The sequence below is a fragment of the Phyllobacterium myrsinacearum genome (assembly GCF_002980555.1).
Taxonomy (GTDB): domain Bacteria; phylum Pseudomonadota; class Alphaproteobacteria; order Rhizobiales; family Rhizobiaceae; genus Phyllobacterium; species Phyllobacterium myrsinacearum.
Genome location: NZ_PVBT01000003.1, coordinates 285,507 through 397,219 on the forward strand (window position 1 = coordinate 285,507; position 111,713 = coordinate 397,219).

Below are 111,713 nucleotides of genomic sequence, written 5' to 3' on the forward strand. Positions count from 1 at the left end.
GAGCCGCGAACTCGTGCACGGCGTGATGCTGTTCTTCGCCGCGTTCCTGTTGATCGTCCCCGGCTTCATCACGGATGTTATCGGCCTACTCTTGTTCATACCCGCCATTCGCGACATTGGCTGGCGTTTTGTCCGCAGCCGCGTGGTGGTGGTCAATCCTGCAGCAACGGGCCGGGGCCGGCCGGAGCGCGCCGCTGATCGCATCATTGAACTCGACCCGGAGGATTACACCAGAAAATCCGACCCCAACTCGCCGTGGAGCCCGAAAGAATAGTCTGCCTGCATCAGGATAAGGCCTCCCGGCTTGCCTCGCTGGGACTCTCATGCTAGCCAGCCATCATTCATTCGATAACCGCCGAAGCGGACGCAACGAGAGAAGGTTTCCAGACAATGGCTCAAAAGCCTGATGAAAAAGCCGAAAACGGCAATGAAGCGACCAATGGCAATGGGAGCGTCCAGCAGCAGACACTGAACATTCTTGCTCAGTACGTGAAGGATCTGTCCTTCGAAAGCCCCGGCGCGCCTCTGTCGCTGCGTCCGCGCGACAAGGCTCCCGGCATCAGCATCAATGTGAATGTCAATGCCAATCCGATTGCCGAGAACGATTTCGACGTCGTTCTGACCCTCACGGCCCGTGCCGGCGAAGGCAAGGAAGTGCTGTTCAATGCCGAACTCGTCTATGGCGGCGTTTTCCGTCTGGAAGGTTTCCCACAGGAACATCTCCTGCCGCTGCTTTTCATCGAGTGCCCGCGCCTGCTCTTCCCGTTCGCGCGCCAGATCATTGCCGAAGCAACCCGCAATGGCGGCTTCCCGCCGCTGATGATCGACCCGATCGATTTTGCTCAGATGTTCCAGCAGCGCATGGCCGAAGAACAAGCCAAGTCGATGGTCAGCTAAGCCAAGGCTTCGACGAGATAGCAAAAACCCGGGTTCGACCCGGGTTTTTTATTGCCGCGATTTTCATTCTGCGGCGGCTATCCGTTCATTCCAGATCGCTTTCTCACCAATCTTCTCGACCAGCTTGTCATGTGCCTGCTTTTCCGAATCAGTGAGGCGGGACGGCAGCGGCACCGCGCGGCGGGCAATGACGACGACCGTTTCCGTATTGGCGGATTGCTTGTTGTCCGACTGTTCGGCCACCGTCAGGCCGAGCGCTGCTTGCTTTCCGCCGATCAGTTCGATGTAAACTTCCGCCAGCAACTGCGAATCGAGCAGCGCGCCGTGCATCGTGCGGTGGCTGTTGTCGATGCCGTAACGGCGGCACAGGGCATCCAGGGAGTTTGGTCCCATCGGATGTTTGCGGCGGGCAAGCGCCAGCGTATCGATAACCCGGTCATTGCTGATGGGAGGATGCCCGAGCCTGTTCAGCTCGGCATTGATAAACCCCATATCGAACGTGGCGTTGTGGGCGATCAGCTTTGCCCCGTCGATGAATTCGAGAAAGCGGTCGACGATGCCGGCAAAGACCGGCTCATCCTTCAGGCGATCATTGCTGATGCCGTGCACGGCAAGCGCGTCTGGATGAACCTGCTTGCCATCCGGATTGATGAAAACATGAAATGTGTTGCCGGTCGGGAAACGATTGACCAGTTCCACACCACCGATTTCGATGATGCGATCGTCCAGCCGGTCCAGGCCTGTTGTTTCCGTATCGAATATGATCTCGCGCATGGAATCATCCTTTGTCCCAAATTTCACGAATCGGCCAGCCGGCGCAAGGCCGCAGCGGCGGTATCCCCGCTTTCCGCCAGTCAGGAATCCGTGAGAATCCGGATTATCGCGTTGATCTCAGCCCGCGTCGCGTCAAAGGTCTGGTCTGTGTTGACGACAAAATCGGCACGCGCGCGTTTCTCCGCGTCGGGTGTCTGGCGCCGGAGGATCGCCTCCAGTTTTTCAGGAGTCATGTCGGCTCTGGCCAGTACCCGCTTTTTCTGAACTTCCGCCGGTGCGCTGACAACAAGAATCTTGTCCACCCGCTTGTCTCCGCCGGTCTCGAACAACAGCGGAATATCGATAACGGCAAGCTTGGCACCTTGGGATTCGGCGCCATCACGGAAGGCGTTTTCCTCGGAACGAACCAGGGGGTGGATAATCGCTTCAAGCTTTCGAAGCGCCTCGGGATTGCCAATGACAGCGGCCGAGAGCCTGGCGCGATCCACCACGCCATCATCTGTCGTTCCAGGAAAAGCTGCTTCGATCAAAGGCGCTGCCGCTCCGGAATATAGCCGGTGAACCGTTTCATCGGCGGAATAGACGGGAATACCCGCATCCATAAACATCTGCGCCGCGGTTGATTTACCCATGCCGATCGATCCGGTGAGACCCAGCACGATCATTTTGCTTTCTCCGCCGCCATATCGGCCAGTACCAGATTTCGCAGCTCTGCCGTTACATCAGGCCGTTTGCCGAACCAGTGTTCGAAGCCTGGCACGGCCTGATGCAGCAGCATGCCCAGCCCATCGGCCGTTTGAAGACCGCGGGAGCGCGCCGCGCGCAAAAGCGGGGTTTCCAACGGTACATAGACAATATCGGTCACCAGCGCATCCGAATCAGCCCCGGTCAGGTCGATCACAAGCTCATCCTTGCCTGACATGCCAAGCGATGTGGTGTTCACAATCAGCGACGCGCCCTTCAGCAGTTCCGGCAGGGCGTCCCATCCATGCGCTCCACCAGCGATGCCGAACCGGTCTGCCAGTTCCTGCGCCCGCGCAACAGTTCGATTGACGATCCTGATATCGGTGAAGCCGCGCTGTTTCAGCGCAAACACCACCGCCCGGCTTGCCCCGCCGGCACCCAGCACCAAAGCGCTCCTGCGCTCACTCCACCCGGGGCTCAGCGCATCCAGATTTGCCAAGAACCCGTAAGCATCCGTATTGCCGCCACGCAGAATGCCATTCTCGAACCAGAGCGTGTTGACCGCACCGATTTCGTCGGCAGCCGAATCCCGCTTCCCGCACAGGGAAAAGGCCATCTCCTTGTGGGGGATGGTGACATTGCCGCCGACAAATCCATTGTCCTGCAAAGCACGGATGAACCCTTCAAAAGCGTCCGGTGCAACTTCGACCGCCCGATAGGAGCCATCCAACCCGAATTGCCTGAGCCAGTAGCCATGAATCAGCGGCGAGCGCGAATGGCGGATCGGATAACCCGTTACGAAAGCGCTCGGATGATCAGCCATCAATCGCTCCCTCCCGGCGCAGTTCATTCAGCAATGGCAATAAGGGAAGGCCGACAATGGTGAAATAATCTCCATCCACCTTCTCGAACAGCTGAACGCCCTCGCCCTCATATTGGTAGGCGCCGACACTTTGCAGAGCGATGGTACCAACCCGCGCCAGGTGGCGTCCGATGAAGGCCGGATCGAGATCACGCAACGTCATGCGCGCCACCGAAACGTGCCGCCACACGGTCTGCCCGCCCTTGACCAGAACAATCGCGCTGTTCAGGTGATGGGTTTGGCCGGAAAGCCTGAGCAGTTGCCGGCGCGCAGCCTCCATATCAGCGGGCTTGTGCAAAACCTCGTCGCCAAGCGACAGGGTTTGATCCGAACCGATGACCAATGCATCCGGATAGCGCTCACTGACATCGAGTGCCTTTGCTTCCGCCAGGACAAGTGCGACATCTTCCGGCGTGGCACCGCTCTTGTAGAGAGGCGCTTCCACCGCCCGCTCATCAATATTGGCCGACTGGGCGGTAAAGGCGACGCCGGCATTTTTCAGAAGCGTGGCGCGGAATGGACTTTTGGAAGCAAGAATAATCTGCATCTGTCTTCTTCTCCGATCAGCGATGCGGTTCCCGTCCCTGGGAACGCAGGGCAAGAACCGCCGCTGCAGTTTCTTCAATGGAACGGCGGGACACATCTATCATAGGCCAATTATAGCGGTGGCAAATCTGCCGCGCATAGGAAAGCTCCTCAATGATATTTGCCCGGTCGAGATAGTGATCCGTATCGAAACCCGGCGTTGCTCCGAGAATGCGATGCTGGCGCACCTGCGAGATTCGCTCCGCCGAGGCAATCAGGCCCACGATCAGCGGCCTTTCCGCATGGATGATCACATCGGCAATGGGCACACCGGGAACAATGGGCACATTGGCCGTCTTGATACCGCGATTGGCGAGGTAAATGCTTGTCGGCGTTTTCGAGGTCCGCGAAATGCCGATCAGAATGACATCCGCCTCTTCGATATCGAGCGGCAGCTGGCCGTCATCATGCTCCATGGTGAAATTCAGCGCATCGATACGGCGGAAATATTCCGCGTTGAGCACATGCTGGGCCCCAACTCGCCGTCCCGCCGGGGCACCGAGATAGGACTGGAATACACTGAGGACCGGTTCGAGAACGGATACGCAGGGAACGCCAATCGTCGCACAGCTTTCATCGATCATTGCCGCAAGCCGTTTGTCCACGATGGTATAAAGGACAATGCCGGGTTCCGCATCAATACCCTCCAGCACCTTCTTGATCTGCTTTTCCGTGCGAATGAGCGGATAGACATGTTCGATGGCACGCGCATGCACATATTGCGCCGCGGCGGCGCGGCCCGCTGCCAGGAGAGTCTCTCCGGTCGCATCAGAAATCATGTGAAGATGGAAGTAGTTGACCGGCTTTGTCACAGAAAACTCCACACCCTGTTGATGACTGGGGAGAATTCTCCCGGTTTTGAACAAGCAATGGCAGCCATGTGAATCATTGGCAAGTCATCCACAGCGAGCCCACTTGTGGATGACTCTCCAAGCCATTGCTGTGATCTGGGGATTGTTGCGACTCTTCGTCCATTGTTCCACGGATTTCCACACAGAAATCCACAGATGGATATGACTTAATATACTGATAATGAATAATATTTCACTTTATTACCGTATTCTGCGAATTTTGCATTATGGTTTTCCCTGCTTTATACCGCAGCAGTTGCCTGTGGGAAAAAGTTGGCAATCTGGTAATTCCCGATACAAACAGACTCTTAGAATCAGAAAATCAGAAAATATCCAATTTTCTTTTTTGTAAGACAAAGCTGGAGAGAGACGGAATGGTCCGCAAAGTGATGAAAGTCCTTAGAGGCGAGACAGTTTTTCCGCCTCCCATCTGGATGATGCGCCAGGCTGGGCGCTACCTCCCGGAATACCGGGAAGTCAGGAAGAATGCCGGAAGTTTTCTGGATCTGTGTTATTCGCCCGATCTGGCCGTCGAAGTGACGCTGCAGCCAATCCGCCGCTTCGGTTTTGATGCGGCAATCCTGTTTTCGGACATTCTCGTCGTGCCGCATGCGCTTGGCCGTGATTTGCGCTTTGAAGAGGGCAGAGGCCCTTTGATGACGCCGATTGACGCGGAAGGCATTTTCTGGCTGGAGCCCAATGGGGCTGTGGAACGCCTGGAGCCTGTCTATGAGACGGTTCGGCTGCTGCGGCATCAACTGCCACAGGAAACCACCCTGCTTGGCTTCTGTGGCGCTCCATGGACCGTGGCGACCTATATGATCGCTGGTCATGGAACGCCGGACCAGGCCCCGGCCCGCCTCTTCGCCTATCGCTATCCGGACGCCTTCCAGAAACTGCTGGACGAACTTGCCGATGTTTCGGCGGAATATCTGATCCGGCAGATCGATGCTGGTGCTGATGCGGTGCAGATTTTTGATTCCTGGTCGGGTGTTCTGGACGAAGCTTGCTTCGAGCGGTTCTGTATCGCGCCCGTGGCCAGGATCGTCAAAAAGGTGCGCGCATCGCATCCGGATGTCCCGATCATCGGTTTCCCCAAAGGGGCCGGAGCGCTTTATGTAAATTATCGCGAGCGTACCGGGGTGACAGCCTTGGGCCTCGACTGGACAGTGCCGCTGTCGCTGGCGTCTTCACTTCAAGGCGGAGGGGCAATCCAAGGCAATCTGGATCCCTTACGGGTTGTTGCCGGCGGCCGGGCGCTGGATGAAGGCGTGGATGCCATTCTCGATGGTCTGGGTCATGGCCCGCTGATCTTCAATCTCGGCCATGGCATTACCCCCGATGCTCCGGTCTCCCATGTGGAGCAGATGGTTGCACGGGTCCGGCAGGCCACGGCCGGAAACTGACGCATTGAAAACTGGGGATTGATGATGAGCAACAACCAGATGCCGGTTCAAAATTCAAACAAGACAGTATCGATGGCAAGGGCTGCCGGTATTGTTTTTGCGGTGGTTGTTGTGACCCTGGTCTATCTCTATCCCGACAACGCCTATCTCTGGGTGAAGGCCTTGCATGTGGTTGCCGTCATCTCCTGGATGGCGGGCATGCTCTATCTGCCGCGGCTGTTCATCTATCATTGTGCCGCCGAGAAAGGGTCCGTCCAATCGGAGACCTTCAAGGTCATGGAGCGCCGGCTGCTCAAGGCCATCATCAATCCGGCAATGATGGTGACATGGGCTGCCGGACTTTGGCTCGCGTGGCGAACAGCGGCCTATATGGACGGCTGGTTTCACGTGAAATTCCTGGCTGTCCTGATCCTTTCCGGCATTCACGGCTACTTTTCCAAGGCAGTGCGCATGTTTGCCGAGGACAGAAATGAAAAACCTGCCCGCTTCTGGCGGATGATGAATGAAGTGCCGACGGTTCTAATGATCATTATTGTGATCATGGTCATCATAAAGCCATTTTGACTCATCATTTTATTTTCTGCCTGATATCAATACCACTCATGAAACCCCTTGCCCTTGCAGTCGTGATTGGCTAGATAGGGGCTCTTCTCTGGAAATACCGCCATAGCGATCTTCAGCCATTCATACATGGCACTGCATTCCGGCATCGTCATTTCCCTTCCCCATTTCAAACCTATAAAATTAAGAGTTCCGCACACATGCAGGAAATGAAACTACAAGAACTCAAGAACAAGACGCCGGTTGATCTTCTGGCGTTTGCTGAAACACTGGAAGTCGAAAACGCCAGTGTCATGCGCAAACAGGAACTAATGTTTGCGATCTTGAAGAAACTGGCCTCCCAGGATGTCGAAATTATCGGCGAAGGCGTGGTCGAGATATTGCAGGATGGCTTCGGCTTCATGCGTTCTGCCAATGCAAACTATCTCCCAGGCCCGGACGACATCTATATCTCTCCGTCGCAAATCCGGCGGTTTTCGCTGAAAACCGGTGATACCGTCGAAGGTCCGATCCGTGGGCCCAAGGAAGGTGAGCGCTATTTCGCCCTTCTCAAGGTCAACACCATCAACTTCGAAGACCCGGAAAAAATCCGTCACAAGATCCACTTCGACAATCTGACACCGCTCTATCCAAACGAGCGTTTCAAGATGGAGCTGGAAAATCCGACCACCAAGGATTTGTCGGCCCGCGTCATCGATCTGGTAGCACCCCTCGGTAAAGGCCAGCGCGGTCTCATCGTCGCTCCGCCCCGTACCGGTAAAACTGTTCTTCTCCAGAATATCGCCCACTCCATCACCGCCAATCATCCCGAATGCTATCTGATCGTTCTTCTGATCGACGAACGTCCGGAAGAAGTCACGGATATGCAGCGTTCCGTGAAGGGTGAAGTGGTTTCCTCCACATTCGACGAGCCGGCTTCCCGCCACGTTCAGGTGGCTGAAATGGTCATCGAGAAGGCAAAGCGCCTGGTCGAGCATGGCCGCGATGTGGTTATCTTGCTCGATTCTATCACCCGCCTTGGCCGCGCCTACAACACCGTGGTTCCATCATCCGGCAAGGTTCTGACCGGTGGTGTCGACGCCAACGCGCTTCAGCGCCCCAAGCGTTTCTTCGGTGCGGCCCGCAACATCGAGGAAGGCGGATCGCTGACGATCATTGCGACGGCTCTTATCGATACGGGCAGCCGCATGGACGAAGTGATCTTTGAAGAATTCAAGGGTACGGGCAATTCGGAAATCGTGCTCGACCGCAAGGTTGCCGACAAGCGCATCTTCCCGTCCATGGATATTCTGAAATCCGGCACACGCAAGGAAGACCTGCTCGTACCGCGTCAGGATTTGCAGAAGATTTTCGTCCTGCGCCGTATCCTGGCTCCGATGGGCACGACGGATGCGATCGAGTTCCTTATCGACAAGCTGAAGCAGACCAAGACCAATGGCGAATTCTTCGATTCGATGAATACGTAACAGTCCTAGGATTGCGGTTTGAGCAGCGCTGCCAGCGCCTCGGCCGTTTCCACAGGCGCCAGACACACGAACCCGCGGCAGAGATAGGCCGCGGGTTTTTTTATGGCGATTTCTCCACCACCGGGCACCAGCTCGATTGTGGTGTTTTCCCTAAACTCCATCCAGATATCGGTACGGCGCGGGTCCGGATGCTGTTTCGCAAGACACAGGAGCGGATGGCTTTTGTCTGGGGTGACCAGGACAAGCTTCATCGGTTCCAGCAGCAGGCTTGCGCTGTTGAGAACACCGGCCTGGCCATAGCGCTGTTCAAGCACACGACCGAGCGCGTTTTCAGCGAGTTCCTCGGCCCGCTGCTGCAATGCGTAGTCCGATGTTGCTGTCGCCAGGCGCGAGATGGCTTCGATAATTTGCCCGGTGGCACTCGGTATAGCCTCGTCCTGATCGCCGCGCACGCGGATGATCACATCAGTGCTGTCGATGGCACTGAGAGCATGATTGCCATCTTCCGTAAGATGCCAGCGGTCGAGAGCCTGAAGCCAAAGAGCCGCATCGCCGAGAAACGCTTTGTCCTGCGTCGCTTCATAAAGGGAGATCGCCGCATTGATCATCGATGCATAATCCGATGACAAGCCGGGAAAGAGACGGGATTGTTCCAGAACGGAATGGGGCAGACGCCCTTCGACCATCGATTCGGATATGGAACGATATGAACCCAGAGCCAGATCCAGCCAGTCGCTGCGTTCAAACAAGCGGGCCGCTTCGGCGAGCGCTCGGATCATCAGTCCGTTCCAGTCCGTGAGCGATTTGTCATCGCGATGCGGATGAATGCGGCTTTCGCGGCGGTCGAAAAGTATCTGCCGGGCTTTTGCCAGATGCGCTTCAGTGGCCGCATCCGATGAGCCGGACGAGGTCAGGCGATTGAGGATGGTTTTGCCTTCCCAGTTTCCCTCCGCCGCGACATCGTAAACCGCGCGAAAGATTTCAAAGTCAGGCGTTGCTGGAATTTCATCTGCGGACCAAACGTAGAACCTGCCCTCTTCACCCTCGCTGTCCGCATCCAAGCTTGATGCAAAGCGCTGGCCGTTCGCCAGCATCTCGCGCTTCAGCCAACCAACGGTCTCTTCGATTCGCATGCGGAACAATTCATCTTTGGTTTCTGCATAGGCATACGTCGCGTGACGGATGAACTGGGCATTGTCGTAAAGCATCTTTTCAAAGTGCGGGACAAGCCAGCGATCATCGACGGAATACCGGGATAGCCCGCCGCCGAGATGATCGTAGATGCCGCCCTGCAGCATCGTTCGCAGGCTCTTGAGAAAGGCATCGCGGTGCTGGATAGCGCCGTTGCGCAGCCAGGAAAGCCAGAGTGCATCCATGAAAGGCGCATTCGGGAATTTGGGAGCGCCGGTCAGACCGCCTTTTTGCAGGTCGATCATGCCGGATATGTTGGCGGAAAACTGATCAAAGATGTGTTTGTCCAGCGCTGCCGGGCCCGCCTGGGCATCAAGACGGGCGCTGACGTGGCTGGTCAGGGCGTCGACGTTCTGAATGACGCGCGCATGGTCTTCACGCCACGCCCTGGCGATTGACCGCAACACGTCAATAAAACCCGGCCGGCCATAGCGCGCGTTCTTGGGAAAGTAAGTCCCGCCCCAGAACGGTTTTGCATCCGGCGTGAGAAACATGGTCAGCGGCCAGCCGCCCTGCTCCCCCATCGCCCCCAGCGCTGCCATGTAGATCTGGTCAATGTCAGGCCGTTCTTCCCTGTCGACCTTGATATTGACGTAGTGGGCATTCATCAGGTCGGCAACGTCGGTATCTTCGAAGCATTCGTGCGCCATGACGTGGCACCAGTGACAGGCGGCGTAGCCAACAGAAAGCAGAATGGGTTTGCCCGTATCGCGCGCCTCCGCCAGCGCAAGTTTTCCCCATGGCCGCCAGTGCACCGGATTGCCGGCGTGCTGCCTGAGATAGGGACTGGACTCGTTTCCAAGGAGATTGGCTTGTTGATACATTGGATTGTTCTGCTCTTCCCGAATGCCGGTATGAGGGTTATCAAGGTCATCCAGTGTAGCCGCGGATAATTGCAAATGAAACAAAACCAGAATTTCAGCGAGACTATTTTTGCCCTGTCCAGCGGGCGGCTTCCGTCCGGAGTTGGCGTCATCCGCATATCCGGGCCCCAGACTCGATTCGCTATCGAAACAATTTGCGGTAACCTCCCGGTTCCTCGTCAGGCTGAACTACGGACATTCCGCGATGCGCTCGGCAATCCGGTAGATCGCGGGCTCCTGCTGTTTTTTCCCAATCCATATAGCTTTACCGGCGAAGATTGCGGTGAGTTTCACCTGCATGGCGGCCGCGCGGTAGTCGATGCTATGATCTCGCTTCTCTATACCTTCGACAACTGCCGCCTGGCTGAACCCGGCGAATTCACGCGGCGCGCCTTTGCCAATGGAAAGTTCGATCTCACGGTGGCGGAAGGCCTTGCCGATCTGATAGCGGCGGAAACCGATGGTCAGCGCCGTCTCGCTTTGCAGATCGCTTCCGGTTCGCAAGTGCAGCTCTATTCGTCCTGGCGTAGCGAGATGATCCGTGCGCGGGCGCTGATAGAAGCGGAGCTGGATTTTGCCGATGAATCGGATGTGCCAGGTTCCGTATCGGATCAGGTCTGGATAGCAATGCGCGATCTCGCGGAGAGGATCGAGCAGCACGTTGCCGATGGTAAACGCGGAGCGATTGTACGCGACGGCTTTCGTGTTGTGATTGTCGGCGCACCGAACGCTGGTAAATCAAGCCTGCTGAATGCCTTGGCAGGAACCGACGTGGCGATCGTTTCCGATGAGCCGGGAACAACACGCGACCTGATCGAGATCAAACTCGATCTGGGAGGATTGGCGGTTCTTCTTACGGATACGGCGGGTCTCCGGGAAACCGAAGGCCGGGTGGAGCAGATCGGTATTGAGCGCGCACTCGATCGCGCCCATGCTGCAGATCTGGTACTACTGCTGACGGATATGGCGAACCCGCTTCCGGCGCCGTTCATTGAACTTGGCGCCATCGATACCCTGCATATTGGGACGAAGCTGGATGCTGCCGGGATGACCACGTCCCGGAGCTATGATCTGACCGTTTCAATCCGTTCGGGCCAAGGCATGGATGATCTGATGGGGGCCCTACGATCCAGGGCCAAACGCGCAGCCGGGAATCTTGCGGACCCCCTCCCTACCCGCCGGCGCCATATGGAGTTGCTTGGCGAAACAAGCCGGGAAATCAATCACGCCGTGAATGATCAGACCGCGCCGCTGGAGGTTCGGGCGGAATATCTGCGCCGGGCTTCCCACGCCTTGGGCCGAATTACCGGAGACGTGGATGTCGAGGATATTCTTGATGTGGTATTCTCACAGTTCTGTATAGGCAAATGATTCACGTGAAACATTGAAACTATAACGATGACGGACGCGCGTGAATTGTTTCACGTGAAACATTGTTGTTTGACTCACACTTGACTCACAGCGCCGATTTGCCCATCAAGACAAAGAATTCGAATCTCTGAAAGTTTGGCTCGTGGAAGACAATTTTGACGTCATCATTATCGGTGGTGGGCACGCCGGCTGTGAAGCCGCTGCGGCCTCTGCACGTTATGGCGCGCGCACAGCGCTGGTGACGCACAAGGCGGATACGATTGGCGTCATGTCCTGCAATCCCGCCATAGGCGGACTGGGCAAGGGTCACCTTGTCCGGGAAATCGATGCGCTCGATGGCCTGATGGGTCGTGTTGCTGATGCCGCCGGTATTCAGTTCCGGCTTCTGAACCGGCGCAAGGGTCCTGCTGTTCGTGGCCCGCGTACGCAGGCAGACCGGAAGCTCTACAGGCTGGCAATGCAAGCAGCGATTGCGGAACAACGGAATCTGACGGTTGTTGAAGGCGGCGCCAATGATCTGGTTATTCGCGATGGAAAGATCGCGGGCGTCCAACTGATGGATGGCCGCGTTTTCTCCTGTGGCGCCGTTGTCCTGACGACGGGAACATTTCTTCGCGGCTTGATTCATATCGGTGAAAAGAAAATACCAGCCGGGCGTATGGGCGAGGCCCCTGCCCTCGGTCTGTCGGATACACTGACGCGGCATGCATTCGCCTTGGGCCGGTTGAAAACCGGTACACCGCCACGGCTGGACGGCCGCACGATTGATTGGAAGGCGCTCGATATTCAATCCGCGGACGAGGAACCATTGCCGTTCTCACTGATGACGGATGTCATTACCAACCCGCAGATTGACTGCGGGATTACGCGCACAACTCCGGAATCGCATGCCATTATCCGGGCCAACCTGCACCGCTCCGCCATGTATTCCGGCTCCATTGAAGGCATCGGCCCGCGTTACTGCCCGTCTGTGGAAGACAAGATCGTCAAGTTTGGCGACAGGGATGGCCACCAGATATTCCTGGAACCTGAGGGTTTGGATGATCATACGGTCTATCCCAATGGGATATCCACATCCCTGCCCGAGGAGGTGCAGCTGGATATTCTCAAGACCATTCCCGGCCTCGAGCGCGCGACCATGCTGCAGCCGGGATATGCCATCGAGTATGACTTTATCGACCCGCGCGAACTGGATCGAAGCCTGCAGACGCGGCGCATCAGCGGCCTGTTTCTCGCCGGGCAGATCAATGGAACGACGGGATATGAGGAGGCGGCGGCGCAAGGTCTACTAGCGGGGCTGAATGCGGCGCGGCTCTCTGGCGGCGGTGAACCGGTGATCATTCATCGAACCGAAGCCTATATCGGGGTGATGACTGATGATCTGACTTCGCGGGGGGTGAGCGAACCCTATCGTATGTTCACGTCGCGGGCGGAGTTCCGGCTTTCCCTGCGGGCAGATAATGCCGATGAACGACTGACGCCCATGGCAGACCGATTGGGAATACTGGGTTCGGATCGCCGCAATCGCTTCGCGGTGCGGACGGATCAGTTGGATGCGGCGCGTCATCTGGCAAAGCGCTTGACCATCACACCCAATGCCGCAGTGGCCATGAATCTGCATCTCAATCAGGACGGTGTTCGCCGTTCAGCCTACGAACTGCTTGCCTTTCCTGAGATCGACCTGGCGCGTTTGCGATCGATCTGGCCGGAACTGGCTGGTATTAACGGCCGCGTGGCGGAAGCTTTGGAGATCGAAGCGCAATATGCGGTCTATCTCGAGCGGCAGAAGGCTGATGTTGCCGCGATGGAACGCGAAGAAGCGTTGCTCATTCCACAGGGTATTGATTTTTCCAGCGTTTCCGGCCTGTCCAATGAGTTGAAGCAGAAGCTCAAACAGCGCCAGCCGCGATCCATAGCAGAGGTCCAGCGCATCGATGGCATGACGCCGGCTGCGCTTGCCCTCATTATCACCCAGATCCGTCGGAACACTGTCGCGAGAGACGTGGCGTGAGCGATTGGCGGGAGAAAAAACTGCGCGGGGTTATCCCCAATGTTTCACGTGAAACAGTCAAGGACCTTGTTGACTTCGAAGATCTGTTTCGAAAGTGGTCAAAGGCGATCAATCTCGCCTCCCCTGCCACGCTGGATGAGTTGTGGGAACGGCACATTATCGACAGCGTCCAGCTCCGCCCGCTTATGCCGGAGGCCAAGCGCTGGCTTGATCTCGGTTCCGGCGGTGGTTTCCCGGGGGTCGTTCTGGCTATTCTCCTGAAGGAAACGGCGGATGCAGCGATTGATCTCGTCGAGAGTAATGGCAAGAAGGCTGCCTTTTTGCGGACGGCCTTGGGGCAGTTTCACACCCCTGGCGTGGTGCATCCAGTGCGAATTGATGCGATTTGGTCGAAAATTGCCACACCAGACGTGATTACCGCCCGTGCACTCGCTCCGTTGAAGGAGCTTTTTGCGCTGACCGAACCCTGGTTGACGAGCGGCGCAACGGCACTTTTCCAAAAAGGCCGGGATTATCGCCGCGAGATTGAGGAAAGCCGTGACGGCTGGTCATTTGATCTGGTACAACATGCCAGTGTGGTCGATGTTGAGTCGGTGGTGTTGCAGATCAGCAATGTGCGGCGCAACCCAGCGGCGAAATAGGCCATTTTCGATTTTATCGCCGATAGTGATGGTTTGCTCGGGAAAACAGTGATGAACAGTCAGACTCGTATCATTACCATAGCCAATCAGAAAGGTGGTGTGGGGAAGACCACAACTGCCATCAATCTGGCCACGGCGCTTGCAGCCATTGGCGAGAATGTGCTGATTGTCGATCTCGATCCCCAAGGCAATGCCAGCACCGGATTGGGTATCGATCGCAAGAATCGCGAATTATCGTCCTATGATGTTCTGATGCAAACCGCTTCTGTAGATGAGGCTGCCATTGCGACGGCGGTTCCCAATCTGTCACTGATTCCGTCGACACTCGATCTTCTGGGGGTTGAGATGGAAATTGCCGGGTCCGCTGACCGGGCGACGCGGTTGCGCAAGGCCTTTCGCGGTGACAATGCGGCATCGCCCTTTACCTATATTCTGATTGATTGCCCGCCTTCGCTCAATCTCTTGACCATGAATGCCATGGCTGCAGCCGATTCCGTGCTCGTGCCGTTGCAGTGCGAGTTTTTCGCATTGGAAGGGTTGAGTCAGTTGCTTGAAACCGTCAATCAGGTGCGGACAGCGCTCAATCCGGCCTTGAACATTCAGGGTATTGTGCTGACCATGTTCGATGGCCGAAACAATCTCGCAACCCAGGTTGTTGACGATGTTCGCTCATTCATGGGCGATAAGGTTTACCGTACCGTGATCCCGCGCAATGTGCGCGTGTCGGAAGCGCCTTCCTATGGCACGCCGGCCATTCTGTATGACCTCAAATGTGCGGGTAGTCAGGCCTATCTGCAGCTTGCATCGGAAGTTATTCAAAGGGAGCGGCATTTGCGTGCCGCTTGATCGATTCGAATACGAAACATTTATGAGAGCCTATGACAATGAATGAAGATCCGTCAAAAAAGCGCCTCGGTCGAGGTCTTGCTGCGCTCATTGGAGAGATGGACCGTCTGCCGGAAGAAAATGTTCCTCCGCGCATCGCCACTTTGGATCGTCAGGTTCCCATAGAATTTGTAACGCGCAATCCGCGCAATCCGCGGCGCCTGTTCACGGAAGCCGATCTGGAGGACTTGACCCAGTCGATCCGTGAACATGGTATTGTTCAGCCTGTCGTGGTTCGCCCGGCCAAGGATTCTTCAGATCGTTACGAGCTGATCGCTGGCGAACGGCGCTGGCGTGCGGCGCAGCGCGCTGGTCTGACCACCGTCCCCGTGATCATTCGCGAAGTCGATGACCGGGTCGCGCTTGAGCTGGCGATCATCGAGAACGTTCAGCGCGCCGATCTCAATCCGATTGAAGAAGGCATGGGTTATCAGCAGCTGATAGACGATCATGATTATACGCAGGCGGATCTGGCGCAGGTTATCGGCAAGAGCCGAAGCCATGTGGCCAATACGCTGCGGTTGCTGAAACTGCCGGAAACGGTTCGCGACCACATCACGAATGGCGCCCTGTCGGCGGGACATGCACGCACGCTCATCACCGCGGAGCATCCTGATGTCCTGGCCGAGCGGATCATTCGCGACGGCCTGTCTGTTCGTCAAGCCGAAGCGCTGGCGCAGGGTGGCGGCAAACCGGCCGCTCCGAAAGTCAAGGCGGACAATGATGAAAACAAGGACGCGGATACCCGGGCACTGGAAAAACTGCTGTCGGATGTGACCGGCATGCGCGTAACGGTCAATCATCAGGCCAAGGGAGGCGACGTGCGTATTCATTACGCAACGCTGGAACAGCTGGATGAGATCTGCCGCCGTCTGCAAAGCTGAGTTGGAAGCAGTAAACCCTTTGAATTCAAACTGTTAGCGCATTCTCACGTCTCGTAACGGCGGCCGTTGCGGGCGTTACCTAACGGCCGCTCCGCCCTGCCCGGGCGGCTTCTGCAGCCAGAGCAATCAGTGACTGACGAATGATTGGAATGGATAGTGTCGCGTTGCGGCGGCTTTCCAGCACGGTTTTCTGCAACCGCTCCATGGCGCGGGCGCAGCTTTGCGTTGTCCAGCGCTGCAATGCCGTTTCCACCAGCCGCCGGCGCGCGAAAAACACCGGCGGACGCGCGGATGCCACGGCCGAGCCAGCATTCTTGCCCTCGCTCTCCATGCCGTAACGCAGGTTTTGCAATGTGTGGAACTGGCGTATGGCTGAACTCAGGATCAGAAAACTTGACGACCCGGAGCCGATAACCCGATCGAACGCATGGGTAAAATCGGTCAGATTGCCCGTCATCATGGCGTCGACAATCGTCTCGTAAGAGGTCGCGCTGACATCGCCGATGATATCGCGGACATCCTCGATGGTTACCCGTTCGCGGCCGTGGGCGTAGAGGCAGATTTTCTCGAGCTCGGAACGCGTGGCGAGCCGGTCGCCGCCAAGGCTTTCTTTCAGCAGATTGCGGGCGTCCAGCGCGATCTGCAGCCCGTTGCGGGCAAGCATGTCATCGATGGTTGCATCGATGCCCTTGGCATCGTCGCTGTAGCAAGGCAAGGCCATGGCGCTTGCGCTCTGCTCGACAATGCCGCGCAGGCCCGCGCCTTTCTTCAGGTCGCCCGCCTCGATCAGGATGAAGGTGTCGACGGGGGGCGATTTGGTCAGATGCGTTACGGCATCGGCCAAGCCCTTTTGGCCGGCTGCGTTACGCACCCAGATCAGCCGTTCCCCGCCAAACATGGAAATGGTGTTGGCCTCGTCGGACAGCCGTCCAGGCTCTGCCTGAACCTCATCGGCATCGAGGCGTATGACGGCAAAGGGATCGTCCTGGGCGAGCCCGGTCAGTTTGATAAAGGTGGCGGCCCGTTCGCTTACCAGGCCTTTGTCGGGGCCGTACAGCAGTACAATCGGATAAGCCCTGTCGAGCCTTTTCAGGAAGGAATCAACCTCGTGTGCTTTCTTCTGTGCCATAAGGAAAGGGTTTAGCGCATTGAACGCGGATTGCAATTGCGGGCTGCAGACGGGCTGCCGCAAACAGGTGTTGCTAGCGTTCTGAAGAGGGTAAAAGTTCTGGAGATCGCAAAGTACCGGATCCGGATAGCAAAAAGGCCCGGTTTTTACCGGGCCTTTTGAACTTCGAACAACTGGAGCGGGAGAAGGGATTCGAACCCTCGACCCCAACCTTGGCAAGGTTGTGCTCTACCCCTGAGCTACTCCCGCATGCGCCAGTTTGTCTTCCGAAGCGGGGCCTATATGACCCAAGCACAGACCAATTGCAACAGTGAATTTTCGACTTTGTGACGATAATCGAAAAAAAATTCAATGGTTACATCGGCCTGGCTCTGAAATGTCCGATTAAACCGCAGCGCTGTTGGGTTTTCACTTGAGAGCGCGGGGTGAAGCGATTACGACAGCAAAAGAAAATTTTCCGATTGCCGGCGCCGTGAGAACCAGAATGCCCAAGACATATGCAAATCTGATGCAGAAATTCGATGATCTCGGGATCAAAGTATCGACGATTCGGCATGCTCCAGTGTTCACGGTTGCCGAAGCTCAGGATTTGCGCGGGCAGGTGCCGGGCGCTCACACCAAGAACCTGTTCCTGAAGGACAAGAAGGACAATTTCTTTCTTGTCACTGTGGATGAGGAGGCACAGGTCGATCTCAAGACAATCCATACCAGAATTGGTGCATCAAGCCGTGTTTCATTCGGCAAGCCGGAAAAACTGATGGAATATCTTGGACTTGTTCCCGGTTCCGTCAGCGTGCTTGGCGTTATCAATGATGAGGAGCATCAGGTGAAGGTGGTTCTTGATGAGGCGCTGATGCACAATGAGATCATCAATGCGCATCCACTGAGCAATGATGCCACGACATCCATCGGGCGCCATGACCTCCTGCGGTTTCTAGCATCGACCGGTCACGAGCCCCTGATCTTGAAAATTGACGAATCCAACCCAACCTGAAGGCAGGCTGTCAGCTGGTCCAATCAGACCTGGCAAATGTGTAACCAGCGGATACGGGAGAATTTTGATGAGCAACACCGACAACCCGTTCAGCGGCGGCTACGGCAGTGCAGCTGCGACAACAACGGTATCCTATGGCGGCGCGGCTCCCGCGGCGTCCCGAGCCTTGATCAAGGACACCACCACGTCGGGTTTTTCGGCGGATGTGATCGCCGAATCGAAGAACCAGCCGGTTCTGGTCGATTTCTGGGCTCCGTGGTGCGGGCCCTGCAAGCAATTGACGCCCATTATCGAAAAGGTGGTCAATGCCGCCGGCGGCCGGGTAAAGCTGGTCAAGATGAACATTGACGAACACCCCGCCATTGCGGGGCAGCTGGGCATTCAATCAATTCCGGCTGTGATTGCGTTTTCCGACGGCAAGCCGGTCGATGGTTTCATGGGCGCATTGCCGGAATCAAAGGTCAAGGAGTTCATCGATCGCATAGCATCGCCGGATGGCGGCAGGGACGCAGCCATTCAATCGGCGCTGGATGCGGCCACCGAGGCCGTTGCAGCGGGCGACATGGAACAGGCCGCCCAGATCTATTCGGCCGTTCTGGCGGAAGTGCCTGATCAAGTGGCGGCGCTTGCCGGTCTTGCCAATTGCCTGATTGACCTGGGTGATCTTGAACAGGCCAAGGCTGTTCTGGAACAGGTTCCAGCGAACAAGAAGGACGATGCAAGCGTGCGCGCAGCGGAAGCAAAGGTCGCCCTGGCGGATCAAGCGGCCAAGCTGGGCGATCCCGTTGCGCTGGAGGCAAAGCTTGCGGCGAACCCCGGGGATCATCAGGCGCGGTTCGATCTTGCCATGTATCTGAACGCCGCCGGACAGCGGGACGAGGCGGCTGATCATCTTCTCGCCATCATGAAGGCCGATCGTGCGTGGAATGATGACGGAGCCCGCAAGCAGCTTTTGCAGTTTTTCGATGCATGGGGTCCGGCAGATCAGGCTTCTCTGACCGCGCGCCGGAAACTGTCTTCCCTGCTGTTTTCCTGAGTGAAATAGGGCACAATAGCGACCGGTCCCCGCCGCCGCGGATCAATCACTGGAGCTGGTAATGCAAGCAGGCAATGTTCGCTATCGGACGCTGGACAATATTCCTGAAAGCGTGCCGATTTTTCCCCTTTCGGGAGCCCTGTTGCTTCCGGGTGGCCAGTTGCCGCTGAATATCTTTGAACTGCGTTATCTGGCCATGGTGGACGCGGCTCTGAGTGGAAAGCGTATCATCGGCATGATCCAGCCGCGCTTTGACGAAGGCGATGTGGATGCCGATGAACTGTGTGAAGTCGGCTGTCTCGGCCGCATCACCTCGTTCGCCGAGACTGGCGACGGGCGCCTTGTCATCACATTGCAGGGCATTTGCCGCTTTCGGATTGTCAAAGAGCTCTCCACCCGCACACCGTTCCGCCAGTGCAAGATTGCGCCGCTTCTGGCGGATCTCGATGAGGCGGATGATTCGGATGTCGACCGGCTGGCGCTGCTGCGTGTTTTCCGGGCCTACCTTGATGCCAATAATCTGGAAGCGGATTGGGACGGTATCTCCCGGGCGGGCAATGAAACGCTGGTGAACGCCCTTGCCATGATGTCGCCGTTCGGCGCTGCGGAAAAGCAGGCTTTGCTGGAAGCCGCCGATTTGAAGACGCGGGCCGAGACATTGATCGCAATCACCGAAATCATGCTGGCCAAAGACCAGGATGGTTTCGAGTCGAACCTGCAGTAGCCGTGAGGGAGAGCAACCCATGATCGAACCGAAACGCGAACCGTCAATCGATCGCAAGTTGCTCGAGCTTCTGGTTTGCCCCTTGACCAAGGGACCGCTTATCTATGATCAGGAGAAGTCCGAGCTGATCTCGAAGTCGGCGCATCTCGCCTATCCCATTCGGGACGGGATACCGATCATGCTGCCATCGGAAGCGCGAGCCATCGAAGACTAGTTTATTTTTGCTGCAATCATTGTCGAACCTGCCAGAATGCGAGTCAGTTGAACAACTGACTTCGAAAGCGTTGCGATGACCAGGCGGAATGACAAACGCGATATCCTTGTTGCCACGGCTGCCGGCCTGTTCTGGCGGCGCGGCTTTACCGTGACGAGCCTTGCACACATCGCGGCGGAATCGGGAATTCCGCTCGGAAACATCTATTATTATTTCAAGACAAAGGCCGAGCTGGCGCGCGGCGTTGCCGATATTTTCGTTGCTGAAACCGAGGATATGCTGACATCCATTGTCGAAGCGGATCAGGACCCGCGCAAGCGTCTGCTGCTGCTCATTGAAAAACTGTCGCATTCCCTCAAAAGCCGCGTTGAGAACGGCTGCCCCATTGCCCTGGGTATACGGGATTTTCGCCATGAATCGCCCGAAGCCGCCGAACGGGCGGCCGAAGTTTTCAGTCTCCTGATCGGGTTTATTGGAAGGGAACTTGGACGCACCGGCATACGCCCCTCCGCAGCGCTTGGAACCGCCCGCAATGCGCTGGCCGAATGGCAGGGCGGCATCATGCTCGCCCATGGGCTCAAGGACGCCACGGTGCTTGCTGAGAGCTTCCGGCGCATGGAGCGGCTTCTGGTGCCAATACGGGGCTAGTCCTCATGCCACTCGCATCCTTGTTGCAAAGGCACTATATGAGGCCGGAATGTGCTCCAGGAGTTTTAATGGCCAGAAGTAATCAAACCGCCGATTGGGGCAATCGCTTGTCGCCAGCCCTGAGCGAGATCGAATCGCTCGCGATAGAAGCCTATGCGCATCTGCCTGACGATTTTCGCAGTCTGTGCGGCGATATCACCATTCAGGTGTCAGAATTCCCCGATGATCAGATTGTCGAGGATATGGGGCTGGAATCGCCGTTCGATTTGCTCGGATTGTTTGAAGGCCGGGGCATCGGGGAACGGTTCTCGCTTCAAACCGGCGAAAGACCCAACACCATCACGATTTACCGACGCGCCGTGCTGGATTACTGGGCGGAGTATGAGGAGGCTTTAGGGGATATCGTCACTCATGTTCTCATCCATGAAATCGGTCATCATTTCGGCCTGTCGGACGAAGATATGGAACGTATCGAGGCCAGTGTCGAATGATCGCCCGATGGTATGGACCGGGACCCTGCCATGGGGCGGTTTGACCGGCCTATCCTTTTGAGGACGGGCCGGTCCTGCGCGAAGACGCCGTGGCAAATAGGCCAGAACGGCAATATCAGGTGCTCAAACGGCGTCTTGCCGAGACCGCAGGTGCGGCTCAGTAATCGCCGAGTTTGATGCCAGGCTCATAATCGACGCCATCGACATCCTTCACAACAGCCTGACCGCACTGCATTACCCCGGTGACCGTATTGAATGCGTAGGTGGGCGAACCATAGATGTGCCAGCCCTTGTTGATGGCCGCCGTCACCTTGTGGCAGAAGCTGGCATCATCGGGTCCGGTCAAAAAACGATAAAGTTTCATGCTTTGTCTCCTGTCATTTGTGCTTTGGCCATCATCTTCTCCGCGTTGGCAAGATGCAGGCGTTCTATCATTCTTCCGTTCAGGGCAATGGCGCCCTTGTCAGCATTTTCAGGAAGGGAAAATGCCTCGATGATCGATCGTGCGGCGGCAAGAGCCGCCTCATCCGGTGAAAAGGCGCGATTTGCCGCATCGATCTGCGCGGGATGAATAAGCGTTTTGCCGTCGAAACCCATTCTTGCGCCCTGACCGCATTCAACCGCGAAACCCGCCGCATCGGCAAAGTCATTATAGACGCCATCGATCACATCCAGCTTTCCGGCTTTGGCACAAAGGACGATCTGCATCAGCCATGGGACGAGATAGGCGCGATTGCCATCCATGCCGGTACCGGTTTCCTTGGCGATATCGTTCGTTCCGACGACAAAGCAATCCAGACGCCCGGTGGATCGTAAACCCAACTCGGCGATCTCGTCCGCATTGAGGATACCGCGCGGCGTCTCGATCATCGCCCACAGCCGGATGTTCTCGGACGCATCGGTCTCCTCAAGTATTTCAGTCACGCCGGTTACGTCCTGCGGTATTTCCACCTTGGGTAGAAGGATGGCGTCAGGCTTGCAGGCGCGTGCCGCGAGAAGATCCTCGGCACCCCATTCACTGGCAAGCGCATTGATGCGGATGATCCGTTCGGTCTTGCTTGCCGGATTGGCCGGATTGGCCGGATTGGCAAGAAAATAATCACGCAGCGCTTCGCGGGCATCTTCCTTGGCTTCAGGAGCAACGGCATCCTCAAGATCAAAAATAACCGCATCCGCGGCAAGGCCTGCAATCTTGGCAAGAGCCTTGGCGTTCGAGGCGGGAACATAGAGAACCGAGCGGCGAGGGCGAGATGTTTTGCGCATGGCACTTTTTTGCATTGAACGAAGGGGCAAGACAAGCGCAATCATGCGGTGTGGCCTGCCCCAATCTGCCACAGGGGGAAAGTCTTTGATTCGCTGCCAAGCTGGTGTAAAGCGAAGACACCCGTATTACCGAACACTACAGGCAGAGATCATGGACAAGTTTACCAAGCTCACCGGCGTTGCCGCACCGTTGCCGATCATCAATATCGACACGGATATGATCATTCCGAAGGATTATCTGAAGACGATCAAGCGCACCGGTCTTGGCACAGGGCTCTTTGCGGAAATGCGTTACAATGAGGACGGTTCGGAAAATCCGGACTTCGTCCTCAACAAGCCAGCCTATCGCAAGGCTCAGATTCTGGTGGCCGGCGATAATTTCGGCTGTGGCTCCAGCCGCGAGCATGCGCCATGGGCATTGCTCGATTTCGGCATCCGCTGTGTCATCTCGACCAGCTTCGCCGATATTTTCTACAACAACTGCTTCAAGAACGGCATCCTGCCGATCCGCGTCAGCCATGAAGACCTGGACAAGTTGATGGACGATGCGCAGCGCGGCGCCAATGCAACGCTGACGATCGATCTGGAAGAGAAGACGATCAAGGGGCCGGATGGCGGGCAGATCAGTTTCGATCTAGACGAGTTCCGCCGCTACTGCATGCTGAATGGTCTTGATGACATTGGCCTGACCATGGAAAAGGCGGCGAAGATCGACAGCTTTGAGGCAGCCAACGCCCAAAGGCATCCCTGGGCCTGAGTTCAGGCCGCGGCAATTGTTGCAACGAAAAAGGGCGCAGAAACTGCGCCCTTTTCTATTTTGGCTATATGCCAGGTTTCAGGCAGCAAGCTGCTTCGGCTGAATGAGCCCGCGTGCGACCAGAAGCTCGGCGATCTGAATGGTGTTGAGGGCTGCACCCTTGCGCAGATTGTCCGAAACAATCCAGAGTGACAGGCCATTCTCGACAGTAATGTCTTCACGGATGCGCGAAATATAGGTGGCGTCTTCGCCCGCTGCTTCATAGGGGGTGATGTAGCCGCCATCCTCGTGCCGGTCGATAACCAGGCAGCCCGGAGCATCCGAGAGGATCTCACGGGCCTCTTCCGCACTCATCGGGCTTTCGAACTCGATGTTCACGGCTTCCGAATGGCCGATGAAGACGGGCACGCGGACGCATGTTGCCGTGAGCTTGATCTTGGGATCGAGCATCTTCTTGGTCTCGGCGACCATCTTCCACTCTTCCTTGGTGTAGCCGTCTTCCATGAAGACGTCGATGTGTGGGATGACGTTGAAAGCGATGCGCTTGGTGAACTTCTTGGCTTCCACCGGATCGGCAACGAACACGGCCCGTGACTGCTGGAACAGCTCATCCATGCCGTCCTTGCCGGCGCCGGAAACGGACTGGTAGGTGGCGATCACAAGACGCTTGATCCTTGCCTTGTCATGCAGCGGCTTCAACGCCACCACAAGCTGGGCGGTCGAGCAATTCGGGTTGGCAATGATGTTCTTCTTGGAGAAACCGACAATCGCGTCCGGATTTACTTCCGGCACGATCAGCGGCACGTTCGAGTCGTAGCGCCAGGCGGAGGAATTGTCGATAACGACACAACCCTGTGCGCCGATCTTCGGCGACCATTCCTTGGATATGTTGCCGCCTGCCGACATCAGGCAGATATCGGTATCGGAAAAATCAAAGGAATCGAGCGCCTTGACCTTTAGCGTACGGTCGCCGAAGGAAACTTCCGTACCCTGGGACCGGCGCGAGGCGAGCGCCACGACTTCACTGACCGGAAAGCCGCGCTCTTCCAGTATTGTCAACATCTCGCGGCCCACATTGCCTGTGGCGCCTACAACCGCAACCTTGAAACTCATCTGTATTATCTCCTGTCCCTCACCGCTCTTTGCAAAAACCCGCTGGCCATTGCGGGTCTTTTCCCCCGGGCCGGACCCGGGAGGGGGCGAGCAGGCCAAGGGAAATCAGACCGTTTTGGTGGTCGTTTTGGCCGGCATTTTTGTGGAAAGAACAGACGCGCCTGCGCATCCGGCACGCATGCCGGAACCGCTCGTCAAAAAGTGTGCAGTTGATTCGCTGCTCACGGGGCGTCTCCTTAACCTAACATGCTTGTATCCGCTTTCCAAAAAGAGTCAATTGTCCATTCAAAAGAGAAGAATATGTCGCGTTACGCACAATTTTGGACTTGTGCTGTAAAAAGCGGTCTTTGCTTTCGCGAATATTTGTTCAACACTTGTGCGGTGCATGGGGTGCATGACCTTTGGGGGGAGAGTTCCGGAGGACATTCACCGGCGTAGGATGAGTGGACGTCCTGCAGGACGCGGCCATTGATTTATACGCAGTGACAAATCCGAGGGACGTGGCCAGCTGTTGGGCTGACCGGGTTCCGGCGTAAATGCTGTTTTCTGGGAGGAATACAAATGGCGACCACTTCTGTGGCTGGTGCTGCCAGCCGGGGTATGACGCGAGAAGAGAAGAAAGTTATCTTCGCTTCCTCGCTCGGAACTGTTTTCGAATGGTACGATTTCTACTTGTATGGCTCATTGGCTGCCTTTATCGGCGCCGCGTTTTTCAGTGAGTATCCTGAGGCAACGCGCAACATATTTGCGCTTCTGGCGTTTGCCGCGGGCTTTCTCGTGCGCCCCTTCGGTGCCCTGGTCTTCGGACGGATCGGCGATCTCGTCGGCCGCAAATACACGTTCCTCGTCACCATTCTGATCATGGGCCTGTCGACTTTCCTGGTGGGTATTCTTCCCGGATCGGGCAGTTGGGGCATCGCTGCACCCATCATCCTGATTGCGCTGCGCATGCTGCAGGGCCTGGCTCTCGGCGGCGAATATGGCGGTGCTGCCACCTATGTGGCTGAACATGCGCCGAACAATCGCCGCGGTTATTACACCTCCTGGATTCAGACCACCGCAACACTCGGTCTGTTCCTGTCCCTGGTGGTTATCCTCATCGTCCAGAACTGGCTTGGCAAGGACGCCTTCGCGGCCTGGGGCTGGCGCGTGCCTTTCATTCTCTCATTCGTTCTTCTGGGTGTATCGGTGTGGATTCGGCTCTCCTTGAGTGAATCGCCGGCGTTCAAGAAGATGAAAGAAGAGGGCAAGGGCTCCAAGGCACCGCTGTCGGAAGCTTTCGGTCAATGGAAGAACGCCCGGATTGCACTGCTCGCCTTGTTCGGCCTTACCGCCGGTCAGGCCGTCGTCTGGTATTCCGGCCAGTTCTATGCCTTGTTCTTCCTGCAGAACGTGTTGAAAGTGGACGGCCAGTCAGTCAATATCATGATCGCAATCGCGCTCCTGCTTGGCACCGGCTTTTTTGTCTTCTTTGGCTGGCTGTCCGACAAGATCGGCCGCAAGCCGATCATCATGGCGGGCCTTGCCTTGGCAATCCTCACCTATTTCCCGTTGTTCAAAGCACTTACGCATGCCGCAAATCCGGCGCTGGCCCAGGCGGAAGCGACAGTCCGTGCCACGGTGACCGCCGCTCCGGGCGACTGCACCTTCCAGTTCAACCCGGTCGGTACAGCCAAGTTCAACAATTCATGTGACATTGCGACATCGTTCCTGTCCCGCAGCTCGGTGCCTTACGAGGTGGTTGCCGGTCCTGCCGGACAGCCAGCCACGGTCAAGATCGGCGATACGGTCATTCCGTCCTATGATGCGGTGGCCGCTGGTGCCGATGCTGCCGCCAAAGGCGCGGTACTCACCCATGATCTGAACCTGGCGCTGCAGAAGGCCGGTTTCCCGCTCGTGCGGGCACCTGCCAAGGTTGCCGATGCCAAACTTGACGGGTTCATCAAGGCCAATCCGGAATTGAACCTCGATGCCGCCGCCGTTCGCGCCGGCGAAAAGACGGTTACGCCGGTGGCTGACCTGGTCAAGGCGAAGCTCATTACGCCGGAACAGGCTGCCGGTGCCACGGATATGGCCGTTTACACCGTTCCCAATGGCGGCCTCTTCACCATGGTGGCCGATCCGAAAGCCGTGAATTGGCCGGTGACCATCGGTATCCTGTTCATCCTCGTGCTTTACGTGACGATGGTTTATGGCCCGATTGCCGCGATCCTGGTCGAGATGTTCCCGACCCGCATCCGGTATACCGGCATGTCATTGCCCTATCACATCGGCAATGGCTGGTTCGGTGGCCTGCTTCCGGCGACGGTGTTTGCGATGAGCGCCGCCAAGGGCGATATCTATTATGGCCTCTGGTACCCGATCATCATTGCAGCCATGACGCTGGTGATCGGCCTGATCTTTGTCCGTGAAACCAAAGGCGAGGATCTGCACGACATCAAGTAGTTGACGGCTCAAGAAAAAGCCCGGCGCGATCGCTCGCGCCGGGCTTTCTTTATCCGGATGATCGTGATCAGGCGGCGAGTGCCTTGAATTTGGCAAGGATCGCATCGCCCATCTGGGGGGTTCCAACCTTGGTTCTGCCTTCCGACATGATGTCGGCGGTGCGGATGCCATCGCCAAGCACACCGGCAATCGCCGCTTCCAGCCGGTCCGCTTCGTCCACCATGTTGAAGGAATAGCGCAGGCACATGGCAAAGGAGGCAATCATGGCAATCGGATTGGCCGCGCCGGTTCCGGCAATATCGGGAGCCGATCCGTGCACCGGTTCATAAAGCGCCTTGCGGCTGCCGGTCTTGCCATCTGGAGCGCCGAGCGAGGCGGAGGGTAGCATGCCGAGAGAGCCGGTCAGCATGGCGGCAATGTCAGACAGCATGTCACCGAAGAGATTGTCCGTGACAATCACGTCGAACTGCTTGGGCCAGCGCACGAGCTGCATGCCGCCGGCATCGGCCAGCATATGCTCGAGCTGTACATCGGAATAGCGCGCCTTGTGGGTTGCTGTGACGACTTCGTTCCACAGAACGCCCGATTTCATGACGTTGCGTTTTTCCATCGACGTGACCTTGTTGCGGCGCGTGCGCGCCAATTCAAAGGCGACGCCCGAAATACGTTCGATCTCGTAGGTGTCGTAGACCTGCGTATCGATGCCGCGCTTCTGGCCATTGCCGAGGTCAATGATTTCCTTCGGTTCGCCGAAATAGACACCACCGGTCAGTTCCCGCACGATCAGGATATCCAGACCTTCAACCACGTCCTTTTTCAGGGATGAGGAATCCGCCAGTGCAGGGTAGCAGATGGCGGGACGCAGGTTTGCAAACAGTTCCATGTCCTTGCGCAGGCGCAAAAGGCCGGCCTCCGGGCGCACGTCGTAGGCAACGCTATCCCATTTCGGTCCGCCGACGGCGCCGAAGAGAACCGCGTCAGCGGCCATGGCCCTGGCCATGTCCGCATCGGAAATCGCCTTGCCATGGGCGTCGTAGGCCGAACCGCCGACAAGGCCTTCCTCGAGTTCAAAGCCGCTTTTCAGTTCAGCGTTCATGTAGGCGACAATCTTGCGAACTTCGGCCATTGCCTCCGGTCCGATGCCGTCGCCGGGAAGAAGAAGGAGCTTTTTCGATGCCATTTCGGGGAAACCTCTAGGAGCGTTTGAAAGGGATGGCGGTTCCTTAGCGCAAGTTCAGCAAAGATGGAAAGCTTTCTGCGAAATTTTCCGATAGCTGGTACGCCCTGCAATGATTTGTGAAGCTACGGTCAGGCCTCCGCAACCCTCCGGTAATGTCGGTGCAATCTTCGCATCCTAGTTGCCGGTCATGAATATTATTGATGGGGATTTTCCACATGTCCATGCGCAATGCCCGTAATTACATGCGGGTAATCGGAGCGGGCTTGATATTGGCTACCGTGGGACTGGCCGGGTGTGCGTCCGATATCATGAAGAATTACATCGGGCAGCCGCTGGAAACTGTGGTTATCGACTACGGGCCGCCGACCGAAGTTCTCGATCTGGGACCCGGTGAGCGTGCATACCAGTGGCGCAAGATATCCACCAATGCCGTATCCGGTACGTCCACGGGCGAGATTCGCGATACAAGGCACGGCAGGCGGTATGTCGAAACGGAAACGCCGGGCTATGTCGAGCAGAAGGAGTGTTTCTACACCTTCTATGCGCGATCGTCGGGCGGACGCTGGTACATCACCAATTTCCGCAAGCCAAAACTGGAGTGCGAGTAATCGTGTTCGCTGGCGGCCATGCCGAGTGAGCGACACTGCTTTTACTTGCGAGGCATGATAAAGATTTGACCGCCACAATCGGCATTGCTGCCGACTTTCTACGAACGGAGAATTCAAATGCGCATCTTGCTGCTTGAGGACGAGCCGGAAATGGCCTCGGTCCTGAAGGCCGCGCTGGAGCGTCGCGATGTGGTCGTCGATCATGTATCGACATTGGCCGACGCCGAGGCCATGGCAAAGTTCGGTCCCTATGATGCCATCGTCCTCGACCGGCGATTGCCGGATGGCGAAGGCCTCAGTCTGATCCCAAGGCTGCGGGCACTGCATGTCGACGCTCCGGTGATTGTGCTGACCGCCATGAGCAGCCTGAATGACCGGGTCGCCGGCCTCGATGCGGGGGCCGATGACTACATGGTCAAACCCTTCGCGACGGAAGAGCTGATGGCCCGGTTGCGGGCATTGCACCGGCGTCCATTCACGCTGCGTGCGGAGCAAACGGTTGTCGGCCGCCTTACCTATGATTTTCGCCATCGGGAAGCGCTGATAGAAGACCAGCCGCTGGAGCTGCCGCGGCGCGAACGGCTGGTGCTCGAGACGCTGATCCGCCGCCCCGGCCGAACAGTCCTGCGCGCGACACTTGAAGAATCTGTCTATGCAATGGACGATGAAATCGGATCCAATGCACTCGACGCTCATGTGTCGCGGTTGAGGCGCAAACTGGAGGATGTGTCGGCAGGTGTCGAGATACGGGCTATACGTAATCTCGGCTATCTGTTACGGGCAACTCCATGAAGAAAATCCGCCCGCGCTCATTGCAATGGGTTCTGGTACGCAGGCTCATTTTGCTGCAGGCGGCGACGTTGCTCATCTTCATCGGCCTGTTCACACTGGTGCTGTGGGTGGCCAATCCGCGGCTGCTCATCGACAATGAGGCGGCGGTGGCCATCCTGAAGAGCGCAATCGACCGGGATGCCAATGGCAAGCTGATCGTGCACGAGACGCAGGAGCTGAAGACCTTCCTGCAGGAATTTCCCAAGCTCTGGTACATAGCGCGAGACACAAATGGTCAGGCTGTGCAGCGCGGTGATATTCCCATCGGTTATGGCAACGATACGAGTGACCTCCTGAAAGCCGTGGACCATGCGACGCTCGGTTTTCGAGAGGGCGATCTGCGGCCCGAAGCGGTGGTTTCGAAGATTGACACGAAGGCGGGACCGATACAGGTCATTACCTCAACCCGCGCATCGCGCGACGAGAATGAGGGCCTCGAAGTCAATATCGACATGCAGGTCGACATGGCCCGCAATCCGGATGGAACTACAGCCTGGATCAGGGTTATTCCGGTTCTGATCATCGTCATCATAGCGCTGCTTCTGCCCATCATCATCGTCATGGGCGTGACGACGCTGGTAACAACGCCAGCCGTAGTGCGGCGCTCCCTGGCTGGTCTGGTTGCCACCGCCAGCCAGGCGGGGCGCATCGATATCAACAACCGCGCCATGCAATTGCCGATCGAACAGGTGCCGTTGGAAATCACGCCGCTGGTCCAGGCTTTCAACCACGCGCTTGCGCGCCTTGGCCAGGGATATGACCAGCACAATCGCTTCCTGACGGATGCGGCGCACGAACTGCGGACTCCTATTGCCATTCTGCGCACGCGTGCCGAGCTTCTCACGGAAGATCCGCAAAGCGCCCGTTTGCTGCAGGACATCGAGCGCCTGTCGCATCTGGCGCAGCAGTTGCTCGACCGGCAATTGCTCGACCAGCCGGTTGGACCAGGCGAAGTGGTTGACCTGGTCGAACTGACCGGCCAGATCGTTGCGGACTTTGCGCCATTGGCAATTGCCGCCGGCTACGATCTTTCATTCGAACCGGCATCCAAGAGCGTCCATGCCCAGGTCAATGCGCTGCAGATCGAGCAGGCTGTCGCCAACCTCATCCGCAACGCTATCGAACATTGCGATGGAAAGGGAACAATCACCGTACTGGTGGACGAAGCGGGCGGCATCGAGGTTCGCGATGAGGGGCCGGGCATTCCCGAGGAAGAGCATGAACACGTATTCGAGCCGTTTTATCGCCTGCGGCCGCGTTCCAGCGGTGCCGGTCTTGGTCTTAACCTGACCCGGCAGATTGCGCGGCTGCACGGCGGACGCGTCGACATATTGACCGGGCCATGGCGCGGCGCGCGAATCCGGCTTGAATTACCGCTTTACAAGCCGGCCTGAGACAATAGCCGGAGGGCTATTTCACCTCTTCGATGCTGTCGACCAGATTGTCGCGCATGCTTATCAGTTCCGATCTCAGGGATTTTGCCTCGTCCATGTTGCAGCCGAAAGCCTTGCCCATGGCGACCGGTACGGCTTCTGCGCGCGCACGCATGGCGCGGCCGTCCGCAGTCAAGCCTATCAAGACCTGCCTTTCGTCCACCGTGTCGCGGCGGCGGGTGATCAGACCAGCCGTTTCCAGCCGCTTAAGCAGCGGCGTGAGCGTGCCAGAGTCCAGGCTGAGCTTCTCGCCGATTGCTTTGACGGTCTGATTTTCTTCCTCCCAGAGGACAACCATCACAAGATATTGCGGATAGGTCAGGCCTAGCGCTGCAAGACGAGGCTGATAAGCCCGTGTCACTGCGTTTGCCGTCGAATAGATGGCGAAACACAGGAAATTCTCCAATTTGAGAAGCGATTCCTGATTGCTCGTGCCTGCCTTGTCCATTGTCATCACTCCGTCTGCGCTCGCGGGTATTATACCCAAGGCAATTAAATTGCGCATCATTTAATTTTGTATTGCGTATAATTTAATTGTGTGCAATCTATTTGACGTCGAGCAATTGAAGCAATCCAAGGAGTCTACTATGAGCATTCTCTACACCACCAAAGCCACAGCAACAGGCGGACGTGACGGCCATGCATCGAGCGAAGACGGTCGCCTGAAGGTTACGCTATCGACACCAAAGGAACTGGGCGGCAATGGCGCCGAAGGCACCAATCCGGAGCAGCTTTTTGGTGCGGGTTATTCCGCGTGCTTTATCGGCGCGATGAAATTTGTCGCCTCGCAAAAGAAAATCAAGCTCTCCGATGACACATCGGTAACGGCAACCGTGGGCATCGGCCCGCGCGATGACGGCAAGGGCTTTGGCCTCGATGTCGCGCTCGCCGTCAGCTTGCCCGGCATTGACGCGGCGACCGCGCGCGAAATCGTGGATGCTGCACACGTCGTTTGCCCTTATTCGGAAGCCACGCGCAGCAATCTGAACGTCCGCATATCGATCAACTAAGCTTTTGCGTTGGTGCGGGTATGGCGGACAAAATCAGCAAACCCGCACAGACAGAACCAGTGAAAGGACATGAGATCATGAGCACATTCACGACCAAAGACGGCACCCGTATCTACTACAAGGACTGGGGCAGGGGGCAACCCGTTGTGTTCAGTCACGGCTGGCCGCTCAACGCCGATGCTTGGGAAGACCAGATGGTGTTCCTGGCTTCCAACGGTTACCGGACCATAGCGCACGACCGGCGCGGTCACGGCCGCTCCAGCCAGCCCTGGAATGGCAATGAGATGGACACCTATGCCGACGATCTGGCTGAGCTGATCGAGACGCTGGACCTGAAAGATGCCATCATGGTTGGCCATTCCACCGGCGGTGGTGAAGTGGCCCGTTATATCGGCCGCCACGGCACCAAGCGTGTCGCCAAGGCTGCACTGGTAGGAGCCGTTCCGCCGCTGATGCTGAAGACCGCCGCCAATCCCGGGGGGCTGCCGATCGAAGTGTTTGACGGCATCCGCGCCGGTGTGGCCGCCGATCGCTCGCAGTTCTTCAAGGACCTGACCATACCGTTTTACGGTGCCAATCGTCCCGGCGCTGCGGTCTCGCAGGGTATGCGCGATGCGTTCTGGTATCAGGGTATGCAGGGCGGCTTGAAGAATGAACTCGATTGCATCAAGGCGTTCTCGGAGACGGACTTTACCGAAGATCTGAAGAGATTCGACGTACCGACACTGTTCATCCACGGTGACGACGATCAGATCGTGCCGATCGATGATGCAGCCAGAATCGCCGCGACGCTGGTTGAAGGCTCCAAACTGACGATCTATCCGGGCGCGCCGCATGGTCTGGCAGCAACCCACAAGGATCAACTCAACAAGGACCTTCTGGCCTTCGCCCAGGCTTGATCCTGCAAGCGAAACCCGCCGTACTCGGAAGAGTGCGGCGGGTTTATTCTGTCAGGCGAGGCCGCGTTTTTCGATCATCGCATCGGGTGTCGGCATCTTGCCGCGGAAAGCCTTGTAAAGCTCCTCCGGGTCGCGGCTGCCGCCAGCCGAATAGATATATTGCTTGAGCTTCTTGGCGAGGTCGGCATTGAACACATCACCGGTTTCCTCGAATGCCTTGAAAGCATCGGCATCCAGCACTTCCGACCACATGTAGGAATAATATCCGGCGGAATAGCCGTCGCCGGAGAAGACATGGGTGAAGTGCGGGGTACGGTGACGCATGATAATCGCGTCCGGCATGGAAAGGCTCTTCAGCGTATCGGCCTCGAACTGGATGGGATCTGCCGGAGGAACGCCGTCCGCATGGAACGCCATGTCAACCAGCGCCGAAGAGGTGAACTCCACGGTGTTGAACCCGGCATTGAATGTATTGGCCGCCAAAACCTTGTCGAGAAGCGCCTTGGGCATGGTTTCGCCTGTGCGGTAGTGGACCGCGTATTTTTCCAGAACCGCTGGCACTGTCAGCCAGTGTTCGTACAGCTGTGACGGCAGCTCCACGAAGTCGCGCGATACCGATGTACCCGATACCGCAGGCCAGGTCACATCGGACAGGAGGCCATGCAAGGCATGCCCGAATTCGTGGAAGAGGGTGCGTGCACCGTCCAGCGAAAGCAGTGCAGGTTCGCCCTTTGGCGGCTTGGCGAAATTCATGACGTTGTAGATAATCGGCGTCTGGCCGCCGTCGAGCTTGTGCTGCGATTGCAATGCGCTCATCCAGGCGCCGGAACGTTTGGATTGACGGTTGAAATAATCGCCCAGGAACACACCGCGGCGGCTGCCATCCGCATTCTGTACCTCCCACACCCGCACATCGGGATGCCAGGTTGGAATGCCGTTTTTCTCTTCAAAGCGGATACCAAAGAGGCGGGTTGCCACGTCGAAACTGGCCTCGATGATCTTTTCCAGCTGCAGGTAGGGTTTCAGCTCCGCCTCATCGAACGCAAAACGCTCATTGCGCAGTTTCTCCGCATAGAACCGCCAATCCCAAGGAGCAACCTTGTGGTTGCGCCCCTCGGCGGCGATCAGGCGTTCCAGATCAACCTCTTCTTCGGCAGCGCGGTTGCGCGCCTTGTCCCAGACCGGTTCGAGCAGGTCCATGACGGCCTTGGGTGTCTTGGCCATGGTGTCATCAAGCTTGTAGGCGGCAAAACTGTGATAGCCGAGCAGCTTGGCCTTTTCCGCGCGCAGTGCCACCATATCGGCAACAATTGCGCGGTTGTCGGTTGCGCCGCCATTCTCGCCGCGCGCGGCCCAGGCGCGAAATGCCTTTTCCCGCAGGCCTCGGTCTTCGGAGAAGGACAGGAACGGTTCAATGATCGAGCGGGAAAGGGTGACTGCCCAGGCATCCGGCCGATTGCGCTCCTCGGCGGCACCGCGCATGGCGGCACGAACGAAATCGGGCAGGCCCTTCATGTGCGCTTCGTCGGTGATGAAAAGCGCCCAGTCGGCTTCGTCCTTCAGGACATTCTGGCCAAACTGCGCGCCAAACCCCGCCAGCTTCTCATTGATGTCCGCAAGGCGTGCCTTGCCCTCATCATCCAGCCGCGCGCCGCTGCGCACGAAGCCTTTCCATGTCTTCTCAAGAACGCGATCCGTTTCGGCATCGAGGCCGAGGAAATCGCGCTGCTGGTAAAGCGAGTCGATACGGGCAAACAGCTGCGGATTCATCATGATGGACGAATAGTGGCGGGACATCTTGGGCGCGATGACGCGCTCCAGTGCCTGGATGGTATCGTTGGTATTGGCTCCGGCCCGCATCCAGAAAATGGAGGAGACGCGATCGAGACCCTCGCCGGAAAGCTGCAGGGCTTTCAGCGTATTGTCGATGGTCGGTGCCTCATGGTGATTGATGATCGCGTCGACATCGGCCAGATCAGCCGCAAGCGCTGCATCGAAGGCCGGGGCGAAATCATCGTCCGTGAAGGCAGTGAAATCGGGAAGTCCGAGCGGTCCGGTCCAGTCCGTCAGTGCGGTGTTGATGGCTGGTTTCTGTGGGGACATGGGAAGGCTCCGTCATGGCTGATGAACTCTGGCCTTAACATCTAAGCCTGCAACGGAGTGATCACAAGTCGGCAGGTACAGAAAGCGCGGCACGAAATCATATCCAATGGCCAGCCAACAAAAAACGGGGCTTGCGCCCCGTTCTCAGTCCGTATTTGCGGGATCAGCTGTTGCGCTTGCGGGCAGCCAGCGTGCGCAGGCGCAGGGCGTTGAGGCGGATAAAGCCCGCGGCGTCCTTCTGGTCATAGGCGCCGCGATCGTCCTCGAAAGTCACCAGCGCGTCGGAGTAAAGCGACTTCTTCGACTTGCGGCCGGACACCATGACATTGCCCTTGTACAGCTTGAGGCGCACCACGCCTTCGACATCTTCCTGGCTCTTGTCGATCATGGCCTGCAGCATTTCGCGTTCCGGCGAATACCAGAAGCCGTTGTAGATCAGTTCCGCATAGCGCGGCATGAACTCATCCTTGAGATGTGCGGCGCCGCGATCCAGCGTGATCGATTCCATGGCGCGGTGGGCTACGAGCAGGATCGTGCCGCCAGGGGTTTCATAGACGCCGCGCGACTTCATGCCGACGAAGCGGTTTTCAACCAGATCCAGGCGCCCGATCCCATTGTCGCGGCCGAGATCGTTGAGCGTTTTCAGCAATGTTGCCGGCGAAAGCGGCTTGCCGTCGATAGCAACAGCATCGCCCTTCTCGAAGGCAATCTCGATCTCGGTTACCTTGTCAGGCGCCTCCATCGGAGAAATCGTGCGCTGGTGCACATATTCGGGCGCTTCCTGCCATGGATCTTCCAGAACCTTGCCCTCGGAGGAAGAGTGCAGCAGGTTTGCGTCGACGGAGAAAGGTGCTTCGCCGAGCTTGTCCTTGGCGATCGGAATCTGGTGTTCGCGGGCAAATTCCAAAAGATCGGTGCGTGACTTGAATGTCCAGTCGCGCCACGGGGCGATGACCTTGATGTCAGGGTTCAGCGCATAGGCGGACAGTTCGAAACGAACCTGGTCATTACCCTTGCCGGTTGCCCCATGGGCGATAGCATCGGCTCCGGTGCGGGCCGCGATTTCAACCAGGTGCTTTGAAATCAGCGGCCGCGCGATGGACGTGCCGAGCAAGTAGACGCCTTCATAGACCGCGTTGGCACGGAACATCGGGAACACGAAGTCGCGGACGAATTCTTCACGCACGTCTTCGATATAGATTTCCTTGATGCCGAGCATCTCGGCTTTCTTGCGGGCCGGTTCCAGTTCTTCGCCCTGGCCCAGATCGGCGGTGAAGGTAACAACTTCCGCACCCAGTTCCGTTTGCAACCATTTGAGGATAATCGATGTATCGAGACCGCCGGAATAGGCCAGCACGACTTTCTTGACGTCTTTCCACTTGTTCATTCTGTTTCCCTGACCGCTGCGCAGTCTCGCTATCGTTTGGTGAAGATGGACGTTCTTTTATCAGGTGAGGGAATGTTGGCAAGATCGGCTTTGGCGGCGCAGCGGTCCTGCCAGGCAAATCAGCTGCGGATGGCCACGTATCCGCGCTCGCCATACCGGTCACGAGCCTCGGACAGAGTTCCTGTCTTCAGTGCCGAAATGAAATCCTGCAGGTGAATGCGCCGCCAGCCAGCCGTGACCTCTTCCACGGCAAAACCTTGCGCCGCCAATGCATCGGCAAGGTGCTTGTCGGTCATGAGGATGACTTTCACGCCGGGATCAATCTCTTTGGACGGCAGCACGGCTGTCTGTTTGAACTGTGCATCAAAATCGGCATGAAGCCGGATTTTCGCGGCGTCCAGAACGGGTCCCACGAAAAGGACCTCGTTTTCCGGGAGATGCATTGTGTTGATTCTGGCCGCCAGCGGCTTGCCGATATCGGGCACGAGCAGGGCCTTTGCAACGGGTGTAACGGTTACTATGCTTGCCATGGCAAGCAAGGCGGCGGAGGCTGCCAGGCCGTGCATTTTCAATCGGGTGTTAACCACCCACAGCGTCGCCATGACGCCCGCGATCCCCGCAGCCAGGCCGGTTACGTACAATGGCGGCAGCAATTGCATGCCGATCAAGAACACGCCCGTGATGGGAATGGCTGCGATCAGGATGATGACGCGCAACACCCGCTGGACCAGTCTTTCGAAACCTGGACCGGTCACCTCCTGGAACCCGCAGGCGAGAAGCACGCAAAGCAGCGGTATGACGGGAATGACGTAGCGGTGGGAAGGAAGGCTATTGAGAGAAAAGATGATCGAAACAGCTATGATCCAGCCGAGGAAGAAGGGGGTTATGCCGTTGAGCGAATCCATTTCCGGCCGTCGTCCCGCTTTCCGGGCGCCATAGAAAAGCAGCCCCAGCCAGACAAATGTCGGCCCCACGAGACCGGCGAAACTGTGGATCAATCCCATCGCGATGATATCGGGATTGAAATTGATCTTGTCTGAAATCTGGTCGGCAACGAAATCGGCCGAAAGCATGCTCGCTGTGTGCAGGGACTGATAGATGAACCAAGTGCCGACAATCCCAAGGCACACGGTGATGGTCACGGGTTGCCACAGGCGATGGCGGCGCTGGCGCAGGGCCGGCATTGCCATGCAGTAGACCAGGATATAGCCGAGCATCGCCACGGGCAGGAGGCCTTTGGCCAGGATCGCCAATCCCGTGCCTGCATAGGCGAGAATGCCATAGACATGGCGGTGGCCGTCGCGAAAGAGAAGACCGACAAAGCCGAGCATGCCGATGAGCATGAACATGGTCAGGGGCATGTCGGGAATGGCATTGATACAGGCGCGCAGGAAGACGGCATTCGTTGCCAGAAGCGAAGCCGCAAGCAATGCGGTCCGGTCATTGTGGGTTATGATCCGGGTCAAGGAGAAGGTGATCAACAGTGTTGCAGCCCCTGCAACCAGCCACAGGAAACGCGACCCGAGCACGGAAATCCCGAAAACCTTCATGCCGGCTGCGCTCATCCAGTATGTGAAGGGCGGTTTCTTCAGCCGGACATTGCCTTCGGCCGTATGCGGCGTCAGGTATTCGCCCGTATGCAGCATGATGACGGCACCATTGGAGTAATGGCGTTCATCGGGAAAATGTGTGATCAGGCTGCTGGCAAGCGGGAGAAGGCTCAATATCAGGGCGATGGCCAGCAGGATCGCCATATAGCGTCCCGGCGCCCAATCCGCCGCATCGTCCAAAATGCTCAGGCTTGGATTCTTCTGAAGCATCGTCTGATTGTCGCGCTTGTTGTCCCCTCAGTTTTCATAACGCGAACGAACAGTAGTGCCAATAAAAAATTGCGTCTTCAACAGATGACGCATTGTACAGTTTCAGCCGTTACTTCGTCTGCTGTTCTGTCGTGCGGTGCCAATGCGATGTCCATAATTCGCTAATGGAGGTCAGCACGCAGAAGACAATCACGGTGGAAAGAGACCCGAGCACCACATCGGAAAGATAGTGACGGCCAAAGGCAACGCGCAGGAAATCAGTGGTTATGATGATGGCGGCGATGGGCCAGATGAGCTTTTTCCTTGTCTGGTGCGGCCACAAGGGCAAAAGACAGACAAGCCAGGCGATCCCGGCCGCTTCCCCGGAAATAAAGGAACAATTGTGCTGACAGACGTGTGACCATTCAGCTGCTGCCACGAAGGGCTGGTCGCCACCGAAAAGCCATGTGTTGGCGGGGCGGGGCCGGCCGATGAACTCTTTCATGAACGCGTTGACCAGAAGGCCGGGACCAATGGCCAGCGTAAGGAGCGAGACAATCGAAATACGAATCCGTTCATGATTCCAGCGAAGGCCGGAGGCGACATCGCGCAGGGCAATGGTGACGACCACTGAAGCAGCCACGATGGGCAGGGCATAGAAGACACGGCGCAGCGTCTTGAAAAGTGGCACCGATGCGGCGGGAAAATCGCCGCAAATTTTTGCGGTCGCGGTCGCGATGCAGTCAGAACTGAGGAAGAAGAACGATGAAACGGCCTTGTCGATCTCAGGCGCACGGTTAAACAGGATGGCCAGGGCCGCCCACACGAGGATAAGGCTGACCGCAAGGGCCGGCTGACTCCAGACACCGAAGCCATAGAGCGCCTTACCGCATGAAGCAGATGTTGTTCGGTAATAGACCATGCGGCTCTCAAGGCTGAAAAACTTGCCTGTTCTGGCGTGCAATGATTGCAGTGTCATTACAGAGCATACTTTTCCAGTGACTGCAGAAAAGTATTTAATTAAGGCCGCGCAATGTCAGTATTTTGATGTCCTGAATACAAATAGCGGCTGTTAAGCCGCCAAAGGTACTGGAAATCCGTGCTTCGGATGGTGTGCGATTGCCGCTTTATCGGGTCGCCACCATGAAAAGCCGCGGGAATGGCAACAGGACCGTGCCGTCAGGCAGAGCCGGATAAGCTTGTGCCACCGCGTGCGTATACCGTTCGAGATAGGACGCCCGCTCCGTTTCATTGAGTGGGTCCAGATATGGCCGCAACCCTGTTCCCTTAAACCATTCGACCACTGCCGGGGCTCCTCCGGCAAGCGGATGGTGGTAAGTGGTTTGCCAGATATCGACCTTGGACGCTATCGGCCGCAGGATTCGGTAATACCACTCCGCGCTCTGCCGCGGCGACCGTTGCCCCGCCGCTCGCGCCAATTTGGCAGCCCATGGGCCTTCACCAGCTATTTCCCGCATCAGACGGTGTGTGGGTTCATCCAGATTGTTCGGAATCTGGATGGCAAGGCTGCCGTCCACGGCCAGTTTGCTGACAAGGGCCGGCAGCAGGGCGGCATGGTCCGGAAGCCATTGCAGCACCGCATTGGCAAGAATGACATCATAGGGACCCTGCGCATCCCACCGGGCGATATCAGCGACGTCAAAGCGGATTTCAGGAAGCCGCTTGCGGGCTGCCCGAACCATGTCTTCTGAGCTGTCCATTCCTGTTGTAATGGCCCTGGGAAAGCGGGCGATGAGAACTTCCGTCGAATTGCCGGGGCCGCAACCGATGTCAATCACGGATCGGGCGTACACGCCAGGAACTGCTGCCAGGAGATCGCGGACCGGGCGCGTCCGCTCATCTTCAAATTTCACATATTGTTCAGCTGACCAGCTCACGACGGTTTTCCTTTTGTTGCCCGCCGGATAGGCAGGGACGACAGGGGCGAGTCATGGCTGATGGCTCGGCCCCAAAGCGGCGTATTGGCAGAATAGGCTTTCCTCTATATGATTTCCAATGCATGCTTTTTACGATTTCAATACTTTCAGGGTATGGCAATGATCGATCTGAAGCGCCTTCGCGCATTTGTTGTCTTGGCAGAGGAAGGCCATGTGACGCGGGCCGCCGAACGGCTGGGCATTCAACAGCCACCGCTGACGCGGCTTCTGCAGGGGCTGGAGGCGGAACTGGGTGTGCTCCTGATGCACCGCATGCCGCGCGGCGTTCGTCCCACCGAGGCCGGAAACGTGCTGCTTGATGAAGCCAGGATCATTCTGGAGCGTGCCGGTGGCGTTGCCGACATGGTTCACCGGGCAGCGCGCGGCGAACAGGGCCGCCTGGCCATCGGTTTCACCAGCTCTGCCGCCCTGCATCCTTTCGTGCCGAAAGCGTTGCGGGCTTTCCATGAAAGCCTGCCAAAACTTTCTGTCGTGCTGGAAGAAGCTGGTACGGCAGAACTGGTGGATGCGCTCATGCATGAGCGGCTTGACGCAGCCTTCATTCGCTCTCCGGTCGGACGGACGCCAGGCCTGCGGATCGATGCCGTGCTGGAGGAGCCAATGCTCGTCGCATTGCCTGAGGGGCATAGGTTCGCGCGGGACACTGCCTCGCGGCTGCTGCTCACAGAATTGGCGACCGAACCTTTCATTCTCTATCGCCGCATGGCGGGGCCTGGCCTCTATGACACCATTCTGACCGCATGCCGGGAAGCGGGGTTCAGCCCGATTGTGGCGCAGGAGGCGCCGCGCTTGACTGCAACGCTGAGCCTGGTGGCCGCAGGATTCGGTATTTCCCTCGTGCCTGCATCGATGCGGCGCCTTGGCGGTGACGACATCGCCTACCGCGCTGTTGCGGGCAGTTCCAAACTGATAGCCCCGTTGCTCCTGGCCATGCGGCAGACGCATCCGGCGCCGGCCCTTGCGCGGTTTCGCGGTCTCGTGCAGCGCATGACAGCGGAAATGCGCGCAGCCAATCCGGCTGATGCGCGAGTGGATCGGGGAAATCGCTAGATCTCTCAGAATCGTGTGGCCAAAAGGGTCGTTCCGCGTTAGCTTCCGCCAGTTTTTCGTCGGAGCTTCCCATGACCTTCATTCCCGAATGGCCGATTATCCTGCAATTTGCGATTGCGACCTTTGTTCTTTCGATCACCCCGGGTCCCGATATGACACTTTTCGTGGGGCGGGCCCTGTCCGAGGGAAAGGCGGCTGGGTTCGCCTGTCTGTCCGGGGCCAATTGCGGGATTGTGGTGCATACGACGATGGTTGCACTCGGGCTTTCCGCGCTGATTATCGCATCGCCGTCCGCATTCCTCGTGCTGAAAATCGTCGGTGCAGGATATCTCGTGTGGCTTGCCTTTCAGGCTATCCGCAAGGGATCAGCCTTTTCTCCGGAGAAGAAAAGCGGCGCCGCACACACATTGTTTCAGAACTGGCTGACCGGGATCGGCATCAACCTGCTCAACCCGAAGATCATCCTGTTTTTCATGACGTTTCTGCCGCAGTTCGTGTCGGCAAGCGACCCGCATGCGCCGGGCAAGCTTTTCTTTCTTGGCCTGCTGTTCATTCCGCTGTCGCTGCCGGTGGTGACGCCCATGATTCTGGCGGCTGACCGGTTTGCCGGTCTCCTGAAGAAAAATCCGACGGTTACGCGGGTGACCGATTGGCTGTTTGCCGGGGTGTTTTCGGCCTTTGCGGCAAAAATCCTGATGGCCCAGGCGAAGTAGACGCCTCTATGCGGCGGGGCTGCCGGGGCGCGGGGGCATCACCAGCCCGGCGCTTCGCCCCGAGACAAGCCAGTAGACAAAGCCTCCGACAACGCCGGTGGCGAGGATGGCCGCGAATGTGTCGATGTCTTCGGTCTGCGGCCGCCACTTCCAGACGATGATGACAACGGCGGTCGCTGCGCCGCCAAGGGCATAGAACAGCAAATCCCGCCATGCGGTCAGCTCAGCAAACAAGATGAGGATACAGGCAGGAATGAAGACGCTGTAACCAATCATCGTGGCAAAGATCGGAACCGTGGAGTACAGGAATGGACCTTCGCTGCCGATGACTTCTGTGCTGCCAAGCCAAAGAAGATTGAGAAACAGCGATGCGGCAAAGGTTGCGCAAACGAAACCGAAAACGATCAGGGCAAAGCGGAAGATATAGAAGACGATCTGGCTCAATCTTCACCGTGCCCGGCGATCATGGCAGCCTCAAATGCCAAACGCTCTGTCTTCTTCATGCGTTCCGATTCCGACTTCAGCTGACCGCATGCGGCCAGGATGTCCCTGCCGCGGGGGGTGCGGATGGGTGAAGCATAACCTGCATTGTTGACGTAATCAGCGAATTTCTCGATCTGCTCCCATTCCGAGCACTGGTAATTGACACCAGGCCATGGGTTGAAAGGAATGAGATTGATCTTGGCGGGGATGCCTTTCAGCATGCGCACCAGTTCCTTGGCATCAGCCAGCGAGTCGTTCACCCCCCTGAGCATCACATATTCGAAAGTGATGCGCTTGGAATTCGACAGGCTTGGATAGGCCCGGCAAGCGTCCAGCAGTTCCTTGAGCGGATACTTCTTGTTGATCGGCACCAGCATATCGCGCAGGTCGTCGTTCACCGCATGCAGTGAAATGGCGAGCATGACGCCGATTTCCTCACCGGTGCGGTAAATCTCCGGGACGACGCCCGACGTCGACAGGGTGATGCGGCGCTTCGACAGCGACAGGCCGTCACCGTCGGATGCAATCAGCAGTGCCTTCTTGACGTTCTCGAAATTGTAGAGCGGCTCACCCATGCCCATCATGACGATATTGGAGACCTTGCGGCCTTCCGCCGGAACGATGGCACCGTCCGGTGTGTTCCGGTCCGGGAAATCGCCGAGCCGGTCGCGGGCAATCAACAGCTGCGAGAGAATTTCCTCCGCCGTCAGGTTGCGGACCAGTTTCTGCGTGCCCGTATGGCAGAAGGAGCATGTGAGCGTGCAACCGACCTGGCTGGAAATGCACAGCGTGCCGCGACCTTCCTCGGGAATGTAAACGGTTTCAATCTCTACCGGCCGTCCGGCACCGCGCGGCGGAAAGCGGAAGAGCCATTTGCGCGTGCCGTCAGTGGAAATCTGTTCCTCGACGATTTCCGGCCGGGCAATGGTGAAATGCCGGTCGAGGAGCTCGCGCATATCGCGGGAAATGTTGAGCATATCGGCAAAATCCGACACACCGCGAACGTAGAGCCAGTGCCAGAGCTGCGCAACGCGCATCTTTACCTGACGCTCGGCCACGCCGATTTCGGTCAAAGCCTCACCCATCTCGGCGCGGGACAGGCCGATCAGTGTCGGCTTGCCATTCATGGCGGCAAGCATGGCATCACGGGATTTCTCCCGGGCGAAGGACTGAGTCTCAGGCAAAACGGACATTGGGTTTTCTAACGTTCTCTAGTGAAGCGCGGCTCATACCATGTTCTGGCCGTGCCGTCACCTCCACAAGCAAAAAGGCCGGGCACATGCTGTCCGGCCTTTGCAAAAAGCAAGGTTTGCTGGAGTTACTTGCAGGTGGCGATGGCTTTGAGCGCCGCAGACACACCTTTGAGCGAATAGGTGTAGCTGGTCTTAGTTCCGCGCTTGGACACCGCATTGATGGACATGGTATGGCCGGTACGCAGTGCCGCCACAAGTTGCGGCTCTTCCGCTGCGTTTTCCATCCACCCATGGCTGCCGTTGGTGAACATGGAGAAGCTGCGTGAATCGATGGTGACCGTTACCTTTGAATTGACCTGGAGGTCATATCCGGCCTTGAATTGCGGTTCGAAGCTGACGTTCTGGCCGGGCTTCTGGCTGACCATGAAGAAGTTGTCGCCGTGATCAATCTTCGCGGGCTGCTTGTCGACTGGCACCGACAGGACATAGCAAACCTTGCCCTTGCCCTGCTGGTAGCTATAGGCACCCCACGCGTTAAACTGGCTGATTTGACTCGGGGTCTGGGCAAGAGCTGTCCCTGTCAGCCCAAGCATGAGCACAGAGGTCGCTGCGATTGATTTTCCAAACATGTTACCTACCAGTTCTATCGTTCATTTCATAACTGACGAACCGGCAAGAGCCGCCAGGCCCCACTGTCCAGTTCGCTTTCTCTTAATTTGACTTAATCTGGGTTACCAAACGGTGAAGACGGGGTCAAAAAAGCGATTTTGTCAGCGGGAAGATCACGTTGTCCGTGCAAAATCCCACGGTGGCACTCCAGCGGAATAAAAGCGGCGACACTTTGACAATTCATCCCATCACGCGGATGTGATGCAAAAACGGCTGGCAACGGCTCCGGATTCTCCAGACTTGCCGCCCGATATCCTAGTTATCCTTGTCCAGATCCGCGATTGCTTTCTTTGCCGCCTCACGATGCGCTGGTGTCACATGGTTGCGAATGGCATTCAGTGCTGCCATGAGCACCGCAGCATCGTCGGTGAAGCCAAGACCGACAATAAAATCGGGAATGATGTCAAACGGCATGACAAAATAGGCCAGCGCGGCAAGGAGCGTACCGCGGACCCATGTGGGTGTTGCCGGATCAAGGGCGCAGTAATACCCGGCAATCACCTCGTCGAGGAAAGGGATGGACTTGGCGGCCTTGCGCGCGGTTTTCCAGAACCGGGCACGCACGGTTTCTTCGCGGGCGCGCTGTTCATACGTGCTGCCCGGCCGCAGAATTTCACCAATCTTGACGTCGTCCATTCCTCTTCCTTCAGGTCTGTTCAGGGATGAACATGGGAAGACATGCCCGTTGCTGCAAGAGTTCTACCGATATTATCGTCAAAGAGCGGCGAAACGGTCCATCGCCCGGGCCATCGTGATATCAAGGCCGGTGACGCCGTCAGCGTCGTGGGTGGCAAGGGTAACATCAACGCGATTGTAGACGTTGAACCATTCGGGATGATGGTCCATCTTTTCGGCGATGAGGGCCACGCGAGTCATAAAGCCGAACGCCGCGTTGAAATCCTTGAATTTGAAGGATTTGTTGATCGCGTCACGGTCACTTGTCCTGGACCAGCCGGCCAGCTCCTGCAGTGTCTGGTCGAGTTCGTTCGGATTTAACCGGTTGCGCACCATGGTATGTTTCCTCATATACGGTCATTGCTTTGCGTCCGACACTAAAGCCTTTCCTGCTTAAACAGAACTGGCTCTTTTTAAGCAGGAAAGGCTCTGGAGCAACGGCCCATGAAAACCCATCCACTTCGCTCTGTCCTCTTTGTCTGTCTGGGCAATATCTGCCGGTCGCCGCTGGCGGAAGGTGTGTTCCGGTCGGTTCTTGCGTCGGAAGGAAAAGACCAGGGCGTCCACATCGATTCCGCCGGAACCAATGGCTACCACACCGGGGAGGCGCCGGACGACCGCTCGATTCTCGTTGCGAGACAGCATGGAATCGACATTTCCGGCCAGCGTTGCCGGCAGCTCAAGGTGGAGGATTTCGTCAGTTTTGACATGATCCTTGGCATGGACCGCGCCAATGTTGCCGCTATCCTGGCCCGGCGCCCGGCCAACGCGACTGCCGGAACCGGGCTCTTCAGCGACATTGCACTGGGTGAAGCCAGCCAGATACCCGATCCCTATTACGGCGAGGAGGCCGATTTCGAACGGGTCTACCGGATGGTTCTCAAAGCCTCCAGAGGCCTCTCGAAGCGCTTCTGATAGGTCCGCGCCGATTCCAGCGGCCAGGCCTCCTCGACGATGTAGGGGCCGCCGCCGACGGAATCGCGCGATGACATCAGAACAAAGCGCCCGATGGTGAAGGGCATGGTGGAAAAGTTGCCGCGCGAGGCGAGATAGTGCGCCACTTCTTCGTTGCGGGCATTGCGCAGGCGCGCCAGCGTGACATGCGGTGTGAATTTCCGCGGATCGGCCGGCAGCATCAGCCGCTGGCAGATGCGCTCGATTTCCGCATGCAGCGCCTGGATATCCGGAGAGGGCGACACGGCCGCAAATACGCTGTGCGGTTTCTTGGACCCGAATGCATTGACGCCTGAAAGCTGGAGCGTGAATTCCGGCCGGCGTATCCGGTCGAGTGCGTTGGCGACCTCATCGGCCACGTGGCCTTCGACATCACCGATGAAGCGCAGCGTGATGTGATAGTTTTCAACATCGATCCATCGGGCGCCTGGCAAACCGCCGCGCAGGAGCGACAGTGAGAGAGCGGCGTCCCTCGGGATCTCGAGGGCAGTAAAGAGACGCGGCATAAGGCATCCTCCCCGAATCGAGTTGTAACCTCAGGGAATCATTGAATGAGTCCAAGAGCAAGGCACAATTTCACATTCTTTTGCGCCGCGACAAATAAGACACGCAAGATGTGGTGTGAAGATGACAACAATGTGGATAGCTTGCCCTTGAGGTTAAGGGCACCGGAGTGATCAAATAGGCCCTGGGCCGGTCTTGCCCAAGGCTCTACAGAGAAAGCCTTACTGCTCGGTGTCGGATGTGTCCGAGGTAACCGTCGGCTGTTTGATGGTCTTCTGCATGATGGGAAGGAAGCCCTTCACCATGACAGCGACGCCTTGGGTAGTCGGATGCATGCCATCCGCCTGCAGCAGCGAGGCCTTTGTCGCGATACCCTCCATGAAGAACGGATAAAGCGGAACATCGTACTTCTTGGCGAGATCAGGGAAGATCGCGTTGAATTTTTCTTCGTAGTCGCCGCCCATGTTCGGCGGGGCAAGCATTCCGGCGAGTATCACCTGAATTTTGCGCTTCTGCAGCTTCTCGATCATTTCGGCCAGGTTCTTTTCGCTGATCTCCGGCGAGATGCCGCGCAATGCGTCATTGGCGCCCAGCTCAAGGATGACCAGATCGGTGCCATCGGGGACAGACCAGTCAAGGCGGGCAAGGCCGCCGGTGGTGGTATCGCCAGCAACTCCGGCATTGGCGATCGAAATGTCGACGCCCTTGTCTTTCAAGGATTTTTCCAGCTGTGCGGTAAAGGAATCCTGCACGGGAAGCTCGAAACCGGACATCAGGCTGTCGCCGAACCCGACCACGGAGAGGGCATGGCCGGACACGGGATTTTGATTGGCCAAGGTCAGAGAGGGCAGGGCAACAAGGCCGAGCGACACAACGATCTTTATCAATGGTTTGAATATCATCTTCGGGTACCCATATCTGACCGGATGCGACTTAAGTCTGTGTCGACCATAGCGTAAAGGATCTGCATTCGTGACTAAATCTGTCATCACACTCGATCACATTGAGTTGACTCTCGGGACGGGTGCTTCCTCGGTTCATGTGCTCAAAGGCATATCCCTTGCCATCGTCGGCGGGCAATCGGTGGGCATCGTCGGGCCTTCGGGCTCGGGAAAGTCGACCTTGCTGATGGTACTGGCCGGACTTGAGCGGATCGATTCCGGCTCGGTCGAGATTGCCGGGCAAAAACTGGAAACGATGAGCGAGGACGCAACGGCAGCCTTTCGTGGCAAGAACATCGGGATCGTTTTCCAGTCCTTCCACCTCATTCCCAACATGACCGCATTGGAAAATGTCGCTGTTCCGCTGGAGCTTGCCGGTCATTCCGACGCCTTTGCCATCGCCAAGCGCGAATTGGCTGCGGTCGGCCTTGCAGACCGGATAACGCACTATCCCGGCGAACTGTCGGGCGGCGAACAGCAGCGCGTGGCCATCGCCCGTGCTCTTGCTCCGTCACCGAAAATCCTGATCGCCGATGAGCCAACCGGCAATCTGGATACGACGACCGGCCGTCAGATCGCCGATCTGCTCTTCCAGAAGCAGAAGGATCTCGGTCTCACCCTGGTGCTGGTTACCCATGATCCGGCACTTTCGGCCCGCTGCGATCGCGAAATCCGGGTCCGTTCAGGACTGATCGAAGCAGATGAAGATGCCCCGCAACTGAAGAAAACCGCATGAGTGCCAACGGTTCCGCTGCGTCGCCGTCCCTCAAGCTCGCCCTGCGTTTTGCTTTGCGTGAAATGCGCAATGGCCTGTCGGGGTTCTATATTTTCCTTGCCTGCATCGCCTTGGGCGTAGCCGCGATCGGCGGTGTCAATTCGGTCGCCAATTCGGTCACATCGGGCATTTCCACGCAAGGGCAGGGCATACTTGGCGGAGATATCCGCTTTCAGCTCAATCAGCGCGAAGTGAATGCGGAAGAACGTGCCTTTGTTGAGAGCAAGGGCCGTGTGGCGGTCGCTGCCAACATGCGTTCCATGGCCCGTCTGGCCGATGGCTCCGACCAGTCTCTGGTCGAGGTAAAAGCCGTCGACAATGCCTATCCGCTTTACGGATCGCTGGACACCGAGCCGAAGCTCGACCGGAGCGGGCTCTTCGCTGAAAGAGAGGGTGCATTCGGCGCTGCCGTCGCCCAGATTTTTCTCGACCGGCTCAATCTGAAGCTCGGTGACCGGGTCTTGCTTGGCTCAGCCACATTCGAATTGCGGGCGATGATCAGCAACGAGCCGGATGTATTGTCGGACGGTTTTGGATTTGCACCGCGTTTTCTTATCTCGCTCGAAGGGTTGCGCGCCGCTGGCCTGGTTCAGCCGGGCAGCCTGGTCGAGCACAGCTACAAGATTGCCCTGCCGGCGGGTGCCAGCGAAGCGGATATCGCAACCATTCGCAATGAAGCGCAGGAGAAATTTCCGCAGGCAGGCTGGACCATTCGCAGCCGCTCCAACGCTGCGCCGTCGCTGAGTGCCAATGTCGAGCGGTTCTCGCAGTTCCTGACATTGGTCGGGTTGACGGCTCTCATTGTCGGCGGTGTCGGTGTTGCCAATGCGGTGCGGGCCTATCTCGACGCAAAACGTGGTGTCATTGCCACGTTCAAGTCGCTGGGTGCGCCGGGCTGGTTTGTCATTGCCGTCTATCTCATTCAGATCGTGCTGATCGCGCTGCTCGGTATAGCGGCTGGCCTGATCCTGGCTGCAATCATTCCCTATGTTGCAGGCTATGCCCTGCAGAGCGTGCTGCCTATTGCGGCCAAGGGCGGCTTCTATCCGGGCGCGCTGGCGTGGGCCGCGCTGTTCGGCCTGTTGACCACATTGGCTTTTGCCATCCTGCCCCTGGGCCGGGCACGCGATATTCCAGCCACGGCCTTGTTCCGCGAACAAGGCTTTGATCAGCGCGGCTGGCCAAAACCCGTCTATATCGTGGTGGCCGCCCTTCTTGTCGCCACGCTTTGCATCCTGGCGGTGGTGTTCGCCTATGACCGGCGTATCGCCATCACGTTCATTGGTGCGGTCGCCTTCTCGTTCCTTGTGCTGCGCGCTGTCTCCAGCCTCGTGCAGTGGCTGGCGCGCCGCGCGCCGCGGGTGCGCTCCACGGCGCTTCGCCTTGCCATCGGCAATATTCACCGGCCCGGCGCGTTGACGCCGTCGGTCGTCCTGTCCCTCGGATTGGGACTGACACTCCTGGTGACGCTGGCGCTGATTGATGGCAGCTTGCGCCAGCAGCTCGCCGGCAACTTGCCGGAACGGGCGCCGAACTTTTTCTTTGTCGATATCCAGAGCACGCAGGTCGACCAATTCACCAGCCTTCTGCAGAAGGCCGCGCCGCAGGGCAAGATTGTCAGCGCGCCAATGCTGCGCGGCCGCATCGTCGCCTTCAACGGCACGGATGTCGGCAAGCTGACCATACCGCCGGAAGGAGCATGGGTCTTGCGCGGGGATCGTGGCATTACCTACGCGAAGAAGATACCGGAAAACTCGGTGCTGACGGCGGGTAACTGGTGGCCGGAGGGTTACACCGGCGAGCCGCTGGTGTCCTTCTCGGCTGAAGAAGCGCGTAACCTTGGCCTCAAGCTTGGTGATACGGTCACCGTCAATGCACTCGGCCGCAATATCACAGCGCGCATTGCCAACTTCCGGCAAGTGGAGTGGGAATCGCTTGCGATCAATTTCGTCATGGTGTTCTCGCCCAATGCTTTTGCTGGTGCCCCGCATGCCTGGCTTGCCACGCTCACCGATCCCTCCGCGACAACGCAGGAAGAAGCCACGGTCATGCGTGAGGTGACGCGTGCCTTTCCCGCTGTTACCTCCGTGCGGGTGAAAGACGCCATCAGCATTGCCAATGAACTGGTCGGACAGCTGGCCGTTGCGATCCGCGCCGCGGCGTCGGTGGCTTTGATCGCCTCCATCCTTGTGCTCGGCGGCGCACTTGCGGCCGGCAATCGCGCCCGCGTGCACGACGCGGTGGTCCTGAAAACCCTTGGCGCCACGCGGCGCACCCTGATCAAGGCCTTCAGCTACGAATATGTCATCCTGGGGCTGGCGACAGCGACTTTCGCGCTCCTGGCGGGCGGATTGGCGGCCTGGTACGTGATTGTGCGGGTGATGAAGCTGCCTGCATCGTTCCAGCCGGAAGTGGCCGTTTCCACGCTGGTCCTGGCGCTTGTTCTGACAGTCGGATTTGGCCTTGCGGGAACCTGGAGAATCCTTGGCCAAAAGGCAGCTCCGATCCTGCGAAACCTCTGAAATCGTTAAAAAAGCGTAATATGCGGGCATTTTGCCCGCATTTGGCCGCCAAACACACGATCTTGAGTAAAACAGGTCTTGTTATCGCCCTGTTGAATCCCCATAATTCACGCAAGGCATGCTGGGGTCCCGCCAGCGGCGCCTGGGAATAACCCCCGACACCCGACGGGACGAAGCAATGAGGAAAACCATGGCTGACTATCGCAACATCCAGGCCCGTACATCGGCCGGAGTGCGTGTGGACGCGGGGATCGATCAAGGTCTACGCAGCTACATGCTGAAGGTCTACAATCTGATGGGGATCGGTCTCGCAGTGACCGGTCTTGCCGCGCTTGCAATCGTTTATCTCGCAACCACCAAAGATGCATCGCTTGCGGCCGCTCAATTGCCGAATGGCAAAATGCTGACGAGCTTCGGCGTGGTCTTTTACACGTCGCCGTTGAAGTGGATTGTCATGCTCGCCCCACTCGCTGCAGTGTTCTTTTTGAGCTTCCGCATCGAGAAGATGAGCGTTTCAGCTGCTCAGACAACTTTCTGGGTCTATGCGGCGCTTGTAGGTCTTTCGCTGTCGTCGATCTTCCTTGTCTATACGTCGGGAAGCATCGTGCAGACGTTCTTCATCACCGCCGCGTCCTTCGGTGCGCTGTCGCTCTACGGCTACACGACGAAGCGCGATCTCTCCGGAATGGGTTCGTTCCTGTTCATGGGTCTGATCGGCATTCTCCTTGCCGGCTTGGTCAACATCTTTCTGCAGTCCAGTGCTTTGCAGTTTGCAATCTCTGCGATCGGCGTTCTGGTCTTTGCAGGCCTGACGGCCTATGACACCCAGAGCATCAAGGAAATGTACTACGAAGGCGACAGCTCGGACACCTATGGCCGCAAGGCGATCATGGGCGCGCTGCGTCTCTATCTCGACTTCATCAACATGTTCATGTTCCTGTTGCAGTTCCTCGGCAACCGCAACTGATCCTGGACAATATGAACGCATGGAAAAGGGCAGCGGCAACGTTGCCCTTTTTTGTGGCGGCATTGCAATCATCCGGTATTTTTGCGATCGATGGCGGCCATGACAAGCATCCATATCCGCTCGGCGCAGCCCGCTGATCTGCCCGCCATTACCGCAATCTATCGCGATGCCGTTCTGCATGGCACGGCGACCTACGAGATCGAACCGCCCGATCTGGCGGAGATGACCAAGCGGTTCCATGCGATCACCAGCGACGGCTTCCCCTATAGCGTTGCAGAAATGGACAGCATCGTGAGCGGCTATGCCTATGCCAGTTATTTCCGCACCCGCCCGGCCTATTGGTGGAGCGTCGAGGATTCGATCTACATTGCGCCGCAAGCCAAGGGCAAAGGCATGGGTAAGGCCCTGCTTCAACGCTTGATCAGCGATTGCACAGCGCTCGGATTTCGCCAGTTCATCGCTGTCATCGGTGACGGTCACGATGCGTCGGCGTCGGTCCGCCTGCATGCGCGTTGTGGCTTCAGGCATTGTGGAACCATCGAGGGATCGGGTTTCAAGCACGGCCGCTGGCTGGATACGGTTCTCATGCAGCTTGATATGAATGGCGGGACCGCTACCCTGCCGGGGCCAGCACCTCTAAAAGGATAAGCGTCTTAGCTCCGCACGACCCGCAGGGATTTATCGAAGATCTTGAGCACTCTGTCGAGTTCGGTGCCGCGCTTGAGGATAAGGCCGCTTGCGGCAATCACGCTATAGGCGCCTTGCTTGCGGGCCAGCCGCGGATTTTTCTCGATCCGGAACATCGGTACTTCACTGGTCCGGCGAAACACCGAAAACACCGCCCGGTCATTCAGATGGTCAATGGCATAATCGCGCCATTCGCCCGATGAAACCATGAAGCCGTATATTCTGAGGATTTGATCAAGTTCCCGCCGGTTGAATGTAACGGGGAGATCACGTGCGCTGGAGAGTGAAATGAGTTTCGCCTGCTGTTGCGATTCGTCGCCACCTGCATTGCTGTCCATCAATCAATCCGCCTTTAGATTTGCCGTATGACAACTGGATGACAGAAGGGTGACCTGTTCCGCCCGTATTTACAAGCCTGTAAGTGTCAGGGCACGCGCAATTGAACGCAAAAATCTCGCTGCTTCTGTGCTTTTCACAAAGGAATACGCGCTGTTTCCATTGGTGATGCCGGGCCACAGTTTCGCCATGTTGCACTCGCATTGCCGCCGGATTTCAGACCCACCTTCAGCCCGTTGTCTGAGACGGTTCGGCCTTGAGCGGCCCGATACCCCAAGCCCCCCGCCCAAACGGGTTGTTCTGGTCGAACCATTCAGTCTCCGGCAACAATAAGCCCCAAGACTTCAGGCTGGTTTACCAGCCTTTTTTCTTGTCTGCAGAAATGCTCTTTAAAATCAGGGCTTTGTCATGATCGAGGCGCCAATGATCGGCCCCGGTTTACCTTCACCTAGCATTTCCTGCAACAGGACGGCGCAGCCGGATGCCTTCTTGCTGGCGATCTCGGTCAGCGGAATTTCGATCTTCTGTGATTTGCCGTCCCACATGCCGACGGTTTCCATGGCACGGACGCTGTTGGCATAGCTGACATTGCGTCCGCCGTTTTCGCCATCGGGTATGGAAACAATGGTTTCCTTGTTGAAATAGGCGAGAAGAACACGCACAGGATTTTTTGCGGCAGGCCCATCGCCAATATTGATGAGCAGACGATCCGGCGAGGTTTTTTCGATCGATACGGGAATTGTCAGGCCAGAATCAGCATTGCGCATCTCATCGATTCGCCGCCGGATTTTGCCGCCGTCCTGACCATTCACGTGCTCGCGGCCATTGAGGATTGCCTGGGGGGTGTAGACACCGGTCAGCCCGAGTGCTTTGCGGTAGGCGTTCTGCCGCGCGGTGTTTTCGGGCAGAGCAAGATTGTCGACCCAGCCGCGATAATCCCAGTAATCAACATGGAAGGCCAGTGCGACGACTTTTCCTTCCGCGACCAGCTGCTTGAGGACGGCATCCGCCGGCGGGCAGGAGCCACAGCCCTGCGAGGTATAGAGCTCGACCACGCCATCCGGTTTCGTGCCGATGCTCCCGGCATAGACCGGCCAAGCGACCACCGCCGCTGCCAGAAGCGGGCAGGCGATCAGAATGGCTTTGAACAGAGTGCGCAGGGTCAAGGGTACGAGCTTTCTTCCCGAATTTTTCTTTGATCTTGTGTGAGAGTGATTGCCAGACAATTGATAGGGATGCGTTTTATCAAGAGGAAGTCACTTTGAGGTGAATTCGATCACGTTTACAGGCAAAACCATATAATTATTGGCAAAATCGCGAAAAAAAGACCGCCGGTTGCCCGGCGGCCCCTGATTTCAGAGATTTTCGCTGCTTCAGGCGGCGAGATCGCGCAGCACGTACTGCAGGATGCCGCCGTTCTTGAGGTATTCCAGCTCATCGATTGTATCGATACGGCAGATCAATGGCACCTGCTTGACCGTGCCATCGGCGAACGTCACCGTGGCATGGGTTTTCTGGCGCGGCTGGATCGTGGCTAGGCCTTCGATGGAAACCGTCTCGTCGCCCTTCAAACCAAGCGACTGCCAGCTCGTGCCCTCTTCCAGTACGAAGGGGACGATACCCATTCCGACGAGATTCGAACGATGGATACGCTCGAAGGACTGGGAAATCACAGCGCGAACACCGAGAAGGTTCGTGCCCTTGGCTGCCCAGTCACGCGATGAACCATTGCCGTATTCGATACCGGCAAAGATCACCAGCGGGACGTTCTCGCTGCGGTATTGCATGGCGGCATCATAGATCGGCATTTCCTCTTTCGAGGGGTAATGGATCGTGTAACCGCCTTCGCGGCCATTTTCGCCAAGCATGTGGTTGCGGATGCGGATATTGGCGAAGGTGCCGCGCATCATCACTTCATGGTTGCCGCGACGCGTGCCGTACTGGTTGAAGTCCAGGGGTGCCACGCCGTGGTCGGTGAGGTACTTGCCCGCGGGCGAGGCTGCCTTGATCGAACCGGCCGGAGAAATATGGTCGGTGGTGATCTTGTCGCCGAAGAGACCGAGGATACGCGCACCCTTGATATCGTTGACGGTGCCGGGTGTCTTGCCCATGCCGACAAAGTAAGGCGGGTTCTGCACATAGGTCGAGTTGTCATCCCATGCATAGGTCTGGCCAGCCGGTACCTTGACGTCCTGCCAGTTCTGGTCGCCCTTGAACACATCCGCATATTTGGACGCGAACAGCTTGCGGGTGACGTTTTTGGTGATGAACTCCTGGATCTCATGCGACGACGGCCAGATGTCCTTGAGGAACACCGGGTTGCCGTTCTGATCTTCGCCAAGCGGCTCGGTTGTCAGGTCCTTGGTGACCGAACCGGCCAGGGCATAGGCAACAACCAGTGGCGGAGATGCCAGGTAGTTCGCCTGAACGTCCGGCGAAACACGGCCTTCAAAGTTGCGGTTGCCGGAAAGCACGGCAGCAGCAATCAGACCCTTGTCATTGATGGTCTTGGAGATCGGTGCTGGCAGCGGGCCGGAATTGCCGATGCAGGTGGTGCAGCCGAAACCGACCAGATTGAAACCTAGCTTGTCGAGTTCAACCTGCAGGCCGGCGTTCTCGAGATAGGCGGCAACAACCTGCGAGCCCGGCGCCAGCGATGTCTTCACCCAGGGCTTGGACTTCAAACCCTTGGCAGCGGCGTTGCGGGCGAGAAGGCCGGCTGCAATCAGCACGCTCGGGTTCGAGGTATTGGTGCAGGAGGTGATCGCCGCAATGGCGACGTCGCCATGGCCGAGATCATAGTCTTCGCCTTCAACCGGATAGCGGGCATCAAGCTGCGTGGTCTTCTTGTATTCCTTCTGCAGCGATTCGTGGAAACCGGCGGCAATGCCCTCAAGGGCGATACGGCCTTCCGGACGCTTCGGGCCCGCCATGGATGGAACGACGGTGCCAAGATCGAGTTCCAGCGTGTCGGTGAATACAGGATCGGCCGAGCCGGGTTCGCGCCACATGCCCTGTGCCTTCGAATAGGCTTCGACCAGAGCCAGACGCTCTTCGTCGCGGCCGGACATGTGCATGTAGTTGATGGTTTCACGGTCGATCGGGAAGAAGCCGCAGGTGGCGCCATATTCCGGACCCATATTGCCGATGGTGGCACGATCAGCCAGCGTCATGCTCTCAAGACCGGGGCCGAAGAACTCGACGAACTTGCCGACAACGCCCTTCTTGCGCAGCATCTGAACCACGGTAAGCACGAGATCGGTTGCCGTTACGCCTTCCTTGACTTTGCCGGTCAGGCGGAAGCCGATGACCTCAGGCAAAAGCATGGAAACCGGCTGGCCCAGCATGGACGCTTCTGCTTCGATGCCGCCAACGCCCCAGCCCAGAACGCCAAGGCCGTTGACCATGGTCGTGTGCGAATCAGTGCCAACGCAGGTATCGGGATAGGCGACGGTGACGCCGTCTTCTTCCTTGGTCCAGACTGCCTGGGCCAGATATTCAAGGTTGACCTGATGGCAGATGCCTGTGCCCGGAGGAACAACGCGGAAATTCTTGAACGCCTGCTGGCCCCACTTCAGGAAGCGGTAACGCTCGCCATTGCGTTCGTATTCGAGATCGACATTGCGTTTGAAAGCCTGCGGATTGCCGAACTCGTCAACGATCACCGAGTGATCGATAACCAGATCAACCGGGACGAGCGGATTGATCTTTTCCGGGTCGCCGCCAAGGTTGACCATGGCATCGCGCATTGCGGCAAGGTCCACAACCGCTGGAACGCCGGTAAAGTCCTGCATGAGGACACGGGCTGGGCGATAGGCGATTTCAGCGCCCGCACTGCCGCGATCAACAAGCCATTTGGCAACGTTTTCGATGTCCTTCTTGAAAACCGAGCGGTTGTCTTCAAAGCGAAGCAGGTTTTCGAGGAGCACTTTCATGGAGAAGGGAAGCTTGGAAATGCCTTCCAGGCCGTTTTTCTCAGCTTCGGTCAAGCTGTAATAGACATATTCCTTATCCCCTACGGATAGGGTTTTACGGCATTTGAAACTGTCGATTTGAGACATGTTGCGTCGTCCTTATGCTACTGGCCTCACCCGGGACGAACGCCTTTGCCGCGTTTCAAGGACGCGCTAAGGTGCGGGTGCAGTCATTTCCGCTGTCCGTCCCGCTACAGGTCCGTAAAGGCGCCTGTATTGAAGATCGGCCAAAAATGGTTTCCATACCGACCGCTGGCATGGTTGACTGCTATATAGAGATTTTCATCGATCTGTGCCAGACCGACATTCGTCAAAATTTGAGACTGCGTCGAAATGCACAGGGGTCATTCCGGGCGGCATGTCGGGGTTAACAAGAGCGGGAACTTCATGCGGTTAGTCGCCGAAAATCTGGCAGGGGAGCGGGGCGGGGAGATTTTGTTTTCCGGACTGAACTTTGCCGTCACGGGCGGAGAGGCACTGATGATCACCGGGCCAAACGGGGCCGGCAAGTCAACGCTCCTGCGAATCATCGGCGGACTTCTGGACAAAGCCGAAGGCCGTATCCGGCTTGACGACGCGCCAGCGGATTTCGACGGGCTTGTTTCCGCCTGCCACTATCTCGGCCACCTCAACGCCATGAAACCCGTCCTGAGCGTTGAAGAGAATCTGCACTTCTGGCAATCGTTCAACGGCATCGGCGACTATACAATTGCTGAAGCGCTGGACCGCGTCCAGCTCGGCGATATCGGCCATTTGCCGTTCGGCTATCTCTCCACCGGGCAAAAACGGCGTGCCAGTATTGCGCGGCTTCTGATCAGCCGCCGTCCGGTCTGGCTTCTGGACGAGCCGACGGCGGGCCTCGACAAGCGATCGGAGGATCAGTTCGCCGGTGTCATGCATGCGCATCTTTCCGGCGGGGGCATCGTCATCGCCGCGACCCATCTGCCGCTGGGATTGGACGGTGCCCAGGAACTCGTGATGGGAAGGAACGGCTTCTGATGCTTGCGCTGTTTCTCCGCGACACCCGGTTGGGTCTGCGTGCCGGCGGGGGCGTGCTGATCGGGATATTGTTCTTTCTCGCCGTTATCGCCGTCGTGCCGTTCGGTGTCGGGCCGGATTTGAAGCTTCTTGCACGAATTGGACCGGCGATGCTGTGGATCGGCGCGCTTCTGGCGACGCTGCTGGGTCTCGACCGGCTGTTTCAGGCCGATCGCGATGACGGATCTCTCGATCTGCTGATCATGGCGTCGGACAGGCACATGCTGGCGTTGACCGTTCTGGTGAAATGCCTGGCGCATTGGAGCACATGTGTGCTGCCTCTGGTCATTGCCTCCCCCTTGCTCGGTTTGTTCATGAACATGGAGCCGGCGGCTATCGGGGCGACAACCCTGACGCTGTTCGTCGGCACACCGGCCATTACGCTGATCGGAGCAGTCGGCGCCGCGGTTGCCGTGGCATTGCCGCGCGGCGGCCTGCTCGTATCGGTGATCATCCTGCCGTTGACCATTCCCGTGCTGATCTTCGGGGTGTCCGCAGCCTATGGCGCGGTGGAAGACCCCGCGCCATTTGTCGCGCCCTTTCTGATTCTCGTTGCAATTACACTGTTCTTTGCGGTCATTGGGCCACTGGCCGCTGCTGCCGCATTGAAATCATCGGCTGATTGACATGGGCTGCGCGACGCACGATCTTTTCGGGCTTGGGAGGATCATGTGATGGTGAATTGCGAAACTAAGTCCGGGAAGCTAAGAAATCGCCATGAGTGACGCTGCTTCAAAAGCCGGACGCTGGGTCGATCTGGCCAATCCGACCCGGTTCATCAATTTTGCCGGGATCGTGCTGCCATGGCTTGTCGGGATCACATTGCTGGTTTTGGCTGCCGGATTGTGGATGTCTTTCCAGGCGCCCGATGACTACCAGCAGGGCTCGACCGTCAAAATCATGTTCATCCACGTGCCTTTCGCTTGGCTGTCGATGATGTGCTATACGGTCATGAGCATTTCGGCCATCGGAACGCTGGTCTGGCGTCACCCGCTGGCGGATGTCTCTGCCAAGGCAGCGGCACCCATTGGCGCTGCTTTCACGGCTCTCGCCCTGATTACCGGCTCATTGTGGGGCAAGCCCATGTGGGGCACATGGTGGGTGTGGGATGCGCGGCTGACGTCGGTTTTCGTGCTGTTCCTGATGTATCTTGGTATCATTGCGCTGACCCGTGCGATGGACGATCCGGCAAAATCCTCCAAGGCCACGGCCATCCTGACGCTGGTCGGCTTCATCAACATTCCGATCATCAAGTTCTCCGTCGACTGGTGGAACACATTGCATCAGCCCGCGTCGGTTATCCGCATGGGCGGACCAACCATTCATCCTTCATTGCTCTGGCCGCTTCTCGTGATGGCCGTCGGCTTCACGCTCCTGTTCTTTACCCTGCACATCATGGCGATGCGCAATGAGATCTGGCGCAGACGGGTTGTCGCCATGCGCCGAATTGCGGCTCGCAGTGCGGAACGGAGGGGAGTGTCATCATGACCCATACGGCTTTCGTCCTTGCATCCTACGGCGTGTCCATCGCGGTCCTCGTGGCACTCGTCGGCTGGATACTGATCGATCAGCGCACGCAGCGCCTCGCACTGCAGGAACTGGAAACCCGCGGCATTCGCCGCCGCTCCGAAGCGCGAACGGATAATGCATCGTGAGCGGGCCGGATATTAAAGGGCAGGCTCCACACCGGCGCTTCTCGCTGTTTGCATTCCTGCCCCTGCTGCTCTTTGTGGTTCTGGCCGGTATCTTTGCCTTTCAGCTCGCGCTTGGGCGAGACGAAAGCGTCATCCCGTCGGCATTGATCGGCAAGCCAGCTCCGAACCTGACCCTTCCGGCTCTGGCGGGACTGACCAGGGGCGGGCAACCGGTTCCGGGTATCGATCCCTCCGCATTCAAGGGCCAACTGACACTGGTCAATGTCTTTGGCTCGTGGTGTGTGCCGTGCCGTGCAGAACATCCACTGTTGATGCAGCTTGCCAAGGACAAGCGGTTTCGTATCGCCGGTCTCAACTATAAGGACAAGGACGAAAACGCTCTGAAATTCCTGGGTGAACTTGGCAATCCGTTCGACATGATCGGTGTTGATGCGAGCGGCCGGGCCGGGATCGAATGGGGTGTCTATGGCGTGCCGGAAACGTTCCTTGTCGGTCGCGCCGGCACCATTCTCTACAAGCACGTCGGACCTTTCAGCGAGGCATCGATCCGTGATGATCTGATGCCTGCTGTTGAAAAGGCGCTGAAGCCTTAAGACCGGCTATTTTTCCTTGCCCTGCGCGCCTTTGCCTGCGAGTGGCTCAAGCGAGTGTTTCATCACCAGCGGCATTTGCGCGAAGGTGAACAGCAAGGTGATCGGCATGGTGCCCCAGACCTTGAAGGCAACCCAGAAATCCGTCGAAAAGCTGCGCCAGACCACTTCGTTCAGAACGGCCAGGAATAGGAAGAATATGCCCCAGCGCAGGGTGAGTTTGCGCCAGCCCTCGGGATTGAGCTTGAAGGCACTGTCGAACACATAACCGAGAAGCGATTTGCCGAAATAGAGACCGCCCAGCAGGATCACTCCGAACAGGGCATTGATGATGGTCGGCTTTATCTTGATGAAGTTTTCGTCGTGCAGCCAAAGCGTCAGGGAACCAAACACCAGTACCACGATGCCTGAAACCAGCGGCATGATCGGCAGGCTGCGGATCAATATCCACGACACGGCAAGCGCCAGCACGGTTGCAACCATGAACAGCGCGGTGGCGATGAAAATCGGCCCGCCGATATTGGCCAGCACGGGAAAGCGTTCGATCAGCCATTCGCCGCGGGAATTGGCGAAGAAGAAGACCATCAGCGGTCCGAGTTCCAGCACCAGCTTGAGAAGAGGTGTGACTTCCTTGCGCTTGGGATCGGACGGATCCCGTTCAAATACGGATTGATCCATCATGCAACTCCCGCGATGGCTTTGGCAAAATCTTTGGCGGCAAAGGGCTCGAGATCATCGACCTGCTCGCCCACGCCGATGAAATAGACCGGCAATTTGTGCTTGGCTGAAATGGCAACGAGAATGCCGCCGCGCGCCGTGCCGTCGAGCTTGGTCATGACGAGGCCATTGACGCCGGCGATATTCTTGAAAATCTCGACCTGATTGAGGGCATTCTGACCGGTGGTGGCATCCAGTGTCTGCAGCACGGTATGCGGTGCTTCGGGATCGTTCTTGCCGAGGACGCGGACGATCTTGGCAAGTTCGTCCATCAGTTCGGTTCGGTTCTGCAGGCGTCCGGCCGTGTCGATGATCAGGACGTCGCTTCCGGCCTCCTTCGCCTGTTTCCAAGCATCATAGGCAAGTCCGGCCGCATCAGCACCAAGCTTCGACGAAACCACCGGTGCGCCGGTGCGCTTGCCCCAGATATGCAATTGCTCGATCGCCGCAGCGCGGAATGTATCGCCGGCCGCCAGCATGACGCTGAGGCCGCCTGCGGTGAGCTTGGCCGCTAGCTTGCCGATGGTTGTGGTCTTGCCGGTGCCGTTGACGCCGACTACCAGAATGACATGCGGCTTGTGCGAAAGGTCGAGCTCCAGCGGCTTGGCAACCGGCCCGAGGACCTTTTCGATCTCCGTTGCCATGATGGTGCGGACTTCTTCCGAACTGATATCCTTGCCGTAACGTGTGGCGCTCAGGGAACCGGTGATGCGGATGGCGGTTTCCATGCCGAGGTCCGCCTGAATCAGCACATCTTCGAGATCCTGCAGCGTGTCTTCATCGAGCTTGCGGCGAGTAAAGATGCCGCCGATGGAATCGCCCAGCTGTTGGGAAGAGCGGGCCAGGCCCTTGCGCAGCCGTTCGAACCAGGTAAGGCGTTTCTCTGGCTCGGCGCTGACCTGCTCTTCGGCCTTCTTCTCCTCGACCGTCCTGGTGACCGTTACCTTTGATGAAGCGGGCTTGGCTGGTGCAACCGGCTCCACCGGTGCAGGCACGTCGATGACGGGTTCCGGCACATGCACGGGCGGTGTGAGCGCTTCTGCCAGCGTCTGTTCAAACGGCTCTTCCGCGGCGTTGAACGGAATGGGCAGCTCTTCCTCGACCGGCGGGACAACCGGTTCGGGCTCGGCCAATATTGTCTCCGGTACAATTGGCGCCAAGACCGGTTCAGGTTCCGGCTCGGCCGCAACCGGCGCTGGTTCTGCAACGGGCACAGGTTCAACAAATTTGGTCTCGACCGGCTCCGCCTCGCCAGGAACGGGCAGGGCTTCCTGTGCCGTCGTGTCCTCATACACCTGTTCGATGGTCGGATGAACGGGTGCCTCGAGCGCGGGGGCAGGTGCTTCGGCCGGAACCTCGTCGACTTCCTTTTTGCCGAATGAAAATATCTTTTTGATAAAACCCAGAGCCATGAATGCTGCTTTGCTCGTTGTGATTACGCTGCGTGCCGGTCGCTGTCCGCGGCCAGCAGCCTGTCGCCGTCATGCCCGCTGATCGGTCGTTCAATGATTTCGCCGGGTGCCCCGCCATTCAGGCCGACGAGGGTAAACCCTTCGGTCCGGCCAAGCCCCTCGCGTTCGACGAGTATGCGCTGATTCGTGCCGACAAGACGGTCGAGGTGGGAGCGATAAGCGGCCTCGCCCGCCGCCCGCAGCCGGGCAGCGCGGGCTTTGACGATCTGCCGGTTCACCTGCGGCATGCGCGCTGCAGGCGTGCCTTCGCGCGGGCTGAACGGGAAGACATGCAGATGCGTGAGGCCGCATTCCTCGACAATACCGATGGAGTTTTCAAACATTGCATCGGTCTCGGTAGGAAAACCGGCAATGATATCCGCGCCGAACACGATATCGGGGCGGATCTTGCGAACATTTTCGCAGAACTCGATGGAGTTCTCGCGCAAATGGCGACGCTTCATCCGCTTCAGGATCATGTTGTCGCCCGACTGCAGCGACAGATGCAGGTGCGGCATCAGGCGGGTTTCCGTAGCCAGTGCCTCCATCAGATCATCATCCGCTTCAATCGAATCGATGGATGAAAGGCGCAGGCGCTTCAGGTCGGGTACCTGGCTGAGAACGGTTTTTACGAGTTTTCCAAGGCGCAGGCTGCCCGGCAGGTCGGGGCCGTAACTCGTCATGTCGACGCCGGTGAGGACCACTTCGTTATAGCCGTTGCCGACGAGCCGCTTGACCTGTTCGATCACGCCCCCCATCGGTACGGACCGGGAATTGCCGCGGCCATAGGGGATGATGCAGAAGGTGCAGCGATGATCGCAGCCGTTCTGCACCTGCACAAAGGCCCGTACCCGGCCCTCGATGGCATCGACCATGTGCGATGCGGTTTCACGCACCTCCATGATGTCGTTGACGCGCACCTTTTCGAACTGGTTGACACCGAAATCGGGCAGCATGCGATAGGAATTGGATTTCAGCTTTTCCTCGTTGCCGAGAACGAGATCAACCTCGTCCATGGCGGCAAATTCGTCGGCTCCGGTCTGGGCGGCACAGCCGGTGACAATGATGCGGGCCTGCGGATTGTCGCGGCGTGCCTTGCGGATTGCCTGCCGCGCCTGCCGTACGGCTTCGCTGGTCACGGCACAGGTGTTGAAGATGATTGCACCATTTTCCAGCGCGCCAAGCCCGGCGGCGTCGGCCTCGCGCTTCATCACCTCGGATTCGTAGGTGTTGAGGCGGCAGCCAAATGTGACGACATCCACAGCCATCAGGCGGCTCCCTGCGATGGCGCTGTTTCGTCCCGCTGCCATTGACCGCTCTGTGGATCAAACGAGCCGGAAAATTCCCATTCGGCGGGTCCGGTCATCATGACATGGTCATTGTCCAGCCATTCAATCACCAGGGGACCACCGGGCACTGTGACTGTCACGGTTCGCTCGGTGCGGCCCGTGCGGGCGCCGGAAACGGCCGCAGCACAGGCGGCCGAACCGCAGGCCCGGGTCAGCCCGGCACCGCGCTCCCAGGTGCGCAGGGTCATGGCATTGCGGCTGGTCACATGGGCAATCGAGATATTGGAGCGTTCGGGGAAAATCGGGTGATTTTCGAGCAGCGGGCCAAAACGTTCGAGATCATAGGTCCATACATCCTGATTGACCCAGAAGATCGCGTGCGGGTTGCCCATGCTTGCGACGGAAGGGGAGTGCAGGACGGGCGCATCAATCGGCCCGATCTGCAATTCGATCTGTCGCGTGTCGTGGAAGGCTTCAGCCAGCGGGATGTCCTGCCAGCCGAAACGCGGCTTGCCCATATCGACGGAAATCATGCCGTCGGCATGTTCATGAGCCGTCAAAATTCCGGCGATGGTTTCGAAGGTAAATTCGCGCCTGCCGGTTTCGGCGGCAAGCGCCTGGACGACACAGCGCATGCCGTTGCCGCAGGCCTGTGCCTGGGTACCGTCAGAGTTGATGATCTCGATATAGGCTTCCGTACCCTGGGTGCGCGGCGCATGGATTGCCATGATCTGATCGAACTTGGTGGCTGGATCGCCATTGAGCGCAATGGCGGCTCCCGGCGCAACATGATCCGCACGGCCACGCATGTCGGCAACGATTATCTCGTTGCCAAGCCCGTTCATCTTTGCAAATTGCGTGCGCACTGCCATGCTTCCGTCAGCCTGTATAGCCATTCCGATGCCGATAGAGGGCTTATATGGCGGAAAAGGTGAAGAATTGCCAGTGCCAGCCGTATCAAAGCTGTATCACTGGCATTCGACCCTGTCCGGCGTCAGGCGACCCGGATCACCAGCTTGCCGAAATTATGCCCTTTCAGAAGCCCCATGAAAGCTTCCGGAGCATTGGTGAGCCCATCGACAATGTCCTCGCGATACTTGACCTCGCCGCTGTGCAACCAGCCGCTCATGGTTTCAAGGAAGACCGGTCGCTGATCAATGAACTCACGCTGGATGAAACCGCGTACAGTCAGGCTCTTCTTCAGGATGTCGCGCATGAGCGCCGGCAGGCGATCCTTGCCGGAAAGGTCAAGGCCGTCATATTGTGCGATCAGACCGCAGACCGGTACACGCGCGAACGTGTTGAGCAGCGGGAAAACCGCGTCCCAAACTGCACCGCCGACATTTTCAAAGTAAACGTCGATACCCTTCGGACAGGCCTGTTGCAGCTGTTCGGCAAAATCGGGTGCGCGGTGGTCAATCGCGACATCGAACCCCAGTTCGTCGCGGACGAATGCGCATTTGTCTGCGCCGCCGGCAATGCCGACAGCCCGTGCACCCTTGATTCGGGCGATTTGGCCGACCGTCGATCCCACCGGCCCGCTGGCGGCGGCGACAACGACGGTTTCGCCGGGCTTGGGCTGGCCGATAGTCAGGAGTCCCGCATAGGCTGTAAAACCCGGCATGCCGAGAATGCCGACAGCCGTTGACAGTGGCGCGGCATCCGGATCGAGCTTGCGCAGACCGGTACCGTCGGAGAGGGCGTAGCTCTGCCAGCCGGAATGGGAGAGAACGATATCGCCAGGTTTGTAACCGGGATGTTTGCTCTCGATCACCTCCGCAACGGTTCCGCCTTCCATGACCCCGTCAACGGCAACCGGGGCCGCATAGGACACCGCGTCGTCCATGCGGCCGCGCATATAGGGATCGAGAGACAGGAACAGAATCTTGAGCAGGACCTCACCATCGCCAGGCGCGGGAACCGGTACGGTTTCGATTCGGAAATTATCAGGTTTTACCGGACCTTGTGGCCTGGATGCGAGGACGATGCGCGTGTTTTGCGGCTGGGACATGGCCTTGATCCTTATGGGGAGGGCATAAACCCTACCCCAGCCCTCTCAGCCCGGCAACGCAAAGATGATTGTCAGTGGGGTTCGTGAGCGTCCGCCACGCCGCGCAACCAGTAGCCAGCCGCTTTCACCCACTCGCCGTTGAAGCCGCGCTGCTCGACCAGATGGTTGCGGATGGATTTGGATATGCCGCTTTCGCAGGCGATGAAGGCGTAGCAATCGCCCTCGGGCAATGTCAGGCTTTCAATCGTTCGCAGCAACAGCTCATTGTTACCCGCCTCCGCACCATTGCGGTGGACCCAGACGATCCCGGCATTGGCGCTGGTCTTGAGATCCTGTTCTTCGGCTTTATCCTCGACCTCAATCACTGCGACGACGCGGGCCGTGGCCGGCAGTTCTTCGAGGCGGCGCCCGATGGCGGGCAGGGCCGTCTCGTCACCTGCCAGGAAGTACCAGTCATAGGCATCGGGAATGATCATCGATCCGCGAGGGCCGCCAATGACGATCTGCTGGCCTGGTTTGGCCTGGGCTGCCCATGTGGACGCGGGGCCGTCACCATGCAGCACGAAATCGACATCAAGGGTGTTGGATGCCGTATGATAGCTGCGCGGCGTGTAGTCACGCATCTCTGGTCGCGGCTTGTCTTCGGGAAAACTGATCCCATCGGGGCCGAGCACGGGAACAATCGGCCCGCTGCCGGCAGGCGGGAAGAAAACCTTGATGTGATCGCCATAACCGGCACTGACAAATCCTTCCAGCTGGTCGCCGGCAAGGGTAACGCGCACCATGCGCGGTGTCAGATGTTTCACGTCCTGCACATCGAGAAGACGCAGGCGCGTTTCATGGCGAATTCTTTGTGGTGTTTTATTCATGAGTGTCATACTCAAGAAATACTCCTGCCGCCAACGGAACTCAATGGGGCTCCTCACACTTTTCTGTCATCACCCCATATTGCCATCATAAGACTTTATTCACCTTAAAATGGTTGACTTGCGTAAGGTTATGGCTTCGGGCCGAACGGGAATAGCTCTGGATAGTGTGGCGATATTGCCAGTTCAGGGAGTTTTTGATGCTTCTGCCGCGGCGGCGGGCCGGAAACAGGCCTGTTTTGCCGTCTGGCGGGTTGAAATTTCGCTGCGATATCCTTTGTATCGCGGGTGACAATGCCAAGTCGAATCGCATTTTTTCTGGTTGATGCGTAGATGGAGAGTAAGACTATGGGGACTTTGAACGTCAATTTGCTGGCCGTTGCCGCTGTCGGCATGGTTCTGGCAGGCTGCCAGAGTACGCGCTTTGACAATGATGGTATGGACCGCGTTACGCCCCGGCCTGCGCCCTTGCAGTCTGCGCCGTCCGGAACCGTGACCCAGAGCCAGCTACCGCCGCCCGGCGGCGCCAATCAGTTTCCAACCGCACCAACCACCGGTAGCGGTGCTGCGCCTGCCGCCCAGGGCACGCAGGTCGCGTCGCTTCCGCCGGCAAACGCTCCTGATGTGACGGCCAGCAGTGTGGCCGGCGTCTGGAACGCCTCTCTGGCCGGTCAGTCCTGCAAGATCGCAACGCCGCAGACCAAGTTCGGTCAGGGTTATCGCGCCGGTCCGTTGCGTTGCCCGGGTGAACTGGCCAATCTTTCATCCTGGGCCGTGAGCGGCAAGCAGCTCACCCTGTATGATGCGGCGGGTGGAACGGTCGCGCGGCTTTACTCCTCAGGGTCGTCACGCTTTGATGGCCAGACCTCCGGCGGGCAGAATCTGAGCCTGTCGCGTTAAGCCCGAAATGGGAGTGTGCAGCGCGAATTCGGCGGCTGCACACGTCCGGAGACTGCAGTCCGCATGTCGCACGATAATCTGAAAGTGTTTCCCTCCGTGCGCGAGCGCTACGATTCGCTGGTGCAGGCGGGGGATATTGCTGCCGATCCGGCACAAGAGCAACTGGCGGATCGTTTCGACCGGCTGATACGCGAGCTGGCGACAAAACGGCTTGCCACCAAGTCCAGTGCGCTGGGCTGGCTGTTCAGCCGCCGTTCGCCGCGGCACGAGATAATCAAGGGCCTTTATATCTTTGGCGAGGTGGGACGCGGCAAAACCATGCTGATGGACATGTTTCATCAGCTTGTTCCGGCCAAGCGCAAGCGCCGGGCGCATTTTCTTGACTTCATGGCTGACGTGCACGAGCGCATCAATGCGCATCGCAAGGCCCACAAGAACGGCGAGACGAAGCAGGACGATCCGATCCCGCCCGTTGCCGATGCGCTGGCGGAACAGGCCTGGGTTTTGTGTTTCGACGAGTTCACTGTCACGGATATCGCCGATGCGATGATCCTGTCGCGTTTGTTCAGGGCACTGTTCGAGCGCGGTGTTGTGCTCATTGCGACGTCCAATGTGGAGCCGGACAATCTCTATCGCGATGGTCTGAACCGCCAGCTGTTCCTGCCGTTCATCGACCTGCTCAAGACCCATGTCGATGTGGTCAATCTGGATGCCCGCACGGATTACCGGCTGGAGAAGCTCAACCGCATGCCGGTTTATCTCTCGCCTTTGTCCGATGCGACAAAGCAGGGAATGGATGAAGCCTGGCACACGGCAACCGAAGGTGCTGCCGTTTCAGAAGACCATTTCAAAGTCAAAGGCCACAATGTGATGGTGCCGCGGGCGGCACGGCATGCGGCGCGTTTTGGCTTTGCCGATCTCTGCTCGAAGCCTTTGGGCGCGCTGGACTATGCGGCCATCATTGCGCGTTACCAGACCATCTTCATCGATGATGTACCGATTCTCGACTATGCCAGGCGCAACGAGGCCAAGCGTTTCATTATCCTGATCGACATTTTGTACGATCACCACGTGCACGTGGTGATTTCTGCGGCGGCGTCACCGGACAAGCTTTATGAAGCCAAGCGCGGCACCGAAGCTTTCGAGTTCGACCGCACCGCATCCCGGCTTTTTGAAATGCAGAGCGAGGAGTACCTGAGCGAAGCAGCGCAGGCGCAGGAAATGCCGATATCCTCGGAAGCCTGAGCGGGCTATCAAATGACTGTGATACGGGTCGCCCTTATTTCATCATTTTGATATGTTGCCTATGTTAGATAATGCCAGAAAAACCTTCCCCAAGCTAAATCCAATTGACGTTTACGTAAATCCCATCAAATCTAAACGATTGAATTTATTGAGGGGAAAATTTTTGGTTGAGTTATTTTTGAAAGAGGAATATTCGAACGTCCCAACGCAAAGGCGCATGATCGCGGGCTGTGCCCGGTGTCGTCGATGTCCTTTGGCGTCCGTCCAGACTTCAGATCAGGGAAGTAACCAGCATGGCACGTAACAAAATCGCCCTCATCGGTTCAGGCATGATCGGTGGCACATTGGCACATTTGATCGGGCTCAAGGAGCTCGGTGACATCGTGCTCTTCGACATCGCAGAAGGCATTCCTCAGGGCAAAGGGCTCGATATTGCCCAGTCGTCACCGGTTGACGATTTTGACGCCAAGCTCGTCGGCGCCAATGACTATTCGGCGATCGAGGGTTCGAATGTGGTCATCGTGACCGCGGGTGTCCCACGCAAGCCCGGCATGAGCCGTGACGATCTGCTCGGCATCAACCTCAAGGTCATGGAACAGGTTGGCGCGGGCATCAAGAAGTACGCGCCCAACGCATTTGTCATCTGCATCACCAACCCGCTCGACGCGATGGTCTGGGCATTGCAGAAATTCTCCGGCCTGCCGAAGAACATGGTCGTCGGCATGGCTGGCGTTCTCGACAGCGCCCGCTTCCGCTATTTCCTCGCTGATGAATTCAAGGTTTCGGTGGAAGACGTCACGGCCTTCGTTCTCGGCGGCCATGGCGATTCGATGGTGCCGCTCGCCCGTTACTCCACCGTTGCCGGCATTCCGCTGCCGGACCTCGTCAAGATGGGCTGGACCAGCCAGGAAAAGCTCGACCAGATCATTCAGCGCACCCGTGACGGCGGCGCGGAAATCGTTGGCCTGCTGAAGACCGGTTCGGCCTTCTATGCCCCGGCTTCGTCGGCAATCCAGATGGCTGAGGCCTTCCTCAAGGACAAGAAGCGCGTTCTGCCTGTCGCAGCGCATCTCTCCGGCCAGTACGGCGTTAAGGACATGTATGTCGGCGTTCCGGTCATCATCGGTGCCGGCGGCGTGGAACGCATCATCGAAATCGATCTCAACAAGACCGAAGAAAAGGCGTTCGAAAACTCGGTGGCCTCTGTCGCCGGTCTTTGCGAAGCCTGCATCGCCATCGCGCCGAACCTCAAGTAATTCGGCCTGAACGTTCTGAAACGATCCCGTGCATGCACCGGATTTTTCGTAGAGGAAGTTAACTGATGAATATTCACGAATATCAGGCCAAGCGCCTGCTCCACTCCTTCGGTGCGCCGATTGCCAATGGCGTTGCCGTCTATTCCGTCGAGCAGGCGGAAGAGTGGGCAAAGACGCTGCCGGGTCCGCTTTACGTGGTGAAAAGCCAGATCCATGCGGGCGGCCGCGGCAAGGGCAAGTTCAAGGAACTCGGTCCCGATGCGAAGGGCGGCGTCCGCCTTTCCAGGTCGGTCGAAGAAGTTGTTGCCAATGCCAAGGAAATGCTCGGTAACACGCTCGTGACCAAGCAGACCGGCCCGGCCGGCAAGCAGGTCAACCGCCTTTACATCGAAGACGGTGCGGACATTGATCGCGAGCTTTATCTGTCGATCCTCGTCGACCGTACGGTCGGCCGCCCGGCTTTCGTGGTATCCACGGAAGGCGGCATGGACATTGAAGCTGTCGCGCACGACACACCGGAAAAGATCATCACCGTGGCGATTGATCCCGAAAAGGGCGTGACGGCAGATGACATAAACAAGATCAACGATGCGTACGGCCTGACCGGCGAAGCCCGGACGGATGGTGAATCGCTGTTCCCGATCCTGTACAAGGCGTTCACCGAGAAGGACATGAGCCTGCTCGAAGTCAATCCGCTGATCGTCATGACCAATGGCCGTCTGCGTGTTCTAGATGCCAAGGTTTCCTTCGACGGCAATGCACTGTTCCGTCATCCCGACGTGGTTGAACTGCGTGACACCACGGAAGAAGACGCCAAGGAAATCGAGGCCTCCAAGTATGACCTGGCCTATGTTGCTCTCGACGGCAACATCGGCTGCATGGTCAATGGTGCCGGTCTTGCCATGGCAACGATGGACATCATCAAGCTTTATGGTGCGGAGCCTGCGAACTTCCTCGACGTTGGCGGCGGCGCCAGCAAGGAGAAGGTGACGGCTGCGTTCAAGATCATCACGGCCGATCCGGCGGTTGAAGGCATCCTGATCAACATTTTCGGCGGCATCATGAAATGCGATGTGATTGCCGAGGGTGTGATCGCCGCGGTCAAGGAAGTGGGCCTGAAGGTTCCGCTGGTTGTCCGTCTTGAAGGCACCAATGCCGAGCTCGGCAAGAAGATCATCAATGAAAGCGGCCTCAACGTCGTTTCCGCCGATGATCTCGATGACGCCGCTCAGAAGATCGTCAAGGCAGTCAAGGGCTAAAGAGCGCGCCGATGACCACCCCATCGCCCCTTCGACCGGAGCATCAACGTCTTCAGGCCCTTCTGGGTTCGTTTGAAGGCGACGAGCAGGTTTCGGCCACGCCCTGGACCAGTGCCGGGGCGGCGAAGGGATATCTTTCCGCCGAGAGCGATCTCGGCGGATTGTTTCTGAACCAGACCTATCGTCAGGTTCGCGATGGCCAGACGACATTCGAGGCCCGGAACATTTTCGGCTTCGATGTCAAGGACGGCACCTACAAGCTGTATCAGTTCGATACCGTCGGCTTTGTCCCGCCCGCTCCGGCGACGGGCACATGGTCCGGCGACGAACTGGTTCTGGAAAAGTCGTCACCACGCGGCAAGGCCCGCAGCCGCTATCAATTCGAAGATCAAGACCGGTTCCGGTTGCGTGTGGAATTTGCACCGGCCGGAAGCGACATCTGGCAGGACGTCGTCAGCGGTGTCTACCGCCGTATCGTGCCTGTCGATCACCAATAGAAAAGGTCTCGTATGTCCATTCTCGTCAACAAAGACACCAAGGTTCTCGTGCAGGGCCTGACCGGCAAGACCGGAACATTCCACACCGAACAGGCTTTGGCCTATTACGGTACCCAGATGGTTGGTGGTATCCACCCGAAAAAGGGCGGCGAGACCTGGGAAGGCAAGTTGCCGACCGGTGCCGGCGCCCAGCTGCCGATCTTTGCGTCGGTTGCCGAAGGCAAGGATCGCACCGGTGCCAACGCCTCGGTCATCTATGTGCCGCCGGCAGGTGCTGCCGAAGCCATCATCGAGGCGATCGATGCGGAAATCCCGCTGATCATCTGCATCACCGAAGGCATTCCGGTCATCGACATGGTTCGCGTCAAGGCCCGCCTCGAGCGTTCCGCCTCGCGTCTGATCGGCCCGAACTGCCCCGGCGTGCTTACCCCGGAAGAATGCAAGATCGGCATCATGCCGGGTAATATCTTCCAGAAGGGTTCGGTGGGTGTTGTATCCCGCTCCGGCACACTTACCTATGAGGCAGTGTTCCAGACAACCAATGAAGGCCTTGGCCAGACAACTGCAGTCGGTATCGGCGGCGATCCTGTAAAGGGCACCGAGTTCATCGATATCCTGGAAATGTTCCTGGCTGACGAAGCCACCAAGTCGATCATCATGATCGGCGAAATCGGCGGCTCGGCTGAGGAAGATGCAGCCCAGTTCATCGCGGATGAAGCCAAGCGCGGCCGCAAGAAGCCGATGGCCGGTTTCATTGCCGGGCGCACGGCTCCTCCCGGACGCACAATGGGTCATGCCGGCGCGGTTATCTCCGGCGGCAAGGGCGGCGCGGAAGACAAGATCGCTGCCATGGAAGCAGCTGGCATCCGTGTGTCGCCATCACCGGCGCAGCTCGGCAAGACATTGGTTGAAGTCCTCAAGGGCTAAAACCCAAGCGGGCGGATTTCCGCCTGCGGCAAGGATCAAGACGGATCGGGGCGGCTTTTCGCCCTGATCAATTCAGGGGGATTTCCCGGCAAGGGCCGGAAACCTCAACCCAGAGTGTTCCGGGACACGATGTCCCGGATGCTCTCATCAAGGGAGACGGAGCGGGTGCTCCGGTCACACACATGGCACGTCAAGAACAGGCCAACGACATTTTTGCGCTCACATCATTTCTCTATGGTGGCAATGCTCACTATATCGAGGAGCTGCATGCGCAGTATGAGCAGGATCCGAATTCAGTCGGGCCCGAATGGCAGGAATTCTTTGCCAACCTCAACGACAGCAAGGCCGATGTCATCAAGAACGCGCAGGGCGCTTCCTGGGAGAAGCCGAACTGGCCGATTGCCGGCAATGGCGAACTGGTTTCGGCGCTCGACGGCAATTGGGGTGAAGTCGAAAAGCACATCACCGACAAGCTGAAGGCAAAGTCGGCCAACGGCGCGGCTGCACCTGTTGCCAAGGCTGCTTCCGACGCGGACATCATCCACGCTGCCCGTGATTCGGTCCGTGCCATCATGATGATCCGCGCCTACCGCATGCGCGGCCACCTGCATGCCAAGCTTGATCCGCTGGGTCTGGCTGAGGTGAAGGAAGATTACAACGAGCTTTCCCCCGAGAGCTACGGCTTCTCGCCCGCCGACTACGACCGCAAGATCTTCATCGACAATGTGCTGGGTCTCGAATATGCGACGATCCCGCAGATGCTCGACATCCTGCAGCGCACCTATTGCTCGACCATCGGCGTCGAGTTCATGCATATTTCCGATCCCGTGGAAAAGTCATGGATTCAGGAACGCATCGAAGGCCCGGACAAGGGCGTCGCATTCACGCCTGAAGGCAAGAAGGCCATCCTTTCCAAGCTGGTCGAAGCTGAAGGTTTCGAGCAGTTCATTGACGTCAAGTACAAGGGTACGAAGCGTTTCGGTCTTGATGGCGGCGAATCGCTCATTCCGGCCCTCGAACAGATCGTCAAGCGCGGCGGATCGATGGGTCTCAAGGAAATCGTCCTTGGCATGGCGCATCGCGGCCGCCTGAACGTGCTCAGCCAGTTCATGGCCAAGCCGCACCGCGCCATTTTCCATGAATTCAAGGGTGGCTCCTATACGCCCGATGATGTCGAAGGCTCGGGCGACGTGAAGTACCACCTGGGTGCTTCCTCGGACCGCGAATTCGATGGCAACAAGGTTCATCTGTCGCTGACCGCGAACCCGTCGCACCTCGAAATCGTCAATCCGGTTGTCATGGGCAAGGCACGCGCCAAGCAGGATCTCCTTGCCGGCCGTGAACGCGACGACATGGTGCCTTTGTCCGAGCGCGCCAAGATCATGCCGCTGCTGCTGCATGGCGATGCTGCCTTTGCCGGCCAGGGCGTGGTTGCGGAATGTCTTGGCCTTTCCGGCCTGCGCGGGCACCGCGTTGCCGGTACGGTGCATTTCATCATCAACAACCAGATCGGCTTTACCACCAATCCGCGGCTGTCGCGTTCCTCGCCCTATCCGTCCGATGTGGCCAAGATGATCGAGGCGCCGATTTTCCACGTGAATGGCGATGATCCGGAAGCGGTGGTCTATGTGGCAAAGATTGCCACCGAGTATCGCATGACCTTCCACAAGCCGGTGGTCATCGACATGTTCTGCTACCGCCGCTTCGGCCACAATGAAGGCGACGAGCCTGCGTTCACGCAGCCGCTGATGTACAAGACGATCCGCGGCCAGAAGACCACCGTACAGCTCTATTCGCAGAAGCTGATCGATGAAGGTCTGGTCAATCAGGCGGAAGTCGATGCCATGCGCGCCGCATGGCGCGAAAAGCTTGAACAGGAATTCGAAGCCGGACAGCATTACAAGCCCAACAAGGCCGACTGGCTGGATGGTGCCTGGAGCGGTCTGCGCACGGCCGATAATGCCGACGAGCAACGCCGCGGAAAGACTGGGCTTCCCTTGAAGACGGTCAAGGAAATCGGCAAGAAACTGTCCGAGGTTCCCGCCGGTTTCAACGTGCACCGGACGATCCAGCGTTTCCAGGACAACCGCGCCAAGATGATCGAAACGGGCGAGGGATTCGACTGGGCGATGGCCGAGGCTCTTGCCTTTGGCTCGCTGGTTATCGAAGGCCACCCGATCCGCCTGTCCGGCCAGGACGTGGAACGCGGTACGTTCAGCCAGCGTCATTCGGTTCTCTACGATCAGGAAACCGAGCAGCGCTACATCCCGCTCAACAACCTGCAGAAGGGCCAGGCCATCTACGAAGTCATCAATTCGATGCTTTCGGAAGAGGCCGTGCTTGGTTTCGAATACGGTTATTCGCTGTCCGATCCGCGCGCGCTGACCCTGTGGGAAGCCCAGTTCGGCGATTTCGCCAACGGCGCCCAGGTGGTGTTCGATCAGTTCATCTCCTCGGGTGAGCGCAAGTGGCTGCGCATGTCCGGCCTCGTCTGCCTGCTGCCTCATGGCTATGAGGGCCAGGGACCGGAACACTCCTCTGCGCGTCTTGAGCGCTATCTGCAGCTCTGTGCGGAAGACAATATGCAGGTGGCGAACTGCACCACGCCTGCCAATTACTTCCACATCCTGCGCCGCCAGATGAAGCGCGATTTCCGCAAGCCGCTGATCCTGATGACACCGAAGTCGCTGCTGCGCCACAAGCGGGCCGTGTCTTCCATCGGTGATTTCACCGGCGATTCTTCGTTCCACCGTCTGCTGTGGGATGATGCGCAGCTGTTGAAGGATCAGCCGATCAAGCTGCAGAAGGACTCCAAGATCCGCCGCGTCGTGCTCTGCTCCGGCAAGGTCTACTACGACCTCTACGAAGAGCGCGAAAAGCGCGGCATCGATGACGTCTACCTGCTGCGGGTGGAACAGCTGTATCCGTTCCCGGCCAAGGCGCTGATCACGGAACTGTCCCGCTTCCGCAATGCCGAGATGGTCTGGTGTCAGGAAGAACCCAAGAACATGGGTGCCTGGGCCTTCATCGACCCCTATCTGGAATGGGTTCTGGCGCATATCGATGCCAAGCATCAGCGCGTCCGCTATACCGGACGTCCTGCTGCTGCATCGCCTGCAACGGGCCTCATGTCCAAACACCTTGCACAGCTCGAAGCATTCCTTGAAGATGCCCTCGGCGCCTAAACCACAACAAACAGAAGTCATCTGAAGATCAACGGAAGAGCAAGATCATGGCAACCGAAATCCGCGTCCCAACGCTGGGCGAATCCGTTTCCGAAGCGACCATTGGCAAATGGTTCAAGAAAGTCGGCGATGCGATTGCCGTCGACGAGCCTTTGGTGGAACTCGAGACCGATAAGGTAACGATCGAGGTTCCAGCCTCCGCTGCCGGTTCCCTTGAGGAAATCACCGCCAAGGAAGGCGATACGGTCGAGGTTGGCGCCTTGCTCGGCATGATTGGCGGTGCCGGTGCCGCTTCTGCGAAGAAGGAAGAGGCCAAGCCCGAAGCCATCGCCCAGGCATCGGGCGCCGCTGGTGCGTCGTCCACGGCAGAAGCCGAGAACAAGGCTGCTCAGATTGCCGGCAACACGCCGATCACGGAACGCAAGGAGAGCGAGATGCCTGCGTCCCCCGCAGCGTCGAAGCTGCTGGCGGAAAAGGGCGTTTCGGTCTCGCAGGTCGAGGGTTCCGGAAAGCGCGGCCAGGTTCTCAAGGGCGATGTGCTTGATGCCGTTGCCAAGGGCATTGCCGCACAGCCTGCCGCTGCTCCGGCACCGCAGGCGGCGCGTCCAGCCTCTTCGGCTGATGATGCCTCACGTGAAGAGCGGGTAAAAATGACCCGCCTGCGCCAGACCATTGCACGCCGCCTCAAGGATGCCCAGAGCACGGCTGCGATGCTGACCACTTACAATGAAGTGGACATGTCGGCGGTGATGGACCTGCGCAACCGCTACAAGGAAATCTTCGAGAAGAAGCATGGCGTCAAGCTCGGTTTCATGGGTTTCTTCACCAAGGCTGTTACGCATGCGCTGAAGGAAATCCCGGCGGTCAATGCCGAGATCGATGGCACTGACATCATCTACAAGAACTTTGCCCATGTCGGCGTTGCCGTCGGTACGGACAAGGGTCTTGTCGTGCCGGTCGTACGCAACGCCGACCAGATGTCGATTGCGGAAATCGAGAAGGACATCGGCCGTCTCGGCAGAGCTGCCCGTGATGGCGCGCTGTCGATGGCCGATATGCAGGGCGGTACATTCACCATTTCCAACGGCGGCGTGTACGGTTCGCTGATGTCGTCGCCGATCCTCAATGCACCGCAGTCCGGTATTCTTGGCATGCACAAGATCCAGGACCGTCCGGTTGTCGTTGGCGGCCAGATCGTTATCCGTCCGATGATGTATCTTGCCCTCAGCTATGATCATCGCATCGTTGACGGCAAGGAAGCCGTGACCTTCCTCGTGCGGGTCAAGGAAAGTCTGGAAGATCCGGAACGTCTGGTTCTCGATCTGTAAGATTGCGAAGAACGGCCTTGCCGGCAGGGCAGGGCCGTTTTTGCAGTGTGGTGAATTGCACCGGATTGATTTAGTCTTGCGGCCCAATCACAAACTGACGTGATGAAAGGCGATTCAAAATGGCTTTTGCACCGAATTTCCCACCTGTCGAACCACATATCTGCGTGAAAGGCGGCATTGAAGCGATCGCCTTCTACGAAAAGGCCTTTGGTGCCGAAAATACCTTCAGGCAACTGACCGATGATGGCAAGCGCGTGTTGCATGCCACTCTCTCGCTGTTTGGCGGCTCGATCATGCTGCATGACGAATTTCCCGAATACAAAAACCCGGACGGTGAGAATGATGTTTTATCGCCGGTCACCCGCGGCGGCGCGAGCGTTGCGCTGAACATCAATCTCGCCAAGCCCGCCGATGTCGATGCGGCGGTGAACCGTGCGGTGGCGGCCGGTGCGACGGTGATCATGCCCGTTGAGGATACGTTCTGGAATGCCCGCTATGGCCGTATTCGTGATCCCTTTGGTCATGTCTGGGCCTTCAACGCCGCGCTTGAAGCGCCTGCCGGAGAATAGGCATGTCACACTACATGTATGAGTTCCTCGGCCTAATGGCCGTCTTCTCGATCATGATCGTCTCGCCGGGCGCCGATTTTGCCATTGTTGTGCGCCAGAGCATCGTGCATGGCCGCCGCAGTGCCATCATGACCAGCTTCGGCATCGGTGCCTCGCTGCTCTTCCATATCAGCTACACCATTCTTGGCCTTGGCCTTCTGGTGTCCAAATCGCTGTTTCTCTTCGGCATGCTGAAATGGGCAGGCGCTGCCTATCTGTTCTATCTGGGCATCAAGGCTCTGCGCGCTCCCGGCATGGAAGCATCTGGGGAAGCACCTGGAGCTATCGCCGGCGACGCTGGGGAAAAGAATATTTCCGACTGGCGTTGTTTTCTCATGGGATTTGTCACCAATGCGCTCAATCCCAAGCCGGTCCTGTTCTTCCTGTCGCTGTTTTCAGCGCTGGTCAGCCACGAAACCCCGGCGCTGGTGCAGGCAACCTACGGCCTGTTCATGGCCACCGCGCTTATTGCCTGGTTTGTCGCCGTATCCACGTTCTTCACCATGCAATCCGTGCGTGAGCGTTTTGTTGCGTGGGGACGCTGGTTCAACCGCGTGACCGGCCTGGTTTTCATCGGCCTCGGCATCAAGCTCGCGACGCAGCAGGCGGGCTAGGAACACGGATGATCAGATTGCCCAGCTTTCGTCCTGGAAACAGCGTCGCCCTGCTTGCGGCGCTCGGCATGATCCTGTCATCGCCAGCCTTCGCGGCCTGCCTGCAGGACCATGCGGTCTATACGGACCGGGATGACGACTACACGCTGACCTTTAAAAGCGTTCCCGACGATGGGCCGGCGATCACGACCAATGAATTCACCATCAAGATGAATGACAGCGATCTGAAGATGGACGGTGTTGTCACCTGGAACAAGGATGGTAGCAGGCCCAATGCCGTCATCACGTACAAGTGCCCGGCAGGCGATGCGGCAGGTGCAGAGCTGCAGCAATGCACCGTCTGGAAAGGCGTCGTCTACGCCTTGAAGGAAGGGGCCGATGCCGAGCTGCTGCCAAAGGCCAAGGAGCCCTCGGCCCAGGCATTGCTCTTGCCGGATTTCTCCGGCGCCATGAGCAGTTTCAATTTCAAACTTGAAAAGCCCTTGGAGACTTTCCCGTGGGAAGTCTTCCGTTTCAAAGAATGCGTGCCCGAACAATAGTTTCGCGTTGCGTCAGAAGAGAAGGATTAAATCATGTCATATGACGTCGTCATCATCGGAACAGGCCCTGGCGGCTATGTCTGTGCGATCAAGGCTGCACAGCTCGGCCTGAAGACTGCGGTGATCGAAAAGCGCGATACATTTGGCGGCACCTGCCTCAATATCGGTTGCATTCCCTCCAAGGCATTGCTGCATGCTTCGGAAGTCTTCCATGAGGCCGGCCACACCCATGCAAAGCTGGGCGTTGAGGTTGGCACGCCAAAGCTCAACCTGAAGGCGATGCTTGCCCATAAGGACGCGACGGTTGAGTCCAATGTCAGTGGTGTGGCCTTCCTGTTCAAGAAGAACAAGATCGATACCTTCAAGGGGACTGGCAAGGTCGTGGCGGCCGGCAAGGTGTCCGTCACTGGCGACGATGGCAAGGTACAGGAAATCGAGACCAAGAACATTGTCATCGCCACCGGTTCCGATGTCGCCGGTATTCCGGGTGTCGACGTCAAGTTCGATGAAAAGGTCATCGTATCTTCGACCGGCGCATTGGATTTCGACAAGGTTCCGGACAATCTCGTTGTCGTTGGCGGCGGCGTCATCGGACTTGAGCTGGGCTCGGTCTGGGCACGCCTCGGCGCCGAGGTTACCGTTGTCGAATATCTCGACAAGATTCTCGGACCGATGGATGGTGAAGTATCGCGCCAGTTCCAGCGGATGCTGGAAAAGCAGGGAATCGCGTTCAAGCTTGGCGCCAAGGTGACGGGCGTTGAAAAGTCCGGCAAGGGAGCCAAGGTGACGTTCGAGCCAGTCAAGGGCGGTGACGCCCAGACTATTGAGGCCGATGCCGTTCTCGTGTCCACGGGCCGCCGTCCCTACACGGATGGTCTCGGGCTCAAGGAAGCCGGCGTTGCCGTCGATGATCGCGGACGGGTGGCGATCAATGACCATTGGCAGACCAACGTTGCAGGCATTTATGCGATCGGCGACGTTGTCCAGGGGCCGATGCTGGCGCACAAGGCCGAAGACGAAGGCATTGCCGTTGCCGAGATTCTGGCCGGACAGGCGGGGCATGTGAATTTCGATGCCATTCCGAGCGTTGTCTACACGCAGCCGGAAGTGGCTTCGGTCGGAAAGACGGAAGAAGAGTTGAAGGCGGCCGGCATCGAATACAAGGCTGGAAAATTTCCGTTCACTGCCAATGGCCGCGCCCGCGCCATGCTGCAGACAGATGGCTTTGTCAAAATCCTCGCGGATAAGGCGAGCGATCGTGTGCTTGGCGTCCACATTGTCGGCTTTGGCGCCGGCGAGATGATCCACGAAGCAACGGTCCTGATGGAATTTGGTGGCTCGTCAGAGGATCTGGCGCGGACAACCCATGCACATCCGACAATGTCGGAAGCCGTCCGCGAAGCAGCGCTGGCAACCTTCGCCAAGCCGATCCATATGTAATCTCCAAGCATGAAAATGAGAAAAGGCCCGAAATTTCGGGCCTTTTTGGTTTCCAAAGCGCGTTGGAACTAGTTGTTGCTTGGGGCCGAATTGGCGGGAGCTGGCGTTGCCGGTGCAGGCGCCTGCGTTGTTGGTGCTGTCGGTTCCGGGCCATCCATGGTCGAACTGTTGTTCAGATAATAATAGCCGCCGATAATCAACGCTGCGATCAGAATACCAGCAATCAGAAAGCCGCTGCCACCTGATGGAGCCGTCTTGGGCTCGCGATCGGACTGCGTCTCCACCGGACGCTGCAAATTGGGATCATAGGTCATCATGTCCTCCGTCACACTCTTGCATTCAGAATGATAAACGGCTCAGAACAGCCTAGGTTCCGAAATCGCCCATCATCTGGCTGACCAGCCTTATATAAGGGCTTGGAATCACTCTGCCAGATGTGACAAGATTTAAGGTTGTTGCGCCTCGATCGTAAAGCCCTTGCTGCGCAGCAGGGCCACCAGTCCCTTTTCTCCGGGAAGATGCAAGGCTCCCACGGCTATGAAGGCATTGCCCTTGTCGATGATTGGAACGGCATGTTCCGCCATGACGCGGTTGCGCGCATTGATCATCTTTTCCTCGAACGCGGCATAGTTTTCGCCGCTCGCCGTGCCGTCGGGAGAAATAGACCGTATCACCGGGAAAATCATGGCTATGTCGCCGCGCGTGTAAAGCAGGGTCATGGTTTCAAAGATGTCTGGCAGTTTCGGTGCAAGTGTCAGCGTCTCGACAAGTCCTTCGACATGGAATTTCAGCGGCAGGGATGCCATGGCGCTGAGCTGATCCTTGATGGTTTCTAGCCCAGTGACCGTCTTGCCCTGTGCCTTGGCGTCCTGGGCGAGCTTGACGTCGAGGAAGGCTGTGCCGCTTTTGCTGCGCGTCACCTCGCAAGGAGACATGGCCAGCATGCTCGTTACAATCCACGGCTGCATCTTGTTGAGCGCCGCCAATGAAAGGCCGCGTGCGGCGAGGCCCGCTTTCACACCCTCAATCTTGTCAGCCGGAATGAGCTTCTCCAACGTGTTCTCGTCGGTGAACATCATCAATCCCGGATCCTGCGCCATGACTTTCAACGGGGCTTTCGGATCAAGCACCTCGTCGGTTTCAATGACGACCGTTGCCGCCCCCTGATAGGCTGCCTGAGCCGCATCCGAAAGTTTTAGCACGCGTGGGTCCGTCAAATGCATGGTGCCAAAGAGCCAGGAAGGCTTGGTTCCCGGCTTTCCGATCTTCCAAAGGATACCTTTGCCGTTCACCGTTGCCGCCGCTTCCTTGCGCAAGGCAGCAAGCTTTGCAGGGTCCGACTTGGCCATTTCGGCCACGAGATCGCGTCCGCCGCAGGAGGCATCCTCGGCGCGTGCGCGGATTGTGCCAAACGCCACGACAAGGAATGAGGCGAGCAGAATCCAGCTCAGGAAAGCCAGAAGCCGCAGTGCGCCCTCAGCAATGCGATCAAGAGAAGTGGTGGGGCCGGAGTGGGTCATCATCAATCCATATGGCGTTCAGGCGCGGGGATGTGCCTTGTCGTAGATTTCCATCAGTCTGTCTGTGTCAACGCCGGTATAGACCTGTGTCGTTGACAGGCTGGCATGGCCGAGCAGTTCTTGGATGGTGCGCAAATCGCCGCCGCGCCCGAGCAGGTGGGTCGCAAAGGAATGGCGCAGAGCATGCGGCGTCGCGGTCTCCGGCAGGCCGAGTGCACCGCGCATTTTCTGCATGTCGCGCTGGATGATGGCTGGATGCAGTTCACCGCCCCGCGCGCCGCGAAAGAGCGGTTTCCCCGCATCCAGTTCATAGGGGCAAAGGGTGCGATACTCCTCCACCGCCCGGTGAACAATGGGCAGGAGCGGCACCATGCGTGTCTTGCCGCCCTTGCCGGTGATGGGGATCGAACGCGCCGAAGCGTCACGCAAGGCGGCGCCGTCCAGGTTGAGTGCTTCGGAAATGCGCAGGCCACAACCGTAGAGCAGGGTCAATACCGCCGCATTGCGCGCAGCAATCCAGGGTTCCTCGTTGAGCTGTTCGCCTTTTTCCACCACGCGCCGCGCATCGATGGCCGTCAGCGGCTTTGGCAGGGATTTGGGCTGCTTTGGCGCGCGCATGGCGATGGAGGCTGCTGCATTGGCCATGCCCTGCTTTTCCAGATGGCGCAGAAACGAACGAATGCCCGCAAGGCCCCGCCCGAGCGTGCGCGCACCGGCACCGTCATTCCGCCGCCGGGCCAGGTAGGATCGAAGATCGGCAATCCGCAGGGTTGCCACATCCTTCAGGGATGGCGGCTCGGCGAGATGGCCGGTGAGAAACTGGAAGAACTGACGGGTGTCGCGCTCATAGGCCTCCAGCGTGTTGGCCGCCAGACGCCGGGTGTTTTTCAGTGATCTGAGCCATTCTTCCCGCGCTGCGATCAGGTCTGGCCGGGCCGAAACAAGAAACTCGGCATTCTGGGGCTGCGCCGCCATTGCCATACTCCTTACCGTGTATCGGAGCAGAGCATGCCACGACAGTCCTTACGGAGTCGTTTCGCTTTCCCTTGAGGGCTGCTCCTTCGCACTTGGCGTTTGGCCAAAGACAGAGTAATTCGTCGGGAAGAGAAGATAGGAATGGAACAGCCCGATGGCAAAATTGAATGATCCAGTGCAACTCGCCGTTATCGGTGCAGCGCACGGAACGCGCGGCGAAGTGCGGGTCAAGACGTTTACCGGTGACCCGCTGGCGCTGGCTGATTATGGCCCGCTTTACGATGTGACCGGCAGAAGTTTCGAGATTCTGGCTATCCGCCCGGCCAATACGGTTGTCGTTGTGCGGTTCCGCGGGGTCAATGACCGCACCATGGCCGAAGCGCTGAATGGCACGACGCTGTTCATTGACCGCTCGCAACTGCCGGAGGAACTCGAAGAGGATGAGTTCTATCATGCTGACCTGATCGGGCTCGATGCCGTCGACGACGCAGGCAATCCCTATGGCAAGGTCTCGGCCATGTTCAATTTCGGCGGCGGTGACCTCATCGAGCTGACGATACCGGGGCGCCGGCCGATGCTGATTCCGTTCACCCAGGCCGCCGTGCCGCATATCGACATCAAGGCTGGACAGGTCGTTATCGACCCCGCAGCCGCCGGGCTTATTCCTGACGAGAACGAAGAAGAGGACCGGCGTAGGCAGCTCGGCGGTGATGGCGGGAAAGAGCGGCCATGAGCGGCCAGGCTGCCGGTTTCCGTGCGACCGTACTGACGCTCTATCCGGAAATGTTCCCGGGGCCGCTCGGCGTCTCGCTTGCCGGAAAGGCATTGGCCGATACGGCATGGTCGCTTGAGACAGTGCAGATTCGCGATTTCGCTACGGATCGCCACCGCATGGTGGATGACACGCCTGCCGGCGGCGGGGCCGGCATGGTGATGAAGGCAGATGTTCTGGCGCGTGCCGTCGATGCGGTGGCTGATGAGCGGCCGCGGCTCTTCATGAGCCCCCGCGGCAAACCGCTGAGCCAGGAGCGTGTGCGCGAACTTGCTGCGGGTCCCGGCGCAATCATTCTGTGCGGCCGGTTCGAAGGCGTCGATGAACGGTTGATCGAAGCGCGCGGCTTTGAAGAAGTTTCAATCGGCGATTACATCCTTTCCGGCGGCGAGACGGCAGCTATCGTTGTCCTCGACGCGATCGTTCGGCTTTTGCCCGGTGTGATGGGCAATGCCCAGTCGGGTGAAACGGAGAGTTTCGAGACGGGATTGCTGGAGCATCCGCAATACACCAAGCCGCAGGAGTGGGAGGGGCGCCGTATTCCCGACGTCCTTCTCTCCGGAAATCATGGGGCTATTGAGAAATGGCGCAGGGCTGAAGCGGAAAAACTGACGCAGGAACGGCGTCCGGACCTATGGGATCGTTATCCGCAGGCCAGGAAGCCACGTCAATAACAGGGCCAGGACAATGCAGTTTCGCAGCGGTGATGCGGGGGATGTCCCCGCTGTTCAGGCTATTGAACGGGCCTCGGCCGCACGATTCCATGCCGTTGGCATGGAACAAATCGCCAATGATGATCCCACGCCGGCCGCCCTTCTGCTCGAACGGATAGGTCAGAATCGCCTCCTTGTAGCCGTTGACAAGCGACCGGTCGCCTTCGTGATTTTTGATGTGGTTGATGATCATCTCTATATCGAACAGATCGATGTGGATCCGGCTCACGCCGGCAAACGCATTGGATCGGCACTGATCGGGCTGGTGGAGGATCGTGCCCGCAAAGAGGCCAGGATGGGGCTGCTGTTGTCGACATTCCTGGATGTTCCGTGGAATGCACCCTATTACCGGCGGCTTGGATTCACCGATATTCCCGACGACACTCTCAGTGCTGCACTGATAAATATCCGCCGGGATCACATCGAAAGGGGCCTTGACGAAACACGGCGGGTTTTCATGCGCAAACCGCTTCGGCTCGACTCGGGCGGCAATCAGCGCTAAAAAGAATCGCTGCCAGAGGTGACAAACGGACTTTTATGGTGTATCTGGCCGCGAACTTGGGAAAATCCCAAGTCCGATAATCAATGGATGGTGAATTCGCTCCTGCCTCCTCAGAGGCATAGACATGCGGCCGGGATGCTGCATTGCAAGTGTTGAGCGCTCTGGCTGTTTGAAAAAGAAAAGGATGAAGACGATGACCGTCGATATTATTCGTCAGCTCGATCTCGAACAGAGAGCAAAAATCGAAGCCAAGCGCGTGCTTCCAGATTTCAAGCCAGGCGACACAGTCCGCGTTAATGTTCGCGTGACGGAAGGTACACGTACCCGCGTTCAGGCTTATGAAGGCGTTTGCATTGCCCGCAACGGTGCTGGCATCAACGAGAACTTCACAGTTCGCAAGATTTCCTACGGCGAAGGCGTTGAACGCGTATTCCCGATCATTTCCCCGCTGGTTGAAGGCGTAGAGATCGTCCGTCGCGGCAAGGTTCGCCGCGCGAAGCTCTACTACCTGCGCGGCCTGACCGGTAAGGCTGCCCGCATTGTCGAAAAGAAAGACAACCGCAAGGGCAAAGCCGCTGTTCCGGTCACCGGTACAGCCGAAAAGGTAACGGAAGAAACCGTTGCCAAGGCACCCGCTGCTGAATAAGTGCGATTGTTTTGAGTTTGAAAAGGCGGTCTTCGGGCCGCCTTTTTTGTTTCGGGCGAGACCCTTTTCCGTTTCCTTGCCCGGTTGAAAAAATCGTGCTTGCACGATAGCGAATAAAGCAGTTGCATGCCGTTCGGGGATTGACGGGGCCTTCATAAAGTGAAATTTGTGCTTCGCTTGATCAAAACGCAATATTAGAGGTCTGACATGAATTTGCGATCCGTTCTGCTGGCGGGGCTTGCACTCGCCATGGTTCCATTTTCCGCGCTGGCGGCTCCCCTTCCCGACCTTGGCGGCAAGAAAGTTGCGGTTGTGACGGAGAATGCCTATCCGCCGCTGCAATTCGTCGATCCCAAGACCGGCAAGCCAGTCGGCTGGGAATATGATGCCATGAATGAAATTGCCAAACGGCTGAATTTCAAAGTGGAATATCTGAATACCAGCTGGGATGCGATGATACAGGCCGTGGCCGACAATCAGTACCAGATCGGCATGACCGGCATTACCATCAATGATGAGCGCAAGCAGAAGGTGGATTTTTCCGAACCCTATATGCGTTCAGAGCAATTCATGCTGGTTCGCGCCGATGAAAAGCGCTTTTCTGATGCAAAGAGCTTTGGTGAGATCAAGGACGGCCTTGTCGGAGCCCAGCCGGGTACAACCAATTTCTACGTGGCAGTCTACAATCTGCTCGACGGCAACGAGCAAAATCCGCGCATCAAGCTGTTCGAAACGTTTGGCGCGACAATCCAGGCGCTCAAAACCGGCGATGTTGACGTGGTCTTGACTGACAGCACGGCGGGCAAGGGCTATGTGGATGCGTCCGGCGGCGCGCTTAAACTCGTTGGCGGTCCGCTGGGTGCTGAGGATTTCGGCTTCATCTTCGCCAAGGGGTCGGATCTCGTTGGCCCGGTGAATGCGGCCATCGAAGCCTTGAAGGCCGACGGAACGTTCGACGCCCTCACCAAAAAGTGGTTCCTCGACTACAAGCTTGGCCAGTAGGCCGCCGCTTGTCAGTTCCCTCACAGAACAGAAGTCCTTTCGTCAGGAAGGACTTCCCCTGGTGGCTGGCCGCTGCCGTGGTCATCGCTGTTGCGCTCGGCATAGCCATCCTCGTCAGCGATATCTACGGGCAGGTGTTTTCCACGGTCTCGCAAGGCATCTGGATCACCGTCTGGGTCTCGCTCTTGGCATTCCTGCTCGCATCGGGCCTCGGCCTTCTGCTTGCGCTGATGAGCCTCTCGGAACATATCGTCCTGCGGCAGACCGCCCGGTTCTATGTCGAAATCGTTCGCGGAATTCCTCTGCTGGTTCTCCTGTTCTACATCGCCTTTGTCGGCGCACCGGCCGTTGTCGCCCTGTGGAATTTCCTCACCCATCCGCTCCAGAGCGCCGGCCTGTTCGAACCCTTGCTGGTGCGGGATTTTTCACTTCTGTGGCGGGCGATCATTGCCCTGACACTTGCCTATGCGGCATTTCTGGCGGAAATCTTTCGCGCCGGTATCCAGGCCGTCGATGCGGGACAGATCGAGGCGGCCAAATCACTCGGGCTGAAACGGTTCCAGCGCTTCCGGCTGATCGTGATGCCGCAGGCTTTGCGCACCATTTTGCCACCCTATGGCAACGACTTCATCTCGATGGTGAAGGATTCGTCACTCGTATCGGTGCTTGGCGTCGTTGACGTGACGCAAATGGGCAAGGTCTACGCCTCGGGCTCGTTTCGCTTCTTCGAAACCTATTCTGTCGTTGCCTATGTCTACCTGATCCTGACGATCAGCCTGTCCCTCAGCCTGCGTTGGCTCGAAGCGCGGCTGAACGACCGCACCTAGGCCAGGCGCGGGGCATAACGGAAGTGCCCGGTAATCCGGAATTCAAACAGACGGTCCTCAAGCTTCGTGCCGGCACCGATATTATGGACCACAAGGGGACGGGTGCCATCGGGACTTGCCCGATGGGTGACGATGCCGATATGGGGGAGGTTGCCTGGCAGCATTTGGGTGATGATGTCGCCGGGCCTGTAGTCCCGCGCGTCTGATGTAACGGGCAAAGCAGCACCCGCGCGCTGAAAAAACATTGCAAGGTTGGGAACACGGCGATGGTCGATGCTGGTGTCGGGCCGTTTGGCTCCCCAGGATTTGGGATAGGCGTCAAAGGCGGCCTTCATATCGCGATGAACCCGTTCCTGCAGATCAATCCCTGCCGCCTGGCGATAGGCGCGGATGATCACGTCGGTACAGACGCCGCGTTCGGGCGGCACATCGCCCATGGGATAGGGTATGCGGGTATAGGCGGGATCGTAGAGCACCGTCTGGCCGATCTGGCTTTCGGCTGCGGAGATCAGTTTGGCTGCCCAGGCATCCGGCTCGGGAAAGGGGCGTGTGTTCCCGGCACGGGCCGTATCCGGCAGGCGGAGCAAACCGGAAACGGAAACGAGGGCGGCAAGACCACCCAATACAACAGTGCGCCGTGAAACCATTTTTGCGTCTCCCATGTGCCGGTCTGAAGCGAAGTACCGGTAGAATCGCGTCAAAATCATGGAGAAGCAGCCACGTGTCGCGGCGCTTTGTCGCCGAAATATTACTTTTGCCGCTTGTTTCTTGACGTAAGTGGACACCGAGTGCATATGTCCACGACATAATCTTACAGCACCTACCATTGCCGAGGATCGCGATGACTGCGCCACGTACACTCTATGACAAGATCTGGGATGATCATCTGGTTGATCAGCAGGCCGATGGCACCTGCCTTATCTATATTGATCGTCACCTTGTGCATGAAGTGACCAGCCCGCAGGCTTTCGAAGGTTTGCGCCTTACCAACCGCAAGGTCCGTCACCCGGAAAAGACGCTGGCTGTCGTCGACCATAATGTGCCGACCTCGCCGGATCGCGTCAACGGCATCAAGAACGAGGAAAGCCGCATTCAGGTTGAAGCATTGGCCAAGAATGCTGCGGATTTCGGCGTCGAATATTATTCCGAGAAGGATATTCGTCAGGGCATCGTCCACATCATCGGACCGGAGCAGGGCTTTACTCTTCCGGGCATGACGATTGTCTGCGGCGACAGCCATACATCGACACATGGTGCCTTCGGCGCACTGGCGCACGGCATCGGCACGTCGGAAGTCGAGCATGTTCTGGCCACTCAGACGCTCATCCAGTCAAAAGCCAAGAACATGCTGGTGCGTGTTGATGGCGTTCTGCCGGCCGGCGTCACCGCCAAGGATATCATCCTTGCCATCATCGGTGAAATCGGTACCGCTGGCGGCACCGGCTACGTTATCGAATATGCCGGTGAAGCCATTCGTGCGCTGTCGATGGAAGGCCGCATGACGATCTGCAACATGTCGATCGAAGGCGGCGCCCGCGCTGGTCTGATTGCACCCGATGAGACGACCTTTGCCTATGTGAAGGACAAGCCGCGCGCACCAAAGGGCGAAGCATTCGATCAGGCCGTCGAGTATTGGAAGACGCTCAAATCTGACGAGGGTGCGCATTTCGACAAGGTGGTCGTGCTCAATGCCGCCGACCTGCCGCCCATCGTTTCCTGGGGGTCGTCGCCGGAAGACGTGATCTCGATCACCGGTGCCGTGCCCAACCCCGATGAAATCAGCGACGAAAACAAGCGCACATCGAAATGGCGCGCGCTGGACTACATGGGTCTGAAGCCGGGCACGCCGATGACCGAGATCAAGCTGGACCGGGTTTTCATCGGCTCGTGCACCAACGGCCGTATTGAGGATTTGCGCGCCGTTGCCAAGGTTGTCGAAGGCCGCAAGGTTGCGGAAACGGTCGATGCGATGATTGTTCCGGGTTCCGGCCTGGTCAAGGAGCAGGCGGAAGCCGAAGGCCTCGACAAGATTTTCAAGGCTGCCGGCTTCGACTGGCGCGAGCCGGGATGCTCCATGTGTCTTGCCATGAACGACGACCGGTTGAAGCCGGGGGAGCGTTGCGCGTCCACGTCGAATCGCAATTTCGAAGGGCGCCAGGGATTCAAGGGCCGTACGCATCTTGTTTCACCCGCCATGGCGGCCGCGGCAGCCATCGCCGGTCATTTCGTCGATATTCGCGAGTGGAAATAGTTTTGTAGAACTCGCCATCGCGCAAACACTGCAAACGGGGCTTAAAGCCCCGTTTTTTGTAACCATCTCGCGCTCCTGAACTTTTTACGTGATAATGTCTTGAAAACAGGCTGCCCCGTTCGGCAGATCACAGGATGAAATTATGAGCGGTGCGGGCTTTATTCTCGCAATGAACCTTTTCATGTCGGGCATTTTTGCCGCGGCGTTCTTCATGATCAGTTTTTATGACAAGAACTGCGTTCCGGCGCGTTTCTTCGCCCTTGCCTATGGGCTGGGGATGCTGAACTTTGCCATCGAGTTTCTGATTCCGTCCCTGGCTGACGCACGCGGTGCGGTTTTCCTCGCCTTTGCGGTGCTCGTCGTCGCCATGCTGATCTTTGCGGCAGGCGTGGCTCAGCGTTATGCGAAGATCACGCCATGGTGGCTGTTTGCCGTCGTGCTGGTTCTGTCGCTGGTCTCCAATCAGCTGACGGTGGACATGGCCCGGCAATCGATTGTCCGCATGTCGGTCTATCAGGGCCCGTATGCCGTCATTTTTGCCATCTGCGCCTTTCTGGTGGCGCGTTCGGAGCGCCGTTCCGCGTTTGACCGGGTTCTGATGGGCCTGTTCGTGCTCAATTCAGCGCATTTCCTGTCAAAGCCGTTCCTCGCCACCGCGCTCGGCGGCATGGGCGACCGGCCGCAAAGCTACATTGCGACGGAATATGCCTTGCTGTCGCAGTCGGCATCGGCGGTCCTGTCCGTTGCAACGGCCATTCTGCTCCTGACGATCCTGACCCGCAATCTGCTTGCCAGTATCGCCACGGATTCGGAAACGGATGTGCTTTCATCGCTGTTCAACCGGCGCGGGTTCGAACGGCGGGTGCGCACGGCCCTGAGCGAGGCTCAGGCCGGCGATATTCCCGTTTGCCTGATCATCTGCGATCTCGATTATTTCAAGCAGATCAATGACACCTATGGACACGCAACCGGCGACAAGGTCATTGCAGGCTTCGCCGCGATTCTCAAATCGGTATCCGATTGCGAGAAGATCGCGGCCCGCATCGGCGGCGAGGAATTTGCCGTCCTGCTTCCGGGGTCCATCAGTCAGACTGCACGGCATTATGCGGAAGATGTCCGTCTTGCCTTTTCCGGTTTCAAATTGACGGAGCTTGCGGGCAATGACAGTTTCACCGCAAGTTTTGGCATAGCGGAATTCCAGGCAGGCGAGGGCTTCAGCAGCATGATGCGCCGCGCCGATCACGCGCTCTACGAAGCAAAGAAAGCAGGGCGAAATTGCGTGCGCCTCGCAGCCAATGATCTGCCTGACACGGCGATGGACAATGTCCAGCGGCTTGAGCGTTAATCCTGCAGGGTTGTCGTGAACGCAGGATCGCCGCGCAGCGTATTGCTTACCGTGCAAATCTCGTTCTCGGCCGCCTCAATGATCGCATGCTTTGTCGCGTCATCGATATCGCCGGTGATGGTGAAGGCTATGTGGAAGCGGTCAACGCGCGAAAGACCGTCCTTGGCTTTGTCGCCGGTGACATGCGCCTGAACCGCTTCGAGCTTGTCGGCAACGCCGAGCCGCGATGCTGCCATTTTGGCGCTGAGCACCAGGCAGGCCGAAAGCGATGCATAGAGCAGGTCGAGCGGCGCAAAACCCTGCTCCGAAACCGCATGGGCGACGTTGAGCACGCCGCCCGTATGGGATGTGACAACGGGTTGACCGCCTCGCTCCAGAACCGCCGTCGCGCCGACATCCCGTGTTCTTACCCTGAGTTCAGCCATTTTACCGTCTCCCGTTGTGTTTTGATCAGCCGCGGCCGCGATAGGCGGGAACGCCCTGGTCCGGCAGCCACAGTCCTTCCGGTACCGGGCCGGTCTGCCAGAAGACATCGATGGGGATGCCGCCGCGCGGATACCAGTAGCCGCCAATGCGCAGCCACAGCGGCTTAACGGCCTCGACGATGCGTTTGCCGATGTTCACGGTGCAATCCTCGTGAAAGGCGCCGTGATTGCGGAAGCTGGTCAGAAAAAGCTTCAGCGACTTGGATTCGACCAGGGCCTGGTCCGGCGCGTAGTCGATAACCAGATGGCCGAAGTCCGGCTGGCCGGTCACGGGACACAGCGAGGTGAATTCCGGGCAGGTAAAACGCGCCAGAAACAGTGTCCCCGCCTGCGGGTTGGGAACCGCGTCGAGCAAGGCTTCATCGGGATCATGCGGGATGGGAACATCCTTGCCCAGCATCGTTGCCTGTTCTGCGTAATGACTCATGCCGCTTCCTCCAGTGTTTCAAACTCGCCCTGATATTCGCAGCCTTCACCGCAACTGTCGCGGTAAATGCCGATCTCGGCCAGCGCCGGAAGGTCCGGAGCAATACGCCGCCACAGCCATATGGCGATGGTTTCAAGCGTCGGCAACTCCAGCCCCGCAATTTCATTGAGATAGCGATGATCCAATGCGTCTTTTGCGCTGTCGACCGTGGTCTTGACGGCGCCAAGATCGGCGATCAACCCGGTTTTGGGGTCCGGGCGGCCCTGCAGGCTGACGCGGACGCGAAAGCTGTGCCCGTGCAGACGCTGGTTGACATGCCCGTCCGGAAAGGAGTGCGGCAGATGGTGAGCCGCTTCAAAATTGAAGTCGATAAAGATTCTCATGGTTTTTCCCGTCAGCTCTGGCGCAATACAGGCGCCCGCCAAAAAAGCCTGCCCTCAGCTCAGGGCAAGCCGATCAGTTTATGTGTCTGCGTGCTCAGCCGCCAAAGCGGATGGGCGAGGCAATAGGCCGCTGCAGATGCCACATGCCGGGCGGTTTGCGCCGGATCACCGATGACGTCAAGAGGCTGCAAATAGAAATGCTGAAAGGAAAGGTGTTCGAAATGGGCCGGATCGGTTTGGGCTTCCGCCTGGGGATAGACAAGCTTGAGCTCGTGGCCGCTGGTCTGGACAAGGGTGGTGTCGGCCTTGGGTGACACGCAAATCCAGTCAATGCCATCAGGCGCGGCAATGGTGCCATTGGTCTCGACGCCGATGTCGAAGCCTCTTGCGTGAAAGGCATCGATCAGCGGCTGGTCCAGCTGCAGCAGCGGTTCGCCGCCGGTGCAGATGACATAGGGCTTGCCCTTGGAGCGGGCGCTTTTCGGCCAGGCGCCGGCAACGGCATCGGCAAGCGCGTCGGCGGTTTTGAACTTGCCGCCGCCGGGGCCATCCACGCCAACGAAATCCGTATCGCAGAACCGGCACTGGGCGTTTGCCCGGTCGCGTTCAAGCCCGGACCAGAGATTGCACCCGGCAAAGCGCATGAACACCGCCGCACGGCCGGTATGGTTGCCCTCGCCCTGCAGCGTCAGATAAATTTCCTTGACGGCATAGGTCATGCGGCTTCCGCCTTGAATTTGGACCAGCCGCCGGAACGCAGGGTGCAGGCAGGGCAGGTGCCGCAGCCGTAGCCCCAGGCATGGCGGGCCGAGCGGTCGCCGAGATAACAGGTGTGGGTGTTTTCAATGATCATATCGAGCAGCGGTTCGCCGCCTATGTCGCGCGCCAGGGCGAAGGTTTCGGCCTTGTCCAGCCACATCAGCGGGGTTTCGATGGTGATGCGGCGATCCAGTCCCAGTGAAAGGGCAACCTGCTGTGCCTTGAGCGTGTCGTCGCGGCAGTCGGGATAGCCGGAATAATCCGTCTCGCACATGCCGCCGACGATAACGCGCAATCCGCGCCGGTAGGCGAGTGCCGCAGCAAGCGTGAAAAACAAAAGGTTCCGGCCGGGCACGAATGTGTTGGGCAGGCCGTTCTCTGCCATCTCGATCGCGATGTCGCCGGTCATGGCGGTGGCGCCGAGCTGGCCGATCACGCCGGCATCAAGCCGGTGGTCGTCGCCGAGCCGCTTCGCCCAATCGGGAAACCGCCGGATCACCTCGGCGCGGAAATCATTGCGCACGTCAAGCTCTACCCGGTGGCGCTGGCCATAGTCGAAGCCGACCGTTTCGACCCGGTCAAACCGCGAAAGCGCCCAGGCGAGGCAGGTTGCAGAATCCTGCCCGCCGGAAAAAAGGACGAGTGCGCCGTCAGCATTACGAGCCATGAATGAACCTCTTCAATGAAGCGGCCCCCTTACAGGGCGCGGAACAGCGAGGCAAATCAAATGTGAGCTATTGGCAGCCCGGAAGCCCGAGAATGGGCGTTTCACCACGGTTGATGCCATACATGTAGCCGCGGCCGCGCACGACTATCGGGCCATCGCAGCTCGTGTTGGGCGCCGGAATAACACCCACCACATAGGGGTCGCCGGGAGGAGAAATGATCGCTGGCCCCTTGGCCCGCTTGTAGACGGCAACCTTCTTGCGGAGTTCGCGGGCAAGCCTGTCCGATTTGGCAGCTGTCGCGCCGACAAAGATCATCTTCGGTCCATTGGGATCCTGCACGATGATGTTGCCATATTCATCGCCATAGGCATCTCGCAGATTGATGTCGTAGGCAGCGGCATTGTGCGTGGCGGCCATAACGGCCAGGCCCGACAGCAAAAGTGCGGCCGTGTGTTTGCAGAAGGCGAACATGGACAAGCTCCTTTGTTGAATGGGCTGCGACAGCCCAAGCATTAACCTTTTATTAATGCTTGTCATCTGCCAAAACGCCTTTGAATCGATTTTTGCTGCGATCCGCCGGTTGACGTGCGGTGCACAATCAACCAATCCTCAATGCTGCGGGGCAGCCGGACGTGCTGCCGGAGTGAAAGGGATGATGCGACCATGACGACAAAGAGCCCGGACGAACACGCCGTCGACATTTCTCTGCTGCATCTCAACGATGCACACGAGTTCGCACCTCTTCTGGCCAGCTATGCCCAGGCGCTGAAACGCGGCGCACCCCGCCGCCCGGATGACTATTATGCTGAAAACCTGCTGCGGGACCGTGCGGCAGAGATCGCCGGAGCGCGGCTCGACGGCCATCTCGTGGGCTTTGTCATTTTCTACGATCTGCCGGAACCCGTGTCCGGCATGCGCGCCGGGCAGGTCGATCACATCTATGTGCACCATGATCATCGCGGCAAGGGTATTGCCAAGGCGCTGATCGATGTCCTCGCCGACAAGGCAGAAGAACGCGGCTGGACCAAGCTGTCACTTAACGCGCCGCGCCTGCCGGAAGACGGCCGCAAACTGTATGAGCAGATTGCGGCGCCCGCGGACTGGACCAGTTTCATCATCCGTTTCGGCAATCAGTAGAGCGGGTCAATTCCTGAAGCTTGGCGCTGCGCGGGACATTCTGGGAACGACCCGGAATGTCCTGTTCGCGTTTGCACAATCGGGTGCCGCAATACGGTAAAACCGGTTAAACCGGACAGACTCACTCAAATAAAATTGATTGCCGATTTGAGGTGAAATACGGGCCTTTGCAGCTCTATGCGGCGCTTTAAACGATTGAATTTTCTAAACAAACCTTATGGGCTTGCTATTGGTGCCAATTCGCCGCATGAGGGGGGTGAATGGGCCTTTGACGCAGTGCAAAAACGGGACTAAAACCCTTCTAAATTGCCTCTATCCAGCCTTTCGGCCCTGCCCGTCAGTCAAGGTTCAAATGGCGCGGTGCTTATCATTGGGGACGCTATGAGCAAGACAAACCTGCATGCAAACCGGCCGCTGTCGCCGCATTTGCAAATCTACAAACCAATTCCCACCATGGTCATGTCCATCGTTCACCGCATCACCGGCGGCGCGCTGTATTTCGGCACGCTGCTGGTTGCCTGGTGGCTGATTGCGACCGCGACCAGCGAGAGCCAGTTCAACGTTGTCAGCTGGGTATTCGGCTCTTGGATCGGTCTTCTCGTCCTGCTCGGCTACACCTGGGCGCTCGTTCACCACATGATCGGCGGCATTCGCCATCTCGTCTGGGATACGGGCCGCGGACTGGACAAGCACACCACGACGAAAATGGCTGTTGCCTCGCTCGTTCTCTCCATTGCGTTGACGATCCTGATCTGGATCGCAGCGTTCACGGTTTTGTAAAGGAGGCGGGACAATGAGTGAAATGCGCACACCGCTCAAGAAAGTCCGCGGACTGGGCTCCGCACATGAAGGGACCGAGCATTTCTGGCGCCAGCGGCTGACAGCCGTTGCCAACGTGCCGTTGATGCTGTTTTTCATCGGCCTGGTCATTTACCTGCACCGCGCAAGCTATGCGGAAACCCGGGCCGCTCTTTCCCATCCGCTGACCGGGCTGGTGCTGTTGATGGTGATTATTTCGGGTCTCTATCACATGCGCCTCGGCATGCAGGTCATCATCGAAGACTACGTAACCAGCGAAGGCAAGAAGATCGCCTGTCTGATGCTCAACACGTTTTTCACCCTTGTGGTGGGCGTTGCCTGCGTCTTTGCGATCATCAAGCTGAGCTTCGGAGGCTAATCTTGGCAACTACAGACAAGAACGGGACCGCCGGCAAAAACGGCAAGACCTATACATTCGTTGACCACAAATTCGATGTGGTCGTGGTGGGTGCCGGCGGCGCCGGTTTGCGCGCGACGCTGGGCATGGCGGAACAGGGCCTCAAGACGGCCTGCATCACCAAGGTTTTCCCGACCCGCTCGCACACCGTTGCGGCGCAGGGCGGTATCGCCGCTTCCCTGAGCAATATGGGGCCGGATTCGTGGCAGTGGCACATGTACGATACCGTCAAGGGATCGGACTGGCTCGGCGACACCGACGCCATGGAATATCTTGCGCGTGAAGCACCGGCTGCCGTCTACGAGCTGGAGCACTACGGCGTGCCCTTTTCGCGCACCGAAGCGGGCAAGATTTACCAGCGCCCCTTCGGCGGCCACATGATGAACTATGGCGACGGTCCGCCCGTGCAGCGCACCTGCGCCGCCGCCGACCGCACGGGCCATGCCATCCTGCACACGCTTTATGGCCAGAGCCTGCGCCACAATGCGCAGTTCTTCATTGAATATTTTGCCCTGGATCTCATTCAGGATGCGGATGGCACCATCACCGGTGTCGTCGCGTGGAACCTCGATGACGGCACGATCCATCGTTTTGCCGCCAAGATGGTGGTGTTGGCAACAGGCGGCTACGGCCGGTCCTATTTCTCGGCAACGTCAGCCCATACCTGCACCGGTGACGGCGGCGGCATGGTGGCGCGCGCTGGCCTGCCCCTGCAGGATATGGAATTCGTTCAGTTCCATCCGACCGGCATTTACGGTGCGGGCTGCCTGATCACCGAAGGCGCACGCGGTGAAGGCGGCTATCTCGTCAACTCCGAGGGCGAGCGCTTCATGGAGCGCTATGCGCCATCGGCCAAGGATCTGGCATCACGCGACGTGGTTTCCCGCTGCATGACCCTGGAAATCCGCGAAGGCCGCGGTGTTGGCAAGAACAAGGATCACATTTTCCTGCATCTCGACCATCTCGATCCGGCCGTTCTGCATGAGCGTCTGCCCGGCATTTCCGAATCGGCCAAGATTTTTGCCGGTGTGGATCTGACCAAGGAACCGATCCCGGTTCTGCCGACGGTTCACTACAATATGGGCGGCATTCCAACCAACTACTGGGGTGAAGCGCTCAATCCGACCAAGGATAATCCGGACCGCATCCAGCCGGGCCTGATGGCTGTCGGCGAAGCGGGCTGTGCGTCTGTGCATGGCGCCAACCGTCTTGGCTCGAATTCGCTGATCGATCTCGTGGTCTTCGGCCGGGCCGCAGCCATCCGCGCCGGTCAGGTGATCGACCGCAATGCCAAGATCCCGACGATCAACGAGGCATCGGTCGAGAAGATCATGGAACGCTTCGACCGCCTGCGTCATGCCAATGGCAGCACGCCGACGGCGGTCCTGCGTGAAAAGATGCAGAAGACCATGCAGGAAGACGCTGCGGTGTTCCGCACGTCGGAATCGCTGAAGTCCGGCGTCGCGCGCATGGAGAAAATCTGGCACGAGCTTCCGGACATCAAGGTTACCGACCGCTCGATGATCTGGAATTCCGACCTGGTGGAAACACTGGAACTGGAAAACCTGATGGCCAACGCGCTGACCACGGTGGTTGCCGCCGAAGCACGCAAGGAAAGCCGCGGCGCCCACGCGCATGAGGATTTCCCCAACCGTGACGACATCAACTGGCGCAAGCACAGCCTTGCCTGGCTCTCGCCCGAGGGTGAGGTCAAGCTTGACTACCGTCCCGTTCACCTTGACCCGCTGGTCAAGGAAGAGGACGGCGGCATCAGCCTCGCCAAGATCGCGCCGAAAGCGCGCGTGTACTAAGGGATCAGAGCATCATGGTTGAACTTGCACTTCCCAAGAACTCGAAGATGCGCCCCGGCAAGACCTGGGACCGCCCGCAGGGCGCCAACAATCTTCGGGAATACCGCATCTATCGCTGGTCGCCGGATGATGGTGAGAATCCGCGGATCGATACCTATTATGTCGATCTCGACGATTGCGGCCCGATGGTTCTCGATGGTCTTTTGTGGATCAAGAACAAGATCGATCCGACGCTGACGCTGCGCCGCTCCTGCCGCGAAGGTATCTGCGGCTCCTGCGCCATGAACATCGACGGAACCAATACGCTTGCCTGCACCAAGGGCATGGACGAGATCAAGGGCGCGGTTAAAATCTATCCTTTGCCGCATCTTCCCGTGGTCAAGGATCTGGTGCCGGACCTGTCGAATTTCTATGCCCAGCACCGTTCGATCGAACCATGGCTCAAGACGGTTTCGCCGGAGCCGGCAAAGGAATGGCTGCAGAGCCATGACGATCGCGCCAAGCTCGATGGGCTCTATGAGTGCATCCTGTGCGCCTGCTGCTCGACCTCGTGCCCGAGCTACTGGTGGAATGGCGACCGCTATCTTGGACCGGCTGTTCTGCTGCAGGCCTATCGCTGGCTGATCGACAGCCGCGACGAAGCGACAGGCGAACGCCTCGACAATCTGGAAGACCCCTTCCGGCTCTATCGCTGCCACACGATCATGAACTGTGCGCAGACCTGCCCCAAGGGGTTGAATCCGGCCAAGGCAATTGCTGAAATCAAGAAGATGATGGTCGAACGCCGGGTCTAGGCGATTGGTCACGTCGATGATCGCATAAAAACGGGCGCTGCGAGCGCCCGTTTTGTTTGGTGGCTTTGACGTGCCGCTCAGGCCAGCTTTGCGTCCAGTGTGACCTGAATGGCGCCAAGCGCTTTGGAAAGCGGGCAGGAGGCCTTTGCCTGTTCGGCCAGTTTCGAAAAGGTCGCGGCGTCGATACCCGGAACATCGCCAACGAGCGTGATGGCGCTTTTGGTGATTTCGAAACCGCCACCGGCGGCCGGGTTGATGCTGACGGTTGCCTTGGCATCAAGTTTGGCGGCAGGCGTGCCGTTTTCCGCCAGGAAATGCGAAAGCTGCATGGCGAAGCAACCGGCATGGGCGGCCGCCAGAAGTTCCTCCGGGTTGGTCCCCGCCGTGCCGCTTGCGTCTTCGAAGCGGGCCTTGAAATTATAGGGAAGCCCCTTCAGGGCGCCGCTTTGCGTATCAAGTGTACCAGCGCCATCTTTCAGGGCGCCCTTCCAGATTGCGGTTGCCTGTCTGTCCATAGAACATCTCCCTCGGTTGATTGGATAAGACTGTGCGCCTCCTGTCGGTAACGCCACAGGATTGCAGCAGTTCCGCATCATAGGCCCGGCGGCGGAATTTGCCAGAATTGATCGTTTTGTCGCGTGGCGTGCAAAACGATATATGGAAAAGCGGGATTTGATTGCTATGGTGGCAAAGACCACTGCCGCTCAACCCTCCCTTGCTGCGGCCCGTGTGTCTGAAAGCTGCGGCGGAAGCCTGGCTTCGAAATCGAACCCTCGTGAATTCAAAACAGGACAATCCCCGTGAAACTGAAAAAGCTTGGCCGGACGGATATTGACGTCACGGAAATTTGCCTTGGCACCATGACCTGGGGCGTACAGAACACCGAAGCCGACGCCCATGCCCAGATTGATCATGCGCTCGAAGCCGGAATCAACTTCATGGACACGGCCGAGATTTATGCGGTTCCGCCGACCGCCGAAACCTATGGCAAGACCGAAACCTATATTGGCAACTGGTTTAAGAAGACCGGCAAGCGCGATCGCTTCGTGCTGGCGACGAAAATTGCCGGCGGCGGACGCAACAGCTGGATCCGCGGCGGCAGCCTGATGAGCAAGAGTACCATCGCCGAAGCGGTCGAAGGCAGTCTGAAACGCCTGCAGACGGACTATATCGACCTTTACCAGGTGCATTGGCCGGTTCGGGGGCATTATCACTTTGGCAATGGCTGGGAATATGCGCCGCATCAGCAGAACCGGGCCGAAGTGGTTCAACAGATCGAAGAAGCGCTCGATGGCCTTGGCGACATGGTGAAGGCGGGCAAAATCCGCCATATCGGCCTTTCCAACGAAACGGCCTGGGGTGTCGCGCAATGGCTGAAGCTGGCCGAGCGCAAGGACCTGCCGCGTGTTGTTTCGGTTCAGAACGAATACAGCCTGCTGCAGCGGGCATTCGATCTGGATCTGGCGGAAGTCAGCCACCATGAAGACGTCGGGCTCCTTGCCTATTCGTCGCTGGCTTCAGGTGTCCTGACCGGCAAGTATCTGGATGGAAAGGTGCCGGCGGGAACACGCGGCGCGCTGCAGGACCTTTGGCGGAACAACGCGCATGCCGATCCGGCGGTCAGGGCCTATATCGCGCTTGCGCACAAACATGATCTGGATGTCGCGCAACTCGCGATTGCCTTTGCCTTGAGCCGGCCATTCGTCACCTCGGTCATCATCGGTGCAACATCGCTTGACCAGCTGAAGACCGATATCGGTGCTGCGGATGTGACGCTCACACCAGACATTCTTGGTGAAATCCAGGCTATCCATCGCACCTATCCCCGCCCGCTCTGAGCGGGGGAAAGCTGCTTCAGATCGGTTGGCCCTGAAGCAGCTTCGGGGATGTGGCCGATAATCCCGCGGCTTGGCGGATGAAAAATCCCTTGAGCCGCGGCATGCGCTCGACAAGACCCAATCCAAAGTCGCGCAGTGCACGCACCGGCACATGGTCGTTGGAGAACAAACGGTTGAGGACGTCGGTGGTCACACCCATCTGCACCGTGTCGAAACGGCGCCAGGTCTGATAGCGTTCGAGTACGGCGATGGAGCCGATGTCTAGACCGAGGCGGTCGGCATCGACAATGGTTTCGGCGATCGCTGCTGCGTCCTTGAAGCCAAGATTGAGGCCTTGACCGGCAATGGGATGGATGCCGTGCGCCGCATCGCCGATGAGCGCGAAGCGCGGCTTGACGAAATCGCGTGCCAGCGTCAGTCCGAGCGGAAAGGCTTTGCGCGGCCCTTCGATCCGCAATTCTCCCAGTTTCAGGCCAAAACGCTGTTCGAGTTCGGCTTCGAACACGAAATCGTCTTCCCTGATGAGCCGCTCCGCATCTGCGGTGCGCTCGGTCCAGACAAGCGAGGAGCGGTTACCGCTCAGCGGCAGAATGGCAAAGGGGCCTGCGGGAAGAAAATGCTCTTCTGCGCGACCATTGTGCGGCCGTTCATGGGCGACCGTGCAGACGATACCGGACTGGCCATATTCCCAGTTCACGGTTTTGATGCCCGCCATATCGCGCAGCCGTGATTTGACGCCGTCAGCCGCCAGGAGCAGGCGCGTGCGCAGCGTCTTGTCATCGCCGTAACGCACCGTGAGGTGCTCGTCGCCATGGTCAAAACCATGGACGGGTGTCCCCTCGACAAAGGTGACGCCGATCTGTTCGGCCTTCGCACGCAAGGCGGCGTTGAGGTCGCGGTTTTCCACCATGTGGGCGAAGGGTTCACCGGGCTCAACTTCGCCATTGAAGGTCAGGAAGACCGGGCGAACCGGATCGGAGGTGCGCGAATCCGTAACGATCATTTCGGTGATCGGTTGTGCCTTCGGCAGGATTTCCTGCCAGCAGCCGAGGCGGTCGAGCATGCGGCTCGCAGCGGCGGCAATGGCCGAGGCGCGGGTGTCCTTGCGCCAGACACCGGCCGGTGCCGCGTCGATCACCGTGACAGCCAGATGCGGCGCCGAGGATTTCAGTGCAACGGCGGTCGCCATGCCGACATAGCCAGCACCAGCAATCACGATATCGGTGCTGCCGGGGACTTCTGATGTGTGTGTACGGGTTCTTTCAGCCATGATTGCCTCCGGTTTCCCTTTGCTCTTGCACCGACGTGGCGCTTGACTTGTTCACCTGTTCCTGTTGCAAGCGGATTCAGGCACTATTATGCCGACCGTACGAACAGGAGTCGCGCCCGTCATGTCTGATGCCATGAAAGAGCTTTTGTCCATACTCGACCTTGAGACACTTGAACACAACCTGTTTCGAGGTCGCAGCCCGCAGGTTGGCTGGCAGCGGGTGTTTGGCGGTCAGGTCATCGGCCAGGCCTTGGTGGCGGCGCAGCGCACGGTCGATCCCGAGCGTCATGTCCACTCCCTGCACAGCTATTTCATGCGTGCGGGCGATCCGAAAGTGCCGATCATCTACGAGGTGGACCGCATCCGCGACGGCGCGAGTTTCACCACCCGGCGCGTGGTGGCGATCCAGCACGGGCATGCGATTTTTTCGCTGGAGGCGTCATTCCAGATCGAGGAAAAAGGACTTGAGCATCAAAAGCCGATGCCCCTCGACGTTCTCGCGCCGGAAAAGCTGATGAGCGACAAGGACCTCAAGGAGCAGTATCTGCAGAACGCGCCAGCCAATGTGCGCAAATATTGGGAGCAGGACCGTCCGATCGAGATGAAACCCCTGTCTCTGACGCATTACTTCACGCGGGAAAAGCTGCCTCCAGAGCAGAATGTCTGGATCAGGACAACTGGTCCTGTGCCTGAGGATCGCGCCCTGCAGGCTGCGGTTCTGGCCTATCTCTCGGATATGACATTGCTGGATACCTCGCTCTATGCGCATGGCCGCTCGATTTTTGATCGGGATTTGCAGGTCGCGAGCCTCGATCATGCCATGTGGTTCCACCGGCCCTTCAATTTCGATGACTGGCTGCTTTATACGGCCGATAGCCCGAGTGCGGCTGGTGCCCGTGGGTTCAACCGTGGCGCTTTGTACAGCCGGGATGGCACTCTGATTGCCTCGACGGCGCAGGAAGGCCTAATTCGTGTGCATCCGGCCGAGTGAAATTCGACCACGCGGATTGAATTGCCTAAATTTTAGGCATGTTGCCGGATAATGTATTGTGCACTGCCGAAGTGATAAAAATATCCATATATAATCAATGCCTTAGTATTATTTTTCGAGTCTGGCACGGAACTTGAATACTCCTCACCAGTCGCCAAGGGCCATCAAGGCTTAGGGGATGGGTTCAACGCGGGTTGCTGCCGTTCAGGTAATTCCACCTGAGGGGTACCGCGCTAGCGCAGGGGTATAGTCAATGAAAATTGTGATGGCCATCATCAAGCCGTTCAAGCTGGACGAAGTGCGCGAAGCACTTACCGCTGTCGGCATCCAGGGCCTGACCGTCACCGAGGTGAAGGGTTACGGCCGCCAGAAAGGGCACACCGAGATTTATCGTGGCGCGGAATACGCCGTCAGCTTTCTTCCCAAATTGAAAGTGGAAGTGGCTGTCGCGTCAGAGCTCGTCGACACCGCCGTTGAAGCCATCACCACGGCCGCCAAAACCGGCCAGATCGGTGACGGGAAGATTTTCGTTCTCAGCATTGATCAGGCCGTCCGTATCCGTACGGGCGAAACTGACACCGATGCGCTTTGAGTCATTTGGGGTTTAAGGAGAAAATAATGAAAATTCCAACCAGTCTGACATCCGCGGTGCGCAGTACCCTTCTGGGTTCGCTGGCGCTGACCGCATTCGGTTCGCTGGCCGCGCTCGCTCAGGAGGCGGCGCCAGCCGCAGCGGATACTGCCGCAGCCGCTGCGCTGACTGTCAACAAAGGCGACACGGCCTGGATGATGATCTCCAGTGTCCTCGTCCTGTTCATGATCGTTCCGGGCCTTGCCCTGTTCTATGGCGGCCTCGTACGCGCCAAGAACGTGCTTTCCGTGCTGATGCAGTGCACGGGCATTGCCGCCGTCGTCATGATCATCTGGGTTTTCTACGGTTACTCCTTCGCCTTCGGCGGCGGCACCAGCCCCTACTGGGGTGGCCTTGGCAAGGTTTTCCTTTCCGGTGTGACACCGGTTTCGACGGCTGCAACCTTTACCAAGGGTGTCGGTATTCCCGAATTCGTTTTCATCTGCTTCCAGATGACCTTTGCCGCCATCACGCCAGCGCTGATCGTCGGTGCTTTTGCCGAACGCATCAAATTCTCGGCGACGATCCTGTTCGTCATCCTGTGGGTCACGTTCGTCTACTTCCCGATTGCCCATATGGTCTGGGATTCCAATGGTCTGATCTACAGCTGGGGTGCGCTTGATTTTGCCGGCGGCACGGTCGTTCACATCAACGCCGGTATTGCCGGTCTCGTGGGTGCTCTCGTCATCGGCAAGCGTGCCGGTCTTGGCCGTGACATGATGGCGCCGCACTCGATGCCGCTTACCATGATCGGCGCCTCGATCCTGTGGGTCGGCTGGTTCGGCTTCAATGCCGGTTCGGCTCTCGAAGCCAACGGCATTGCGACGCTGGCGATGATCAATACGTTCACGGCAACCGCCGGTGCGATCATTGCATGGGTTGTCATCGAAGCGCTTGCCCGCAAGACGGCTTCGATGCTGGGTGCCGCATCCGGTGTTGTTGCCGGTCTGGTTGCCGTAACGCCCGCTGCCGGAACCGTCGGTCCGGTTGGCGCCATCTTCCTTGGCGCCATCGCCAGCATCATCTGCTACTACATGGTGGCCGTGGTGAAGCCGAAGCTCGGCTATGACGACAGCCTCGACGTCTTCGGCGTGCACGGCATTGGCGGTATCATCGGCGCCATCGGCACCGGCTTCTTCACCAGCACGGCGCTTGGCGGCGTCGGTTATGCGGAAGGCGTCACCATGGGTGCGCAGGTGTTCGTGCAGATCAAGGCCGTGCTCGTCACGTTGGTCTGGAGCGGTTTGGGTTCGCTGATCCTCTACAAGATCGTCGATGTCGTTGTCGGACTGCGTCCGACCGCTGAAGCCGAGTCCATCGGTCTCGATCTCACCTCCCACGGTGAAGCGGCCTACCACAATTAATGGGCGGCTTTTGACAGGAACTGAGAAAGGCCCGGTTTTCCGGGCCTTTTTTGTTGAGGCAGGCAAGCTTGTCGAACCCGGGATGGCAGCTCCGCCAATGTAATTTCGCTCGTGCTCGCCATGGTTAATGCCCCCTTAACCATCCGCGCCGTAACGTGGGAATCGAATCTGCGGTTACTCACGACCGCCGTGCGTGCGTTTACTAGGGCGAGATTTCATGCGTCAAGGATATTCAGCCTCCTATGCGATCGAGGAAAACCGGCACGGGTTGACGACCCTTTTCCGCAGACAGATCCAGATTGTCTGGGGATTGGCGCTGTTTTGCTTCGTTGCCTTTGCCATTGGCAGCCTTGCGACATGGAATGTGATCGATCCGAGCTTCAGCCACGCCACGTCCAATCCGGTTCGCAACGCCCTTGGCTATGCCGGCGCGGTTTTTGCTGATCTCGGCATGCAGTTCTTCGGCCTTTCGACCGTTGTCGCACTCATGCCGGCGCTGTTCTGGGGCGGTCTGATGCTGACCGGCAGGGGGGTCGACCGTTTGCCGCGGCGGGCGATTGCCTGGTTCGGCGCATCGCTGATGGCGGCGGCCATTGCCGGCTGCTTCACCATCCCCGCAAGCTGGCCGATGCCCATTGGCCTCGGCGGTGTCTTTGGTGACATGGTTCTCAAAATCCCGGCGATCTTCACCGGAACATTCCCGCGTGGCGGTCTGGCCATGATTCTGGTCGCCGTTCTCGCTTTGCCGACGCTGTGGGTCTTTGGCTTTGCCAGCGGCCTGACCTATCGTGACAGCGAGCCGGTCGTGGCCAAGAAGTCCGGCCGTCACGTGGCACAGGAAGAGGATTTTGACGACGAGGACGAGGATGATGAGGAAAGTGAGGGTGGCCGCTGGCTGGCACTTGGCGCGCTGACCCACTGGTTCCTCAGCATCAAGGCGCTGTTCCGCCGCCTGTTCGGGCGCAGTGCTGGGCTTTACAGCGGTGCGCGCAGTGCCGCGGCGCGGCACAATGACGATGATCTCTTTGCCGATGCCCCGATGGCACGACAGAACGGGGCACGGCAGAACGGTGCGCGCCGGGAGCCAGGTTTCTATGACGAAGCGCCGCGCATTGAGGCGCCGTCAATCGACATCGGCAATGATGGTTTCGGGCACGAACCCGATGATTATGATCCGATCGCCTTTAGCGAAGAGGATGAGGTGGATGATTGGGCGCCGCAGGCAGCGCCCGCGCGCCCGGCAGCAATACCCGGCGGCAAGGCGCGGATCGCCACACCCGCCCCGGCTCCAAAGACCGGTGCGCGCATACAGCGCGAGGCCCAGACATCCCTGATCAAATCCGACGAATTTGAAATGCCGCCGCTGCATTTCCTCAGCGAACCGAAGAACGTGGTCCGCAACCCCAGTCTTTCGAAGGAAGCGCTTGAGCAGAATGCGCGGCTGCTCGAGGGTGTGCTTGAAGATTTCGGCGTCAGGGGGGAGATCATCCATGTGCGCCCGGGTCCTGTCGTAACGCTGTACGAGCTGGAACCGGCTCCGGGCATCAAGTCTTCGCGTGTCATCACGCTGGCCGATGACATTGCCCGTTCGATGAGCGCCATTGCAGCGCGTGTTGCCGTCGTGCCGGGCCGCAATGCCATCGGCATCGAACTGCCAAACCAGACCCGCGAAATGGTTTTTCTGCGGGAATTGCTGGCCAGCCGGGATTTTGAGCAGACCAAGACCAAGCTGGCGCTGGCGCTGGGCAAGACCATCAATGGCGAAGCTGTTATCGCCGATCTGGCGAAGATGCCGCATCTGCTCGTTGCTGGCACCACTGGCTCGGGTAAATCCGTCGCCATCAACACCATGATCCTGTCGCTGCTCTACCGCATGACCCCGGAGCAGTGTCGCCTGATCATGATCGATCCGAAGATGCTGGAACTGTCGATCTATGACGGTATTCCGCATCTGCTCACGCCCGTCGTCACCGATCCGAAGAAGGCCGTGGTTGCGCTGAAATGGACCGTCAAGGAGATGGAAGACCGTTACCGCAAGATGTCCAAGGTCGGCGTGCGCAATATCGACGGCTTCAACCAGCGGGTCGAACAGGCGCAGAAGAAGGGTGAGCGGATTGCCCGGACCGTGCAGACTGGTTTCGACCGGGCAACGGGCGAGGCGGTCTACGAGACCGAAGAGCTGGATTTGCAGCCCATGCCCTATATCGTCGTGATCATCGACGAAATGGCCGATTTGATGATGGTTGCCGGCAAGGACATTGAAGGGGCTGTCCAGCGTCTTGCGCAGATGGCCCGTGCTGCCGGTATTCACGTGATCATGGCAACACAACGCCCGTCTGTCGATGTCATCACCGGCACGATCAAGGCGAACTTTCCAACCCGCATTTCCTTCCAGGTCACCTCCAAGATCGATTCGCGTACCATTCTGGGTGAACAGGGCGGCGAACAGCTGCTCGGCATGGGCGACATGCTCTACATGGCAGGCGGCGGCCGTATCCAGCGCGTGCACGGGCCGTTTGTCGGTGACGACGAAGTGGAAAAGATCGTCAATCATCTGAAACTGCAGGGCGTCCCCGAATATCTCGATGCGATCACGGAAGAGGACGAGGAAGATGATATGGGCGGCGGCCCGGCCGGGACATCCAATCTGGAAGATTCGGATGATCCCTATGACCAGGCCGTTGCCGTGGTGCTGCGCGACAAGAAGGCGTCCACCAGTTATATCCAGCGCCGCCTCGGCATTGGTTACAACCGGGCAGCCTCGATCATCGAGCGTATGGAGCAGGAGGGTATCGTCGGCCCTGCCAACCATGCGGGCAAGCGTGACATTCTCGTGCCGACACAGGACGATGATTTTTAAGCGCCGTTACGTAGCATTTTCGTCTGCCCGTCCTGTAACGGGCGCACCGAATGACTACATAACGGCATGATGCAGCGTTACGTAACCGGTGTGCCCGCCGATGCGTTGCGAAATTGAGGAACAAGTTGCGGTTTCCCGCCGTTTCTCGGCCATAGTCAGGTCAAACTGACCGGGTATACAGCAAGAGAATAAGACAGGAGACTGAACATCATGACAACGACCAAAGCTTCGCTTCGCACGATTGGCACGTTTGCCCGGACATGTGCTGCGGCTTCCGTGGTTGGCATGGGGCTGCTTCTCGGTGCAGCTGGCATTTCCGGGCAGGCAAGCGCCCAGGCGGCACCTGCCGCCATCAACGGAGCCCAGCAGATCGCCAACCAGTTTTCCAGCGTGAAGACGATGACCGGTGACTTTGTTCAGTTCGGTCCGCGCGGCGAACAAACCGAAGGCACGTTCTATATCGAGCGGCCGGGCAAGATTCGCTTCACCTACAACAAGCCATCGCCGATCCGCGTGATTTCCGATGGTGAATCCGTCGTGATCAACAATCGCAAGCTCGATACCTGGGATCTCTATCCCCTGTCGAAGACGCCGTTGAAGCTGCTGCTTGCCGACCAGATCGATCTGACCGGCGACCGGGTGAAGTCCGTCAAGGAAGAGCCCGACATGACGACGATCGTTCTCGGCGACAAATCGGTCTTTGGCAATTCCACCATCACGATGATGTTCGATCCGAAGACCTATGAGCTGCGCCAGTGGACGATCACCGATGCACAGGGCCTGGATACAACGGTCATGATCACCAATGTCCGCAAGGACGTGAAGTTCGCCAAGGACATGTTCACGATCGACTACACGCGCATCGCCATGAAGCGCTGACCGCTTCATCTTTCAGGGCCGCGTCGTCACACCAATCGCGTGTGGACGAGCGGCCTTTCGATTTTCAATCGCTGCAAAGATGGTCTAGGCTCGCGTCAATCCATTCTATCGCGAGATTTCTCCCCCATGCCTTTCTCCGTTGCCACCTGGAACATCAATTCCGTGCGCCTGCGTCTTGATCTGGTCCTGCAATTCCTGCGGGATCACCAGCCGGATGTTCTGTGCCTGCAGGAAACGAAATGCCCCGATGATCTCTTCCCGCGCGAGGCCTTCCATATGGCCGGCTACGAACATATCGAGATCAGCGGCCAGAAGGGATATCACGGCGTCGCCACGCTCTCGCGGCGGCCTTTGTCGGAGCCAGCCCGGGTGGGTTTCTGCAACATTGCCGATTGCCGCCACCTCAGCACGATCGTCACGGCTGGATCGAAGCGGCTGCGCATTCACAATTTCTACGTGCCCGCGGGCGGTGACGAACCGGATCCGGCTATCAATCCCAAATTCGCGCACAAGCTCGGCTTCCTGGAAGAGATGAAGGCGATGAATGCCGTTTATGGCGATGGCCACGCCTCGTTGCTGGTGGGGGATTTGAACATTGCGCCGCTCGAAACGGATGTGTGGTCGCATAAGCAGCTGCTGAAAGTGGTCAGCCATACGCCGATCGAGACGGAGACTTTCGAGGCCCTGCGCAAGAACGGCGGCTGGAGCGATCTGATGCGCCATTACATTCCGCCGCACGAAAAGATCTATACGTGGTGGAGCTACCGTGCCGCGGATTGGGCTGCGGCGGATCGCGGCCGCCGTCTCGATCACATCTGGGGGTCACCGGATCTGGAGAACGATCTTGCCAGCATCACGGTGCTTCGCGAAGCGCGCGGATGGGATCGTCCGTCCGATCATGTGCCGGTCATTGCCCGGTTCAATCTGGATTAGAGAGTGATCCGGCGGCTATTCGCCGCCGAACAGGTGCTCATACCGGGTAATTTCCGCAATCATTTCATTCAGGTCGGCGGAAATCTGGGTGTGGAGCGCAGCGGCAATTTCCGGGTACTCCTCAAGAATACGCCGGAACAGCGAGCGATTGAGCCGGATGACTTCGGTTTCGGTGTCAGCCATGGCGCTGGTGAGGCGCTTGGTCTGGGCGATGATCGCCATTTCGCCGAGAACTGCGCCAGGGCCCACACTCTTGAGCACGACCCGGCCGGACTGGCCTTCGCGAAACAGTGATATCGTTCCCCGGTCGATGACATAGGCGCAATCGGCGGACTGGCCCTCGCGGTAAAGCTCGCGGCCTTCCCTTAGAACAAGACGCTCGGTACCAAAGGCAAGCAGACGCAACTGGTCGCGGGTGAATGTCCCGAACAGCCCCACTGTCTCCAGAATGCGAATATCATCTTCAATTGCCATGCAAGAACAGACATATACCTAGATTCACCTGATCGGCATCAAGGAATGAGTTTGTATCCCCCGCTTTCGGTAACCAGTATGCTCGAATTCGATGGATCGTGCTCGATTTTTTGTCGCAACCGGTAGACATGTGTTTCCAGCGTGTGGGTGGTCACGCCGGAATTATAGCCCCAGACCTCCTCCAGCAGCACGTCACGGGTGATGACCTTGCCGCCGGCGCGGTAGAGATACTTGATAATGGCGACTTCTTTTTCCGTCAGCCTGATCTTGCCGCCCTTGGCGTCGATCAGCATTTTCTGGCCGGGTTTGAAGGTGTAAGGGCCGACAACGAAGGTCGCATCCTCACTCTGCTCGTGCTGGCGCAATTGCGCGCGGATGCGCGCCAGAAGCACCGCAAAACGGAATGGCTTGGTGACATAGTCATTGGCGCCCGATTCGAGGCCGAGGATAGTATCCGAATCAGTGTCGTGGCCCGTGAGCATGATCACAGGCGCCTTGAACCCGCCTTTGCGCAAAAGCTTGACCGCTTCCCGCCCGTCCATGTCGGGAAGGCCCACATCCATGATCAGGAGGTCGACGACACCATTGCGCGCGGACTGGATACCCTTGGTCGCATTGTCTTCCTCGATGATCTGGAACTCTTCATAGAGGCTCAGCTGCTCAACCAGGATGGCGCGAAGATCAGTATCATCATCGACGATAAGAATGGTGCGTGCTGTCATATGGTTTCCCGCCCGTGCAAAGAAGTGGTTGGAATTTAAGTCGAATTGTTCCGGAAAGAAAGAGGACCGGCTTGATATTGCTTATGCGGCGCATCAGTCTGACATAAAAATGCTTTTTATGAGGCAAGTATGAGTCGTACAGCGTTGAAAATGATCGATGTTCGCCGCAAGCCCGGCCACCGCAGCCGCGGACAACTGATTGCCGGCCAGATGGTTTTGCACTGCGCCCTGGGAAAAGGCGGGATCACCGCGTTCAAACGGGAGGGCGATGGGGGAACGCCATTGGCGCGCATGCGTCTGCTCTATGGCTTCAAGCGCCCTGACAAGCGGGTGATTGCGCCGACCGGGCTCAACTTGCGCGCGCTGCGCCGCGCGGATGGCTGGTGCGAAGTGGGCAATGATCGCAACTACAATCGCATGGTGCGCATTCCCTACGGCGCCAGCCATGAAACCATGTGGCGCAAGGACGATCTCTATGACATCTGCATCGTCATGGACTGGAACATCAAGCCGCGGCGCCGTTCCGGCGGCAGTGCCATCTTCTTTCATCTGGCCCGGCCCGGCTATACCCACACGGAAGGCTGTATCGCCCTGAACCGCCGGGATATGGACCGGTTGCTGCCATTTCTGTCACCGGAAACGGTTATCCGGGTTTTGCGCTAGAGTCCCGCTAATAGCGGAACCGCCAGACGGTGGTGCGCTTTACCTCGGAATCTTCGAGGATTCGGGTCACCGGCACCGCATAGACTGCCAGTTCCTCCAGCAGGTTCTTCGGAAAATACGAGCGGCCGGGATCGCCGACAATCACGGTTGCGCCGCGCGCGGCGAGCGCCGTGAACCACGGGATAAGCCGGTCCGCGAGCGGCTTTTCATAGAAGACGTCACCAGCCAGGACGACGTCCCAATCATGGTCCGTATCGATCAGATTGTGAATGAGGGTTTCGACCGCGACGCCGTTGGCATCGGCGTTGAGATTGATGGCCGGACGGGTGAAGGGGTCGATGTCGCAGGATGTGACACGCGCTGCACCGGCCATTGCGGCGGCGATGCCGACAAGACCGGAACCGGAAGCGAAATCCAGAACAGTCCTGTTCCTCACCGTATCAGGATGATCGAGGACATAACGTGCAACGCCCTGGCCGCCGGCCCAGGCAAAAGCCCAGAAGGGCGGCGGCAGGCCAATGGTCGCCAGTTCCTCTTCCGTCCTGTGCCAGAGGTCATGGGCTTCATCGGCCAGATGCAGGTTTATCTCCGGCACATGGGGCGGCGCCTGCAGCGTGGTATTCGCCCGAACAAAGCGCCGGTAGCGTTCGCTGTTCGGATCAAGCGCCTGCTCATCCATGACGGGCCGTCATTGCGGTGCGGGAACAAGCCCGGCCATGCGGCAAACTTCCTCCCATTCGTCCGGAGTGACCGGCTGTACGGAAAGGCGCATCGAGGTGACGAGGGCCATTTTTTCCAGCTTGGGGTTTGCCTTGACGTCCTTGAGCGTGACCGGTTTCGGCACGTCCCTTACCGCACGGATGTCGACGCACTCCCAGCGGGGATCGTCCGTGGTCGAATCATGGTGCACCAGCGCGCAGACCTCGACGATGCCGACCACTTCGAGGCCCTCATTGGAATGGTAGAAGAAACCCTTATCGCCCAATTGCATGGCGCGCATATTGTTGCGCGCAAGATAGTTGCGCACGCCGGTCCATTCGGTG

General features: G+C 58.2%; 117 protein-coding genes and 1 tRNA gene (2 of these 118 cut by a window edge). 68 read left to right on the forward strand and 50 right to left on the reverse strand.

The window, feature by feature from the left end:
• Both C5750_RS12045 and secB read left to right on the forward strand, forming a co-directional pair.
• A protein-coding gene (locus tag C5750_RS12045; protein ID WP_105734138.1) for an FxsA family protein crosses the window boundary here: on the forward strand, positions 1-274 show its 3' portion. The gene continues 206 nt to the left of window position 1, outside the view; 274 of the gene's 480 nt are visible here — the last part of the coding sequence; its start codon lies beyond the left edge, outside the window; its stop codon occupies positions 272-274.
• Positions 275-390: 116 nt separating this feature from the next.
• On the forward strand, positions 391-897 hold the full coding sequence (secB, locus tag C5750_RS12050) for a protein-export chaperone SecB (protein WP_091879362.1): 507 nt from the start codon (positions 391-393) through the stop codon (positions 895-897).
• 63 nt (positions 898-960) lie between these two features.
• Here the strand turns inward: secB and dnaQ are convergent, their stop codons facing one another.
• The 5 genes from dnaQ to C5750_RS12075 form a co-directional block, all read right to left on the reverse strand.
• Positions 961-1,671, reverse strand: a complete 711-nt coding sequence (gene dnaQ / locus C5750_RS12055) for a DNA polymerase III subunit epsilon (RefSeq protein WP_105734139.1) — start codon at positions 1,669-1,671, stop codon at positions 961-963.
• An 80-nt stretch (positions 1,672-1,751) separates the two neighbouring features.
• Complete coding sequence (gene coaE / locus C5750_RS12060) at positions 1,752-2,336, reverse strand: dephospho-CoA kinase (protein ID WP_105734140.1); 585 nt, start codon at positions 2,334-2,336, stop codon at positions 1,752-1,754.
• Positions 2,333-3,178 (reverse strand): shikimate dehydrogenase, encoded by an 846-nt coding sequence (locus C5750_RS12065; RefSeq protein ID WP_105734141.1) that lies wholly within the window; start codon positions 3,176-3,178, stop codon positions 2,333-2,335. The genes coaE and C5750_RS12065 overlap by 4 nt, the downstream gene beginning before the upstream one ends.
• Positions 3,171-3,764, reverse strand: coding sequence for a Maf-like protein (locus C5750_RS12070; RefSeq protein WP_105734142.1), 594 nt, complete (start codon positions 3,762-3,764; stop codon positions 3,171-3,173). Before C5750_RS12070 ends, C5750_RS12065 begins: the two co-directional genes overlap by 8 nt.
• 16 nt (positions 3,765-3,780) lie before the next feature.
• Positions 3,781-4,614 carry a pyruvate, water dikinase regulatory protein gene (locus tag C5750_RS12075; RefSeq protein ID WP_105734609.1) on the reverse strand — a complete coding sequence of 278 codons (834 nt, stop codon included), beginning with the start codon at positions 4,612-4,614 and terminating at the stop codon, positions 3,781-3,783.
• Positions 4,615-5,027: 413 nt separating this feature from the next.
• Here C5750_RS12075 and hemE point away from each other — a divergent pair, with 413 nt between their 5' ends.
• From hemE to rho, 3 genes are all read left to right on the forward strand, one after another.
• Positions 5,028-6,059, forward strand: a complete 1,032-nt coding sequence (hemE, locus tag C5750_RS12080; protein ID WP_105734143.1) for a uroporphyrinogen decarboxylase — start codon at positions 5,028-5,030, stop codon at positions 6,057-6,059.
• A gap of 24 nt (positions 6,060-6,083) precedes the next feature.
• Positions 6,084-6,623 (forward strand): protoporphyrinogen oxidase HemJ, encoded by a 540-nt coding sequence (gene hemJ, locus C5750_RS12085; protein WP_105734610.1) that lies wholly within the window; start codon positions 6,084-6,086, stop codon positions 6,621-6,623.
• A 197-nt stretch (positions 6,624-6,820) separates the two neighbouring features.
• Positions 6,821-8,086, forward strand: coding sequence for a transcription termination factor Rho (rho, locus tag C5750_RS12090; protein ID WP_091879370.1), 1,266 nt, complete (start codon positions 6,821-6,823; stop codon positions 8,084-8,086).
• A 5-nt stretch (positions 8,087-8,091) separates the two neighbouring features.
• On the opposite strand, the gene C5750_RS12095 is transcribed toward rho, so the two are convergent.
• Positions 8,092-10,101, reverse strand: a complete 2,010-nt coding sequence (locus C5750_RS12095; protein WP_105734144.1) for a thioredoxin domain-containing protein — start codon at positions 10,099-10,101, stop codon at positions 8,092-8,094.
• A 75-nt stretch (positions 10,102-10,176) separates the two neighbouring features.
• Between C5750_RS12095 and mnmE the strand changes: the two genes are divergently transcribed.
• The 5 genes from mnmE (at position 10,177) to C5750_RS12120 (ending at position 15,932) form a co-directional block, all read left to right on the forward strand.
• A complete protein-coding gene (gene mnmE / locus C5750_RS12100; RefSeq protein WP_105734145.1) occupies positions 10,177-11,511 on the forward strand; it encodes a tRNA uridine-5-carboxymethylaminomethyl(34) synthesis GTPase MnmE in 1,335 nt (444 codons plus the stop codon).
• A 142-nt stretch (positions 11,512-11,653) separates the two neighbouring features.
• Complete coding sequence (gene mnmG / locus C5750_RS12105; RefSeq protein ID WP_105734146.1) at positions 11,654-13,522, forward strand: tRNA uridine-5-carboxymethylaminomethyl(34) synthesis enzyme MnmG; 1,869 nt, start codon at positions 11,654-11,656, stop codon at positions 13,520-13,522.
• Entirely contained in the window at positions 13,519-14,163 is a 645-nt protein-coding gene (gene rsmG / locus C5750_RS12110) for a 16S rRNA (guanine(527)-N(7))-methyltransferase RsmG (protein WP_105734147.1), read from the forward strand. Before mnmG ends, rsmG begins: the two co-directional genes overlap by 4 nt.
• A gap of 51 nt (positions 14,164-14,214) precedes the next feature.
• Complete coding sequence (locus C5750_RS12115; RefSeq protein WP_105734148.1) at positions 14,215-15,009, forward strand: ParA family protein; 795 nt, start codon at positions 14,215-14,217, stop codon at positions 15,007-15,009.
• A 38-nt stretch (positions 15,010-15,047) separates the two neighbouring features.
• Positions 15,048-15,932, forward strand: a complete 885-nt coding sequence (locus C5750_RS12120; protein ID WP_105734611.1) for a ParB/RepB/Spo0J family partition protein — start codon at positions 15,048-15,050, stop codon at positions 15,930-15,932.
• Positions 15,933-16,011: 79 nt separating this feature from the next.
• On the opposite strand, the gene holA is transcribed toward C5750_RS12120, so the two are convergent.
• Together holA and C5750_RS12130 are read right to left on the reverse strand one after the other, a co-directional pair.
• Positions 16,012-17,061, reverse strand: coding sequence for a DNA polymerase III subunit delta (holA, locus tag C5750_RS12125; protein ID WP_105734149.1), 1,050 nt, complete (start codon positions 17,059-17,061; stop codon positions 16,012-16,014).
• Positions 17,062-17,235: 174 nt separating this feature from the next.
• A tRNA-Gly gene (locus C5750_RS12130) sits at positions 17,236-17,310 on the reverse strand.
• Positions 17,311-17,545: 235 nt separating this feature from the next.
• Here C5750_RS12130 and C5750_RS12135 point away from each other — a divergent pair.
• From C5750_RS12135 to C5750_RS12160, 6 genes are all read left to right on the forward strand, one after another.
• Positions 17,546-18,055 (forward strand): prolyl-tRNA synthetase associated domain-containing protein, encoded by a 510-nt coding sequence (locus tag C5750_RS12135; RefSeq protein ID WP_105734150.1) that lies wholly within the window; start codon positions 17,546-17,548, stop codon positions 18,053-18,055.
• A gap of 67 nt (positions 18,056-18,122) precedes the next feature.
• Positions 18,123-19,091 (forward strand): thioredoxin, encoded by a 969-nt coding sequence (gene trxA, locus C5750_RS12140; protein ID WP_105734151.1) that lies wholly within the window; start codon positions 18,123-18,125, stop codon positions 19,089-19,091.
• Between the two features lie 61 nt (positions 19,092-19,152).
• The gene (locus C5750_RS12145) at positions 19,153-19,815 is read left to right on the forward strand and encodes an LON peptidase substrate-binding domain-containing protein (RefSeq protein ID WP_105734152.1); all 663 of its coding nucleotides are present in this window, start codon (positions 19,153-19,155) and stop codon (positions 19,813-19,815) included.
• A gap of 19 nt (positions 19,816-19,834) precedes the next feature.
• A complete protein-coding gene (locus tag C5750_RS12150; protein ID WP_105734153.1) occupies positions 19,835-20,029 on the forward strand; it encodes a Trm112 family protein in 195 nt (64 codons plus the stop codon).
• Between the two features lie 75 nt (positions 20,030-20,104).
• Entirely contained in the window at positions 20,105-20,677 is a 573-nt protein-coding gene (locus tag C5750_RS12155; RefSeq protein ID WP_105734154.1) for a TetR/AcrR family transcriptional regulator, read from the forward strand.
• Positions 20,678-20,745: 68 nt separating this feature from the next.
• Positions 20,746-21,168, forward strand: coding sequence for a metallopeptidase family protein (locus tag C5750_RS12160; protein ID WP_105734155.1), 423 nt, complete (start codon positions 20,746-20,748; stop codon positions 21,166-21,168).
• A gap of 157 nt (positions 21,169-21,325) precedes the next feature.
• Here the strand turns inward: C5750_RS12160 and C5750_RS12165 are convergent, their stop codons facing one another.
• Both C5750_RS12165 and C5750_RS12170 read right to left on the reverse strand, forming a co-directional pair.
• Positions 21,326-21,532 carry a DUF1737 domain-containing protein gene (locus tag C5750_RS12165; protein ID WP_105734156.1) on the reverse strand — a complete coding sequence of 69 codons (207 nt, stop codon included), beginning with the start codon at positions 21,530-21,532 and terminating at the stop codon, positions 21,326-21,328.
• Positions 21,529-22,431, reverse strand: a complete 903-nt coding sequence (locus tag C5750_RS12170; protein WP_105734157.1) for an HpcH/HpaI aldolase/citrate lyase family protein — start codon at positions 22,429-22,431, stop codon at positions 21,529-21,531. The genes C5750_RS12165 and C5750_RS12170 overlap by 4 nt, the downstream gene beginning before the upstream one ends.
• 151 nt (positions 22,432-22,582) lie before the next feature.
• Between C5750_RS12170 and leuD the strand changes: the two genes are divergently transcribed.
• On the forward strand, positions 22,583-23,188 hold the full coding sequence (gene leuD / locus C5750_RS12175; protein ID WP_105734158.1) for a 3-isopropylmalate dehydratase small subunit: 606 nt from the start codon (positions 22,583-22,585) through the stop codon (positions 23,186-23,188).
• Between the two features lie 78 nt (positions 23,189-23,266).
• Here the strand turns inward: leuD and C5750_RS12180 are convergent, their stop codons facing one another.
• Positions 23,267-24,301, reverse strand: coding sequence for an aspartate-semialdehyde dehydrogenase (locus tag C5750_RS12180; RefSeq protein ID WP_105734159.1), 1,035 nt, complete (start codon positions 24,299-24,301; stop codon positions 23,267-23,269).
• Between the two features lie 561 nt (positions 24,302-24,862).
• On the opposite strand from C5750_RS12180, the gene C5750_RS12185 reads away from it, so the two are divergent.
• Positions 24,863-26,746, forward strand: coding sequence for an MFS transporter (locus C5750_RS12185; protein WP_105734160.1), 1,884 nt, complete (start codon positions 24,863-24,865; stop codon positions 26,744-26,746).
• A gap of 67 nt (positions 26,747-26,813) precedes the next feature.
• Here C5750_RS12185 and leuB read toward each other — a convergent pair whose 3' ends face one another.
• Complete coding sequence (leuB, locus tag C5750_RS12190) at positions 26,814-27,926, reverse strand: 3-isopropylmalate dehydrogenase (RefSeq protein ID WP_105734161.1); 1,113 nt, start codon at positions 27,924-27,926, stop codon at positions 26,814-26,816.
• A 221-nt stretch (positions 27,927-28,147) separates the two neighbouring features.
• Between leuB and C5750_RS12195 the strand changes: the two genes are divergently transcribed.
• From C5750_RS12195 to C5750_RS12205, 3 genes are all read left to right on the forward strand, one after another.
• Positions 28,148-28,534, forward strand: a complete 387-nt coding sequence (locus C5750_RS12195; RefSeq protein WP_425350461.1) for a hypothetical protein — start codon at positions 28,148-28,150, stop codon at positions 28,532-28,534.
• Between the two features lie 117 nt (positions 28,535-28,651).
• Positions 28,652-29,326 (forward strand): response regulator, encoded by a 675-nt coding sequence (locus C5750_RS12200; RefSeq protein WP_105734162.1) that lies wholly within the window; start codon positions 28,652-28,654, stop codon positions 29,324-29,326.
• The gene (locus tag C5750_RS12205; RefSeq protein ID WP_105734163.1) at positions 29,323-30,759 is read left to right on the forward strand and encodes a sensor histidine kinase; all 1,437 of its coding nucleotides are present in this window, start codon (positions 29,323-29,325) and stop codon (positions 30,757-30,759) included. The genes C5750_RS12200 and C5750_RS12205 overlap by 4 nt, the downstream gene beginning before the upstream one ends.
• A 16-nt stretch (positions 30,760-30,775) precedes the next feature.
• Here the strand turns inward: C5750_RS12205 and C5750_RS12210 are convergent, their stop codons facing one another.
• Positions 30,776-31,246, reverse strand: coding sequence for a MarR family winged helix-turn-helix transcriptional regulator (locus C5750_RS12210; protein WP_105734164.1), 471 nt, complete (start codon positions 31,244-31,246; stop codon positions 30,776-30,778).
• A gap of 139 nt (positions 31,247-31,385) precedes the next feature.
• Between C5750_RS12210 and C5750_RS12215 the strand changes: the two genes are divergently transcribed.
• Positions 31,386-31,808, forward strand: coding sequence for an organic hydroperoxide resistance protein (locus C5750_RS12215; protein ID WP_105734165.1), 423 nt, complete (start codon positions 31,386-31,388; stop codon positions 31,806-31,808).
• A gap of 77 nt (positions 31,809-31,885) precedes the next feature.
• On the forward strand, positions 31,886-32,707 hold the full coding sequence (locus C5750_RS12220; RefSeq protein WP_105734613.1) for an alpha/beta fold hydrolase: 822 nt from the start codon (positions 31,886-31,888) through the stop codon (positions 32,705-32,707).
• A gap of 51 nt (positions 32,708-32,758) precedes the next feature.
• Here the strand turns inward: C5750_RS12220 and C5750_RS12225 are convergent, their stop codons facing one another.
• The 5 genes from C5750_RS12225 to tam form a co-directional block, all read right to left on the reverse strand.
• On the reverse strand, positions 32,759-34,810 hold the full coding sequence (locus tag C5750_RS12225) for a M3 family metallopeptidase (protein ID WP_105734166.1): 2,052 nt from the start codon (positions 34,808-34,810) through the stop codon (positions 32,759-32,761).
• A gap of 163 nt (positions 34,811-34,973) precedes the next feature.
• Positions 34,974-36,197, reverse strand: coding sequence for an argininosuccinate synthase (locus C5750_RS12230; RefSeq protein ID WP_105734167.1), 1,224 nt, complete (start codon positions 36,195-36,197; stop codon positions 34,974-34,976).
• A 119-nt stretch (positions 36,198-36,316) separates the two neighbouring features.
• Positions 36,317-38,017 carry an ArnT family glycosyltransferase gene (locus C5750_RS12235; protein WP_105734168.1) on the reverse strand — a complete coding sequence of 567 codons (1,701 nt, stop codon included), beginning with the start codon at positions 38,015-38,017 and terminating at the stop codon, positions 36,317-36,319.
• Positions 38,018-38,126: 109 nt separating this feature from the next.
• On the reverse strand, positions 38,127-38,975 hold the full coding sequence (locus tag C5750_RS12240) for a phosphatase PAP2 family protein (protein WP_105734169.1): 849 nt from the start codon (positions 38,973-38,975) through the stop codon (positions 38,127-38,129).
• A 148-nt stretch (positions 38,976-39,123) separates the two neighbouring features.
• Positions 39,124-39,894: a trans-aconitate 2-methyltransferase gene (tam, locus tag C5750_RS12245; protein WP_105734170.1), complete on the reverse strand. Its 771-nt coding sequence runs from the start codon at positions 39,892-39,894 to the stop codon at positions 39,124-39,126.
• A gap of 159 nt (positions 39,895-40,053) precedes the next feature.
• On the opposite strand from tam, the gene C5750_RS12250 reads away from it, so the two are divergent.
• On the forward strand, positions 40,054-41,004 hold the full coding sequence (locus C5750_RS12250; protein ID WP_199537993.1) for a LysR family transcriptional regulator: 951 nt from the start codon (positions 40,054-40,056) through the stop codon (positions 41,002-41,004).
• Positions 41,005-41,075: 71 nt separating this feature from the next.
• A complete protein-coding gene (locus tag C5750_RS12255; RefSeq protein ID WP_105734172.1) occupies positions 41,076-41,717 on the forward strand; it encodes a LysE family translocator in 642 nt (213 codons plus the stop codon).
• A 6-nt stretch (positions 41,718-41,723) separates the two neighbouring features.
• On the opposite strand, the gene C5750_RS12260 is transcribed toward C5750_RS12255, so the two are convergent.
• The 5 genes from C5750_RS12260 to C5750_RS12280 form a co-directional block, all read right to left on the reverse strand.
• Positions 41,724-42,161 (reverse strand): hypothetical protein, encoded by a 438-nt coding sequence (locus tag C5750_RS12260; protein ID WP_105734173.1) that lies wholly within the window; start codon positions 42,159-42,161, stop codon positions 41,724-41,726.
• A complete protein-coding gene (gene rlmN / locus C5750_RS12265) occupies positions 42,158-43,339 on the reverse strand; it encodes a dual-specificity RNA methyltransferase RlmN (RefSeq protein WP_245421107.1) in 1,182 nt (393 codons plus the stop codon). Before rlmN ends, C5750_RS12260 begins: the two co-directional genes overlap by 4 nt.
• Before the next feature lie 179 nt (positions 43,340-43,518).
• On the reverse strand, positions 43,519-44,022 hold the full coding sequence (locus C5750_RS12270; protein ID WP_105734175.1) for an invasion associated locus B family protein: 504 nt from the start codon (positions 44,020-44,022) through the stop codon (positions 43,519-43,521).
• A gap of 295 nt (positions 44,023-44,317) precedes the next feature.
• A complete protein-coding gene (locus C5750_RS12275) occupies positions 44,318-44,698 on the reverse strand; it encodes a YkvA family protein (protein ID WP_105734176.1) in 381 nt (126 codons plus the stop codon).
• Positions 44,699-44,776: 78 nt separating this feature from the next.
• Entirely contained in the window at positions 44,777-45,073 is a 297-nt protein-coding gene (locus tag C5750_RS12280; RefSeq protein WP_105734177.1) for a 4a-hydroxytetrahydrobiopterin dehydratase, read from the reverse strand.
• Between the two features lie 108 nt (positions 45,074-45,181).
• Between C5750_RS12280 and C5750_RS12285 the strand changes: the two genes are divergently transcribed.
• Positions 45,182-45,652, forward strand: a complete 471-nt coding sequence (locus C5750_RS12285) for a low molecular weight protein-tyrosine-phosphatase (protein ID WP_105734178.1) — start codon at positions 45,182-45,184, stop codon at positions 45,650-45,652.
• Here C5750_RS12285 and thpR read toward each other — a convergent pair.
• Both thpR and C5750_RS12295 read right to left on the reverse strand, forming a co-directional pair.
• A complete protein-coding gene (gene thpR, locus C5750_RS12290) occupies positions 45,604-46,197 on the reverse strand; it encodes an RNA 2',3'-cyclic phosphodiesterase (protein ID WP_105734179.1) in 594 nt (197 codons plus the stop codon). The genes C5750_RS12285 and thpR overlap by 49 nt on opposite strands.
• A 219-nt stretch (positions 46,198-46,416) precedes the next feature.
• Complete coding sequence (locus C5750_RS12295; RefSeq protein WP_105734180.1) at positions 46,417-47,097, reverse strand: arylesterase; 681 nt, start codon at positions 47,095-47,097, stop codon at positions 46,417-46,419.
• A gap of 70 nt (positions 47,098-47,167) precedes the next feature.
• On the opposite strand from C5750_RS12295, the gene C5750_RS12300 reads away from it, so the two are divergent.
• The 4 genes from C5750_RS12300 (at position 47,168) to C5750_RS12315 (ending at position 52,048) form a co-directional block, all read left to right on the forward strand.
• Positions 47,168-47,872, forward strand: coding sequence for an ABC transporter ATP-binding protein (locus C5750_RS12300; RefSeq protein WP_105734181.1), 705 nt, complete (start codon positions 47,168-47,170; stop codon positions 47,870-47,872).
• Entirely contained in the window at positions 47,869-50,433 is a 2,565-nt protein-coding gene (locus tag C5750_RS12305) for an ABC transporter permease (protein ID WP_105734182.1), read from the forward strand. Before C5750_RS12300 ends, C5750_RS12305 begins: the two co-directional genes overlap by 4 nt.
• A 190-nt stretch (positions 50,434-50,623) precedes the next feature.
• Positions 50,624-51,400: a Bax inhibitor-1/YccA family protein gene (locus C5750_RS12310; protein WP_105734183.1), complete on the forward strand. Its 777-nt coding sequence runs from the start codon at positions 50,624-50,626 to the stop codon at positions 51,398-51,400.
• Positions 51,401-51,499: 99 nt separating this feature from the next.
• Positions 51,500-52,048: a GNAT family N-acetyltransferase gene (locus C5750_RS12315; RefSeq protein ID WP_105734614.1), complete on the forward strand. Its 549-nt coding sequence runs from the start codon at positions 51,500-51,502 to the stop codon at positions 52,046-52,048.
• Between the two features lie 5 nt (positions 52,049-52,053).
• On the opposite strand, the gene C5750_RS12320 is transcribed toward C5750_RS12315, so the two are convergent.
• The 3 genes from C5750_RS12320 to acnA all read right to left on the reverse strand — a co-directional run bounded on the left by C5750_RS12320 (position 52,054) and on the right by acnA (position 56,484).
• Positions 52,054-52,425 carry a DUF2794 domain-containing protein gene (locus C5750_RS12320; protein ID WP_105734184.1) on the reverse strand — a complete coding sequence of 124 codons (372 nt, stop codon included), beginning with the start codon at positions 52,423-52,425 and terminating at the stop codon, positions 52,054-52,056.
• Between the two features lie 393 nt (positions 52,426-52,818).
• Complete coding sequence (locus C5750_RS12325; protein WP_245421091.1) at positions 52,819-53,589, reverse strand: DUF1223 domain-containing protein; 771 nt, start codon at positions 53,587-53,589, stop codon at positions 52,819-52,821.
• A gap of 207 nt (positions 53,590-53,796) precedes the next feature.
• Positions 53,797-56,484 carry an aconitate hydratase AcnA gene (acnA, locus tag C5750_RS12330; protein ID WP_105734185.1) on the reverse strand — a complete coding sequence of 896 codons (2,688 nt, stop codon included), beginning with the start codon at positions 56,482-56,484 and terminating at the stop codon, positions 53,797-53,799.
• Positions 56,485-56,784: 300 nt separating this feature from the next.
• Between acnA and ccmA the strand changes: the two genes are divergently transcribed.
• The 5 genes from ccmA to C5750_RS12360 all read left to right on the forward strand — a co-directional run bounded on the left by ccmA (position 56,785) and on the right by C5750_RS12360 (position 59,683).
• On the forward strand, positions 56,785-57,396 hold the full coding sequence (gene ccmA, locus C5750_RS12340) for a heme ABC exporter ATP-binding protein CcmA (RefSeq protein ID WP_105734186.1): 612 nt from the start codon (positions 56,785-56,787) through the stop codon (positions 57,394-57,396).
• A complete protein-coding gene (gene ccmB / locus C5750_RS12345) occupies positions 57,396-58,061 on the forward strand; it encodes a heme exporter protein CcmB (RefSeq protein WP_105734187.1) in 666 nt (221 codons plus the stop codon). Before ccmA ends, ccmB begins: the two co-directional genes overlap by 1 nt.
• Positions 58,062-58,152: 91 nt before the next feature.
• Positions 58,153-58,923, forward strand: coding sequence for a heme ABC transporter permease (locus C5750_RS12350; RefSeq protein ID WP_105734188.1), 771 nt, complete (start codon positions 58,153-58,155; stop codon positions 58,921-58,923).
• Positions 58,920-59,090: a heme exporter protein CcmD gene (gene ccmD / locus C5750_RS12355; protein WP_105734189.1), complete on the forward strand. Its 171-nt coding sequence runs from the start codon at positions 58,920-58,922 to the stop codon at positions 59,088-59,090. Before C5750_RS12350 ends, ccmD begins: the two co-directional genes overlap by 4 nt.
• Positions 59,087-59,683, forward strand: a complete 597-nt coding sequence (locus C5750_RS12360; protein WP_105734190.1) for a DsbE family thiol:disulfide interchange protein — start codon at positions 59,087-59,089, stop codon at positions 59,681-59,683. Before ccmD ends, C5750_RS12360 begins: the two co-directional genes overlap by 4 nt.
• Positions 59,684-59,689: 6 nt before the next feature.
• Here C5750_RS12360 and C5750_RS12365 read toward each other — a convergent pair whose 3' ends face one another.
• The 6 genes from C5750_RS12365 to C5750_RS12390 all read right to left on the reverse strand — a co-directional run bounded on the left by C5750_RS12365 (position 59,690) and on the right by C5750_RS12390 (position 66,026).
• Positions 59,690-60,358 (reverse strand): septation protein A, encoded by a 669-nt coding sequence (locus C5750_RS12365; RefSeq protein WP_105734191.1) that lies wholly within the window; start codon positions 60,356-60,358, stop codon positions 59,690-59,692.
• A complete protein-coding gene (gene ftsY / locus C5750_RS12370) occupies positions 60,358-61,809 on the reverse strand; it encodes a signal recognition particle-docking protein FtsY (protein ID WP_105734192.1) in 1,452 nt (483 codons plus the stop codon). Before ftsY ends, C5750_RS12365 begins: the two co-directional genes overlap by 1 nt.
• Positions 61,810-61,832: 23 nt before the next feature.
• Entirely contained in the window at positions 61,833-63,116 is a 1,284-nt protein-coding gene (mtaB, locus tag C5750_RS12375) for a tRNA (N(6)-L-threonylcarbamoyladenosine(37)-C(2))-methylthiotransferase MtaB (RefSeq protein ID WP_105734193.1), read from the reverse strand.
• Positions 63,116-64,009 carry a diaminopimelate epimerase gene (dapF, locus tag C5750_RS12380; protein ID WP_105734194.1) on the reverse strand — a complete coding sequence of 298 codons (894 nt, stop codon included), beginning with the start codon at positions 64,007-64,009 and terminating at the stop codon, positions 63,116-63,118. The genes mtaB and dapF overlap by 1 nt, the downstream gene beginning before the upstream one ends.
• A gap of 122 nt (positions 64,010-64,131) precedes the next feature.
• Complete coding sequence (locus C5750_RS12385) at positions 64,132-65,148, reverse strand: NADP-dependent oxidoreductase (protein WP_105734195.1); 1,017 nt, start codon at positions 65,146-65,148, stop codon at positions 64,132-64,134.
• 71 nt (positions 65,149-65,219) lie between these two features.
• Positions 65,220-66,026: a siderophore-interacting protein gene (locus C5750_RS12390; protein ID WP_105734196.1), complete on the reverse strand. Its 807-nt coding sequence runs from the start codon at positions 66,024-66,026 to the stop codon at positions 65,220-65,222.
• A 336-nt stretch (positions 66,027-66,362) separates the two neighbouring features.
• Between C5750_RS12390 and C5750_RS12395 the strand changes: the two genes are divergently transcribed.
• The 12 genes from C5750_RS12395 to lpdA all read left to right on the forward strand — a co-directional run bounded on the left by C5750_RS12395 (position 66,363) and on the right by lpdA (position 79,812).
• Positions 66,363-66,914 carry a protease inhibitor Inh/omp19 family protein gene (locus C5750_RS12395; RefSeq protein WP_105734197.1) on the forward strand — a complete coding sequence of 184 codons (552 nt, stop codon included), beginning with the start codon at positions 66,363-66,365 and terminating at the stop codon, positions 66,912-66,914.
• 63 nt (positions 66,915-66,977) lie between these two features.
• Complete coding sequence (gene zapE / locus C5750_RS12400) at positions 66,978-68,159, forward strand: cell division protein ZapE (RefSeq protein ID WP_105734198.1); 1,182 nt, start codon at positions 66,978-66,980, stop codon at positions 68,157-68,159.
• A 293-nt stretch (positions 68,160-68,452) separates the two neighbouring features.
• Positions 68,453-69,415, forward strand: coding sequence for a malate dehydrogenase (mdh, locus tag C5750_RS12405; RefSeq protein WP_105734199.1), 963 nt, complete (start codon positions 68,453-68,455; stop codon positions 69,413-69,415).
• A gap of 65 nt (positions 69,416-69,480) precedes the next feature.
• Entirely contained in the window at positions 69,481-70,674 is a 1,194-nt protein-coding gene (gene sucC / locus C5750_RS12410; RefSeq protein WP_105734200.1) for an ADP-forming succinate--CoA ligase subunit beta, read from the forward strand.
• A gap of 11 nt (positions 70,675-70,685) precedes the next feature.
• Positions 70,686-71,171: a DUF1579 family protein gene (locus C5750_RS12415; RefSeq protein WP_105734201.1), complete on the forward strand. Its 486-nt coding sequence runs from the start codon at positions 70,686-70,688 to the stop codon at positions 71,169-71,171.
• A gap of 12 nt (positions 71,172-71,183) precedes the next feature.
• Positions 71,184-72,098, forward strand: coding sequence for a succinate--CoA ligase subunit alpha (sucD, locus tag C5750_RS12420; protein WP_105734202.1), 915 nt, complete (start codon positions 71,184-71,186; stop codon positions 72,096-72,098).
• A gap of 182 nt (positions 72,099-72,280) precedes the next feature.
• Positions 72,281-75,283, forward strand: a complete 3,003-nt coding sequence (locus C5750_RS12425; RefSeq protein WP_105734203.1) for a 2-oxoglutarate dehydrogenase E1 component — start codon at positions 72,281-72,283, stop codon at positions 75,281-75,283.
• Positions 75,284-75,330: 47 nt separating this feature from the next.
• On the forward strand, positions 75,331-76,611 hold the full coding sequence (gene odhB / locus C5750_RS12430; protein WP_105734204.1) for a 2-oxoglutarate dehydrogenase complex dihydrolipoyllysine-residue succinyltransferase: 1,281 nt from the start codon (positions 75,331-75,333) through the stop codon (positions 76,609-76,611).
• A 119-nt stretch (positions 76,612-76,730) separates the two neighbouring features.
• Positions 76,731-77,180 (forward strand): VOC family protein, encoded by a 450-nt coding sequence (locus C5750_RS12435; RefSeq protein ID WP_105734205.1) that lies wholly within the window; start codon positions 76,731-76,733, stop codon positions 77,178-77,180.
• Positions 77,181-77,182: 2 nt separating this feature from the next.
• The gene (locus tag C5750_RS12440; protein ID WP_105734206.1) at positions 77,183-77,833 is read left to right on the forward strand and encodes a LysE family translocator; all 651 of its coding nucleotides are present in this window, start codon (positions 77,183-77,185) and stop codon (positions 77,831-77,833) included.
• A gap of 8 nt (positions 77,834-77,841) precedes the next feature.
• Positions 77,842-78,372 carry a hypothetical protein gene (locus C5750_RS12445; protein WP_105734207.1) on the forward strand — a complete coding sequence of 177 codons (531 nt, stop codon included), beginning with the start codon at positions 77,842-77,844 and terminating at the stop codon, positions 78,370-78,372.
• 33 nt (positions 78,373-78,405) lie between these two features.
• Entirely contained in the window at positions 78,406-79,812 is a 1,407-nt protein-coding gene (gene lpdA, locus C5750_RS12450; RefSeq protein WP_105734208.1) for a dihydrolipoyl dehydrogenase, read from the forward strand.
• A gap of 68 nt (positions 79,813-79,880) precedes the next feature.
• On the opposite strand, the gene C5750_RS12455 is transcribed toward lpdA, so the two are convergent.
• The 3 genes from C5750_RS12455 to C5750_RS12465 all read right to left on the reverse strand — a co-directional run bounded on the left by C5750_RS12455 (position 79,881) and on the right by C5750_RS12465 (position 82,307).
• Complete coding sequence (locus C5750_RS12455) at positions 79,881-80,126, reverse strand: hypothetical protein (RefSeq protein ID WP_105734209.1); 246 nt, start codon at positions 80,124-80,126, stop codon at positions 79,881-79,883.
• A gap of 132 nt (positions 80,127-80,258) precedes the next feature.
• Positions 80,259-81,332 (reverse strand): TraB/GumN family protein, encoded by a 1,074-nt coding sequence (locus C5750_RS12460; protein ID WP_105734616.1) that lies wholly within the window; start codon positions 81,330-81,332, stop codon positions 80,259-80,261.
• A gap of 18 nt (positions 81,333-81,350) precedes the next feature.
• Positions 81,351-82,307, reverse strand: a complete 957-nt coding sequence (locus C5750_RS12465) for a tyrosine recombinase XerC (RefSeq protein ID WP_162800134.1) — start codon at positions 82,305-82,307, stop codon at positions 81,351-81,353.
• Between the two features lie 154 nt (positions 82,308-82,461).
• Here C5750_RS12465 and rimM point away from each other — a divergent pair, with 154 nt between their 5' ends.
• The 6 genes from rimM (at position 82,462) to C5750_RS12495 (ending at position 86,769) form a co-directional block, all read left to right on the forward strand.
• Positions 82,462-83,040 (forward strand): ribosome maturation factor RimM, encoded by a 579-nt coding sequence (gene rimM / locus C5750_RS12470; protein WP_105734211.1) that lies wholly within the window; start codon positions 82,462-82,464, stop codon positions 83,038-83,040.
• A complete protein-coding gene (trmD, locus tag C5750_RS12475; protein WP_105734212.1) occupies positions 83,037-83,753 on the forward strand; it encodes a tRNA (guanosine(37)-N1)-methyltransferase TrmD in 717 nt (238 codons plus the stop codon). The genes rimM and trmD overlap by 4 nt, the downstream gene beginning before the upstream one ends.
• Positions 83,754-83,766: 13 nt before the next feature.
• Complete coding sequence (locus C5750_RS12480; RefSeq protein ID WP_105734213.1) at positions 83,767-84,294, forward strand: GNAT family N-acetyltransferase; 528 nt, start codon at positions 83,767-83,769, stop codon at positions 84,292-84,294.
• A 193-nt stretch (positions 84,295-84,487) separates the two neighbouring features.
• A complete protein-coding gene (gene rplS, locus C5750_RS12485; RefSeq protein ID WP_105734617.1) occupies positions 84,488-84,940 on the forward strand; it encodes a 50S ribosomal protein L19 in 453 nt (150 codons plus the stop codon).
• Between the two features lie 207 nt (positions 84,941-85,147).
• Complete coding sequence (locus C5750_RS12490) at positions 85,148-85,942, forward strand: basic amino acid ABC transporter substrate-binding protein (protein ID WP_105734214.1); 795 nt, start codon at positions 85,148-85,150, stop codon at positions 85,940-85,942.
• 8 nt (positions 85,943-85,950) lie between these two features.
• The gene (locus C5750_RS12495) at positions 85,951-86,769 is read left to right on the forward strand and encodes an amino acid ABC transporter permease (protein WP_105734215.1); all 819 of its coding nucleotides are present in this window, start codon (positions 85,951-85,953) and stop codon (positions 86,767-86,769) included.
• Here the strand turns inward: C5750_RS12495 and C5750_RS12500 are convergent.
• On the reverse strand, positions 86,766-87,416 hold the full coding sequence (locus tag C5750_RS12500; RefSeq protein WP_105734216.1) for a DUF1287 domain-containing protein: 651 nt from the start codon (positions 87,414-87,416) through the stop codon (positions 86,766-86,768). The genes C5750_RS12495 and C5750_RS12500 overlap by 4 nt on opposite strands.
• A 194-nt stretch (positions 87,417-87,610) precedes the next feature.
• Here C5750_RS12500 and leuC point away from each other — a divergent pair, with 194 nt between their 5' ends.
• Positions 87,611-89,020, forward strand: coding sequence for a 3-isopropylmalate dehydratase large subunit (gene leuC, locus C5750_RS12505; RefSeq protein ID WP_105734217.1), 1,410 nt, complete (start codon positions 87,611-87,613; stop codon positions 89,018-89,020).
• A 142-nt stretch (positions 89,021-89,162) separates the two neighbouring features.
• A complete protein-coding gene (locus C5750_RS12510; RefSeq protein ID WP_105734218.1) occupies positions 89,163-90,365 on the forward strand; it encodes a GGDEF domain-containing protein in 1,203 nt (400 codons plus the stop codon).
• Here the strand turns inward: C5750_RS12510 and C5750_RS12515 are convergent.
• The 6 genes from C5750_RS12515 to C5750_RS12540 form a co-directional block, all read right to left on the reverse strand.
• Complete coding sequence (locus C5750_RS12515; protein ID WP_105734219.1) at positions 90,362-90,790, reverse strand: OsmC family protein; 429 nt, start codon at positions 90,788-90,790, stop codon at positions 90,362-90,364. The two genes, C5750_RS12510 and C5750_RS12515, sit on opposite strands and share 4 nt — an antisense overlap.
• A gap of 25 nt (positions 90,791-90,815) precedes the next feature.
• Positions 90,816-91,250 carry a preQ(1) synthase gene (queF, locus tag C5750_RS12520; protein WP_425350462.1) on the reverse strand — a complete coding sequence of 145 codons (435 nt, stop codon included), beginning with the start codon at positions 91,248-91,250 and terminating at the stop codon, positions 90,816-90,818.
• 23 nt (positions 91,251-91,273) lie between these two features.
• Positions 91,274-91,660, reverse strand: coding sequence for a 6-pyruvoyl trahydropterin synthase family protein (locus C5750_RS12525; protein WP_105734221.1), 387 nt, complete (start codon positions 91,658-91,660; stop codon positions 91,274-91,276).
• A gap of 59 nt (positions 91,661-91,719) precedes the next feature.
• Entirely contained in the window at positions 91,720-92,379 is a 660-nt protein-coding gene (gene queE, locus C5750_RS12530; protein ID WP_105734222.1) for a 7-carboxy-7-deazaguanine synthase, read from the reverse strand.
• Complete coding sequence (gene queC / locus C5750_RS12535) at positions 92,376-93,086, reverse strand: 7-cyano-7-deazaguanine synthase QueC (RefSeq protein WP_105734223.1); 711 nt, start codon at positions 93,084-93,086, stop codon at positions 92,376-92,378. The genes queE and queC overlap by 4 nt, the downstream gene beginning before the upstream one ends.
• A gap of 67 nt (positions 93,087-93,153) precedes the next feature.
• On the reverse strand, positions 93,154-93,558 hold the full coding sequence (locus tag C5750_RS12540) for a hypothetical protein (protein ID WP_105734224.1): 405 nt from the start codon (positions 93,556-93,558) through the stop codon (positions 93,154-93,156).
• 192 nt (positions 93,559-93,750) lie between these two features.
• Between C5750_RS12540 and C5750_RS12545 the strand changes: the two genes are divergently transcribed.
• The 5 genes from C5750_RS12545 (at position 93,751) to C5750_RS12565 (ending at position 98,045) form a co-directional block, all read left to right on the forward strand.
• Positions 93,751-94,224 (forward strand): GNAT family N-acetyltransferase, encoded by a 474-nt coding sequence (locus C5750_RS12545; protein WP_105734225.1) that lies wholly within the window; start codon positions 93,751-93,753, stop codon positions 94,222-94,224.
• 381 nt (positions 94,225-94,605) lie between these two features.
• Positions 94,606-95,004, forward strand: coding sequence for a succinate dehydrogenase, cytochrome b556 subunit (sdhC, locus tag C5750_RS12550; protein ID WP_105734226.1), 399 nt, complete (start codon positions 94,606-94,608; stop codon positions 95,002-95,004).
• Between the two features lie 13 nt (positions 95,005-95,017).
• Positions 95,018-95,401, forward strand: a complete 384-nt coding sequence (gene sdhD / locus C5750_RS12555) for a succinate dehydrogenase, hydrophobic membrane anchor protein (RefSeq protein WP_105734227.1) — start codon at positions 95,018-95,020, stop codon at positions 95,399-95,401.
• A gap of 2 nt (positions 95,402-95,403) precedes the next feature.
• Positions 95,404-97,251 carry a succinate dehydrogenase flavoprotein subunit gene (gene sdhA, locus C5750_RS12560; protein WP_105734228.1) on the forward strand — a complete coding sequence of 616 codons (1,848 nt, stop codon included), beginning with the start codon at positions 95,404-95,406 and terminating at the stop codon, positions 97,249-97,251.
• 14 nt (positions 97,252-97,265) lie between these two features.
• A complete protein-coding gene (locus C5750_RS12565; protein ID WP_105734229.1) occupies positions 97,266-98,045 on the forward strand; it encodes a succinate dehydrogenase iron-sulfur subunit in 780 nt (259 codons plus the stop codon).
• Between the two features lie 77 nt (positions 98,046-98,122).
• On the opposite strand, the gene C5750_RS12570 is transcribed toward C5750_RS12565, so the two are convergent.
• The gene (locus C5750_RS12570) at positions 98,123-98,560 is read right to left on the reverse strand and encodes an OsmC family protein (RefSeq protein WP_105734230.1); all 438 of its coding nucleotides are present in this window, start codon (positions 98,558-98,560) and stop codon (positions 98,123-98,125) included.
• A gap of 285 nt (positions 98,561-98,845) precedes the next feature.
• Between C5750_RS12570 and C5750_RS12575 the strand changes: the two genes are divergently transcribed.
• Positions 98,846-99,883 carry an aldo/keto reductase gene (locus C5750_RS12575; protein ID WP_105734231.1) on the forward strand — a complete coding sequence of 346 codons (1,038 nt, stop codon included), beginning with the start codon at positions 98,846-98,848 and terminating at the stop codon, positions 99,881-99,883.
• Positions 99,884-99,899: 16 nt separating this feature from the next.
• Here the strand turns inward: C5750_RS12575 and C5750_RS12580 are convergent, their stop codons facing one another.
• Complete coding sequence (locus C5750_RS12580) at positions 99,900-101,153, reverse strand: ubiquinone biosynthesis hydroxylase (RefSeq protein ID WP_105734232.1); 1,254 nt, start codon at positions 101,151-101,153, stop codon at positions 99,900-99,902.
• 121 nt (positions 101,154-101,274) lie between these two features.
• Between C5750_RS12580 and tesB the strand changes: the two genes are divergently transcribed.
• From tesB to C5750_RS12610, 6 genes are all read left to right on the forward strand, one after another.
• Entirely contained in the window at positions 101,275-102,144 is an 870-nt protein-coding gene (gene tesB / locus C5750_RS12585) for an acyl-CoA thioesterase II (RefSeq protein WP_105734233.1), read from the forward strand.
• Positions 102,145-102,397: 253 nt separating this feature from the next.
• Positions 102,398-102,736 (forward strand): P-II family nitrogen regulator, encoded by a 339-nt coding sequence (locus C5750_RS12590; RefSeq protein WP_105734234.1) that lies wholly within the window; start codon positions 102,398-102,400, stop codon positions 102,734-102,736.
• Between the two features lie 26 nt (positions 102,737-102,762).
• Entirely contained in the window at positions 102,763-104,139 is a 1,377-nt protein-coding gene (locus C5750_RS12595) for an ammonium transporter (protein WP_105734235.1), read from the forward strand.
• 217 nt (positions 104,140-104,356) lie between these two features.
• The gene (locus tag C5750_RS12600; protein ID WP_105734236.1) at positions 104,357-106,999 is read left to right on the forward strand and encodes a DNA translocase FtsK; all 2,643 of its coding nucleotides are present in this window, start codon (positions 104,357-104,359) and stop codon (positions 106,997-106,999) included.
• A gap of 210 nt (positions 107,000-107,209) precedes the next feature.
• Positions 107,210-107,878, forward strand: coding sequence for an outer membrane lipoprotein carrier protein LolA (locus C5750_RS12605; protein ID WP_105734237.1), 669 nt, complete (start codon positions 107,210-107,212; stop codon positions 107,876-107,878).
• A gap of 126 nt (positions 107,879-108,004) precedes the next feature.
• Positions 108,005-108,811 (forward strand): exodeoxyribonuclease III, encoded by an 807-nt coding sequence (locus tag C5750_RS12610; RefSeq protein WP_105734238.1) that lies wholly within the window; start codon positions 108,005-108,007, stop codon positions 108,809-108,811.
• Positions 108,812-108,826: 15 nt separating this feature from the next.
• On the opposite strand, the gene C5750_RS12615 is transcribed toward C5750_RS12610, so the two are convergent.
• Positions 108,827-109,285, reverse strand: a complete 459-nt coding sequence (locus C5750_RS12615; protein ID WP_105734239.1) for a cyclic nucleotide-binding domain-containing protein — start codon at positions 109,283-109,285, stop codon at positions 108,827-108,829.
• 38 nt (positions 109,286-109,323) lie between these two features.
• Positions 109,324-110,007, reverse strand: a complete 684-nt coding sequence (locus tag C5750_RS12620; protein ID WP_091879514.1) for a response regulator transcription factor — start codon at positions 110,005-110,007, stop codon at positions 109,324-109,326.
• Positions 110,008-110,136: 129 nt separating this feature from the next.
• Between C5750_RS12620 and C5750_RS12625 the strand changes: the two genes are divergently transcribed.
• Positions 110,137-110,670 (forward strand): L,D-transpeptidase family protein, encoded by a 534-nt coding sequence (locus tag C5750_RS12625; protein ID WP_105734240.1) that lies wholly within the window; start codon positions 110,137-110,139, stop codon positions 110,668-110,670.
• Positions 110,671-110,677: 7 nt separating this feature from the next.
• Here the strand turns inward: C5750_RS12625 and C5750_RS12630 are convergent, their stop codons facing one another.
• Both C5750_RS12630 and C5750_RS12635 read right to left on the reverse strand, forming a co-directional pair.
• Positions 110,678-111,349, reverse strand: coding sequence for a class I SAM-dependent methyltransferase (locus C5750_RS12630; RefSeq protein WP_105734241.1), 672 nt, complete (start codon positions 111,347-111,349; stop codon positions 110,678-110,680).
• A 9-nt stretch (positions 111,350-111,358) separates the two neighbouring features.
• A protein-coding gene (locus C5750_RS12635; RefSeq protein ID WP_105734242.1) for an EVE domain-containing protein crosses the window boundary here: on the reverse strand, positions 111,359-111,713 show its 3' portion. It continues 74 nt past the right edge of the window; only the last 355 of its 429 coding nucleotides appear in the window; its start codon lies off the right edge, out of view; its stop codon occupies positions 111,359-111,361.

Bases quoted from the DNA above. Each gene is read 5' to 3' on its own strand.
- C5750_RS12195 (WP_425350461.1), top strand. From the start codon at position 28,148: ATGCGCAATGCCCGTAATTACATGCGGGTAATCGGAGCGGGCTTGATA.
- C5750_RS12395 (WP_105734197.1), top strand. From the start codon at position 66,363: ATGGGGACTTTGAACGTCAATTTGCTGGCCGTTGCCGCTGTCGGCATG.
- C5750_RS12315 (WP_105734614.1), top strand. From the start codon at position 51,500: ATGACAAGCATCCATATCCGCTCGGCGCAGCCCGCTGATCTGCCCGCC.
- C5750_RS12305 (WP_105734182.1), top strand. From the start codon at position 47,869: ATGAGTGCCAACGGTTCCGCTGCGTCGCCGTCCCTCAAGCTCGCCCTG.
- C5750_RS12250 (WP_199537993.1), top strand. From the start codon at position 40,054: ATGATCGATCTGAAGCGCCTTCGCGCATTTGTTGTCTTGGCAGAGGAA.
- secB (WP_091879362.1), top strand. From the start codon at position 391: ATGGCTCAAAAGCCTGATGAAAAAGCCGAAAACGGCAATGAAGCGACC.
- rimM (WP_105734211.1), top strand. From the start codon at position 82,462: ATGGCAAAATTGAATGATCCAGTGCAACTCGCCGTTATCGGTGCAGCG.
- dapF (WP_105734194.1), bottom strand. From the start codon at position 64,009: ATGGCAGTGCGCACGCAATTTGCAAAGATGAACGGGCTTGGCAACGAG.
- C5750_RS12225 (WP_105734166.1), bottom strand. From the start codon at position 34,810: ATGTCCCCACAGAAACCAGCCATCAACACCGCACTGACGGACTGGACC.
- C5750_RS12545 (WP_105734225.1), top strand. From the start codon at position 93,751: ATGACGACAAAGAGCCCGGACGAACACGCCGTCGACATTTCTCTGCTG.
- mtaB (WP_105734193.1), bottom strand. From the start codon at position 63,116: ATGGCTGTGGATGTCGTCACATTTGGCTGCCGCCTCAACACCTACGAA.
- C5750_RS12465 (WP_162800134.1), bottom strand. From the start codon at position 82,307: ATGGCGGCGCAGCCCCAGAATGCCGAGTTTCTTGTTTCGGCCCGGCCA.
- C5750_RS12365 (WP_105734191.1), bottom strand. From the start codon at position 60,358: ATGGATCAATCCGTATTTGAACGGGATCCGTCCGATCCCAAGCGCAAG.
- C5750_RS12350 (WP_105734188.1), top strand. From the start codon at position 58,153: ATGAGTGACGCTGCTTCAAAAGCCGGACGCTGGGTCGATCTGGCCAAT.
- C5750_RS12540 (WP_105734224.1), bottom strand. From the start codon at position 93,558: ATGTTCGCCTTCTGCAAACACACGGCCGCACTTTTGCTGTCGGGCCTG.
- C5750_RS12170 (WP_105734157.1), bottom strand. From the start codon at position 22,431: ATGCGCAAAACATCTCGCCCTCGCCGCTCGGTTCTCTATGTTCCCGCC.
- mdh (WP_105734199.1), top strand. From the start codon at position 68,453: ATGGCACGTAACAAAATCGCCCTCATCGGTTCAGGCATGATCGGTGGC.
- C5750_RS12580 (WP_105734232.1), bottom strand. From the start codon at position 101,153: ATGGCTGAAAGAACCCGTACACACACATCAGAAGTCCCCGGCAGCACC.
- C5750_RS12440 (WP_105734206.1), top strand. From the start codon at position 77,183: ATGTCACACTACATGTATGAGTTCCTCGGCCTAATGGCCGTCTTCTCG.
- sdhC (WP_105734226.1), top strand. From the start codon at position 94,606: ATGAGCAAGACAAACCTGCATGCAAACCGGCCGCTGTCGCCGCATTTG.
- C5750_RS12605 (WP_105734237.1), top strand. From the start codon at position 107,210: ATGACAACGACCAAAGCTTCGCTTCGCACGATTGGCACGTTTGCCCGG.
- C5750_RS12590 (WP_105734234.1), top strand. From the start codon at position 102,398: ATGAAAATTGTGATGGCCATCATCAAGCCGTTCAAGCTGGACGAAGTG.
- C5750_RS12490 (WP_105734214.1), top strand. From the start codon at position 85,148: ATGAATTTGCGATCCGTTCTGCTGGCGGGGCTTGCACTCGCCATGGTT.
- odhB (WP_105734204.1), top strand. From the start codon at position 75,331: ATGGCAACCGAAATCCGCGTCCCAACGCTGGGCGAATCCGTTTCCGAA.
- C5750_RS12565 (WP_105734229.1), top strand. From the start codon at position 97,266: ATGGTTGAACTTGCACTTCCCAAGAACTCGAAGATGCGCCCCGGCAAG.
- coaE (WP_105734140.1), bottom strand. From the start codon at position 2,336: ATGATCGTGCTGGGTCTCACCGGATCGATCGGCATGGGTAAATCAACC.
- C5750_RS12270 (WP_105734175.1), bottom strand. From the start codon at position 44,022: ATGTTTGGAAAATCAATCGCAGCGACCTCTGTGCTCATGCTTGGGCTG.
- C5750_RS12120 (WP_105734611.1), top strand. From the start codon at position 15,048: ATGAATGAAGATCCGTCAAAAAAGCGCCTCGGTCGAGGTCTTGCTGCG.
- rplS (WP_105734617.1), top strand. From the start codon at position 84,488: ATGACCGTCGATATTATTCGTCAGCTCGATCTCGAACAGAGAGCAAAA.
- ccmA (WP_105734186.1), top strand. From the start codon at position 56,785: ATGCGGTTAGTCGCCGAAAATCTGGCAGGGGAGCGGGGCGGGGAGATT.
- C5750_RS12280 (WP_105734177.1), bottom strand. From the start codon at position 45,073: ATGGTGCGCAACCGGTTAAATCCGAACGAACTCGACCAGACACTGCAG.
- C5750_RS12235 (WP_105734168.1), bottom strand. From the start codon at position 38,017: ATGCTTCAGAAGAATCCAAGCCTGAGCATTTTGGACGATGCGGCGGAT.
- C5750_RS12165 (WP_105734156.1), bottom strand. From the start codon at position 21,532: ATGAAACTTTATCGTTTTTTGACCGGACCCGATGATGCCAGCTTCTGC.
- tesB (WP_105734233.1), top strand. From the start codon at position 101,275: ATGTCTGATGCCATGAAAGAGCTTTTGTCCATACTCGACCTTGAGACA.
- C5750_RS12595 (WP_105734235.1), top strand. From the start codon at position 102,763: ATGAAAATTCCAACCAGTCTGACATCCGCGGTGCGCAGTACCCTTCTG.
- C5750_RS12510 (WP_105734218.1), top strand. From the start codon at position 89,163: ATGAGCGGTGCGGGCTTTATTCTCGCAATGAACCTTTTCATGTCGGGC.
- C5750_RS12210 (WP_105734164.1), bottom strand. From the start codon at position 31,246: ATGGACAAGGCAGGCACGAGCAATCAGGAATCGCTTCTCAAATTGGAG.
- C5750_RS12135 (WP_105734150.1), top strand. From the start codon at position 17,546: ATGCCCAAGACATATGCAAATCTGATGCAGAAATTCGATGATCTCGGG.
- C5750_RS12610 (WP_105734238.1), top strand. From the start codon at position 108,005: ATGCCTTTCTCCGTTGCCACCTGGAACATCAATTCCGTGCGCCTGCGT.
- ccmB (WP_105734187.1), top strand. From the start codon at position 57,396: ATGCTTGCGCTGTTTCTCCGCGACACCCGGTTGGGTCTGCGTGCCGGC.
- queC (WP_105734223.1), bottom strand. From the start codon at position 93,086: ATGGCTCGTAATGCTGACGGCGCACTCGTCCTTTTTTCCGGCGGGCAG.
- leuB (WP_105734161.1), bottom strand. From the start codon at position 27,926: ATGGCATCGAAAAAGCTCCTTCTTCTTCCCGGCGACGGCATCGGACCG.
- C5750_RS12630 (WP_105734241.1), bottom strand. From the start codon at position 111,349: ATGGATGAGCAGGCGCTTGATCCGAACAGCGAACGCTACCGGCGCTTT.
- hemJ (WP_105734610.1), top strand. From the start codon at position 6,084: ATGAGCAACAACCAGATGCCGGTTCAAAATTCAAACAAGACAGTATCG.
- C5750_RS12385 (WP_105734195.1), bottom strand. From the start codon at position 65,148: ATGTCCCAGCCGCAAAACACGCGCATCGTCCTCGCATCCAGGCCACAA.
- C5750_RS12320 (WP_105734184.1), bottom strand. From the start codon at position 52,425: ATGGACAGCAATGCAGGTGGCGACGAATCGCAACAGCAGGCGAAACTC.
- holA (WP_105734149.1), bottom strand. From the start codon at position 17,061: ATGGCACAGAAGAAAGCACACGAGGTTGATTCCTTCCTGAAAAGGCTC.
- C5750_RS12095 (WP_105734144.1), bottom strand. From the start codon at position 10,101: ATGTATCAACAAGCCAATCTCCTTGGAAACGAGTCCAGTCCCTATCTC.
- C5750_RS12625 (WP_105734240.1), top strand. From the start codon at position 110,137: ATGAGTCGTACAGCGTTGAAAATGATCGATGTTCGCCGCAAGCCCGGC.
- sucC (WP_105734200.1), top strand. From the start codon at position 69,481: ATGAATATTCACGAATATCAGGCCAAGCGCCTGCTCCACTCCTTCGGT.
- lpdA (WP_105734208.1), top strand. From the start codon at position 78,406: ATGTCATATGACGTCGTCATCATCGGAACAGGCCCTGGCGGCTATGTC.
- C5750_RS12515 (WP_105734219.1), bottom strand. From the start codon at position 90,790: ATGGCTGAACTCAGGGTAAGAACACGGGATGTCGGCGCGACGGCGGTT.
- rlmN (WP_245421107.1), bottom strand. From the start codon at position 43,339: ATGCTTGCCGCCATGAATGGCAAGCCGACACTGATCGGCCTGTCCCGC.
- C5750_RS12445 (WP_105734207.1), top strand. From the start codon at position 77,842: ATGATCAGATTGCCCAGCTTTCGTCCTGGAAACAGCGTCGCCCTGCTT.
- sucD (WP_105734202.1), top strand. From the start codon at position 71,184: ATGTCCATTCTCGTCAACAAAGACACCAAGGTTCTCGTGCAGGGCCTG.
- C5750_RS12570 (WP_105734230.1), bottom strand. From the start codon at position 98,560: ATGGACAGACAGGCAACCGCAATCTGGAAGGGCGCCCTGAAAGATGGC.
- C5750_RS12600 (WP_105734236.1), top strand. From the start codon at position 104,357: ATGCGTCAAGGATATTCAGCCTCCTATGCGATCGAGGAAAACCGGCAC.
- trmD (WP_105734212.1), top strand. From the start codon at position 83,037: ATGAGCGGCCAGGCTGCCGGTTTCCGTGCGACCGTACTGACGCTCTAT.
- C5750_RS12220 (WP_105734613.1), top strand. From the start codon at position 31,886: ATGAGCACATTCACGACCAAAGACGGCACCCGTATCTACTACAAGGAC.
- C5750_RS12185 (WP_105734160.1), top strand. From the start codon at position 24,863: ATGGCGACCACTTCTGTGGCTGGTGCTGCCAGCCGGGGTATGACGCGA.
- C5750_RS12145 (WP_105734152.1), top strand. From the start codon at position 19,153: ATGCAAGCAGGCAATGTTCGCTATCGGACGCTGGACAATATTCCTGAA.
- C5750_RS12215 (WP_105734165.1), top strand. From the start codon at position 31,386: ATGAGCATTCTCTACACCACCAAAGCCACAGCAACAGGCGGACGTGAC.
- C5750_RS12115 (WP_105734148.1), top strand. From the start codon at position 14,215: ATGAACAGTCAGACTCGTATCATTACCATAGCCAATCAGAAAGGTGGT.
- C5750_RS12200 (WP_105734162.1), top strand. From the start codon at position 28,652: ATGCGCATCTTGCTGCTTGAGGACGAGCCGGAAATGGCCTCGGTCCTG.
- C5750_RS12615 (WP_105734239.1), bottom strand. From the start codon at position 109,285: ATGGCAATTGAAGATGATATTCGCATTCTGGAGACAGTGGGGCTGTTC.
- C5750_RS12460 (WP_105734616.1), bottom strand. From the start codon at position 81,332: ATGACCCACTCCGGCCCCACCACTTCTCTTGATCGCATTGCTGAGGGC.
- C5750_RS12205 (WP_105734163.1), top strand. From the start codon at position 29,323: ATGAAGAAAATCCGCCCGCGCTCATTGCAATGGGTTCTGGTACGCAGG.
- C5750_RS12425 (WP_105734203.1), top strand. From the start codon at position 72,281: ATGGCACGTCAAGAACAGGCCAACGACATTTTTGCGCTCACATCATTT.
- C5750_RS12155 (WP_105734154.1), top strand. From the start codon at position 20,105: ATGACCAGGCGGAATGACAAACGCGATATCCTTGTTGCCACGGCTGCC.
- C5750_RS12620 (WP_091879514.1), bottom strand. From the start codon at position 110,007: ATGACAGCACGCACCATTCTTATCGTCGATGATGATACTGATCTTCGC.
- sdhD (WP_105734227.1), top strand. From the start codon at position 95,018: ATGAGTGAAATGCGCACACCGCTCAAGAAAGTCCGCGGACTGGGCTCC.
- mnmE (WP_105734145.1), top strand. From the start codon at position 10,177: ATGAAACAAAACCAGAATTTCAGCGAGACTATTTTTGCCCTGTCCAGC.
- C5750_RS12230 (WP_105734167.1), bottom strand. From the start codon at position 36,197: ATGAACAAGTGGAAAGACGTCAAGAAAGTCGTGCTGGCCTATTCCGGC.
- queF (WP_425350462.1), bottom strand. From the start codon at position 91,250: ATGCTGGGCAAGGATGTTCCCATCCCGCATGATCCCGATGAAGCCTTG.
- C5750_RS12150 (WP_105734153.1), top strand. From the start codon at position 19,835: ATGATCGAACCGAAACGCGAACCGTCAATCGATCGCAAGTTGCTCGAG.
- C5750_RS12500 (WP_105734216.1), bottom strand. From the start codon at position 87,416: ATGGTTTCACGGCGCACTGTTGTATTGGGTGGTCTTGCCGCCCTCGTT.
- C5750_RS12390 (WP_105734196.1), bottom strand. From the start codon at position 66,026: ATGACACTCATGAATAAAACACCACAAAGAATTCGCCATGAAACGCGC.
- C5750_RS12160 (WP_105734155.1), top strand. From the start codon at position 20,746: ATGGCCAGAAGTAATCAAACCGCCGATTGGGGCAATCGCTTGTCGCCA.
- C5750_RS12070 (WP_105734142.1), bottom strand. From the start codon at position 3,764: ATGCAGATTATTCTTGCTTCCAAAAGTCCATTCCGCGCCACGCTTCTG.
- C5750_RS12310 (WP_105734183.1), top strand. From the start codon at position 50,624: ATGGCTGACTATCGCAACATCCAGGCCCGTACATCGGCCGGAGTGCGT.
- trxA (WP_105734151.1), top strand. From the start codon at position 18,123: ATGAGCAACACCGACAACCCGTTCAGCGGCGGCTACGGCAGTGCAGCT.
- C5750_RS12435 (WP_105734205.1), top strand. From the start codon at position 76,731: ATGGCTTTTGCACCGAATTTCCCACCTGTCGAACCACATATCTGCGTG.
- C5750_RS12065 (WP_105734141.1), bottom strand. From the start codon at position 3,178: ATGGCTGATCATCCGAGCGCTTTCGTAACGGGTTATCCGATCCGCCAT.
- ftsY (WP_105734192.1), bottom strand. From the start codon at position 61,809: ATGGCTCTGGGTTTTATCAAAAAGATATTTTCATTCGGCAAAAAGGAA.
- C5750_RS12415 (WP_105734201.1), top strand. From the start codon at position 70,686: ATGACCACCCCATCGCCCCTTCGACCGGAGCATCAACGTCTTCAGGCC.
- dnaQ (WP_105734139.1), bottom strand. From the start codon at position 1,671: ATGCGCGAGATCATATTCGATACGGAAACAACAGGCCTGGACCGGCTG.
- leuC (WP_105734217.1), top strand. From the start codon at position 87,611: ATGACTGCGCCACGTACACTCTATGACAAGATCTGGGATGATCATCTG.
- hemE (WP_105734143.1), top strand. From the start codon at position 5,028: ATGGTCCGCAAAGTGATGAAAGTCCTTAGAGGCGAGACAGTTTTTCCG.
- C5750_RS12240 (WP_105734169.1), bottom strand. From the start codon at position 38,975: ATGACACTGCAATCATTGCACGCCAGAACAGGCAAGTTTTTCAGCCTT.
- ccmD (WP_105734189.1), top strand. From the start codon at position 58,920: ATGACCCATACGGCTTTCGTCCTTGCATCCTACGGCGTGTCCATCGCG.
- rho (WP_091879370.1), top strand. From the start codon at position 6,821: ATGCAGGAAATGAAACTACAAGAACTCAAGAACAAGACGCCGGTTGAT.
- C5750_RS12275 (WP_105734176.1), bottom strand. From the start codon at position 44,698: ATGGACGACGTCAAGATTGGTGAAATTCTGCGGCCGGGCAGCACGTAT.
- C5750_RS12255 (WP_105734172.1), top strand. From the start codon at position 41,076: ATGACCTTCATTCCCGAATGGCCGATTATCCTGCAATTTGCGATTGCG.
- leuD (WP_105734158.1), top strand. From the start codon at position 22,583: ATGGACAAGTTTACCAAGCTCACCGGCGTTGCCGCACCGTTGCCGATC.
- C5750_RS12455 (WP_105734209.1), bottom strand. From the start codon at position 80,126: ATGACCTATGATCCCAATTTGCAGCGTCCGGTGGAGACGCAGTCCGAT.
- zapE (WP_105734198.1), top strand. From the start codon at position 66,978: ATGTCGCACGATAATCTGAAAGTGTTTCCCTCCGTGCGCGAGCGCTAC.
- queE (WP_105734222.1), bottom strand. From the start codon at position 92,379: ATGACCTATGCCGTCAAGGAAATTTATCTGACGCTGCAGGGCGAGGGC.
- C5750_RS12480 (WP_105734213.1), top strand. From the start codon at position 83,767: ATGCAGTTTCGCAGCGGTGATGCGGGGGATGTCCCCGCTGTTCAGGCT.
- C5750_RS12525 (WP_105734221.1), bottom strand. From the start codon at position 91,660: ATGAGAATCTTTATCGACTTCAATTTTGAAGCGGCTCACCATCTGCCG.
- thpR (WP_105734179.1), bottom strand. From the start codon at position 46,197: ATGCCGCGTCTCTTTACTGCCCTCGAGATCCCGAGGGACGCCGCTCTC.
- C5750_RS12180 (WP_105734159.1), bottom strand. From the start codon at position 24,301: ATGAGTTTCAAGGTTGCGGTTGTAGGCGCCACAGGCAATGTGGGCCGC.
- C5750_RS12295 (WP_105734180.1), bottom strand. From the start codon at position 47,097: ATGATATTCAAACCATTGATAAAGATCGTTGTGTCGCTCGGCCTTGTT.
- C5750_RS12285 (WP_105734178.1), top strand. From the start codon at position 45,182: ATGAAAACCCATCCACTTCGCTCTGTCCTCTTTGTCTGTCTGGGCAAT.
- acnA (WP_105734185.1), bottom strand. From the start codon at position 56,484: ATGTCTCAAATCGACAGTTTCAAATGCCGTAAAACCCTATCCGTAGGG.